Annotated in this window: 96 protein-coding genes and 6 pseudogenes (2 of these 102 running past the window's edge); 43 read left to right on the top strand and 59 right to left on the bottom strand. The window is 71.8% G+C overall.

What is annotated here, in order from left to right; all coding sequences use genetic code 11:
• The 4 genes from I2W78_RS37370 to I2W78_RS37355 all read left to right on the top strand — a co-directional run.
• On the top strand, positions 1-698 hold the 3' portion of the coding sequence (locus I2W78_RS37370; RefSeq protein ID WP_196465174.1) for a LytR/AlgR family response regulator transcription factor. Its footprint begins 52 nt before the window's first position; only the last 698 of its 750 coding nucleotides appear in the window; the start codon falls outside the window, past its left edge; its stop codon occupies positions 696-698.
• A gap of 2 nt (positions 699-700) precedes the next feature.
• The gene (locus tag I2W78_RS37365) at positions 701-1,060 is read left to right on the top strand and encodes a hypothetical protein (protein WP_196465230.1); all 360 of its coding nucleotides are present in this window, start codon (positions 701-703) and stop codon (positions 1,058-1,060) included.
• Positions 1,061-1,072: 12 nt separating this feature from the next.
• Positions 1,073-2,785 (top strand): sodium/solute symporter, encoded by a 1,713-nt coding sequence (locus I2W78_RS37360; protein WP_196465173.1) that lies wholly within the window; start codon positions 1,073-1,075, stop codon positions 2,783-2,785.
• Between the two features lie 139 nt (positions 2,786-2,924).
• Complete coding sequence (locus tag I2W78_RS37355) at positions 2,925-4,130, top strand: sensor histidine kinase (RefSeq protein WP_196465172.1); 1,206 nt, start codon at positions 2,925-2,927, stop codon at positions 4,128-4,130.
• A gap of 6 nt (positions 4,131-4,136) precedes the next feature.
• On the opposite strand, the gene I2W78_RS37350 is transcribed toward I2W78_RS37355, so the two are convergent.
• From I2W78_RS37350 to I2W78_RS37320, 7 genes and pseudogenes are all read right to left on the bottom strand, one after another.
• Positions 4,137-4,307 carry a hypothetical protein gene (locus I2W78_RS37350; protein ID WP_141310231.1) on the bottom strand — a complete coding sequence of 57 codons (171 nt, stop codon included), beginning with the start codon at positions 4,305-4,307 and terminating at the stop codon, positions 4,137-4,139.
• 13 nt (positions 4,308-4,320) lie between these two features.
• Positions 4,321-6,108, bottom strand: a complete 1,788-nt coding sequence (locus tag I2W78_RS37345; RefSeq protein ID WP_196465229.1) for a serine/threonine-protein kinase — start codon at positions 6,106-6,108, stop codon at positions 4,321-4,323.
• Positions 6,109-6,612: 504 nt separating this feature from the next.
• A pseudogene (locus tag I2W78_RS37340) lies at positions 6,613-7,479 on the bottom strand (DUF6777 domain-containing protein); the annotation flags it as partial.
• An 86-nt stretch (positions 7,480-7,565) separates the two neighbouring features.
• The gene (locus tag I2W78_RS37335; RefSeq protein ID WP_196465171.1) at positions 7,566-8,516 is read right to left on the bottom strand and encodes a cytochrome c oxidase assembly protein; all 951 of its coding nucleotides are present in this window, start codon (positions 8,514-8,516) and stop codon (positions 7,566-7,568) included.
• A 152-nt stretch (positions 8,517-8,668) separates the two neighbouring features.
• Positions 8,669-9,694 carry a 6-phosphofructokinase gene (locus tag I2W78_RS37330; RefSeq protein ID WP_196465170.1) on the bottom strand — a complete coding sequence of 342 codons (1,026 nt, stop codon included), beginning with the start codon at positions 9,692-9,694 and terminating at the stop codon, positions 8,669-8,671.
• A 186-nt stretch (positions 9,695-9,880) separates the two neighbouring features.
• Positions 9,881-10,612 (bottom strand): type 1 glutamine amidotransferase, encoded by a 732-nt coding sequence (locus tag I2W78_RS37325; RefSeq protein ID WP_196465169.1) that lies wholly within the window; start codon positions 10,610-10,612, stop codon positions 9,881-9,883.
• A 20-nt stretch (positions 10,613-10,632) separates the two neighbouring features.
• Entirely contained in the window at positions 10,633-11,871 is a 1,239-nt protein-coding gene (locus I2W78_RS37320; RefSeq protein ID WP_196465168.1) for a Mur ligase family protein, read from the bottom strand.
• Between the two features lie 149 nt (positions 11,872-12,020).
• Between I2W78_RS37320 and def the strand changes: the two genes are divergently transcribed.
• Entirely contained in the window at positions 12,021-12,560 is a 540-nt protein-coding gene (def, locus tag I2W78_RS37315; protein ID WP_196465167.1) for a peptide deformylase, read from the top strand.
• A gap of 95 nt (positions 12,561-12,655) precedes the next feature.
• Here def and I2W78_RS37310 read toward each other — a convergent pair whose 3' ends face one another.
• A complete protein-coding gene (locus I2W78_RS37310) occupies positions 12,656-13,297 on the bottom strand; it encodes a TetR family transcriptional regulator (RefSeq protein ID WP_196465166.1) in 642 nt (213 codons plus the stop codon).
• Positions 13,298-13,467: 170 nt separating this feature from the next.
• On the opposite strand from I2W78_RS37310, the gene I2W78_RS37305 reads away from it, so the two are divergent.
• A complete protein-coding gene (locus I2W78_RS37305; protein ID WP_196465165.1) occupies positions 13,468-14,697 on the top strand; it encodes an acyl-CoA dehydrogenase family protein in 1,230 nt (409 codons plus the stop codon).
• A gap of 60 nt (positions 14,698-14,757) precedes the next feature.
• Here the strand turns inward: I2W78_RS37305 and I2W78_RS37300 are convergent, their stop codons facing one another.
• From I2W78_RS37300 to I2W78_RS37270, 7 genes are all read right to left on the bottom strand, one after another.
• Positions 14,758-15,279, bottom strand: coding sequence for a cupin domain-containing protein (locus tag I2W78_RS37300; protein WP_196465164.1), 522 nt, complete (start codon positions 15,277-15,279; stop codon positions 14,758-14,760).
• A 7-nt stretch (positions 15,280-15,286) separates the two neighbouring features.
• On the bottom strand, positions 15,287-16,426 hold the full coding sequence (locus tag I2W78_RS37295) for a type III polyketide synthase (protein WP_307784030.1): 1,140 nt from the start codon (positions 16,424-16,426) through the stop codon (positions 15,287-15,289).
• Positions 16,427-16,530: 104 nt separating this feature from the next.
• Positions 16,531-16,767 (bottom strand): DUF6213 family protein, encoded by a 237-nt coding sequence (locus I2W78_RS37290; protein WP_141310221.1) that lies wholly within the window; start codon positions 16,765-16,767, stop codon positions 16,531-16,533.
• A 25-nt stretch (positions 16,768-16,792) separates the two neighbouring features.
• Positions 16,793-18,178 carry an NADP-dependent succinic semialdehyde dehydrogenase gene (locus I2W78_RS37285; protein ID WP_196465162.1) on the bottom strand — a complete coding sequence of 462 codons (1,386 nt, stop codon included), beginning with the start codon at positions 18,176-18,178 and terminating at the stop codon, positions 16,793-16,795.
• A 75-nt stretch (positions 18,179-18,253) separates the two neighbouring features.
• Positions 18,254-18,718, bottom strand: a complete 465-nt coding sequence (locus I2W78_RS37280; protein WP_196465161.1) for an NUDIX domain-containing protein — start codon at positions 18,716-18,718, stop codon at positions 18,254-18,256.
• The gene (locus tag I2W78_RS37275; RefSeq protein ID WP_196465160.1) at positions 18,715-20,253 is read right to left on the bottom strand and encodes an ATP-dependent DNA ligase; all 1,539 of its coding nucleotides are present in this window, start codon (positions 20,251-20,253) and stop codon (positions 18,715-18,717) included. The genes I2W78_RS37280 and I2W78_RS37275 overlap by 4 nt, the downstream gene beginning before the upstream one ends.
• Before the next feature lie 29 nt (positions 20,254-20,282).
• Positions 20,283-21,224, bottom strand: coding sequence for an NAD(P)/FAD-dependent oxidoreductase (locus I2W78_RS37270; protein WP_230886996.1), 942 nt, complete (start codon positions 21,222-21,224; stop codon positions 20,283-20,285).
• Between the two features lie 77 nt (positions 21,225-21,301).
• On the opposite strand from I2W78_RS37270, the gene I2W78_RS37265 reads away from it, so the two are divergent.
• From I2W78_RS37265 to I2W78_RS37240, 6 genes are all read left to right on the top strand, one after another.
• The gene (locus tag I2W78_RS37265) at positions 21,302-21,874 is read left to right on the top strand and encodes a helix-turn-helix domain-containing protein (RefSeq protein WP_196465158.1); all 573 of its coding nucleotides are present in this window, start codon (positions 21,302-21,304) and stop codon (positions 21,872-21,874) included.
• Between the two features lie 102 nt (positions 21,875-21,976).
• On the top strand, positions 21,977-22,942 hold the full coding sequence (locus I2W78_RS37260; RefSeq protein ID WP_196465157.1) for an NADPH:quinone oxidoreductase family protein: 966 nt from the start codon (positions 21,977-21,979) through the stop codon (positions 22,940-22,942).
• Positions 22,939-24,120 carry an acyl-CoA dehydrogenase family protein gene (locus tag I2W78_RS37255; protein WP_196465156.1) on the top strand — a complete coding sequence of 394 codons (1,182 nt, stop codon included), beginning with the start codon at positions 22,939-22,941 and terminating at the stop codon, positions 24,118-24,120. The genes I2W78_RS37260 and I2W78_RS37255 overlap by 4 nt, the downstream gene beginning before the upstream one ends.
• Positions 24,117-25,202 carry an acyl-CoA dehydrogenase family protein gene (locus I2W78_RS37250; RefSeq protein WP_196465155.1) on the top strand — a complete coding sequence of 362 codons (1,086 nt, stop codon included), beginning with the start codon at positions 24,117-24,119 and terminating at the stop codon, positions 25,200-25,202. The genes I2W78_RS37255 and I2W78_RS37250 overlap by 4 nt, the downstream gene beginning before the upstream one ends.
• A 207-nt stretch (positions 25,203-25,409) precedes the next feature.
• On the top strand, positions 25,410-26,273 hold the full coding sequence (locus tag I2W78_RS37245; RefSeq protein WP_196465154.1) for a phosphatidylinositol-specific phospholipase C/glycerophosphodiester phosphodiesterase family protein: 864 nt from the start codon (positions 25,410-25,412) through the stop codon (positions 26,271-26,273).
• Positions 26,274-26,400: 127 nt separating this feature from the next.
• Positions 26,401-26,595 carry a hypothetical protein gene (locus tag I2W78_RS37240; RefSeq protein ID WP_141310211.1) on the top strand — a complete coding sequence of 65 codons (195 nt, stop codon included), beginning with the start codon at positions 26,401-26,403 and terminating at the stop codon, positions 26,593-26,595.
• A gap of 46 nt (positions 26,596-26,641) precedes the next feature.
• Here I2W78_RS37240 and I2W78_RS37235 read toward each other — a convergent pair whose 3' ends face one another.
• A complete protein-coding gene (locus I2W78_RS37235) occupies positions 26,642-27,928 on the bottom strand; it encodes a phosphodiester glycosidase family protein (RefSeq protein WP_196465153.1) in 1,287 nt (428 codons plus the stop codon).
• A 347-nt stretch (positions 27,929-28,275) separates the two neighbouring features.
• On the opposite strand from I2W78_RS37235, the gene I2W78_RS37230 reads away from it, so the two are divergent.
• A complete protein-coding gene (locus I2W78_RS37230) occupies positions 28,276-29,337 on the top strand; it encodes an NAD-dependent epimerase/dehydratase family protein (RefSeq protein ID WP_307784029.1) in 1,062 nt (353 codons plus the stop codon).
• Entirely contained in the window at positions 29,334-29,849 is a 516-nt protein-coding gene (locus I2W78_RS37225) for a hypothetical protein (RefSeq protein ID WP_196465152.1), read from the top strand. Before I2W78_RS37230 ends, I2W78_RS37225 begins: the two co-directional genes overlap by 4 nt.
• A 192-nt stretch (positions 29,850-30,041) precedes the next feature.
• On the opposite strand, the gene I2W78_RS37220 is transcribed toward I2W78_RS37225, so the two are convergent.
• The 3 genes from I2W78_RS37220 to I2W78_RS37210 all read right to left on the bottom strand — a co-directional run bounded on the left by I2W78_RS37220 (position 30,042) and on the right by I2W78_RS37210 (position 33,360).
• Positions 30,042-31,133 carry a glycosyltransferase family 2 protein gene (locus tag I2W78_RS37220; RefSeq protein WP_196465151.1) on the bottom strand — a complete coding sequence of 364 codons (1,092 nt, stop codon included), beginning with the start codon at positions 31,131-31,133 and terminating at the stop codon, positions 30,042-30,044.
• 210 nt (positions 31,134-31,343) lie between these two features.
• Entirely contained in the window at positions 31,344-32,246 is a 903-nt protein-coding gene (locus I2W78_RS37215) for a carbamoyltransferase C-terminal domain-containing protein (protein WP_196465150.1), read from the bottom strand.
• A gap of 148 nt (positions 32,247-32,394) precedes the next feature.
• Positions 32,395-33,360, bottom strand: coding sequence for an NAD-dependent epimerase/dehydratase family protein (locus I2W78_RS37210; RefSeq protein ID WP_196465149.1), 966 nt, complete (start codon positions 33,358-33,360; stop codon positions 32,395-32,397).
• A gap of 645 nt (positions 33,361-34,005) precedes the next feature.
• On the opposite strand from I2W78_RS37210, the gene I2W78_RS37205 reads away from it, so the two are divergent.
• Both I2W78_RS37205 and I2W78_RS37200 read left to right on the top strand, forming a co-directional pair.
• On the top strand, positions 34,006-35,232 hold the full coding sequence (locus I2W78_RS37205) for a polysaccharide pyruvyl transferase family protein (RefSeq protein ID WP_196465148.1): 1,227 nt from the start codon (positions 34,006-34,008) through the stop codon (positions 35,230-35,232).
• A 96-nt stretch (positions 35,233-35,328) separates the two neighbouring features.
• Positions 35,329-36,777, top strand: a complete 1,449-nt coding sequence (locus I2W78_RS37200) for an FAD-dependent oxidoreductase (RefSeq protein ID WP_196465147.1) — start codon at positions 35,329-35,331, stop codon at positions 36,775-36,777.
• Here I2W78_RS37200 and I2W78_RS37195 read toward each other — a convergent pair.
• From I2W78_RS37195 to xylB, 5 genes are all read right to left on the bottom strand, one after another.
• Complete coding sequence (locus tag I2W78_RS37195) at positions 36,722-37,567, bottom strand: right-handed parallel beta-helix repeat-containing protein (RefSeq protein WP_230886995.1); 846 nt, start codon at positions 37,565-37,567, stop codon at positions 36,722-36,724. The two genes, I2W78_RS37200 and I2W78_RS37195, sit on opposite strands and share 56 nt — an antisense overlap.
• Before the next feature lie 78 nt (positions 37,568-37,645).
• Entirely contained in the window at positions 37,646-38,245 is a 600-nt protein-coding gene (locus tag I2W78_RS37190) for an N-acetylmuramoyl-L-alanine amidase (RefSeq protein WP_196465146.1), read from the bottom strand.
• Between the two features lie 109 nt (positions 38,246-38,354).
• Positions 38,355-39,368, bottom strand: a complete 1,014-nt coding sequence (locus tag I2W78_RS37185) for an acetamidase/formamidase family protein (protein WP_196465145.1) — start codon at positions 39,366-39,368, stop codon at positions 38,355-38,357.
• Between the two features lie 253 nt (positions 39,369-39,621).
• Positions 39,622-40,845, bottom strand: coding sequence for an ROK family transcriptional regulator (locus tag I2W78_RS37180; protein WP_196465144.1), 1,224 nt, complete (start codon positions 40,843-40,845; stop codon positions 39,622-39,624).
• A gap of 41 nt (positions 40,846-40,886) precedes the next feature.
• Entirely contained in the window at positions 40,887-42,353 is a 1,467-nt protein-coding gene (gene xylB / locus I2W78_RS37175) for a xylulokinase (RefSeq protein WP_196465143.1), read from the bottom strand.
• A 132-nt stretch (positions 42,354-42,485) separates the two neighbouring features.
• Between xylB and xylA the strand changes: the two genes are divergently transcribed.
• Together xylA and I2W78_RS37165 are read left to right on the top strand one after the other, a co-directional pair.
• Entirely contained in the window at positions 42,486-43,652 is a 1,167-nt protein-coding gene (xylA, locus tag I2W78_RS37170) for a xylose isomerase (RefSeq protein ID WP_196465142.1), read from the top strand.
• A gap of 553 nt (positions 43,653-44,205) precedes the next feature.
• Positions 44,206-44,469, top strand: a complete 264-nt coding sequence (locus tag I2W78_RS37165; protein WP_307784028.1) for a hypothetical protein — start codon at positions 44,206-44,208, stop codon at positions 44,467-44,469.
• A 6-nt stretch (positions 44,470-44,475) separates the two neighbouring features.
• Here I2W78_RS37165 and I2W78_RS37160 read toward each other — a convergent pair whose 3' ends face one another.
• From I2W78_RS37160 to I2W78_RS37150, 3 genes are all read right to left on the bottom strand, one after another.
• Positions 44,476-45,816 (bottom strand): esterase-like activity of phytase family protein, encoded by a 1,341-nt coding sequence (locus tag I2W78_RS37160; RefSeq protein ID WP_196465140.1) that lies wholly within the window; start codon positions 45,814-45,816, stop codon positions 44,476-44,478.
• Between the two features lie 149 nt (positions 45,817-45,965).
• Entirely contained in the window at positions 45,966-47,231 is a 1,266-nt protein-coding gene (locus I2W78_RS37155) for an SWF or SNF family helicase (protein ID WP_196465139.1), read from the bottom strand.
• Entirely contained in the window at positions 47,228-50,089 is a 2,862-nt protein-coding gene (locus tag I2W78_RS37150; RefSeq protein ID WP_196465138.1) for a DEAD/DEAH box helicase, read from the bottom strand. Before I2W78_RS37150 ends, I2W78_RS37155 begins: the two co-directional genes overlap by 4 nt.
• A 241-nt stretch (positions 50,090-50,330) precedes the next feature.
• Between I2W78_RS37150 and I2W78_RS37145 the strand changes: the two genes are divergently transcribed.
• A complete protein-coding gene (locus I2W78_RS37145; RefSeq protein WP_196465137.1) occupies positions 50,331-50,510 on the top strand; it encodes a hypothetical protein in 180 nt (59 codons plus the stop codon).
• Between the two features lie 4 nt (positions 50,511-50,514).
• Here I2W78_RS37145 and I2W78_RS37140 read toward each other — a convergent pair whose 3' ends face one another.
• From I2W78_RS37140 to I2W78_RS37125, 4 genes and pseudogenes are all read right to left on the bottom strand, one after another.
• Entirely contained in the window at positions 50,515-51,906 is a 1,392-nt protein-coding gene (locus tag I2W78_RS37140; RefSeq protein WP_196465136.1) for a tannase/feruloyl esterase family alpha/beta hydrolase, read from the bottom strand.
• 218 nt (positions 51,907-52,124) lie between these two features.
• The gene (locus tag I2W78_RS37135) at positions 52,125-52,949 is read right to left on the bottom strand and encodes a hypothetical protein (protein WP_196465135.1); all 825 of its coding nucleotides are present in this window, start codon (positions 52,947-52,949) and stop codon (positions 52,125-52,127) included.
• A 171-nt stretch (positions 52,950-53,120) separates the two neighbouring features.
• A pseudogene (locus tag I2W78_RS37130) lies at positions 53,121-53,416 on the bottom strand (hypothetical protein).
• 116 nt (positions 53,417-53,532) lie between these two features.
• Complete coding sequence (locus I2W78_RS37125) at positions 53,533-54,132, bottom strand: class I SAM-dependent methyltransferase (protein ID WP_196465134.1); 600 nt, start codon at positions 54,130-54,132, stop codon at positions 53,533-53,535.
• 152 nt (positions 54,133-54,284) lie between these two features.
• Between I2W78_RS37125 and I2W78_RS37120 the strand changes: the two genes are divergently transcribed.
• The 5 genes from I2W78_RS37120 to I2W78_RS37100 all read left to right on the top strand — a co-directional run bounded on the left by I2W78_RS37120 (position 54,285) and on the right by I2W78_RS37100 (position 59,332).
• Positions 54,285-55,058 carry an MHYT domain-containing protein gene (locus I2W78_RS37120; protein WP_171107573.1) on the top strand — a complete coding sequence of 258 codons (774 nt, stop codon included), beginning with the start codon at positions 54,285-54,287 and terminating at the stop codon, positions 55,056-55,058.
• 47 nt (positions 55,059-55,105) lie between these two features.
• Complete coding sequence (locus I2W78_RS37115; RefSeq protein WP_196465133.1) at positions 55,106-57,619, top strand: sensor histidine kinase; 2,514 nt, start codon at positions 55,106-55,108, stop codon at positions 57,617-57,619.
• The gene (locus I2W78_RS37110; protein ID WP_196465132.1) at positions 57,616-58,053 is read left to right on the top strand and encodes a roadblock/LC7 domain-containing protein; all 438 of its coding nucleotides are present in this window, start codon (positions 57,616-57,618) and stop codon (positions 58,051-58,053) included. The genes I2W78_RS37115 and I2W78_RS37110 overlap by 4 nt, the downstream gene beginning before the upstream one ends.
• A 22-nt stretch (positions 58,054-58,075) precedes the next feature.
• Positions 58,076-58,489 (top strand): DUF742 domain-containing protein, encoded by a 414-nt coding sequence (locus I2W78_RS37105; RefSeq protein WP_196465131.1) that lies wholly within the window; start codon positions 58,076-58,078, stop codon positions 58,487-58,489.
• 237 nt (positions 58,490-58,726) lie between these two features.
• A complete protein-coding gene (locus I2W78_RS37100; RefSeq protein WP_196465130.1) occupies positions 58,727-59,332 on the top strand; it encodes a GTP-binding protein in 606 nt (201 codons plus the stop codon).
• Between the two features lie 16 nt (positions 59,333-59,348).
• Here I2W78_RS37100 and I2W78_RS37095 read toward each other — a convergent pair whose 3' ends face one another.
• Positions 59,349-59,777: a PPOX class F420-dependent oxidoreductase gene (locus I2W78_RS37095; protein ID WP_196465129.1), complete on the bottom strand. Its 429-nt coding sequence runs from the start codon at positions 59,775-59,777 to the stop codon at positions 59,349-59,351.
• Between the two features lie 94 nt (positions 59,778-59,871).
• On the opposite strand from I2W78_RS37095, the gene I2W78_RS37090 reads away from it, so the two are divergent.
• The gene (locus I2W78_RS37090) at positions 59,872-60,282 is read left to right on the top strand and encodes a roadblock/LC7 domain-containing protein (RefSeq protein WP_196465128.1); all 411 of its coding nucleotides are present in this window, start codon (positions 59,872-59,874) and stop codon (positions 60,280-60,282) included.
• Between the two features lie 85 nt (positions 60,283-60,367).
• On the opposite strand, the gene I2W78_RS37085 is transcribed toward I2W78_RS37090, so the two are convergent.
• Positions 60,368-61,612, bottom strand: coding sequence for an IS110 family transposase (locus I2W78_RS37085; protein ID WP_196460104.1), 1,245 nt, complete (start codon positions 61,610-61,612; stop codon positions 60,368-60,370).
• A 429-nt stretch (positions 61,613-62,041) separates the two neighbouring features.
• Here I2W78_RS37085 and I2W78_RS37080 point away from each other — a divergent pair.
• Positions 62,042-63,035 (top strand): annotated as a pseudogene (locus I2W78_RS37080) (DUF6397 family protein).
• A gap of 30 nt (positions 63,036-63,065) precedes the next feature.
• Here I2W78_RS37080 and I2W78_RS37075 read toward each other — a convergent pair.
• Together I2W78_RS37075 and I2W78_RS37070 are read right to left on the bottom strand one after the other, a co-directional pair.
• The gene (locus I2W78_RS37075) at positions 63,066-63,932 is read right to left on the bottom strand and encodes an acyl-CoA thioesterase (RefSeq protein ID WP_196465127.1); all 867 of its coding nucleotides are present in this window, start codon (positions 63,930-63,932) and stop codon (positions 63,066-63,068) included.
• A 19-nt stretch (positions 63,933-63,951) separates the two neighbouring features.
• Complete coding sequence (locus I2W78_RS37070) at positions 63,952-66,465, bottom strand: DEAD/DEAH box helicase (protein WP_196465126.1); 2,514 nt, start codon at positions 66,463-66,465, stop codon at positions 63,952-63,954.
• Positions 66,466-66,610: 145 nt separating this feature from the next.
• Here I2W78_RS37070 and I2W78_RS37065 point away from each other — a divergent pair, with 145 nt between their 5' ends.
• A complete protein-coding gene (locus tag I2W78_RS37065) occupies positions 66,611-67,405 on the top strand; it encodes a metal-dependent hydrolase (RefSeq protein WP_196465125.1) in 795 nt (264 codons plus the stop codon).
• 32 nt (positions 67,406-67,437) lie between these two features.
• On the opposite strand, the gene I2W78_RS37060 is transcribed toward I2W78_RS37065, so the two are convergent.
• From I2W78_RS37060 to I2W78_RS37045, 4 genes are all read right to left on the bottom strand, one after another.
• Positions 67,438-67,701 (bottom strand): type B 50S ribosomal protein L31, encoded by a 264-nt coding sequence (locus I2W78_RS37060; RefSeq protein WP_196465124.1) that lies wholly within the window; start codon positions 67,699-67,701, stop codon positions 67,438-67,440.
• A 51-nt stretch (positions 67,702-67,752) separates the two neighbouring features.
• Positions 67,753-68,223, bottom strand: a complete 471-nt coding sequence (locus I2W78_RS37055; protein WP_196465123.1) for a DUF5709 domain-containing protein — start codon at positions 68,221-68,223, stop codon at positions 67,753-67,755.
• Between the two features lie 297 nt (positions 68,224-68,520).
• On the bottom strand, positions 68,521-70,338 hold the full coding sequence (locus I2W78_RS37050) for an ABC transporter ATP-binding protein (RefSeq protein ID WP_196465122.1): 1,818 nt from the start codon (positions 70,336-70,338) through the stop codon (positions 68,521-68,523).
• Entirely contained in the window at positions 70,335-72,176 is a 1,842-nt protein-coding gene (locus tag I2W78_RS37045; protein WP_196465121.1) for an ABC transporter ATP-binding protein, read from the bottom strand. Before I2W78_RS37045 ends, I2W78_RS37050 begins: the two co-directional genes overlap by 4 nt.
• A 257-nt stretch (positions 72,177-72,433) precedes the next feature.
• Here I2W78_RS37045 and I2W78_RS37040 point away from each other — a divergent pair, with 257 nt between their 5' ends.
• Entirely contained in the window at positions 72,434-74,116 is a 1,683-nt protein-coding gene (locus I2W78_RS37040; RefSeq protein ID WP_196465120.1) for a peptide-N4-asparagine amidase, read from the top strand.
• Positions 74,117-74,304: 188 nt separating this feature from the next.
• Here I2W78_RS37040 and I2W78_RS37035 read toward each other — a convergent pair whose 3' ends face one another.
• Positions 74,305-74,757, bottom strand: coding sequence for a MarR family winged helix-turn-helix transcriptional regulator (locus tag I2W78_RS37035; protein ID WP_196465119.1), 453 nt, complete (start codon positions 74,755-74,757; stop codon positions 74,305-74,307).
• Positions 74,758-74,851: 94 nt separating this feature from the next.
• On the opposite strand from I2W78_RS37035, the gene I2W78_RS37030 reads away from it, so the two are divergent.
• Together I2W78_RS37030 and mltG are read left to right on the top strand one after the other, a co-directional pair.
• A complete protein-coding gene (locus I2W78_RS37030) occupies positions 74,852-76,654 on the top strand; it encodes an ABC transporter ATP-binding protein (protein ID WP_196465118.1) in 1,803 nt (600 codons plus the stop codon).
• A gap of 43 nt (positions 76,655-76,697) precedes the next feature.
• Positions 76,698-77,549 carry an endolytic transglycosylase MltG gene (gene mltG, locus I2W78_RS37025; RefSeq protein WP_196465117.1) on the top strand — a complete coding sequence of 284 codons (852 nt, stop codon included), beginning with the start codon at positions 76,698-76,700 and terminating at the stop codon, positions 77,547-77,549.
• Positions 77,550-77,763: 214 nt separating this feature from the next.
• Here the strand turns inward: mltG and I2W78_RS37020 are convergent, their stop codons facing one another.
• The 5 genes and pseudogenes from I2W78_RS37020 to I2W78_RS41795 all read right to left on the bottom strand — a co-directional run bounded on the left by I2W78_RS37020 (position 77,764) and on the right by I2W78_RS41795 (position 81,803).
• Positions 77,764-78,849: an NAD(P)-binding domain-containing protein gene (locus tag I2W78_RS37020; protein WP_196465116.1), complete on the bottom strand. Its 1,086-nt coding sequence runs from the start codon at positions 78,847-78,849 to the stop codon at positions 77,764-77,766.
• A 60-nt stretch (positions 78,850-78,909) separates the two neighbouring features.
• Positions 78,910-80,067, bottom strand: coding sequence for an LLM class flavin-dependent oxidoreductase (locus tag I2W78_RS37015; RefSeq protein ID WP_196465115.1), 1,158 nt, complete (start codon positions 80,065-80,067; stop codon positions 78,910-78,912).
• A 1-nt stretch (position 80,068) separates the two neighbouring features.
• A pseudogene (locus I2W78_RS37010) lies at positions 80,069-81,043 on the bottom strand (ABC transporter substrate-binding protein); the annotation flags it as partial.
• A pseudogene (locus I2W78_RS40900) lies at positions 81,040-81,444 on the bottom strand (ABC transporter permease); the annotation flags it as partial. The pseudogenes I2W78_RS37010 and I2W78_RS40900, both read right to left, overlap by 4 nt.
• A gap of 275 nt (positions 81,445-81,719) precedes the next feature.
• Positions 81,720-81,803 carry a putative leader peptide gene (locus I2W78_RS41795; RefSeq protein WP_374222749.1) on the bottom strand — a complete coding sequence of 28 codons (84 nt, stop codon included), beginning with the start codon at positions 81,801-81,803 and terminating at the stop codon, positions 81,720-81,722.
• A 123-nt stretch (positions 81,804-81,926) separates the two neighbouring features.
• On the opposite strand from I2W78_RS41795, the gene I2W78_RS37005 reads away from it, so the two are divergent.
• Positions 81,927-82,352: a secondary thiamine-phosphate synthase enzyme YjbQ gene (locus I2W78_RS37005; protein ID WP_196465113.1), complete on the top strand. Its 426-nt coding sequence runs from the start codon at positions 81,927-81,929 to the stop codon at positions 82,350-82,352.
• Between the two features lie 30 nt (positions 82,353-82,382).
• On the opposite strand, the gene I2W78_RS37000 is transcribed toward I2W78_RS37005, so the two are convergent.
• The gene (locus I2W78_RS37000) at positions 82,383-83,039 is read right to left on the bottom strand and encodes a maleylpyruvate isomerase N-terminal domain-containing protein (RefSeq protein ID WP_196465112.1); all 657 of its coding nucleotides are present in this window, start codon (positions 83,037-83,039) and stop codon (positions 82,383-82,385) included.
• A 146-nt stretch (positions 83,040-83,185) separates the two neighbouring features.
• Positions 83,186-83,563, bottom strand: coding sequence for a DoxX family protein (locus tag I2W78_RS36995; RefSeq protein ID WP_196465111.1), 378 nt, complete (start codon positions 83,561-83,563; stop codon positions 83,186-83,188).
• A gap of 249 nt (positions 83,564-83,812) precedes the next feature.
• On the opposite strand from I2W78_RS36995, the gene I2W78_RS36990 reads away from it, so the two are divergent.
• The 3 genes from I2W78_RS36990 to I2W78_RS36980 all read left to right on the top strand — a co-directional run bounded on the left by I2W78_RS36990 (position 83,813) and on the right by I2W78_RS36980 (position 86,297).
• Complete coding sequence (locus tag I2W78_RS36990; RefSeq protein ID WP_196465110.1) at positions 83,813-84,763, top strand: NmrA/HSCARG family protein; 951 nt, start codon at positions 83,813-83,815, stop codon at positions 84,761-84,763.
• Positions 84,764-84,826: 63 nt separating this feature from the next.
• The gene (locus tag I2W78_RS36985) at positions 84,827-85,303 is read left to right on the top strand and encodes a MarR family winged helix-turn-helix transcriptional regulator (protein WP_196465109.1); all 477 of its coding nucleotides are present in this window, start codon (positions 84,827-84,829) and stop codon (positions 85,301-85,303) included.
• A 22-nt stretch (positions 85,304-85,325) separates the two neighbouring features.
• Entirely contained in the window at positions 85,326-86,297 is a 972-nt protein-coding gene (locus tag I2W78_RS36980; RefSeq protein WP_196465108.1) for a pirin family protein, read from the top strand.
• Between the two features lie 26 nt (positions 86,298-86,323).
• On the opposite strand, the gene I2W78_RS36975 is transcribed toward I2W78_RS36980, so the two are convergent.
• Complete coding sequence (locus I2W78_RS36975; RefSeq protein ID WP_196465227.1) at positions 86,324-89,491, bottom strand: amidohydrolase family protein; 3,168 nt, start codon at positions 89,489-89,491, stop codon at positions 86,324-86,326.
• A 248-nt stretch (positions 89,492-89,739) separates the two neighbouring features.
• On the opposite strand from I2W78_RS36975, the gene I2W78_RS36970 reads away from it, so the two are divergent.
• On the top strand, positions 89,740-91,215 hold the full coding sequence (locus I2W78_RS36970; RefSeq protein ID WP_307784027.1) for a serine/threonine-protein kinase: 1,476 nt from the start codon (positions 89,740-89,742) through the stop codon (positions 91,213-91,215).
• Positions 91,216-91,252: 37 nt separating this feature from the next.
• Here the strand turns inward: I2W78_RS36970 and I2W78_RS36965 are convergent, their stop codons facing one another.
• The 4 genes from I2W78_RS36965 to I2W78_RS36950 all read right to left on the bottom strand — a co-directional run bounded on the left by I2W78_RS36965 (position 91,253) and on the right by I2W78_RS36950 (position 97,605).
• Positions 91,253-94,162: an ATP-binding protein gene (locus tag I2W78_RS36965; RefSeq protein WP_196465107.1), complete on the bottom strand. Its 2,910-nt coding sequence runs from the start codon at positions 94,160-94,162 to the stop codon at positions 91,253-91,255.
• 168 nt (positions 94,163-94,330) lie between these two features.
• Positions 94,331-95,338 (bottom strand): (-)-alpha-amorphene synthase, encoded by a 1,008-nt coding sequence (locus I2W78_RS36960; protein ID WP_196465106.1) that lies wholly within the window; start codon positions 95,336-95,338, stop codon positions 94,331-94,333.
• On the bottom strand, positions 95,322-96,803 hold the full coding sequence (locus I2W78_RS36955) for a cytochrome P450 (protein WP_196465105.1): 1,482 nt from the start codon (positions 96,801-96,803) through the stop codon (positions 95,322-95,324). The genes I2W78_RS36960 and I2W78_RS36955 overlap by 17 nt, the downstream gene beginning before the upstream one ends.
• 220 nt (positions 96,804-97,023) lie before the next feature.
• Entirely contained in the window at positions 97,024-97,605 is a 582-nt protein-coding gene (locus I2W78_RS36950; RefSeq protein ID WP_196465104.1) for a TetR/AcrR family transcriptional regulator, read from the bottom strand.
• 244 nt (positions 97,606-97,849) lie between these two features.
• Between I2W78_RS36950 and I2W78_RS36945 the strand changes: the two genes are divergently transcribed.
• The 5 genes from I2W78_RS36945 (at position 97,850) to I2W78_RS36925 (ending at position 104,007) form a co-directional block, all read left to right on the top strand.
• The gene (locus I2W78_RS36945) at positions 97,850-98,404 is read left to right on the top strand and encodes a (2Fe-2S)-binding protein (RefSeq protein ID WP_196465103.1); all 555 of its coding nucleotides are present in this window, start codon (positions 97,850-97,852) and stop codon (positions 98,402-98,404) included.
• Positions 98,401-99,396 carry an FAD binding domain-containing protein gene (locus I2W78_RS36940; RefSeq protein WP_196465102.1) on the top strand — a complete coding sequence of 332 codons (996 nt, stop codon included), beginning with the start codon at positions 98,401-98,403 and terminating at the stop codon, positions 99,394-99,396. Before I2W78_RS36945 ends, I2W78_RS36940 begins: the two co-directional genes overlap by 4 nt.
• Positions 99,393-101,510, top strand: a complete 2,118-nt coding sequence (locus tag I2W78_RS36935; protein WP_196465101.1) for a xanthine dehydrogenase family protein molybdopterin-binding subunit — start codon at positions 99,393-99,395, stop codon at positions 101,508-101,510. The genes I2W78_RS36940 and I2W78_RS36935 overlap by 4 nt, the downstream gene beginning before the upstream one ends.
• Positions 101,503-102,693 (top strand): XdhC family protein, encoded by a 1,191-nt coding sequence (locus I2W78_RS36930; protein ID WP_196465100.1) that lies wholly within the window; start codon positions 101,503-101,505, stop codon positions 102,691-102,693. Before I2W78_RS36935 ends, I2W78_RS36930 begins: the two co-directional genes overlap by 8 nt.
• 156 nt (positions 102,694-102,849) lie before the next feature.
• Positions 102,850-104,007: an acyl-CoA dehydrogenase family protein gene (locus I2W78_RS36925; RefSeq protein WP_196465099.1), complete on the top strand. Its 1,158-nt coding sequence runs from the start codon at positions 102,850-102,852 to the stop codon at positions 104,005-104,007.
• Positions 104,008-104,044: 37 nt separating this feature from the next.
• Here I2W78_RS36925 and I2W78_RS36920 read toward each other — a convergent pair whose 3' ends face one another.
• Entirely contained in the window at positions 104,045-104,425 is a 381-nt protein-coding gene (locus I2W78_RS36920; RefSeq protein WP_196465098.1) for a DUF5997 family protein, read from the bottom strand.
• A gap of 73 nt (positions 104,426-104,498) precedes the next feature.
• On the opposite strand from I2W78_RS36920, the gene I2W78_RS36915 reads away from it, so the two are divergent.
• Positions 104,499-105,239: a LysR family substrate-binding domain-containing protein gene (locus I2W78_RS36915; protein ID WP_196465097.1), complete on the top strand. Its 741-nt coding sequence runs from the start codon at positions 104,499-104,501 to the stop codon at positions 105,237-105,239.
• Between the two features lie 9 nt (positions 105,240-105,248).
• Here the strand turns inward: I2W78_RS36915 and I2W78_RS36910 are convergent.
• From I2W78_RS36910 to I2W78_RS36900, 3 genes and pseudogenes are all read right to left on the bottom strand, one after another.
• A pseudogene (locus I2W78_RS36910) lies at positions 105,249-105,879 on the bottom strand (beta-L-arabinofuranosidase domain-containing protein); the annotation flags it as partial.
• A 447-nt stretch (positions 105,880-106,326) separates the two neighbouring features.
• Positions 106,327-107,013, bottom strand: coding sequence for an HAD family hydrolase (locus tag I2W78_RS36905; protein WP_196465096.1), 687 nt, complete (start codon positions 107,011-107,013; stop codon positions 106,327-106,329).
• Between the two features lie 4 nt (positions 107,014-107,017).
• Positions 107,018-107,509: an Lrp/AsnC family transcriptional regulator gene (locus I2W78_RS36900; protein WP_196465095.1), complete on the bottom strand. Its 492-nt coding sequence runs from the start codon at positions 107,507-107,509 to the stop codon at positions 107,018-107,020.
• Between the two features lie 255 nt (positions 107,510-107,764).
• Between I2W78_RS36900 and I2W78_RS36895 the strand changes: the two genes are divergently transcribed.
• On the top strand, positions 107,765-109,261 hold the full coding sequence (locus I2W78_RS36895; RefSeq protein ID WP_196465094.1) for an FUSC family protein: 1,497 nt from the start codon (positions 107,765-107,767) through the stop codon (positions 109,259-109,261).
• 102 nt (positions 109,262-109,363) lie between these two features.
• On the top strand, positions 109,364-110,386 hold the full coding sequence (locus I2W78_RS36890; RefSeq protein ID WP_196465093.1) for a lactonase family protein: 1,023 nt from the start codon (positions 109,364-109,366) through the stop codon (positions 110,384-110,386).
• Between the two features lie 111 nt (positions 110,387-110,497).
• On the opposite strand, the gene I2W78_RS36885 is transcribed toward I2W78_RS36890, so the two are convergent.
• The 3 genes from I2W78_RS36885 to I2W78_RS36875 all read right to left on the bottom strand — a co-directional run.
• Positions 110,498-111,421 carry a sirohydrochlorin chelatase gene (locus tag I2W78_RS36885; protein WP_196465092.1) on the bottom strand — a complete coding sequence of 308 codons (924 nt, stop codon included), beginning with the start codon at positions 111,419-111,421 and terminating at the stop codon, positions 110,498-110,500.
• Positions 111,422-111,588: 167 nt separating this feature from the next.
• Positions 111,589-112,596 carry an N-acetylglucosamine kinase gene (locus I2W78_RS36880; RefSeq protein WP_196465091.1) on the bottom strand — a complete coding sequence of 336 codons (1,008 nt, stop codon included), beginning with the start codon at positions 112,594-112,596 and terminating at the stop codon, positions 111,589-111,591.
• On the bottom strand, positions 112,593-112,786 hold the 3' end of the coding sequence (locus I2W78_RS36875) for a uracil-DNA glycosylase (protein ID WP_196465090.1). It continues 484 nt past the right edge of the window; 194 of the gene's 678 nt are visible here — the last part of the coding sequence; its start codon lies off the right edge, out of view; the stop codon is at positions 112,593-112,595. The genes I2W78_RS36880 and I2W78_RS36875 overlap by 4 nt, the downstream gene beginning before the upstream one ends.

Genomic DNA, 112,786 nt, shown 5'->3' with positions numbered 1-112,786 from the left:
TGTACCTGCTGAACGCGGATCCGCGGATCGGCAGCGCCGAGGGCGCCGGCGACGCGACCGAGGCGCTGCGCCGGATCACCCGCGCCCTGGAGTCCGGACCGGACGGACCCGACGCCATCGACGTCGTCTTCCTCGACATCAACATGCCCGGCCTCGACGGCCTCGACCTGGCCCGCCTGCTCACCGGGTTCGCCCGGCCCCCGCTGGTCGTGTTCGTCACCGCGCACGAGGACTTCGCCGTCCAGGCCTTCGACCTCAAGGCGGTCGACTACGTCCTCAAACCGGTCCGCAAGGAACGCCTCGCCGAAGCCGTACGCCGGGCCGCCGAGCAGCGCGGCACCGCCCCGCGCATCCCCGTGCACGAGCCCGACCCCGACCACATCCCCGTCGAACTCGGCGGCGTCACCCGTTTCGTCGCCGTCGACGACATCACCCACGTCGAGGCCCAGGGCGACTACGCCCGACTGCACACCGGCAAGGGCAGCCACCTGGTCCGCATCCCGCTGTCCACCCTGGAGGACCGCTGGCGCTCCCGCGGCTTCGTCCGCATCCACCGCCGCCACCTGGTCGCCCTGCGCCACATCGGCGAGCTCCGACTGGACGCCGGCACGGTCAGTGTCCTGGTCGGCACCGAGGAACTCCAGGTCAGCCGCCGCCACGCCCGCGAGCTGCGGGACCTGCTCATGAGGAGGTCGTGACCGTGCCCCCGGAGCCCACCGAACGCCGCGTCGTCGTCACCGGCCCACCCCGCCGCACCGGCCGCGCCTTTGGCTACTACCGCCCGCGCACCGAGATCGACGAGCAGACCACCCTCGGCCACACCTACGTCCGCTCCCTGATGCGCACCCAACTGCGCGCCGCGCTCACGGTGTTCGCGATCCTGGTCCTGCTCGTCGGCCCCCTGCCCCTGGTGTTCGCGACCGCCCCCGACGCCCGCCGGCTGGAGTGGCTGGTCCTCGGCTTCTGCCTGTACGCGCCCCTGGTGCTGCTGGCCCGCTGGTACGTCAGCCGCGCCGAACGCAACGAACGGGACTTCGTCCGCCTGGTCGAGGACCGCTGAGGACCTGGTCCCGTGTACTCCGGATACGCCGTCCCCGCCGTCGCCCTCGTCGTCCTGGCGACCGTCCTCGTCGGCGCCTTCGGCCTGCGGATATCCCGGACCACCTCCGACTTCTACGTCGCCTCCCGCACCGTCGGCCCCCGCCTGAACGCCGCCGCGATCAGCGGCGAGTACCTCTCCGCCGCGTCCTTCCTGGGCATCGCGGGACTGGTCCTCGTCCAGGGACCGGACATGCTCTGGTACCCGGTCGGCTACACGGCCGGGTACCTGGTGCTCCTCGTGTTCGTCGCCGCCCCGCTCCGCCGCTCCGGCGCCTACACGCTGCCCGACTTCGCCGAGGCCCGCCTCGCCTCCCCGGCGGTACGACGGCTCGCCGGCGCCTTCGTCGTCGGCGTCGGCTGGCTGTACCTGCTGCCCCAACTGCAGGGCGCGGGGCTGACGTTGACCGTCCTGACCGATGCGCCCGACTCGCTCGGCGGGATCATCGTCGCCGTCGTCGTGACCGCGATCGTCGCGGCGGGCGGCATGCGCAGCATCACGTTCGTGCAGGCCTTCCAGTACTGGCTCAAGCTCACCGCCCTCCTGGTCCCCGCCCTGTTCCTCGTCCTCGCCTGGCAGGGCGACGGCGCCCCCCGCGACGCCTTCGACGAACCGGCCGCCTTCCGCGAACAGCGGGTCGTCCGCGTCGACGACACCCTCGACCTCAGGCTCGACAGCCCGCTGACGGTGACGGTCAGCGGCACGGTCGACGGACGCTCGTACGAGGAGCAGCGGCTCGACCTGCCCGCCGGCACCCACCGCATCGAACAGAGCACCCGCCTCACCTTCGACAAGGGCACCCCCGTCCCCAGGGCCGACTCCGCGAGCGGCGGCGGGATGTCACCGTCGCGGGCCGAGAGCCGTGCGGAACGCCCGCTGTACGCCACCTATGGGCTGATCCTCGCCACCTTCCTCGGCACCATGGGCCTGCCGCACGTCGTCGTCCGCTTCTACACCAGCCCGCACGGAGTCGCCGCCCGCCGCACGACGGTCGCCGTGCTCGCCCTGATCGGCGGCTTCTACCTGCTGCCGCCGGTGTACGGCGCCCTCGGCCGCATCTACGCCCCCGAGCTCACCCTCACCGGCGACGCGGACGCGGCGGTCCTGCTGCTGCCGGAGCGCATGATCGGGGGCGTCGGCGGCGACCTGCTCGGCGCGCTGGTGGCGGGCGGGGCCTTCGCGGCGTTCCTGTCCACGGCGTCCGGGCTGACCATGGCGGTGGCGGGCGTGCTCACCCAGGACGTCCTGCCCGCGCGGGGCGTGCGGCACTTCCGGCTCGGCACGGTCCTCGCGATGGCCGCGCCGCTCGCGGCGAGCGTGCTGGTGGGCGGGCTGCCGGTGGCGGACTCGGTGGGGCTGGCCTTCGCCGTGTCGGCGTCGTCCTTCTGCCCGCTGCTCGTGCTCGGCATCTGGTGGCGGCGGCTGACTCCGCCCGGTGCGGCGGCGGGGATGCTGGTGGGCGGCGGTTCGGCGTTCCTGGCGGTGGCCGCGACCATGGCGGACTTCCCCGGCGCGGGCCCGCTGCACGCCCTGCTCGCCTGGCCCGCGCTGTGGTCGGTGCCGCTGGGCTTCCTCACGATGATCCTGGTGTCGCTGGCGACCCCGAGCCGGGTCCCGGCGGGGACGGCGGCGATCCTGGCGCGGTTCCATCTGCCGGAGGAAGTACGGGCGGAGGTGAAGGCATGAACGAGTCCCGCCGAGGGCCGACGGACGTTGGACCGATGCTGCCGCCGGACAGGACGGCCACGGGCGATCGCCTGGTCGGCCCGGCGCACGCGCGGGCCAGTCTGCGGAGGGCGGGCGACGGCCCGGGAGAGGCGGCGGCATGAGCGGTTTCGTCGCCGGGCTCTGTGTCGCCGTGCTCCCGCTGCTCGCCGCGGGCTTCTGGCTCGGCCGACGTACCGCCCGCCCCGAGAGCCTCGGCGGTCTCGGTACCCCGGTCGAGCACGCCACCTTCCAGACCCTGCACACCGCGTCCCTCGCCGCACCCCCGCTGCGGGCCGGCCTCACCGAGGAGACGGCCCGCAAGTCCGCCCGCAGGCTGCGCTCACTGCTCGGCACCGACGCCCTGTGCCTCACCGACGACACCCACGTCCTCGCCTGGGACGGTGTGGGCGGCCATCACCGCGCCGAGGTCATGGAACGCCTCACCGGCCCCCTGGAGACCGGCCGCGGCGAAGCCTTCCCCCTGACCTGCGACGCCCCCGACTGCCCCGTCCGCTGGGCCGTGGTCGCCCCCCTCACGGTCGACGACCGCGTGCACGGCGCCCTCGTGGCCTGCGCGCCCCGCGAGTCCGCCGTCCTCGTCCGCGCCGCCGGTGAGGTGGCCCGCTGGGTCTCCGTCCAACTCGAACTCGCCGACCTGGACCAGTCCCGCACCCGCCTCATCGAGGCCGAGATCAAGGCCCTGCGCGCCCAGATCTCCCCGCACTTCATCTTCAACTCGCTCGCGGTGATCGCCTCGTTCGTCCGCACGGACCCCGAACGCGCCCGCGAACTGCTCCTGGAGTTCGCCGACTTCACCCGCTACTCGTTCCGCCGGCACGGCGACTTCACCACCCTCGCCGACGAACTCCACGCCATCGACCACTACTTGGCGCTCGTCCGGGCCCGCTTCGGCGACCGCCTCTCCGTCACGCTCCAGATCGCCCCCGAGGTACTGCCGGTCGCCCTCCCCTTCCTGTGCCTCCAGCCGCTCGTCGAGAACGCCGTCAAACACGGCCTCGAAGGCAAGGCCGACAAGTGCCACATCAGCATCACCGCCCAGGACACCGGCGCCGAGGCCCTCGTGGTGATCGAGGACGACGGCGCCGGAATGGACCCCGACCTGCTGCGCCGCATCCTCGCCGGGGAGGTCAGCCCGTCGGGCGGCATCGGGCTGTCCAACGTCGACGACCGGCTCCGGCAGGTCTACGGCGACGACTACGGCCTCGTCATCGAGACCGCCGTCGGCGCGGGCATGAAGGTCACCGCCCGGCTGCCGAAGTACCAGCCGGGGGTGCACTCGGCGGGGCGGCTCACCCGCGAGTGAAACGCCTCAGGTGCTGCGGGTGGCCACCATCCCGAGGGTGATCAGGCCCAGCACGACCCAGCCGAACCACAGCCAGCCGTTGCTGCCGAGCGCCACCGTGTAGGCGGTCACCACGACGAGTCCGCCGACGGTGAGCACCCCCATCGCTTTCGTAGAACCGTCCGTAGAACCGGGCATCGCAACACCCTCCTCATGGTTCGTCCCCTCCCATGGTGCCCCCGTTCTGCTTCCGCACGGTGCAGACGACGAAATGAGTGCCGGAATTCCAGGAGCCCTCGCTCGTCCAGGACCCGGCCTCGTAGACGGAAGGATCGAATCCGTAGTCGGCGGGCGCCACGTCCCGCGCGCACGCCGCGTCCGAGCGGGTACGCGCCTGGGTGAGCGTGAGTCCCGCATCGAGCCGGGTGAAACCGAGCACCTGTTCGTCGTACGAGCCCTCGCAGGAGGCCAGCCGGACGTCCCGGTTGGAACGGGCGTCCAGGCAGTCCCGCCGCTGCATGGTCGCCGTGTCCGCGAACGCCGCCCCCAGCCGCCGATGGCCGCCCAGCGGCCCGTACACCGGCCCGTGCCCGCCCAGCACCAGACAGGCGGCCCGCCGCCCGGCCGCCTCGAACCCGGCGCGCGTCGGCACGACGGCGAAGCCACGCACGTCCGCCAGCCGCTCCCGGTCCTCCCGCGTCACCTCCTCGCACCGGGCCGCCGCCACCTGGCCCGCCTCCTCCGCCGACGCCGCCTCCACGAAGCCCATGACCTGCCCGTCGGGCGCCTTGTCCCGGCACGTCGGGTCCAGCGCCAGCCGGGGCGTGCCGGTGAAACGCGGCCCGGGCCAGTCGGCGAGCACACAGTCGCCGTCCCGCAGCGGCCGCGTGAGCCCCACGATCTCGCCGTACGGCGCCGCAGCCGTGCCGGCACTGCCCTCCGCCCGGTCGGCCAGCGCGGACCAGACCCCGCCCAGCGCCAGCACCAGCCCGAGCCCACCGGCGACCACGGCGTCCAAGGCCCGGGGCCGGGTGCGCCGACGGCGTCCCGTCACAGGTGGCAGCGCCGACGCCGCTGCCCAGTGGGGCTGCGAACCGAGATCCGTCTGGGTCCGCACGGCCCCGTCACCGTGCGGCGTCACGATCCGCGCCAGCGCGGACTCCGCCTCCGGCGCCGCGATCCGCCGTACCGGATCCTTCACGAGCAGCGCCCGCAGTACGGGCTCCAGCGCGCCCGCGCGCAACGGCGGCCGCGGTTCGTCCGTGACCACCGCGGTGAGCTCCGCCAAGGGTGACTCCCGCTCGAAGGGGCCGCGGCCCTCGACGGCGTGGTACAGCGTGCAGCCCAGCGAGAACAGATCGGCGGCGGGCGTGGGCGGCCCGCCGCCCGCCCGCTCCGGCGCCAGATAGCCCGCCGTCCCCACCAGCGCGGACGCGAGCGTGTAGCGCGGCTCCCCACCGCCCGGCTGCACGGAGATGCCGTAGTCGGTGAGCAGGACGCGCCCGTACGGCGCCCCCGCGCGGTCGGGCGCCAGCAGGATGTTCGCCGGTTTCACGTCCCGGTGCAGGACACCCCGCTCGTGTCCGGCGGTCAGGGCGTCCAGCACGGCCAGCCCGATGCGGGCGCACTCCGCCGGGGCGAGCGGGCCGCGCCGTGCGACCAGATCACGCAGGTCGACGGCGCCGGCCACGTACTCCATCACGATCCACGGCAGGCCCTCGTGCTCCAGCACGTCGTGCACGGTCACGACATGCGGATGACCGCGCAGCCCCGCCGCGTGCCGGGCCTCGGCGCGGGCCCGGGCGACCCGGGCCTCCCGCTCCTGACCGGCCTCGGCCGGATCGCGGAACACGATCTCCTTGAGCGCGACCTCGCAGGCCAGTCTCTGGTCGTGCGCGAGCCACACATGGCCCATGCCGCCGCTGCCGAGCCGGTGCAGCAGCAGATAACGGCCGGCGATGACCCGGCCCACTCCCGACGTCGGTGATCCAGAAGTCATGCGGTGACTCCCTGTGGGCTGTTCACGTCGTGGCGCTTGCCGTGGGTTCGGTGGTCGTGGGGAGGTGGTGCTCGGTGGCGGTGCGGGGGGAGGGGATGTGAGCTCCGGGGGTGCGCTGGTCACCTGCGGGGGCTCGCTGGTCTCGGGGGGTGGGTCGCTCGTCGGGGGTGCGGTCGTGGTCGGGGGTGGCGGTTCGGAGGTGGGCGCCTGGGTGATCGGGGGACCGCTGGTGGGCGGCTCGGGCGTCGGCGCCTGGCTGGTCGGTGGTTCGCCGGTCGGCGGCGGTGACGACGGCGTGGAGGCCGACGGCGTGGAGGCCGACGGCGAGGGCGACGGATCCCGCGTCGGCTGCGATGCAGTCGGTTGCGATGCGGTCGGCCGCGATGTCGACGAGCCCGGATCCGGGGGAGTGGTCGCCCCGCCACTCGTCACCCCGGCCGCACTCAGCGTCACGTACTCCCCGAACCGCAGCCGGGTCCCCGCCGGCGGATCCGAGGCCGTCACCCGGGCGTCGTCCGGCGGCCACCCGCTCCCCTCGTACGCCGCCGCCAGCCCCGCGTCGGCCAGCAGCCCGCTCGCCCGGCCGAACGTCGTCCCCGTGAGGTCGGGCACCGTGCGCGGCCTGCGCGTGTCGAAGTCGACGTCGTCGTCGCCCGCCGTCCCGACCGGGCGGATGATCCCGCGATCCGGATCCTCGACGTCGACGAGCGCGATCCGCTCCAGTTTCCGTGTGGCGGGCCGCACGGCCACCACGGAAGCCCGGTCGTATCCCTTCCACTTCCGGTTGCCGTCCTCGAACCGGACGGAAACCCTGCCGGTGTCGCCCTCGAAGAGCCGCAGCGGATTTCCGCAGGAGCACTTGACGGCGGGAAGTCCCTGTTCGTCGACCAGAATCGCGTTTCCGGCCTGGAGCAGGGCGTTGAAGGGAACGGCCTTTCCCTTCTTGTAGTCGTGGTTCTTCACAAGTGTGTCGGTCCGTAGAAGAACCGGTGTGAGCCGATCGAGATAAGCGGGAATCCGGGCGACCGTGATGTCGAGCGCGGCAGCCCAGGCCTGTGCCCTGCGGTGATTCCTGGGATCCGTGAGGAATTCCTTCAGTCGCCCGACATCACAGATCCGCGGCTCGCTCGTACCGCCGTACAAGCCCGGCGTGTCACCCCGCTGCACCCCGCCGGGCGCGGGGCGGGAGCGGAGATCGGCGTCCTGGCCGAGCCTCGACCTCTCGTCGAAGAAAGGTGCGAGTGACGGAACTCCGACGGCGACGGCCCGGACCGCGAACAAAGGTGCGTCGCGATCGCATCCACTCGCCGCCACCAGAAAAACCAGCAGGATCGCGATCCTCCGGACCGCCGATTTCCCCACCCTGCACATGAACACGCGAAAAGCCATCACCGCTCCCCCCGGCGGTTCCCCCGACGCGTTTCATGCTACTGAAAGGAACTGCCCGGAAAAGCAGGTCAGCGGCTGCGTGCGTTCAGTGAGGCCAAATAGGCGTTGTATGCCTCGAGTTCCTTGTCGCCGTCGCGGTCGGCGGCCCGGTCCTTGCGCCGCGCCTGCCGCTGGTCCGAGGCATACCACTGGAACAGCAGCGCGATCAGCACCAGCACGGACGGGATCTCACTGAACGCCCAGGCGATGCCCCCGGCCGCGTTCTGGTCGGCGAGCGCGTCGATGCCGAGCGAGGCGGGCGGGTCGGCGTAGGTGTCGACCATCGGCGTCGAGGCCATCATCAGGGCGATGCCGAAGAACGCGTGGAACGGCATCCCCGCGAACAGCTCCAGCATCCGCATCAGATGGCCGGGCCGGTGCGGCCCCGGGTCCACACCGATGATCGGCCAGAAGAACACCAGTCCGGTGGCGAGGAAGTGCACCATCATCGCGATGTGTCCCGGCTTGGAGCCCATGAGGAAGTCGAAGATGGGCGTGAAGTACAGCGCGTAGAGGCTGGCGATGAACAGCGGGATCGTGAACGCCGGGTGCGTGATGATCCGCATGTACCGGCTGTGCAGCAGCGCCAGCAGCAGCTCCCGCGGCCCCTTGTGGCCGCGGGCGGCCGGCGGCAGGGCGCGCAGCGCGAGCGTGATCGGACCGCCGAGCAGGATCAGGATCGGCGACAGCATGCTGATCACCATGTGCTGCACCATGTGCACGCTGAACATGACCATGCCGTAGTCGTTCAGCTTGGTGCACATCATCAGCCCGATGGTCAGCACACCGGCGACGAAGGACACGGTCCGCCCGACCGGCCACGCGTCCCCGCGCCGCCGCAGCCGCACGACACCCCACCCGTAGAGCCCGAGCGCCAGCAGGCAGGCCACGAGAAAGAACGGCTCCGCCGACCACTGCAGCCCCCGCCCCAGCGTGAACGGCGGCAAGTCCATGGTCATGCCGTGCCCGCTGTGATCCATGCAACGGCTCCTGATTCGTGGGGGTTGTACGTTTACGTCCGCCCCAAGACTAGAACCGCGTCCGACCACACTTACGACCGGGGTGACTGCACGCCCTCAGGGGCGCGGGGAACTGCGCGAGCAACCACAATCCACCCGCACCCGCCGGACGCCTAAAGAACACACTCCGCTTCGGCGTAACGAGAATCCGGCACCGTCTTCAACGTCTCGACCGCCTCAGCCAACGGCACCATCACAATCTCGGTCCCGTTCAGCGCGGTCATCTTCCCGAACTCCCCCCGATGCGCGGCCTCCACCGCATGCCACCCGAACCGAGTCGCCAGCACCCGGTCATAGGCCGTAGGCGTACCACCCCGCTGCACGTGCCCGAGAATCACCGGCCGCGCCTCCTTCCCGAGCCGCTCCTCCAGCTCGACGGACAGCTGCCGCGCAACCCCGGCGAACCGCTCATGCCCGTAGATGTCCTTGCCGCCCTCGTCGAACACCATCGTCCCGGGCCGCGGCTTGGCCCCCTCGGCCACCACGACGATCGCAAAGCGCTTCCCGGCCTCGAACCGCTCGCCGACCTTCGCGGTCAGCTCCTCGATGTCGAAGGGCCGTTCGGGTACGACGATGGCGTGGGCGCCGGCCGCCATGCCCGAGTGCAGCGCGATCCACCCGGTGTGCCGGCCCATGACCTCCACGATCAGCACCCGCTGATGCGACTCGGCGGTGGTCTTCAGCCGGTCCAGCGCCTCGGTCGCGACGGTCACGGCGGTGTCGAAGCCGAACGTCACATCGGTGACGGCGATGTCGTTGTCGATGGTCTTGGGCACGCCCACGATGGGCAGCCCGCCGTCCGACAGCAGCCGGGCCGCCTTGAGCGTGCCCTCACCGCCGATCGGGATGATCGCGTCCAGGCCGAGCTCCTGGACATGCCCCTTGGCCCGCTCCACGCCGTCCCGCAGATGCTCGGGACGGACCCGGGAGGAACCGAGGATGGTGCCGCCGCGGGCCAGGATGCCGCCCACCGCGTCCAGGTCGAGCTTGAGGTAGTCGCACTCCAGGAGGCCTTTCCAGCCGTCGCGGAAACCGATGACCTCGTCGCCGTGGTCGGCGACGGCACGGTGCACGACGGACCGGATGACGGCGTTCAGGCCGGGGCAGTCGCCGCCGGACGTGAGGACACCAATGCGCATAGCCCGAAATACCTTCTCGACGTGGGCCGGATCCGGACCACGCTGTCCGGCTCGATCCCCGCCACCCTAGCGGCACCGGGGGGCGGGACCGAAGCGTGCGTCCGCCTGCTGGACGACCCCGCTCACCTGTGCGGACGGTCCGTCAGACGGGCTCCTCAAGCGGCGCTGAACCGCCGGTGAACCGCTTTACGCGGGCTGCTGCTGCGCCGCCGCGATGCGCTCGTCGCGCAGCGCCTCGTACCAGCGGTCGTCGGTCGGCGGCAGCGCGTTCACGTCGAGCGCCAGCTTCAGCAGCAGGTCGGCGATCTGCGGGTTGCGGGCCAGCACCGGGCCGTGCATGTACGTACCGAACACCGTGTCGTTGTACGCGCCCTCCGTGCCGTCGCCCGTGCCGTTGCCGTTGCCGAACCGCACCCGGGCGAGGGGACGGGCGGTCGGGCCGAGGTGGGTGACCCCCTGGTGGTTCTCGAAACCGGTCAGCGGAGGCAGGCCCAGGCGCTGGTCGATGTCGCCGAGTACGTCGCCGACGCACCGTGCGCCCTCGCCGCGCACCGAGACCACGTCCAGCAGGCCGAGGCCGGGCTCGCGCTGGCCGAGGTCGTTGATGAACTCGTGGCCGAGGATCTGGTAGCCGGCGCACACCGAGAACACGATCGCGCCGTTCTCCACGGCCCGGTGCAGACCGCCGTCCCGGCGCAGCCGTTCGGCGGCGAGCCGCTGCGGGCGGTCCTCGCCGCCGCCGATCAGGTAGATGTCGCCGGACGTCGGGATCGGCTGGTCACTGCGCACGTCGAGCCGGGCCACGTCCAGGCCGCGCTGCCGGGCCCGGCGCTCCACGACGAGGACGTTGCCCTGGTCGCCGTACGTGCTGAGCAGGTCCGGGTAGATCCAGACGATCCGCAGTTGGTTGTCGCTCACGAAAGTCCCCTGAAGTCTTGTCAGTTGCCGACGCGGCGGCGCAGGTCCTGGAACGCGGTGTAGTTGGCGATGACCTCGATCCGGCCCGGCGGGGCCGACTGCACCGCCTGGTCGAGGCTCTCGCAGACCTGGAAGTGCTGGTTGGCCACCTCCAGGCGCACCGCGAGGTCGAGCCTGCGGTCGCCGATGACGAAGATCGGGTGGCCGGTCAGCCGTGTGTAGTCGACGTCCCACAGCCAGGAGGTGTCCGTACCGTCGGCGGAGCGCGCGTTCACGGACAGGATCACCGGGGTCGGCGGCGGGTCGATGAGGGAGAACGTCTCCAGCCAGCCGGCCGGGTTCTTGGCGAGCAGCAGCCGCAGATCGCGCTGCATGAACTGCACCACGTCATACCGTCCGGCCACGGCCTGCACCTGGTACATCCGCTCCAGGGCGACCTGCGGCGGCACGCCGAACACGGCGGCGACGGCGGCCGAGGAGGTGGCGTTGGCCTTGTTGGCGCGGCCCGGCAGCTGGAGGTGGATCGGCCAGGCGGAGCCGTGCGGGTCGAGGACGTGGTCGCCGGAGAGCGCCCAGCTCGGCGTCGGCCGGCGGAAGCCGCACTCGCCGCAGAACCAGTCGTCGCCGGGGCGCTGCATCACACCGCCGCAGGACGGGCAGGACCAGGCGTCGTCCTTCCACATCTGCCCGGCGGCGACCCAGATCACGTTGGGGGAGGACGATGCCGCCCACACCACCAGCGGGTCGTCCGCGTTGGCGACGACCACGGCCTTCGTCCCGGCGAGGCCCTCACGCCAGTTCTCGGCGAGCATCCGGGTCTCGGCGGCGCGGTCGAGCTGGTCCCGGGAGAGGTTCAGCAGCGCGATGCACTTCGGGTCGGTGTCCCGCGCCACCCCTGCGAGGTACTTCTCGTCCACCTCGATGACACCGAACTTGGCGTCCGAGCTCCCGGCCAGCGCCGAGGTGATGCCGGCGGGCATGTTGGCGCCGAGCGCGTTGGACACCACGGGGCCGGCGGCGCGCAGCGCCTCGGCGATGAGCCGGGTGGTCGTGGTCTTGCCGTTGGTCGCCGACACCAGGACCACGTCCAGGTTCTGGGCGAGCCGGGCGAGGAGGTCGGGGTCGAGTTTGAGGGCCACCCGGCCACCGATCACCGAACCGCTGCCGCGTCCCGCCGCGCGCGATGCCGCGGCGACGGCCTTGCCCGCGGTCACGGCCAGCTTGGCCCGCGGCGAGAGCGGGTCCGAGTTGCCTGCCATCAGTTCTCGATCCTCCTTGCGTACGCGCCGCGCCGTAGCATCCGGCAACGTGGTGAGGCCTCAGCCTATCGAGATCCACTCACCTGCCCGAATCGCGGCCCGCGCCTGCGCGGCGGACGTGGACCGAAGGGAACCGTACCCTTGCGGTCATGCGACACGGCTCGATCCCGGGCGCCCACGGGCGCGTCCGGCCTCTCACCCTGCTCGGCGACCCCGCGCTGCACGAGCCCTGCCGGGAGGTAACCGACTTCGGCGGCGGACTGGCGGATTTGGTGGAGGACTTGTTCGCGACGATGTACGCCGCGAACGGGGTCGGCCTGGCGGCCAACCAGATCGGCGAGCCGTTGCGGGTGTTCGTCTACGACTGCCCCGACGACGATGACGTACGTCACCTGGGCCACGTGGTCAACCCACGCCTGGTGGAGACGGACGGCGTGGTGGTCCGAGGCCCGGAGGGCTGCCTGTCCCTGCCGGGCCTGGAGGCAGGGACGGAGCGCTACGACCACGCGGTGGTGGAGGGCGTGACGCTGACCGGGGAACCGATCAGGATCCACGGCACGGGCTTCTTCGCCCGCTGCCTACAGCACGAGTGCGACCACCTTGAGGGCCGGGTGTACGCGGACCGTGTGCAGGGCTGGCGCCACAGACGCCTGATGCGACAGGTGGCGAGAGCCTCATGGCGCCGGTGAACCGCACGTCCCTCAGGGGCGCGGGGCTGTATCGATATGCGGCTCCGCCGTGTGGGCGCGACCAGCCCCCACCACCCGCAGACGACACACAGCCGTCAGAATCCCGGACCCCCCACCTTGTCACCCGCAGCCGCAAGACGACCCCACAGCAGGTCGGCCAGACTCCGCACCAACTCGCCCCGAGAACAAGGCCGTTCCCCCAACCACCAGTCCCCGGCGGCATGCATCATCCCGACGATCCCATGCCCCCACACCCGGGCCAACTGCTGACTCCCCGGCCCGAGATCCAACCGTTCCTCGATCACCTGGGCCAACTCCTCACCCATCCGCCGCAACAACGGCGCCGAGTGCTTCCCCACGTCGAACCCCTGATCCCCCGGCGACCCCTCCGCCGGATGCATCAGGAACCGATACACCTGAGGCCGCGCCTCGATCGCCGCGAGGTAGGTGTCCAGGGTTGCCTCGACCCGCTCACGCCGCTCCGCCGGAGCGTCCAGCGCGGCCCGCAGTGAGTCCAGCAGCGCGTCCGTGTGCCGCTTGGCCAGCGCCGCGTACAACCCGCCCTTGTCGCCGAAGTGGCGATAAAGGATCGGCTTGGTGATGCCCGCCTCCGCGGCGATGGCATTCATCGAGGCCTGCGGACCGTCCCGCAGGACCACTCGGTCGGCGGCCTCCAGCAGCTCGCGCCGTCGGCGGTCGGCGGACCGCTGCTGCTCGGTCCGCTGCGTGGTGTCCATGAGCTCTCCCCACCCGTGCTGAATCGGTGACGCCAGCGCAAACTAACACTCAACGCGGCCGGTACCTCGAACGGGCTGCCGAGGAGTCGTCGTCAGTTGACTTTTCCTACCCATGGGTAACAGACTGCTGTTACCGCAAGTAACACGCACTGTGCGCCACTGGAGGGGACATGGCCGAGTTCACCATGGAGCTCAACGACGAACAGAAGGAGGTCCGGGACTGGCTGCACGGCTTCGCCGCCGACGTCATCCGCCCCGCGGCCGCCGAATGGGACGAGCGTGAGGACACTCCCTGGCCGGTCATCCAGGAGGCCGCGAAGGTCGGCATCTACTCCCTCGACTTCTACGCGCAGCAGTACTTCGACCCCACCGGCCTCGGCATCCCGATGGCCATGGAGGAGCTGTTCTGGGGCGACGCCGGCATCGCCCTGTCGATCGTCGGCACCGGCCTCGCGGCGGTGGGCGTGCTGGCCAACGGCACCGAGGAGCAGATCGGCACCTGGATCCCCCAGATGTACGGGGATGCCAACGATGTCAAGGTAGCCGCGTTCTGCTCCTCCGAGCCCGACGCCGGCTCCGACGTGGCGTCCATGCGTACGCGTGCGGTGTACGACGAGGCCAAGGACGAGTGGGTGATCAACGGCACGAAGACCTGGGCGACCAACGGCGGCATCGCCAACGTCCATGTGGTCGTCGCGGTCGTCGACCCCGAGCTGGGCTCCAAGGGCCACGCCTCCTTCATCGTCCCGCCGAACACGCCGGGGCTGTCCCAGGGGCAGAAGTTCAAGAAGCACGGCATCCGCGCCTCGCACACCGCCGAGGTCGTCCTCGACAACGTCCGCGTCCCCCGGTCCTGCCTGCTCGGCGGCAAGGAGAAGCTGGACGAGCGGCTGGCGCGGGCCCGGGAGAAGGCGAAGGCCTCCGGCGGTGAGCGGGTGAAGAACGCGGCGATGGCGACGTTCGAGGCGAGCCGGCCGGCCGTCGGGGCGATGGCGGTCGGCACCGCCCGGGCCGCGTACGAGGTCGCTCTCGACTACGCGATGACGCGCGAGCAGTTCGGCCGCCCGATCATCGACAACCAGGGCGTGGCGTTCCAGCTCGCGGACATGCGGACGTCGATCGACGCGGCGCGGCTGCTGGTGTGGCGGGCGTCCTGGATGGCGATCAACGGGAAGCCGTTCACGGCTGCCGAGGGGTCGATGTCGAAGCTGTTCGCCAGTGAGACGGCCAAGAAGGTGACTGCGCAGGCTGTGCAGATCCTGGGTGGCAACGGGTACACCAGGGAGTACCCGGTGGAGCGGATGCATCGCGATGCCGCCATTTACACGATCTTCGAGGGGACCAGTGAGATTCAGCGGCTGGTGATTGCTCGTACGGTGTCTGGGATGTCCATCCGGTAGTACGCGGGGTGCGGTGGAGCCGCGCATCGACACAGCCCCGCACCCCTAAGGCGTATGTTCTCACCGGTGTTTCAAAGGTGTGAGTTGCTCGATGTCGTATCTCGCCCTCAGTTTCTCGATCGCCTCGTGATCCGGTGGGCCCCCGTCGCGGAGGATCTCCAGCAGTTCCTCGAAGTACCTCTCGTGATCCGGGGGCGGGGACGCCTGGAAGAACATCTTCGCCGGGGTCTCCGTCGGATTCGCGAACGCGTGTGGGCAGCCGGGTGGTACGACGATGACCGTGCCCGGCGTCGCCCGGACCACCCGGTTGCCTGAACTGGACTCCCACTTCTGCCAGTTGTCGGGGGTCCGGACGCGGGGCTCGAAGGCGAGTACGTCCAGCTCGCCTTCGAGCACGTAGAACAACTCCTCGCTGCGGGTGTGCACATGGGCGCCCACGTCGAAGCCGGGCGGGACGAGCACCTCGAAGGTGGAGGCCATCCGGGAGTGCGAGCCGGTGACCTTGAACGTCACGTGCTGGGCGGGTGTCTGGACCACCCGGCCGTGGCCCGGCGGCACCAGCAAGCCCTCGGTCGCGGTCACCGTGGTCTCACGCCGCCTCGTCGATCTGCCAGCGGCCCACGGACATCTCCGCGGTGATGCCGGGTCCGAACCCGGCGAGCAGCCCGCGCGCCCGGTGCTCGGCGCCGCCCTCGTCGAAGAGCCTGCGCAGTGCGTCCAGGACGACCGCGCTGGCGATGTTGCCGTACTCGGTGAGGGTGGCCCGGCTGAACCGGAAGGCGTGCGGATCGACCTGAAGGAACTTGCTGAGGTCGTCGAGAATGCGGGGGCCGCCGGCGTGGATGATGTAGAAGTCCAGGTCGGAGGCGTCCCAGCCGTGGGCGCCCGCCAGCTCGTGCAGGGCCGGCGCGAGCGGCTCCATGGTGCCGGGCACCCGCTTGTCCAGCAGGAAGTGGAATCCGGTGGCCCGGACGTCGTACGAGATCCAGTCCTCGGTCTTGGGGATCAGGTACGAGCCGTTGCGCTCCAGTTTCACGCCCGTGCCGCCGCGGCCGCGGACCACGGCGGCGGCGATGCCGTCGCCGAACAGGCCGTTGGACAGCAGCGATCCCACGCCGAGGTCGGTGGGCTGGTAGCACAGCGAGCAGAACTCGCAGGCCACGATCAGCACGTTGCCCTCGGGGTAGGCCATGCAGAAGTCGTGGGCGCGGTTGATCGCCGCCCCGCCGGCCGCGCAGCCCAGCTGGGCTATGGGGATCTGACGGGTGTTGCTGGAGAAGCCCATCTCGTTGATCAGCCAGGCCGTGAGCGAGGGCATCATGAAGCCCGTGCACGACACGTAGATGATCACGTCGATGTCGCCGGTGAGCACCTGGGCGTCGTCGAGCGCCTGTTGCACGACCGCCGGGACGCGGGCCTTGGCCTCGGCCTCGTAGATCTTGTTGCGTGTCTCGAACCCGGGGTGCTTGAGGGTCTCCTCAATGGGCTGCACGATGTGCCGGGTGCGCACTCCGGTGTTCTCGATCAGCCGGAGGGCCAGCGGAAGTTGGGGATGGTCCGCGTGGCGGGAGCGTGCCAGCTCCAGCGTCTCTTCCATCGTGATCACGTGTTCTGGAACGGACACCGAGGGTCTGCACAAAGTCGCCATGAACCGTGCCTGCTTTCGCCGTCCGGAAGGCTCTTGGCCCCGGTCAGAAGGTGGTGCACCTCCGAGGAGGTGTAAACCCACGATCACCCCGGAGGCCCGCGATCTCTCGCCGAGTTACTCCGTCCAGGCGACACGGTATGTCCGCTCCGGAGAAGAACGAGCAGGTCAAGGCGGTGGGAACGGGGCTACGAACCGGCCCCGCTGCTGTGCGCGATGCACGCCACATCGATCCGGTCGGCCAGCTTGGCCAGCTCAATGGTCAGCGCGGCCACCGTGTCCTCGTCCAGCCCCTCCTGCCCGGCCTCGACGAGACGCAGCCACCTCCCGCCCACCGTGCGGAGCAGCTTGCTCACGTCGGCCGCGGCCACCTGCAAGGTACCGCGGTCGTCGACGATCAGAGGCAGAGTCACTTCGCGGTTCACAAAGGGGATCGTAGCCCCGGAACCCTCACGCTCCGTGCCATACGGTCGTGATGTTGCAGAACTCGCGGATTCCGTGCCCGGACAGCTCACGCCCGTACCCGGACCGCTTCACACCCCCGAACGGAAACGCCGGATGGGAGGCGGTCATCCCGTTGACGTACACACCGCCCGCCTCCAGGTCCCGCACGAACCGGTCGACGTCCGCCTCCTCGCGCGTCCAGACGTTGGAACTCAGCCCGAACGGCGAGTCGTTGGCGATCAGCACCGCCTCGTCCAGGTCACCCGCCCGGTACAGCGTGGCGACCGGACCGAACGCCTCCTCGCGGTGGATGCGCATCTCGCGGGTGATCCCGGTCAGGACCGTCGGCGGGTAGTACCAGCCGTCGCCCTCGGGCCGGTCCCCGCCACACAGCACAGCCGCGCCGCTGCGCTTCGCGTCGTCCACCAACTCCTCCAGGTCGGCCCGGCCCCGCTCGCTGGCCAGCGGCCCGACCTCCGTCTCCTCCACCATCGGGTCGCCGACCCTCAGCGCCTTCATGCCCTCGGTGAAACGCTCGGCGAAGGCGTCGTACACGTCCGTGTGCACGATGAACCGCTTGGCGGCGATGCACGACTGCCCGTTGTTCTGCACCCGCGCCGTCACCGCGACCTGGGCCGCCCGGTCGATGTCCGCCGACGGCATCACGATGAACGGGTCGCTGCCGCCGAGCTCCAGCACCGTCTTCTTGATCATCTCGCTGGCGGTGGACGCCACCGCGCGCCCCGCGGGCTCGCTGCCGGTCAGCGTCGCCGCCTTCACGCGCTCGTCGCGCAGGATCTCGTCGACGGCGGCCGAGCCGATGAGCAGGGTCTGGAAGCAGCCCTCGGTGAAGCCCGCCCGGTGGAACAGGTCCTCCAGGTAGAGGGCGGTCTGCGGCACGTTCGAGGCGTGCTTGAGCAGACCGACGTTGCCCGCCATCAGCGCGGGCGCCGCGAAGCGGATCACCTGCCACAGGGGGAAGTTCCACGGCATCACCGCGAGGATCGGGCCGAGCGGCCGGTAGCGGACCCGGACCCGGGAGGCGCCGGAGTCCTGGACGTCGGAGTCGGCGGGCTCCTCGTCGGCGAGCAGACGCTCGGCGTTCTGGGCGTACCAGCGCATCGCCTTGGCGCACTTCCCGGCCTCGGCGCGCGCCTGCTTGATCGGCTTGCCCATCTCGGTGGTCAGCACGCGGGCGATGTCCTGCTGGTCCTCGTCCAGGAGGTCCGCGGCCCGGTTCAGCAACCGTGCGCGGTCGGCGAAGCCGGTCTCCCGGTACGTGCGGAAGGTGGCCTCGGCGAGCTGGAGCCGACGCTCGATCTCCTCGGTGCCCATGGCCTCGTACGTCTTGAGCGTCTCGCCGTTCGCCGGGTTCACCGTTGCGATGGGCATGACTGACCTCCTGGGGAGCGATGGTGCTTCGACCTTCCCGCGCGGCGGTGGGGGCCGCAACGCGTGCGGGCCTCTTCAGGCCGAGTGCTCCGCCAGCCGGTCGAGAAACGCGGACTGCGCCTTGATGATCACCTCACGGGCCCGGGCCAGGCCGAACCACGCCACCCGGTCCAGCTCGGGGAACTCCTGGGTGCGTCCCGACCTCGGTGGCCACTCCATGGTGAAGGTGCCGGGGTCGATGGAGCCGGGGTCGAGGTCGGCCTCGACCGCCCACGCCGTGACGGTCTTCCCGCCGGTCTGCCGGATCTCCCCGAGCGGCACCGCCTCACCGTCCGGCGGCGGTAGCCCGAGCTCCTCCTGGAACTCCCGGCGGGCGGCCTCCCAGGCCGGCTCCTCGGGGTCGTACTCGCCCTTCGGCACGGTCCACGCACCCGCGTCCCGCCGGGCCCAGAACGGTCCGCCCATGTGGCCGAGCAACACCTCCAGACCGCCGTCGGTGTGCCGGAACAGCAGCAGGCCCGCGCTGTGGCTGCCCTTCACGGCTTGATCTCCGGGTGCGCGGCCAGCACTGTCTCGACGGTGTCCGCCTCCTCCGGGCGCTTGTCCTCGCGGTAGCGGAGCACGCGGGCGAAGCGGAGGGTGACGCCGGCCGGGTAGCGGGTCGACTTCTGCAGACCGTCATAGGCGATCTCCACGACGAGTTCGGGGCGTACGGCCACCACATATCCGTCGGACTCGACGGCCAGTTCCTGGAGCCGCTCGGTCTGCCAGGTCAGCATCGCGTCGGTCATGCCCTTGAACGTCTTGCCGAGCATCGCGAAGCCGCCGTCGGCCGTGCGGGCGCCGAGGTGGAGGTTGGAGAGCTTGCCGGTGCGCCGGCCGTGGCCCCACTCGGCGGCCAGGACCACCAGGTCGAGGGTGTGCACGGGCTTGACCTTCAGCCAGGCGGCGCCCCGCCGTCCCGCGCTGTAGGGCGCGTCGAGCGCCTTGATCACGACGCCCTCGTGGCCGCGTTCCAGGGTCTCGGCGAGGAAGGTCTCGGCGGCGGGTACGTCGTCGGGGCCGGACACCACGGTCCGCCGTACCCGCATCGGCTCGGGCACCAGCAGGGCCAGTTCCGCGTGCCGCTCGGCGAAGGGCAGGTCGAGCAGGTCCCGGCCGTCGACGGACAGCGCGTCGAAGAAGACGGGGGAGACGGGGACCGCCCGGGCGGCCGTGGCCACGTCCACCCGGGAGCCGACCCGGCCTGCCGTCTCCTGGAACGAGCGCGGCCGGCCGCGCTCGTCGAAGGCGATCACCTCGCCGTCCAGCACGAACCGCTCACCGCGCAGCCGAAGCGCGGCCGAGGTCAGCTCGGGCAGGCGGTCGGTGATGTCGTCGAGGGTGCGGGTGTAGAGACGTACGTCGTCGCCGTCGCGGTGGACCTGGACGCGGATGCCGTCGAGCTTCTCCTCCACCGCGCAGGCGCCCAGCTTGCCGACCGCCTCGGTCACCGAGGACGCGGTGTGCGCGAGCATCGGCAGCACCGGGCGGCCCACGGTGAGGCGGAAGCGGTCCAGGGCCTGCGGACCGTCGGCGAGCAGCGCCTGTGCCACGTCCTGCAACGACCCCGCCAGCATCACCGCCCGTCGCACGTCGGGGCCGGCCGCCCCGGTGGCCTGCGCCAGCCCCTCGACGGCCAGCGCGTCCAGGGCACCCTGCCGGACCTCGCCGGTGATCAGGCCGGTCAGGAAACGCTGCTCGCCCTCGGTGGCCGCGCCCATCAACTCCCCGACCAGCCGGGCCCGCTCGGCCTGCGAACCGGTGCCCGTGACCTTGCCGATCGCGGTGAGGCGGGCGTCCACCTCGCGCACGGTCAGGGTCGGCTCGGCGGCGGGGGCGACCCGGCGGCCGAGCACCTTCCAGCCGATGCCCAGCCGGCCCCGGGGCAGCCGGCCCGCGAGATACGGGATGACGACCGGCACGTCGTCCGGCTCCGCGTCCCGGAACAACTCGGCGAGCAGGGCGATCTTGCGGGACCGCGCCGAGGTGGCGGCGACCTCCCGGGACACGTCCGCGAGCCGGGTCAGCAGCATGCAGTCATGGTGCACCGGTCGGGCGGGGCCTACACCTGCACGGCCGCGTCGAGATCGGACATCAGCAGCTCCCCGTTGATGGTGGCGCCCGCGCGGTAGCCGCCGCTCGCCGCGTTCACGACCTGCTCGGCGAAGCCGGCGGCGTTGCCCGCGGCCCACACGCCCGGCACGGTCGTCAGGCCCGTCCCGTCGACCACGGGGTACGCGCCGAACGGTGTCTCGTTCAGCTCGGCGCCCAGCCGCCGCAGCAGCCCGGTCTGCGGGACGGCGCGGGGCGCGGTGAACACCACGTCCCGGTCGTGTGTCGTACCGTCCGCGAGCCGGACGCCGGTGATCCGGTCGTCCTCGACCACCAGGCCCGCGACCGCACCCGTCACGACCTTGACCCCGGCCGCGGCGAGCCGCCGCAGGTCGTCGTCGGACAGGTCGTCCTCGGCGACCTCGTGCAGGAAGAACGTCACGTCCTTGGACCACTGGGTGACGATCAGCGCCTGGTGCACACTCAGCGGGCTGGTGGCGAGCACGCCGAAGGCCCGGTCGCGGACCTCCCAGCCGTGGCAGTACGGGCAGTGCAGCACATCCCGGCCGAACCGCTCGGCGACCCCGGGCACCGCCGGCAGCTCGTCCCTGAGACCGGTGGTGACGACCAGGCGGCGGGCGCGCATGGTCCGGCCGCTCGCCAGCTCCACCGTGAAGTCCTCGCCTCGGGTGACGTCCACCGCCCGGTCCCGGATCAGCTCGACGCCGTACCGCGCGATCTCCGCACGGCCGATCGCCAGGAACTCGGCGGGCGGCATGCCGTCCCGCGACAGATAGCCCTGCATGTGCGCGGCGGGCGCGTTGCGCGGCTCGCCCGCGTCGACGACCAGCGTGCGGCGCCTGGCCCGGCCCAGGACGAGCGCGGCGGACAGGCCCGCCGTGCCGCCGCCGATGACGACCACTTCGTACGACTCGGTTGTCGTGTCGGTCATGGTGACCACCTCCATGGAGACAGTCGCCCGGACAGTGCCGCATTGACAAACAGCTTTGCCGAACCTGCAATACCAGCATGACGACCGATGACGTGCTGGCGGGTGTGGGACCGAGGCTGCGGCGGATCCGGAAGGAGCGGGAGGTGACCCTGACCGGGCTGTCCGAGGCGACCGGCATCTCGGTGAGCACGCTCTCCCGGCTGGAGTCGGGCCTGCGCAAGCCCAGCCTGGAGCTGCTGCTGCCGATCGCGCAGGCCCATCAGGTGGCGCTGGACGAACTGGTCGGAGCGCCGCCGGTGAGCGATCCGCGCGTGCGGAGCGAGCCGATCGTGCGGCACGGACGCACCTATCTGCCGCTCACCCGGCAGCCCGGCGGACTCCAGGCCTACAAGATCATCGTGCCGCAGCAGAACCTGGAGCCGTCCCCGCGGACGCACGAGGGCTACGAGTGGCTGTATGTGCTGTCCGGGAAGCTGCGCGTGGTGCTCGGTGACCACGACGTGGTGATGGTCGCGGGCGAGGCGGCGGAGTTCGACACGCGGGTGCCGCACTGGTTCGGGTCGACGGGGGAGGGGCCGGTGGAGTTCCTGAGCCTGTTCGGGCCGCAGGGCGAGCGGATGCACGTGCGGGCGCGGCCCAAGCGGGCGTGACGCACCTGACTGTTGCCTCAGGACTGTTCCCTGAGTTGCAAGCGACCGCTTAGTATGCGGTTCGACCCGGTCAGACGACGCAGTCCCCCGTGGAGGCCCCGCATGCAGGCATGGCAGGTGCACGAGAACGGCGAGCCGAGCGAGGTGATGCGCCTGAACGACGTGGCGACACCGACGCCCGGCGACGGCCAGGTCCTGCTGAAGGTACGGGCCGCGAACATCAACTTCCCCGACGCCCTGCTGTGCCGGGGCCAGTACCAGGTCCGGCCCCCGCTGCCCTTCACGCCCGGCGTCGAGATCTGCGGCGAGACCGAGGACGGCCGCCGCGTGATCGCCAACCCGGCCCTGCCGTACGGCGGTTTCGCCGAGTACGCCGTCGCCGACGCCGCCGCCGTGCTGCCCGCGCCCGACGCCCTGGACGACGCCGAGGCCGCCGCCCTGCACATCGGCTACCAGACCGGCTGGTTCGGCCTGCATCAGCGCGCCCACCTGGAGGCCGGGGAGACGCTGCTCGTCCACGCCGCCGCCGGAGGGGTCGGCAGCGCGGCCGTGCAGCTCGGCAAGGCGGCCGGCGCCACGGTCATCGGCGTCGTGGGCGGCGCGGAGAAGGCCGCCGTGGCCCGTGAGCTGGGCTGCGACGTCGTGATCGACCGGCGTGCCGACGATGTCGTCGCGGCCGTGAAGGAGGCCACCGGCGGCCGGGGCGCCGACGTCATCTACGACCCCGTGGGTGGCGAGGCGTACACCCAGTCCGCCAAGACGGTCGCCTTCGAGGGCAGGATCGTGGTCGTCGGCTTCGCGAGCGGCACGATCCCGAGCCCCGCGCTCAACCACGCCCTCGTCAAGAACTACTCGATCCTCGGCCTGCACTGGGGCCTGTACAACACCAAGAACCCCAAGCTGGTCCAGCACTGCCACGAGCAGCTCACCGACCTGGCCGCGCGGGGCGCCATCAAGCCGCTGGTGAGCGAGCGGGTGCCGCTGGGCGGCGCCGCGACGGCCGTGCAGAAGGTGGCGGACGGCCTCACCACCGGCCGGATCGCCGTTGTGACGGAGGAGGCAGCATGACCGACGCCGCCGAACTGCGCCGCCGCACCCAGGAGTTGCTGACCGCGTATCCGCCCGCTTCGACGGACCGGCTCGACTTCCTCAAGGCCCGCTTCGACGCCGGGCTCGCTTGGGTGCACTACCCCGAGGGGCTCGGCGGACTCGGTGCCCCGCGCTCGCTCCAGGCCGTCGTGGACGCCGAGCTGGAGGCCGCGGGCGCGCCGGACAACGATCCGCGGCGGATCGGCATCGGCCTGGGCATGGCCGCGCCGACGATCCTGCGCTACGGCACCGAGGAGCAGAAGCAGCGGTATCTGCGGCCCCTGTGGACGGGTGAGGAGGTCTGGTGCCAGCTGTTCAGCGAGCCCGGCGCCGGATCCGACCTCGCCGCGCTGGGTACGCGGGCCGTCCGGGAGGGCGACGCCTGGGTCGTCAACGGGCAGAAGGTGTGGACGTCCAGCGCGCATCTCGCCCGCTGGGCCATCCTCATCGCCCGCACCGACCCGGACGTGCCCAAGCACCAGGGCATCACGTACTTCGTCTGCGACATGACCGACCCCGGCGTCGAGGTCCGGCCGCTGCGGCAGATCACCGGCGAAGCCGAGTTCAACGAGGTGTTCCTGACCGACGTCCGGATCCCGGAGTCGCGCCGTCTCGGTGAGATCGGCGATGGCTGGCGGGTCGCGCAGACCACCCTGATGAACGAGCGCGTCTCCATCGGCGGCATGCGACTGCCCCGCGAGGGCGGCATGATCGGCCCGGTCTCCAAGACCTGGCGCGAACGCCCCGAACTGCGCACCCACGACCTCCACCAGCGGCTCCTGAAGCTGTGGGTCGAGGCCGAGGTCGCCCGGCTCACCGGCGAACGGCTGCGCCAGCAACTCGTCGCCGGCCAGCCCGGCCCCGAGGGCTCCGGCATGAAGCTCGCCTTCGCCCGCCTCAACCAGGAGATCAGCGGCCTGGAGGTCGAACTCCTGGGCGAGGAGGGGCTCCTGTACGACGACTGGACCATGCGGCGCCCCGAGCTCGTGGACTTCACCGGCCGCGACGCCGGCTACCGCTACCTCCGCTCCAAGGGCAACAGCATCGAGGGCGGGACCAGCGAGGTCCTGCTGAACATCGTCGCCGAACGCGTCCTCGGACTGCCCGCCGAGCCGCGCACCGACAAGGACGTCGCCTGGAAGGACCTGGCCCGATGAGCACACAGCCCGATCTGCTCTACTCGGAGGAGGAAGAGGCCCTCCGCGCCGCCGTCCGGGACCTGCTCACCGACCACTGCGGCGCGCCCGACGTGATCGCCCGCACCGAGTCCGACACCCCGCACGACCAGGAGCTGTGGAAGCTCCTCACCGACGGCATGGGCCTGGCCGGACTGCTGGTGCCGGAGGACCGGGGAGGCCAGGGTGCCTCGCACCGGGAGGTCGCCGTCGTCCTGGAGGAGCTGGGACGGGCGGTCGCGCCGGTCCCGTACCTCACGAGTGCCGTCGTCGCCACCGAGGCGCTGCTGGCCTGCGACGGCTCCGCCGGCCTGCTCACCCGGCTGGCGTCGGGCCGGACCATCGGCGCCCTCGCCGTCGCCCTGCACCTGACACCGGGCGCCGCCTTCCCCGTCGTACGAGTCGAAGACGGGCTGCTGCACGGCGGGTTGACCGGCATCGCCGACGCGTCGGCCGCCGATGTGCTGCTCGTGCCCGCCGACGACGGCGGGTTGTACGCCGTGGAGGCCGACGCCGTCACGGTGGTGCCCCAGGTGTCGCTGGACCTGACCCGGCCCGTGGGGCGGGTGGTTCTGCGGAGTGCGGCGGGGCACCGGGTGGGCGATGCCGAGCCCGCCGTACGACGGGCCCTGCGCGCGGCGGCCGGGCTGCTGGCGTCCGAGCAGCTGGGGCTGGCCGACTGGTCGCTGACCGAGACCGTGCGCTATCTGAAGGAGCGCACGCAGTTCAACCGGCCCGTCGGCGGATTCCAGGCGCTCAAGCACCGGCTCGCCCAGCTGTGGCTGGAGGTCGTCCACCTGCGGGCCGCCGCACGCGGCGCGGCGGACGCCCTGGCGACCGGCGAGGACGTCGACGTCTCGGTCGCGGTGGCCCAGGCGTATGCCGCGCCCGTGGCCGTGCGCGCCGCCGAGGAGGCGCTGCAACTGCACGGTGGCATCGGAATGACCTGGGAGCACCCGGCGCACCTGTATCTGAAGCGCGCCAAGGCGGACTCCCTCGCGTACGGCACCGCGGGCGCCCACCGTGCCGCGCTGGCCGACCTGGTGGACCTTCAGGCCCCCTGACGTACACCGGGAAACGCGCGGACCAAGCGCGCGGGAACCCCGAGGAAAGCCCGTCCCACCTGGGGCGGGCTTTTCGGTGTGCGTACGCCGGTGAAGTGAACTCATGGCGGCGGTCCGGCCAACTCCCCTGCTCCCACCTGCCGGTTGGGCCGGTTCGAACCTCATACTCGCTGAGGTTTTCCCACCCGCCCACCAGGGAGGCAGAGCATGGCCCTCACCACCCGTCGCAGAGCCCTCACCACCCTCGGCGCCGCCCTCGCGGGCGCGGTCGCCCTGCCCGGCGCGAGCGCGCTGGCGGACGACCGGAAGCGCAACCCGCGGCCGCTGTGGCGCGCCCACGCGCACAACGACTACGAGCACCCCCGGCCGCTGCTCGACGCCCTCGACCACCGCTTCGGCAGCGTCGAGGCCGACATCTACCTCGTCGGCGACCAGCTCCTCGTCGCCCACGACCCCGAGGACCTCGACCCGGCCCGCACCCTGGAGTCCCTCTACCTCGACACCCTCGCCGCCCGGGTGAAGGCGGGCCGCGGCTCGGTGTACCGCGGTCACCGCGGGTCGCTCCAGCTGCTCATCGACATCAAGACCGAGGGCGCCTCGACCTACCTCGAACTCGACCGCCATCTGCGCCGCTACCGGCACCTGTTCACCACCTACGCCCACGGCAAGGTGATCCCCGGACCGGTCACCGCCGTCATCTCCGGCGACCGGGCGGCGCGCGCGCCGATGGAGGCGCAGAAGGTGCGCCGCGCCTTCTACGACGGCCGGCTGGCCGACCTCGGCAGCTCGGCGCCGGCCTCCTTCGTACCCCTGATCAGCGACAACTGGACGCTGAACTTCACCTGGCGGGGCGCGGGCGAGTTCCCGGCGGCCGAGCGACAGAAGCTGCGGAGCATCATGCGGGCGGCGCACTCGCGCGGGCAGAAGGTGCGGTTCTGGGCCACGCCGGACGTGGCCGGGCCCGAGCGGGACGCGCTGTGGACCGAGCTGCTCGACGCGGACGTCGACTTCATCAACACCGACGACCTGCTCGGCCTCGAGGCGTTCCTGGACGCCCACGAGCGGGCGTAGACCTCGCACGCCCGTCGGCCACGGACATCACCCTTTCGGAGGACAGGTCAGCCGCCCGCAAAAACCCTCCGCTACGCCACACTTGCGGCCGAACGCCGCGAAGCGGACGTGGCGGAGGAGGTTGACGATGGCCATTTCCATCTCTGTGGTGCTGCTGCTGTTCATCCTGGCGGTGATCTTCGTGCGCAACGGGGGGCTCAAGCCCACGCACGCGATCGTCTGCCTGCTGCTGGGCTTCTATCTCGCGGGTTCGAGCATCGCCCCGACCATCCACAGCGGCCTCACGGCCACGGCCGACATGGTGAGCGGCCTGCGGCCGTGAGGTCTCCCTGAGGGCGATGTGTGCGAGAGGGCGATGTGTGCGAGGGCTATGTGTGGGAGAACACCCCGATGCCGTTCGGCACGGGGCGCTCCACGCCGCCGCTCGGGTGGTTGCGCACGGAGACGGTGCCCGCGCCCGGAGCGCGGGCGACCAGCGTGGACGAACCGCCGCCGTCCAGGCTGAAGGCCTGCACCGAGCCCAGCTGCCGCATGGTGTCCGCAACCTCGGCGATCGTCAGGCCGGTGCGGAACTCGGGGGCGCCGTCCACCGCGAGCAGCAGCACGCGCCGTCCGTCGTCCGCGATGCCCACGGCGGTGCGCACCGCCGCCGTCCGGTCGTCCAGACCGGGCAGCGGCTGTCCGCCCCGCAGGACCGGGTAGCCGCCCAGGGCGAAGCGGTACGGGATCCGTGACGCCGACGGCACCAGCCGGTGCCGCACCTGCACGGACTCGCCCACCGCGAACTTCCGCAACCGCTGGGCGCCCGCCTCGCGGCCGACGAGCACGGTCGTCCCCTCGGCGATCGGACCGCTGCCGGGAGAGTCGGCGCTCGACACCACCCGGCCCTCCCTGACCGTCACCTCGTGGGTGTCCGTGCTGCACGGCGCCGCCCGGTCGGTGTCGGTGCCGCAGGCGGCACGCACCCGGGAGACGCTGCCCCACGCCGACGTGAACGCGCCGACCGAGCCGACCGGCAGCGCGTACTGGTTGAGGCCGCCGAGCGGCAGTTCGCCCTCGGGTGTGCTGACCGACCCCTCCAGTGCCAGGCTGTCCAGCCGGGCCCGCCGGTCGGTCCCGACGCCCACGACGTCCTTGGTGCTGGTGCCCGGCGGCAGCGCCGGGCCGAACCGCTGCCCGTTCGGGACCGCCGCCTTCAGCGCCCTGCCGCGTGCGATCACCGGTCCGACGCTCGCGCCGGTCGCGGCGACGCCCGGGTGCTGGGTCTCGCTTATGTTGAAGAAGTCGCCGTTGACGCCCGCCACCGCGCTCCGGGCATCGGCGAGTTGGGAGACGGTCGCCCGGGCTGCCACCGCTCCCGGGTAGAGCAGGTCGAGGCGGACGCGTGGGTCGCGCAGGTCGACGCTGAGGACGTGGACGTGGGTCGGTCCCTTGGCCGCCTGGATGTCGAACTCCCGATAGACCACGCCCGGCGCGATCCGGGTCCCGTCCGCAGCGGCGCCGGCCGGTGCCGCCCCCGTCAGGGCCGCACCGGCCAGCGCGCCGAGTGCCGCGAGGACCGCGACGAATGTTCTGCCTGAGAGCGTGATGAACGTTCTGCCTGAGACCGTGACGAACGTTCTGCCTGATCGGAACCGCTTCTGACGAGGTGTCACTGATCCCCCTGAGGTCTCGTCAACTTTCCCAGGACGCGGGGAAAGTGCACCAGACCGCGGTGTCCGAAGGGGTGACAGAGAGCCCACCGGGCGAGAACGGGTGGGAGAACGGGGCGTCGGGAGTGCAGGGCGGGCGGGGCCGGGCGGGCGTGATGGGTGGTTTGTCAAGCGGACGGCTCATGTGGCACGGCCGTGGTGGGCGGCCGAGTATGAAAATCCGAGTATGAAAAGCGGCCCGGCCGGGCGGTCGGGCCGCTGCCGCCGGGACCGGCGCACACCAGGGGTCTTCGGCAAGGGGTCTTCGGCAAGGGGTCTTCGGCCTCATCGGCGGAAGGAAGGTCGAGCTGATGACGACGATGACGTTCTCGGGGATGTCGATGGCGCGGCCCGGCTGGGAGCGGGCGATGGTGACCGGCGGTGCCGGGTTCCTGGGTTCGCATCTGTGCGAACGTCTGCTCGACAGCGGTGTCGGCGTCGACTGCGTGGACAATCTGTCGTCGGGGCCGGCGGACAACGTGCGGCACCTCACCGGCCGCCCTGGCTTCCGGTTCCTGGAGCTCGACGTGGCGGACCCCGGCTTCCCGGAGGCCCTGGCCGACCGCCCGTACGACCTGGTCCTGCACTGCGCGGGCCCCGCCTCACCGGCCGACTGCCGGGACCGGCCGTTGGACGCGCTCGACGCCGCCTGCCTCGGCACCCGGAACGCGCTGGCCGTCGCGGGCCGGGCCGGATCCCGGTTCCTGCTCGCCTCTGCGGGGCGGGTGCGCGGGGATCCCCTGGGCGCTCCCGAGCCGGACGAGGAGTGGAGTGAGGCCGCGCCGGACCGGCCGCGCGCGGTGTACGACGTGTCCAAGCGCTTCGCCGAGGCCCTGACCGCCGCGTACGCCACCGTCCACGGAACGGATGCCGGGATCGTGCGGCTCTTCGACACGTACGGCCCACGGATGCGGGCGGACGACCCTCAGTCGATCCCGGCCTTCGTCGAGCAGGCCCTGGCGGGCGGCCCGGTGACCGTCGAGGACGACGGCACCGGGGCCCGCTCCCTGTGCTTCGTCGACGACGTGGTCGACGGGGTGCTGCGGGTGGCCGCGAGCCGGTTCCTGCGGCCCGTCGACATCGGCGGCGGGGACGAGACGACCGTGCAGGAGGTCGCCCGCCGGGTGATCGACCTGACCGGGTCCCGCGCGGGCCTGGAGTTCGGCACGGCTCACGTACCCGATCCCGCCCGGCGGCGGCCCGATCCGTCCTTCGCCCGCGAGCTGTTCGGCTGGACGCCGAAGGTGTCCTGGGAGGAAGGGTTCAAGCGGACGATCGACTACTTCGCGGGCCCGCGGCCGGGAGCGGGCGCGTACGAGGGGGCGGGCGGCCCGTTGCCACGGTTCCGGGTATCGGGGGAGCGGCTCCGGTGAAGGCCCTCGTCGTGCGGCTCGACGGCTTCGGTGGGGTGCTGCTGGCCGGAACGGCCGTGCGGGCCGTCGCCGCCCGGGCCGACGACGTGACCCTGCTGTGCGGACCGGAGGGTGCGCCCGCCGCCGGGCTCCTGCCGCACGTCGACGACGCACTCGTCCGGGAGAGGTCCACCGAGTCCGACGCCGTCCTGGAGCCGTCGGCCGCCCAGGACGGCGACGACGCCCTCGTCCGGCGCCTGCGCGCGGCGGCCCACGACGGGGCACTCGTCCTCGCCCCCTACGGGCAGAGCCCGCTGCCCGCCGGGGGCCTGGTGCGCAGCGCCCAGGTGTCCCGTGTCGGCGCCGACGGGCTCGACGCGGGGCGCCAGCCGGAGCGGCACGACGTCGAGGCGGGGCCGTCCCGGTCTCGCCCCCTGCGGGCCGCACAGCAGCGCCGTGTACGACGATCCGGCGGCCACGGCCCGCACGGCGGGCCCGGCCAGCAGGACGTCGCCGGCGCCGTCCGGGCGTAGCGTCGACGGCTTCCCGCGCCGTCGGCATCGGCACGACCCGCGCCGGTCGCCGTTGTCGGGGACGTCGACCACGAGCGTGCCGTCCCGGTCGAACAGGACGGCCGCCGGGAAGCCGTCGGGCACGGCCTGCCGGGGCCGTCGAACAGCCACGGTCCCGGTGCTCGGCGCGGCGCGTGAGGCGTGCTGAGCGGGTCATGAGGGCACCCGCTCCGGGTCCGGCGCCCGCGAGGGACGCGGCGGCTCACCCGTCTCATGGGCGGTGACGGGTGGCGTGTTCCGGTGGACGACCTGGCCACGCAGCCAGTGCCAGACGGCGGCGGGCGGGACGGCGACGCTGGTCAGCGCCATCGTGACGAGCTCGTCGCGGGTGCGCGGCCCCGGCACGATCCGGGCCAGCGCGAACTCCGCGGTCCCGGCCAGCCACAGCCCGGCGCACGCGGCGGCCGCCCGGCGCCGGCCCAGACCCGCGCAGGCCAGGGCCGTCAGCGCCACGCCCGTCACCGTCAGATGCCGGGGCAGCCGCCCGCGCGGCGCCCCCGCCCGGCTCCACCACGTGCGGCCGTGCAGCCGGGTCATCAGCACGTCGTCCGCGTTGCCCGCCTGGAGCCGTACCGAGACCCAGCGGTCGGCGGGCCGCACCGGATGCGTCGTACGGCGGCTCCCGTCCGCCACGGCCCAGCCGGCCGCGAGGACCCGCAGGGCGAGGTCCGCGTCCTCCCGGAAGGCACGCCGGAAGCGTTCGTCGAAGCCCCCGACCGCCTCCAGGGCCGCCCGGCGGTAGACCATGTCGGCGGTGATCCAACGGGCGGTGGCGAGTCCGGCGGTGTTGCGCTCCCAGTCGGTGGGGCGGCGGTCGGGCGGCAGCGGGACGTCGATCCGCGCGGAGACCGCGCCCGTCCGGTACGTCGCCCCTGCCAGGTCGAGGGCCAGGTCCTCGCCCCAGGAAGGGCTGGGTACGACGTCGTCGTCGAGGAAGACGATCCAGGGGACGCGTCCGGCCGCCCGCCATCCGGCGTTGCGGGCGGCGGCCGGACCGCGGGCGCCGCCCCGGACGACCGTGGTGAGCGGGCGCAGCTGCTCGGGGACCTCGTCCGTGAGCGCCGCCACCGAGGGCTCCGGGCGGTCGTCGACGAGGACCAGCCGTACCGGTCGGGGGCCGCCCGACCGGGCCAGGGCGCGCAGGCAGACGGTCAGGCCGGGGCGGCCCAGGGTGGGGATCACCACCGCGTAGGCGTCGTCGGCGTACTCGTGTCCGGTGTCGGCCGGCGGTGCTGCCTCGGTCATCGGGGCCTCCGGGGGTGGGCTCGGAAGCTGCGGGCCGGGGGGTCGGGCCGTGCGCCGCGCGGGCTGCGCAGCGGGTCCTCGGGCCGGGCGCGGCCGGGGGAGTGGGGTCCTGCTGTCGCCGTACTCCGTGCGCCTCCCACGGCGCGTTCTCCGTCACGGGGCCTCGCAGGGGCCGTACGCGATGTGCTGCCCTGGCCGTGTGCTTCCGCATCACGCCCTCCCCTCGCCGGTGGCGCGGAAGAAGTCGCCGCGCTGGACCGCGTACGGGCCGATGGCGAGCAGGTCGACCGGCGAGGAGCCGAAGAACTCCAGGGCGTCGCGCGGATCGTCGACCATCGGCCGGCCGGCGGTGTTGAGGCTGGTGTTGACCACCACCGGCAGCCCCGTGTGCCGCTCGAACGCGCCGAGCATGCGGGCGACCAGCGGCTCCTGCGCCGGGTCCACGGTCTGGATGCGGGCCGTGCCGTCGACGTGCACGACGGCCGGGATGCGCTCGCGCCAGGACTCGGCCACGTCGTGCACGAACAGCATGTACGGGCTGGGCATCGGGCCGTCGAAGATCTCGGCGGCCCGGTCGGCCAGAACCATGGGCGCCACCGGCCGGAACTGCTCACGGCCCTTGACGTCGTTGAGCCGTTCGAGATTGTACGGACGCGGCTCGGCGAGCATCCGCGGGCTGCCGTGCGAGGCCAGGGCCATCACCTTGAACTCGTCCGAGGAACGCAGAAAGCCCAGGTGGTCGGTGAGCTCCTCGTAGACCAGCCCCAGGGAGTGCGGCAGCTCCTGCGCGCGCAGCGCCTCCAGCTGGTCCCCGACCCTTGGGGCCGCGAGGTGCGAGGCGCGTTCCCCGCGACCGTCCAGGACCAGGACGGAGGAGTCGCCTGCGTCGGGTGCGGCGAAGGCGCTGGACGCGGCGTGCGCCATCTGGTGCGGGACGAAGCGGACCTTGGCGGCGTCCAGGCCCGGCAGCTCCCAGGCGGAGAACGGCATCGGCTGCTTGCCGTGCTTGCGGCGGGAGAACCGCTCCTCCTCGGCGGCGGCCACGGTGCGGCCGTCGATCACGAGGGCGGCGGCGGGGTCGTGGAAGAGGGCGTTGATTCCGAGGATGCGCATGGGGGTCCTGGGGGATGGTGGGTGCGTGGGGTCCGGGGGTGCGTGGGGTCCGGGGGTGCGGTGCGGTTGGGTGAGATGGGGGCGGGAGGCTCGGTGAGTGGGGGCGGGAGGCTGGGTGAGTGGGGCGGGAGGCTCTGTGAGGGGCCCCTCAGCGTTCGCCGGCCGTGGCGCGGAACCAGTCGATCGTGCGGCGCAGGCCGTCCTCCGCGTTCACCTCGGGCTCCCAGCCGAGCTTGTCGCGGGCCAGCGTGATGTCCGGGCAGCGGACCTCCGGGTCGTCGGTCGGCCGTTCGATGAAGCGGATCTCCGAGGCGGAACCGCTGAGCCTGATGACCAGGCGGGCGAGGTCCAGCATGGTGAACTCGCCCGGATTGCCGATGTTCACGGGGCCGCGCAGGCCGTGCGCCGCCGCCGCGAGGATGCCCCGGACGGTGTCCTCGACGTAGCACAGCGAACGCGTCTGGCGGCCGTCGCCGGTGACCGTGAGCGGTTCGCCGTCCAGCGCCTGGCGGACGAAGGTCGGCACCGCCCGGCCGTCGTGGCCGCGCATCCGCGGGCCGTAGGTGTTGAACAGCCGCACGATGCAGGTGTCGGTGCCCTCCGCCTCGGCGTGCGCCGTGGTGAGCGCCTCGCCGAACCGCTTCGCCTCTTCGTACACGCTGCGCGGGCCGACCGGGTTGACGTTGCCCCAGTACCGCTCGTCCTGCGGGTTCTGATGCGGGTCGCCGTAGACGTCGGACGTCGACGCGAGCAGGAAGCGGGCGCCGTGGTCATGGGCGAGTTCCAGGGCGTTGCGGGTGCCGAGACTGCCGGTCTCCATGGTGTGCAGGGGCAGCCGCAGATAGTCGGCCGGGGACGCCGGAGAGGCGAGGTGCAGGACGAGATCGGGGGGTCGCCTGACGGGTATCCGCTCGGCGACGTTCGCGTCCACCAGCGTGAATCCCGGGCGCTCGAGCAGCGGGGACACGTTCTCGGGCCGTCCGGTGCTGAAGTCGTCCACGCAGGTGACCGCCGCGCCGGAGTCCAGCAGGGCGCCGCACAGATGCGAGCCGACGAAGCCGGCGCCGCCGGTGACGACGGCGTGTTCCCAGGTACGTGACGATGCGGTGGTCATTCAGGTCTCCTCTGCGTGTGGCGACGACGGCCTGTCGGATGCCTGGCGCCGACTCGGGACCCCGGTTGTTGCCTTCTTGACCCCGCCTCCTCTGGCTCCTCTGGCTCCTCTGTGTCCTCAGGCTTCTTCTGGCCTCAGGACCTTCCGGCCTCTGGGACCTTCGGCCTCTGGACCTTCTGGCCTCTGTGCCTTCTCGCCGACGCCGACCTCGGGCGCCGCGGGGGCGCCCAGTCCCAGATCAGCGTCCTCCGCCCGGGCCCAGGAGGCTCGGAGGCGTACGGCATCCAGGTGATGCACGCAGCGTGAAGCCTTCGCCGCGTGGTGCGGGAGAGGGCGGGCGTCGACATGGGACGCCGGTTTCCCAACTGGCCGAGGCCCAACCCCTGGAGCGCGCCACTCTGATCGCCGCCGGTGACGAAACGCTGCGATGGTGGCGGGCCCGAACCCGTGAAAGGATGACGCTGCCTGTCGGAACACTCCTGGTCGGGGGTTTCTCCCCGCCTGGGGTTTCTCCTGCGCGGGGAAGGCAACCCGGGCCCAGCCCGCGGCAGCGACCCACGAGGCGCCGACCCGACCCCCACCGCGCCCGCACAGTTGCCCGCGGACCCCCGCACCGCCCGTCAGCTCCTTGGACAGGAGTTCCGGATGATCACCACCACACAGCCTCGCCCGCCCGCAGGACCGGGGCCGCGCATCGGTCTGCTCGGCTCCTACGGCGGTTTCAACCTCGGCGACGAGGCCATCCTCACCTGCGTCCTCGGCTGCCTGCGCGCGCACCGCCCGCAGGCCCGGCTCGTCGTCTTCAGCCGGAACGCCGAGCACACCCGCGCCCACCAGCCCGCCGCCGACGAGGTGGTCGACTGGGAGGGCGTCCCGCAGAAACAGATCCTCGACGTCCTGTCGGGCCTGGACCTGCTGGTGCTCGGGGGCGGCGGCATCCTCTACGACGGTGAGGCGCGCCGCTATCTGCGACTGGTGGGCGCCGCCCAGGCCCGCGGCGTGCGCACCTTCGCGTACGCCGTCGGCGCGGGCCCGCTGCGCGAGGCTGAGGACCGGGAGGCGGTACGCGCCGTGCTGCCGGCGATGGACGAGGTCGTCGTACGGGACGAGGAGTCACGGCTCGTGCTGGAGGAGGCCGGGCTCGACCGCGACCTCGTCGTGACCGCCGATCCGGCCCTGTTGCTGCCGCCGGAGCCCTTCACGGACCAGATGATGCGGCAGGAGGGCATCCCCGCCGAGACCCGGCTGGTCGGGATGTCGGTCCGCGAACCGGGCCGGGCCGCGGAGAAACTCGACGAGAGCGACTACCACGCCCTGCTCGCCGATGTGGCGGACTTCCTGGTTCGACGGCTGGAGGCCCATGTGGTCTTCGTGCCGATGGAACGCCAGGACGTGCACCACGCCCACGGTGTGCTCTCCCGGATGACCGCTCCCGACCGGGGGCGCATCCTGCACAGTGTCTACAGCCCCGGCCAGGTCCTCGGTTTCATGAACCACCTCGACCTCGCCGTCGGCATGCGCCTGCACTTCGTGATCTTCGCCGCGCTCTCCGGGCTGCCGGTGCTGCCCCTGCCGTACTCCGGAAAGGTCTTCGACTTCTCCCGCCGTATCGGTGCCCCCGCGCTGGTTGGTGTGGCGCGCGAGCAGGCCGGGCTGCTGCTGGCCGAGGTGGACCGGTTGTGGGACGAGTTTCCGCAGCGCCGCGACGATCTCGACGCGCGCGTGCAGGCGTTGCGGGGTACCGCCCGGGAGACCTGCGCCCGGTGTGCCGTGGTCCTCGACTCCCTGGAGGAGCAGCAGACCGGCGCCGTGTCCGACACCGAACGCCCGGGTCTACACCTGCTGCGGCCGGGTACCGGAACGGCGACCTGAACGACCGGGGCCCGGCCCAGCAGGGGCCCGAGACACGGGGCCGGGTACGGGCCCGGGAAGCCAGCGCCTTCGGAACACCTCCGACGGGAAGAACCGATGCCGATCCTTCAACGACCTCCACAGTCGCGGACCGTCACCCTGCCGCCGCGCGACGCCCAGCACGGGGGCCGCACGGAGGTCCTGGTCGTCGGCGGAGGCCCGGCCGGCACCGCGGCCGCATACGCCGCGGCCGACGCCGGTGCCGAGGTGGTGCTCGTGGAGCGGTACGGCTTCCTGGGCGGCAACGCCACGGTGGCGCTCGTCATGCCCCTGATGTCGTTCCACAACGAGCAGAAACAGGCCGTCTTCACAGCCCCCGGCGAGGAGGGCGACCAGCTGCTGCCCACCGACCACGGCGAGGGCGAGGCCGTGGTCGCCGGCTTTCTGTGGCGCCTGCTGGACCGGCTGAACGAACGCGGCGGCTGCATCCCGCCCTCCCTCCAGACCGGCTACACCGTGCCGTTCGACCCGGAGATCTACAAGCTCGTCCTCCTCGACCTGCTCGACGAGGCCGGCGTCCGCATGCTGTTCCACGCCTTCGCCTCCTCCGTCGTGCCCCTCGACGACGGCTGGCGGGTCGTCTTCGAGACCAAGTCCGGCCCGGTCGTGATCGACGCGGACGTCGTCGTCGACGGCACGGGCGACGGCGACGTGGCCGCCTCCTGTGGAGCGCCCTGCGAGATCGGCCGGCCCGAGGACGGGCTGGTGCAGCCGATGACGTTGATGTTCCGCGTCGTCGACTTCTTGCGGCCCCGGTTCGCCGAGTACGTCCACGAGCACCCCGACCAGTGGCGGGGCGTGCACGGCCTGTGGGACCTCGTCGAGGAGGCCACCAAGCGGGGCGAACTGCGCCTGCCCCGCGAGGACATCCTTTTCTTCGGCACCCCGCACCCCCGCGAGGTCAGCATCAACAGCACCCGCGTCACCCGAGCCCTCGGCATCGACGTGTGGGATCTGAGCCGCGCCGAGTACGTCGCCCGCCGCCAGATGGAACAGATCGACCGCTTCCTGCGCCTGCACGTCCCGGGCTTCGAGGAGTCGTACGTCGTGCAGAGCGGCACCCAGATCGGCGTACGGGAGACCCGGCGCATCCTCGGCGACTATCACCTCACCGGCCACGACATCCTGGCGGCGCGCTCCTTCCCCGACGTCGTCGCGCACGGCGCCTACCCCGTCGACATCCACAACCCCAGGGGTAGCGGCACCGTCCTCAAGCGCGTCCCCCGCGGCCGCTTCTACGACATCCCGCTGCGCTGTCTGCTGCCCCGCGACACGGATCACCTGCTCGTCGCGGGCCGCTGCATCTCCGGCTCCCATGTGGCGCACTCCTCCTACCGCGTCATGCCCATCGCCATGGCGACCGGTCAGGCGGCGGGCGTCTGCGCCGCGTTGGCCACGCGGATCAACCGCAGACCGCGGGAGGTGCCGTACGCCCTCGTCCAGCAGGAGCTCATGCGTCAGGGGGCGCGGCTGCACCTGCCGACGGGGGCGGCGGCGCTTGGTTGAGGGCACTTGGTCGCACTTGGTTGTGGGGCACAGGCGTTGACACCAGAGGCGTCCAACGCCCTATGTGTCGTTGTCGCGCCACCTGCCGCCGCCGCTGGGCGGTGTGTCGAGGTGGGTGGCCGCCGACGCGTTGCCCCTGAAGTCGTTGCCACCCGTCCGTCCCTGCAACTGCCCCCCGCCCTCCGACGCCCGACGTGCCCTGTGACGACACGTCGAACCCGGCCTGGTGGTTGCCCACCATCGTCGACGACGTGACCAGCAGACCGTCGGCTCCCCAGTCGGAGATCCCGAACCGGTCGTCCTCGGCGTGGCAGGCGGTGATGCGGATGCCCCTCGGCGGTGGCCAGTACTCCTGCTGCAACTCCACGAAGATGCCGTTCGTGCCGTTGCCCGTCGCCGTGCAGGTGGTGATCGTCAGCCGCTCGACCATCCCCCAGCCACCCACGCCGATCCCGATCCCCGCGCCGCCCATCTTCTCGCCGGGGTCCTGCCGCCCGCACCGTTCGGCCGGCACGCCCTCGACGATCGTGTCCTGCAGGAAGTCACAGCCGAATCCGGTCGCCGCGGTGTCGTGCACGTACAGGTCGCTGAACCGGCCCCGCAGCACGTACTGCAGGCCGAGACCCTTCGCCAGCGGGTCGTACTCCCGCGTCCGCACGCCCGACCCGTCCACTTCGAAGTGCGCGAATGTGATGTCCGCCAGATGCTTGTCCCGTCCGGCTCCGTGCCGCACGCTGGTGCACCAGGCCAGCGGCACCGGGGTGGTCGGGCTGCCCGGGTTGCACAGCACGAAGCAGGTGGCACCCCGGCCGGCGCCGACCAGCCCGTCGACCAGTTCCGCGAACGCCGGCTGGTCATGGGGTACGGGTCAGGCGGCGTTGATGAGCCTTATGTAGCGGGACCAGTCCCAGTGCGGGCCGGGGTCGGTGTGGTCGGTGCCCGGTATCTCGTGATGGCCGATGATGTGCGCGCGGTCCTTGGGGATGCCGTACTTCCTGCAGATCGCCGCGGTAAGTGTGGCCGACCGCTCGTACATGGCGTCCGTGAAGTAGCCGGGCTGGTCCACCCACCCCTCGTGTTCGATACCGATGCTGCGTGTGTTGTGCTCCCAGCTCCCGGCGTGCCAGGCGATGTCGGACTCGCGGACGCACTGCGCCACATGTCCGTCGGCGGATCGGACGACGTAGTGCGCGGACACCTTCTTGCGGGGGTGCTGGAAGACGGCCAGGGTCCCGGAGTAGTCCGTCTGCGTGACGTGGATGACGACCAGGTCGACGGAGAGGGTGGTCGGACGGTTCGCCGCCGTGTAGTTGGCGGAGGTCGCAGGCTGCCACTCGGCAAGCGGGTAGTCGGGCGCCAGTGTCCGCGCACCGGCCCTGGGGCCGGGCAGCAGTGCGTAGGGGACGGCGGCCAGGGCGGCGCCCTTGAGGATCCGTCGCCGGTCGGGGAGCGGTCTTGCCCGTTCCATGGAAGATCGCCTCTCAGCTGGAAGGAACTCGAAGAAGAGGAGGAGGGAGAGCCGGTCGGGTCCGGGGGAGGTCAGGTGGGAGCAGGCCAGGTCGGGCAGGCGGCCGGGATCAGATCCGCAGCGCCGCCGCCGTCTCGCTCAGCCGTGCGTGGAGTCCGCGGTGCGTCTCGCGCGCGGGGAGCCATTCCTTGCGGAGCTTTGCCACGCACGTGTAGTTCGTGTCGCAGACGTTGGCCAACGGCGACTCGACGGTCTGGGTCGCGAACTGGTACGCGTCCAGCTCGCTGAACCCGTAGTCGCGGACGAGCCACCGCACCAGATCGAGCTGGGATATCCGGAACGCGTCCTCCAACGGGCGTGCCGAACCCGTCGAGATGATGTGCGTGTCCGACTCGATGCGCGGCCAGGGCGTGGCAAGGCCCTTCAACAGCTCGACGACGACCACGGTGTTCATGGCGCACTCGACGGCGACACCGCACGTCTCGCCCTCGCCCTGCCGGGCGTGCCCGTCGCCGAGGCTGAGCAGCGCACCCTCCACGTTCACCCCCAGGTAGCAGGTGACGCCGGCCCGCATCTCCGGCGTGTCCATGTTCCCGCCGTGCGCGTCGGGCACCAGCGCCGAGCGCACCTCCAGATTGGCCGGAGCCACGCCCACGGTGCCGTGCATCGGGTCGAGGGGCAGCTCGACCTCGATGTCACTGTCGTGCGCCCGGAACAGTGCCGTACGGCGTGTTCGGTCGAGCCGCCAGATCCAGACGGTCTCCGGCAGCGGAGGCTGCAACGTGGCCGTGGTGGGCGTCGACGTGAGCGCTCCGAACAGCGGAACCGTCGTCGACGCGGCCCAGTCCCGCGCCGGTTCGATCGACACGAAGTGCACGGCGACCGTGTCACCGGGCTCCGCGCCCTCGACGTAGAAGGGCCCTGTCTGAGGGTTGAGGAACGGGAACTCGCACACCTCGGACACCAGGTCCTTCTCGGACCTGACCCGCCCGGCGAAGCAGTCTTCGGTGTACAGGTCGAGAACCGTGCCCGGCTCGATGCGTGCCACCGGCGGCGCGCCGCCGAACGTCCAGGCATACTCGCCCGGTTCGGGCCGCACGGTCAGGATGCGGGGATCGCTCATGAGCACACCCCTGCCTTCCGTGCGCCGGCACCTGCGCGGCACCGACGTCCGTCAGTCGTTTCCACCGACATCGTTCGTCCCCCCTCGGATTCATCGGTCCAGCTCAGCGGTCGTCATCTCCGCTCGACGGCTGCGCCTCGCGTGAATCACGGTACGGCGCCGGGCGGTTGGGCTGAAGGTCGTCGTGCTATTCCGTGGATCACCGAGAGGTTGTGGATAACTCGCTCACCCGATGGGGTGGTGAGGCAGGGCTTCAGCCCCGCGCCGCCACCTCCGCCACCCCCGCCGGATCGTCCAACACCCCACGCACGACCCAATGCGCGGCCCCCAGCAACGGCCCCTCGGGACCCAGCCGTGACACGGACACCGGGCAGGCCGGCCCCGCAGTACGGCGGGCCAGTTCGGACCGCAGTGACGGCAGCAGCCAGGGCGCGAGCCCGGCCAGCGCACCGCCCAGCACCACACTCTCCGGGTCCAGCAGATTCACCGCCCCGGTCAGCGCCACGCCGAGCGCCTCACCCGCGTCGCGCAGCGCCCGCCGTACGTCCTCGTCGCCCTCCGTGGCTCGCCCGGCGAGCAGTCCGACGCGGTCCTCTCCCGGCTCCAGACCGGCCGCGCGCAGCACCGCCTCCTCACCGGCGTACTGCTCCAGGCATCCGCGCCCACCGCAGGCGCACTCCGGCCCGTCCGGACGGACCGGAACATGCCCCAACTCGCCCGCGAATCCCCGCGTTCCGCGCAGCAGCCGACCGTCCACGACCACGCCCGCGCCGATACCGATCTCGGCCGACACATGCACGAAGTCCCGCGGGGTGCCCTCGCCGAGCCAGAGCTCGGCCAGTGCGCCGAAGTTGGCCTCGTTGTCCACGGTCAGCGGCAGCTCCCCGGGCAGCAGCGACGCGAGGTCGGCGTCCTGCCAGCCGAGGTTGGGGGCGCGTACGACGGTCCGGGCGTCGCGCGCCACCAGACCGGGCACCGCCACCGCGAGCCCCGCCGGCCGCAGTCCCTCACGTTCCACTTCGGCGACGACTCGGCGGACCAGCCCGGTGAGTTCCTCGATCACCGGCTCGGGGGAGCGGTCGCGGTTGGTGCCGTGCCGTACGACCCGCGCGCGCACCTGTCCACGCAGGTCGACCGCACAGACCGCGAGATGGTCGACGCCGACCTCCGCGCCGATCCCTGCGGGCCCGCGCCCGCTGACCGCGAGGGCGGAACCGGGACGGCCCCGGCCCACGCGGCCGGGACGTTCGGGGCCCAGTTCCTCCAGCAGGCCGGACCGGATGAGCTCGTCGACGAGGGTGGAGACCGCCGCACGGGTCAGTCCGATGCGCGAGGCCACCGCCGCGCGGGAGAGCGGGCCGTCCGCGCTGACCGTGTGCATCACCCGGGCGAGATTGCGGCGGCGCATGCCCTGCTGGGTGTCCGGCAACGCGCCCCCGGGACCGGCCGGGTGGGCCTTGTGCAGCGGTGCGGTCATGCCTCCGTCCATTCTCGGTGGGCCAGGGCCCGCCGTTTGGATCAAGCCGGCGTCGTGGGGCCCTGGCGGCGCTCCGGGCTCCGCTCCAGCAGCGGGGCCGCGTCGGAGAGTACCCCGGAGATCCTCGACAGCGTCTCCTCGTCCCGCTCGACCGCGTCCAGCACGGGCCCGCGCGCGGTGTTCCAGCGCCGGGCGACCGCGGCCGGGTCCTCACCGGTGAGCAGGCCGGCCGCCTGGGCGGCAGCGCCGAGCGCGACCAGTTCCCTGGCCTCGGGAACCTGGACGGGGCGCCCGGAGAGCCGTCGTACCGTCTGCTGCCAGGCCATGCCCCGGGCACCGCCACCGATCAGCAGCAGCGGCGTCGAGGGGTCGGCGTCCTCGTCGAGGACCAGATCCAGCGCGCCCAGCAGCGCGTGCACGGCACCGTCGTACGCGGCCTGGAGGAGCTGACCGGCGGTGGTGTCGTGACGCAGACCGTGCAGCAGTCCCGAGGCGTTCGGCAGATCGGGGGTGCGCTCGCCGTCCAGGTACGGCAGCAGGGTCACGTCGGTGCCGGGCTCGACGGCCTCGCGGTCCAGGCCCAGCAGGGCCGCGACGCGGTCGACGGCGAGCGTGCAGTTCAGGGTGCAGGCCAGCGGCAACCAGTCCCCGCGCGCGTCGGCGAAGCCCGCCACGGTGCCGGTCGGGTCGACAGGACGTCGCCGGGACACCGCGTAGACCGTGCCGGACGTGCCCAGGCTCATGACAGGAGTGCCGGGGCGCAGCCCGAGGCCGAGCGCGGCGGCGGCGTTGTCGCCGGTGCCCGGGGCGACCAGGGTGCCCTTGGAGAACGGCAGGTCGTGGCTGTCGCGGACGGTGCCCGCCACCTCGCCGGGCCGCACCACGCGCGGCAGCAGCGCCGGATCGAGCCCCACGCGCGCGAGGATCTCCTCGTCGTACGACTCGCTGCCGGACGCCCACCAGCCCGTACCGGAGACGTCGCCGCGGTCGGTCGTGCCCAGCCCGGTGAGGCGTTCGGTGAGGTAGTCGTGGGGGAGTCTGACCGCCTTCGTGGCCCGGACCGCCTCCGGCTCGTGCTCGGCGAGCCAGGCCCACTTGGTCACCGTGAAGGACGCGGCGGGCACGCTGCCCGTCCGGTCCGCCCAGAACTTCGCGCCGCCCAGCTCCTCGACCAGCCGACGCGCCTGCGGCGCCGAGCGCACGTCGTTCCACAGCAGGGCGGGGCGTACCGGCTCGCCCCGCTCGTCCAGCGTGACCAGACCGTGCTGCTGGCCGCCGATGGATACCGCGGCGGCCTCGTGGGCGGGCTCGCCGCACTGGCGCAACGCCTCGCACAGGGCCTCCCACCACTGCCGCGGGTCGCTCTCACGACCGGCGCCGGAAGTGACGGTGTGGGACGCCTGGCCGCTCGCCACGACCTCCCCGGTGGCCGCGTCGACGACCAGGGCCTTGGTGGACTGGGTGGACGTGTCCACGCCGACGACGAGCGGACCCTCGGCTGCTGACATCGGGCTTCTCCCTCTTCCGCGGCTCAGCGGGATTGCTGTCAAAGACACCTTGTCTCTTCCCACCGATGCGTTCGCATACTAATTTGTAAACGGCCATGACGAAATAGTCTTCCGCACGGATGGAGCCGCGGCATGAACTACCAGCCCACCCCCGAGGACAGGTTCACCTTCGGCCTGTGGACCGTCGGCTGGCAGGGAAGGGACCCGTTCGGCGACGCCACGCGGCGTGCCCTCGACCCGGTCGAGACGGTGCAGCGCCTGGCCGAGCTCGGGGCCCACGGCGTGACCTTCCACGACGACGACCTGATCCCCTTCGGATCCTCGGACACCGAGCGCGAGTCCCACATCAAGCGCTTCCGCCAGGCCCTGGACGCGACCGGCATGACCGTCCCGATGGCGACCACCAACCTCTTCACGCACCCCGTCTTCAAGGACGGCGCGTTCACCGCCAACGACCGTGACGTACGCCGGTACGCGCTGCGCAAGACCATCCGCAACATCGACCTGGCGGTGGAGCTGGGCGCGCGGACGTACGTCGCCTGGGGCGGGCGCGAGGGCGCCGAGTCCGGTGCCGCCAAGGGCGTACGCGCCGCACTGGACCGCATGAAGGAGGCGTTCGACCTCCTCGGCGAGTACGTCACCTCCCAGGGCTACGACCTGCGCTTCGCGATCGAGCCCAAGCCGAACGAGCCGCGGGGCGACATCCTGCTGCCGACCGTCGGCCACGCCCTGGCGTTCATCGAGCGGCTGGAGCGGCCGGAGCTGTACGGCGTCAACCCCGAGGTCGGGCACGAGCAGATGGCCGGGCTCAACTTCCCGCACGGCATCGCGCAGGCCCTGTGGGCGGGCAAGCTGTTCCACATCGACCTCAACGGCCAGTCCGGCATCAAGTACGACCAGGACCTGCGCTTCGGCGCCGGCGACCTGCGCGCCGCCTTCTGGCTGGTCGACCTCCTGGAGAGCGCCGGCTACGACGGCCCGCGCCACTTCGACTTCAAGCCGCCGCGGACCGAGGACCTCGACGGTGTGTGGGCGTCGGCGGCGGGCTGTATGCGCAACTACCTCATCCTCAAGGAGCGTTCGGCCGCCTTCCGCGCCGACCCGGAGGTCCAGGAGGCCCTGCGTGCCTCCCGCCTCGACGAACTGGCCCAGCCCACGGCCGCGGACGGCCTGCAGGCGCTGCTCGCCGACCGCACGGCGTTCGAGGAGTTCGACGTCGAGGCGGCCGCCGCGCGCGGGATGGCGTTCGAACGGCTCGACCAGCTGGCGATGGACCATCTGCTGGGCGCGCGCGGCTGAATCCGTCCATGACGTACCTGCGCACGGAAGGCTACGGAGTGGCCTTGCGTGGTGTGACCTGTGCATGGAAGGCCACGGGATGGCTGCCTTCGTGTGTTCTGGTGCGGGAGGCGGCGGGGGTGGCCTTCCGTGGTGTGACCTGTGCATGGAAGGCCACGGGATGGCTGCCTTCGTGTGTTCTGGTGCGTGGGGCGGCCGGGAGTGGCCTTCCGTGGCGTGACCTGCGCACGGAAAGCCACCTAATGGCCGCCCCGTATGCCCTGTGCGGGCCGCCACGGAATCGCCTCCCATGGCGTGACTTCCGCGCGGAATGCCACGGAATCGTGCGATCCATGGCATGAGTCCGTGTCAACCACCGCGTGGGGGTCGCGGCCCGGGCGGCCGGTTCGCGAACCTGGTCGTTATGGCCATGCCGCCCGTACCGCCTCAGCCACCCGGGCCGCCGGGTGACACGCCGCCCCCGGGTGGCGGTTTCGGACCGCCCACCACGCAATTCGGACCCGTACCCCCGCGACGGCGGCGCAGCCCCGTCCTTCTCGCCCTGGTCGTGCTCGTGGCCGTCGCGGTCATCGTCGCCGTCGTGTTCCTGACGGGATCCGGGAGCGACGAGTCACCGGACGGGAAACCGACTGCCGGCAGCAGCACGTCCGCGAAGCCGACCTTCAGCATCCCCACCGAGCTGCCCACCAGACTGCCGAGCGGACTGCCGTCCCTGCCGACGCAGTTCCCCACGGAGCTGCCGAGTGAGATACCCAGCGAGATCCCGAGCGATCTGGAATCCCTGATCCCGGAGCTCCCGGTCGACGGACTGCCCTAGGGTCGCTCAGATCCCGCGCGGCAGCCGCACGTAGACCACGGTCGTCTCGATCCCGCTGTCGACCAGCCGGCCCTGCGCGTCGAACGCCTCCGTGCCGTCCGTCATGCCGAAGTCGTTGTCGTTGATCAGCGCGAGCGTGTCACGGTCCACGCGCGCGACGCCCTCGATCTTGCCGGGCACACCGGCCACCGTCCCCAGGTCGACGACCAGCCGCTTGCCGAGCACCGGGACGCCCGAGGCGGCCGGGTCGTCGAGCTGCTCCAGCGCCGGCGAGGTCGTCTCGTCGTCCCAGGAGCTGCCGAGGATGTTCGCGTCGCGGTCCAGGCGTACGAGCTGCAGCCGGGCGGCCTTGTCGGTGCGCTCCTCGACCAGCAGCCGGTCACCGCCCACCGCGACCACCGAGGAGATCTTGAGCTCGGAGGTGTCGTCCTCGCTCGGGTCGACGACGTTCACCGGGTCGAAGCGGTAGGCGTACTCGGCGGTGACGGCCTGCTTCTTCGGCGAGAACCGCAGCAGCCGCGTCGTACGCGACGCCTCTCCGGCGTCCTTGTCCGGCAGGGACAGCGGGCTCTGCACCGCCATCACCAGATCGCCGCACGGCAGCAGGGCGAGCCCTTCGAAACCGCGGTTGATCTTCCGGTGCAGCAGCACGGCGGGCAGCGCCTCCACGACCGGGTAGTCCGCGCCGGTGAGGTTCAGCCCCTTGGGCACGTACCGCTTGAGCACCTTCCCGCGCGCGGAGACATGCACGAGCGAGGGCCCGTACTCGTCGACCAGCCAGAAGGTGCCGTCCTTGCCACGGACGATGCCCTCGGTGTCCAGCCCGTTCGGGTCGTACGTCAGCGGCGTCCGCGCGTCGTAGGAGAACGGCGCCTCGTCACGCCCCTCCTGGTTCGACAGACCGGTGACGGGCTTGCCGGAGGACGTGGTGATCGGGATCGCGTCCAGCACCCTCACGGAGTCGCCGGAGACCCGGATCTTCACGATCGCCGGGTCGAAGCCGGGCACCGGGAAGGTGCGGCGGTTCTTGCCGTCCACCTTGATCTGGCCGTTGGGCCCACGGTCGGTGACCGTCCAGAACTCGCCCTCGCGGCCCGCCGGGTAGATGTCGCTGCCGATGCCGCCCAGGTCCACGCCCCGGTCGTCGGCCACCGTGCCGGGCAGCAGCGCGTTGCTGAACGTGCCGAGCGGGATGTCGCCGAGGGTCGCCGTGCGGATGACCCGCGCGTCCTGGGAGGGGGCGCCCGTGGCCGGGGCCGCCGCCAGCAGAGCGGCGACCACGGCGAGGGGCACACCCGCCGCGACGCAACGGTGGACACGGCGCCGGCCGGTGACATGTGGGGACATCGGGCCTCCTGGGAACCAAGTTCGTTGACAGCGGCCAGATTTGAACCCCACGAGGAACGCGGAAGAACCACCGCGTGAACGCCGAGCGTCGACCGCCGGTCCGGCCGACGCCAGGTCAGCCGCCCTCGGTCACGACCGTCGACGCCGGTTCAGCAGATCTCCTCCCCACGTGCGGCCTCCGCCGCGGCCAGCGCCGTCGCCGGGTCCTGGTCCCCGCCTGCCACGGGCACCCAGCGGTCGCCTGCCTTCCGATACGGCCACCAGCGACCGTCGCGCCCCAGGCGCAGCTGGCTCGCCGCGCCGACGACCGTCCACCGGTTGGCCCGCGCGCTCAGTGCCGGCCGCTCCTCGTTGTCCCAGGCCGCTTCCAGGGCGGCACGCGCGCGTGCGAGGGTCTCGCCCTCGACCGCCCACTCCTCTTCGAGCACGGACAGCCCGGCGACGCCGCCGTACTGCCACGCCTGCACCGCCAACGCGAGTTCGGCCGTGCCGCGACCGGACCCCTCGGCGAGCCGGTCGGCCAGGGCCCCTGCGGGAGCCCCCGCGGCCAGCCGTACGGCGTCCTGGGCCACCGTCAGCTCCTCCTGCCCAACGCCGCCCCGCAGCGCCTCGGACAGCAGACGGTGCGCGGCCACCGCCGTTCTGGCAGCCAGGAACTCCAGGGCGGCCGGTTCGACTCCGGGCGCGGGCCTGGCGTCGGTGTCCAGGGACGGCGGCAGCCCGGGCTCCGCCGGGGGCTCGGGCGGGGCGGGCAGCGGGGGCAGGATGTCCCCGGCCGCGTACGCCGCCACGGCGTCCACTCCCTCCGCCTCGGCCGGCCCTTCGGCGGCTTCTTCCGCGGGCGCCGCGCTGCGGGTCTGCAGGTCGTCCAGCAGGGCGCGTTCACCGCGCCCGCGCAACAGCAGCAGGACGAACGGATCCTCGTCCAGCAGGCGGGCCACCTGATAGCACAGAGCCGCCGTGTGCCCGCAGTGGTCCCAGGCGCCACAGTCGCACGTGGGCTCCAGATCGCCCATGCCCGGCAGCAGTTCGACACCGGCCGTCGCCGCGTCCTCCACGAGGTGCGGTGGCATGTCGCGGTCGAGCAGCGCCGCGACATGCCCAGCCCGCTCGACCGCCATCGCCAGGAAGCGGTCCCATTGCTCGGCCGACAGCTCCTCCAGCAGCACATCGGCCCGCTGTGCCGTACCGTCCCGGTCCTGCACCACCGCGGTGATCCGCCCCGGCCGCACCGACACCGCGCCCACGGCACCCGCGCGCGCGAGCCGACGGCCCGTCTTCACTTGCTGCGTGTCCAGCGCCGCGTCCTCCAGGGCCTTCAGCCAGGCCCGGCCCCACCAGGTGAGCGCGAAACCCCTCCCGTGCGCGGGCGGCAGCGCGGCGAACGTCCGCTCTGTCTCGTCGTACTGATTCATCGCGTCGCCCCTCGCAGCTCCACCAGATCGGCAAGTTCCGCGTCCGTCAGCTCCGTCAGCGCGGCCTCGCCGGAGCCCAGCACCGCGTCGGCCAGCTCCCGCTTGCGGTGCAGCATCTCGGCGATACGGTCCTCGATGGTTCCCTCGGCGATCAGCCGGTGCACCTGCACGGGCCGGTCCTGGCCGATGCGGTACGCGCGGTCCGTCGCCTGCGCCTCGACGGCGGGGTTCCACCAGCGGTCGTAGTGCACGACATGCTCGGCCCGCGTGAGATTCAGGCCTGTCCCCGCCGCCTTCAATGACAGCAGGAACACGGGGACCACACCGTCCTGGAAGCGCCGCACCATCGCCTCGCGCTCGGGGACGGGTGTCCCGCCGTGCAGGAACTGCGAGGACACCCCCCGGTCCGCCAGATGCCGCTCGATCAGCCGGGCCATGCCCACGTACTGCGTGAAGACCAGAACGCTCGCCCCCTCGGAGAGGATCGTGTCGAGCAACTCGTCGAGCAGCTCGAGCTTCCCGGAGCGCCCCACGATCCTCGGCCGCTCCTCCTTGAGGTACTGCGCCGGGTGGTTGCAGATCTGCTTCAGACCGGTCAGCAGCTTCACGATCAGTCCGCGCCGGGACATGCTGTCGGCGTCCGCGATCTCCGCGAGCGTCTCGCGCACCACGGCCTCGTACAGCCCCGCCTGTTCCGTGGTGAGCGACACCGCCCGATCGGTCTCGGTCTTCGGGGGCAGCTCGGGCGCGATGCCCGGATCCGACTTGCGGCGCCGCAGCAGAAACGGTCGTACGAGCCGGGTGAGCCGCTCCGCCGCGGTCGGGTCCTGGCCGCCCTCGACGGCCTGCGCGTACCGGGTGCGGAACGTGCCGAGGCGACCGAGCAGCCCAGGGGTGGTCCAGTCGAGGATCGCCCACAGCTCCGAGAGGTTGTTCTCGACCGGCGTGCCGGTCAGGGCCACACGCGCGCGTGCGCCGATGGAACGCAGCGCCCGCGCGGTCGCCGAGTACGGGTTCTTCACATGCTGGGCCTCGTCCGCCACCACCAGACCCCACGGCACCTCGGCCAGCCGCCGCGCGTCCAGCCGCATCGTGCCGTACGTCGTGAGGACGAACTCCCCGTCGGCCACGCCCGCCAGGTCGCGCCGTGAGCCGTGGAAGCGGCGCACCGGTGTGCCGGGCGCGAACTTCTCGATCTCGCGCTGCCAGTTGCCCATCAGGGACGTCGGACAGACCACGAGGGTCGGACCGGCGGCCGACGCGTCCGTCTGCCGGTGCAGATGCAGGGCGATCAGGGTGATCGTCTTGCCGAGTCCCATGTCGTCGGCGAGACAGCAGCCGAGCCCCAGGGACGTCGTCCGGGCCAGCCAGGACAGGCCGCGCCGCTGGTAGTCGCGCAGTTCGGCGGCGAGCGCGGAGGGCTGTTCGACCGGTTCCTGCGCCTCCGGGTCCGCCAGCCGCTCCCGCAGCGCCGCCAGCCAGCCGGTCGGCTCCACCTCGACCCGACGGCCGTCGACCTCCGTCGAGCCCGTCAGGGCGGCGCCGAGCGCGTCGAGAGGGGTGAGCTTGCGGTCCTGCTGCCCGCGGGCGCGGCGCACCTCCTGAGGGTCGATCAGCACCCATTGGTCACGCAGCCGCACCACAGGGCGATTCGCCTCGGCAAGCCGGTCCAGCTCCTCGCGCGTGAGCCGCTGGTCGCCCAGCGCGAACCGCCAGTTGAACGCGAGCAGCGCGTCCGCCGACAGGAACGACGGCGCGTCCGAGGAGAGCTTCGCGGGCACCTTCTCGTCGTCCGCTGGACCGACGACCGCGCGGGCGGTCAGTTCGCGGGCCAGCTCCCTTGGCCAGTGCACGTCGACACCGGCGCCGGCAAGGGCCGCGGAGCCGTCGCCGAGGAGCTCAGTGGTCTCCTCGTCGGCGAGTTCGACGACGTCCGGCACGGCGGCCGACAGCAGGGGAGTGAGTGCGGGCCAGGCCCGGGCCGCGCGCCTGAGGGCGAGCAGCGCGTCCATCCGCGCGCGCGGGCCGAAGGCCCGGCTGGTGGCGTCCGTCCCGGCCCACACCTCGGCGGCGTCCGCGACGAGCGAGGGGTCGTTGACGCTGTGCACCTGGAGCACGGCCCGGAAGGTCAGCGACGTGTCGTCGCCCGCCGAGGCGAGACCGGGTACTTCGATCCGCAGCGAGATCCGTACGCCCGCGTCGTGGCCCGCGGCCACATCGGCGGCCCACGCACGCTGCTCGGGCAGGTGCTGCGGCTCCTGTCCGGCGAAGGCGGGGCCGCCCGTCACGAGCGACGCGGCGGGGGAGCGGGGCAGCGTGTCGGCGACCGCGTCCAGGAAGGCCCGCAGCAGGCGCTCCGGCTCGGGCAGCCGCAGCGGCCCGGTGCCGTCCAGCGGTACGGCGTGCGCCTCGGGCGGCATCGCGGCGGCGAGCCGACGGACGCTCTCGATGTCCTCGGCGCGCAGCGGTCCCGCACGCCAGGCGTCGTGATCGCCGGGGGACAGGCCGGGCAACAGCAGCCCCCGGGCCACGAACTGCAGGCCCAGCACGGCCGCCGCGCCCCAGAACACGGTCGCCCGGTGTCCGTCGTGGGCAGCACGCGCGCGCGTGAGGACGGGCAGTGCCGCGCGGACGGGCAGCAGGACGGCCCGCACGTCGACCAGCTCCACGCCGTCGCCGCCGGGCAGCACGACGCCCAGCTCCTCGACGGTGCCGCCGTTCACGACCGGCGGGTCAGCACCGTCGGGGCGCCAGAAGGCCACGCGGCCGGCCCGGGCCGGGTCGCCGGGCACGTACACGGCACAGCAGTGAGCCGGTTCGGAGATTTGGGAGGGGGTTGCCGTGGGAATCCTCTGCACAGAGATGGCCACATTCCTCAAATTTGACTACTTGGGTCAAGGTCGCCGAGGGTACAGCACCCTTTTGAAAAACCCGGCACGCTGGAGCCGTGACCTCGATCACTCGTTGTCTCAGGGGCGGCTCGGGGTCGAGCATCAGGGATGTCTCAGGGTGCATCTCGGGGGCGCGGTCGGAACCGCCGGAAACGCGGGCCCGTTTTCAGAACAGAGAGCGGCAGTGGCCGCGAAGGAGGCGACACACATGTCGAAGAACGCGAAGATCGCCGCAGGAGGTGTGGCGGTCGGGCTCATCCTGTTGATCTGGCTGCCGTGGTGGGCGCTGCTCATAGTGCTGGGCGTCCCGGCCGCCGCGTATCTCGCGCTGGACCCGTCGCAGCGCCGCAGGCTGCGCCGGGTCACGCGCAAGGAAATCGGCCGCTGACGCTCTACCGAACCGGAGCGGCCCCACCGTCCAGCGCACACGAGTCGACCACATCCCCGCCCGCAGGCCGGTCCACGGTCCGGTCCGCGGGCGGCCGGGTCCCTCGCTCCACCCACGCGACCAGCGCGTCGAAGGCCGATCGATAGCAGGGCAGGATCGGCCGCAGCCGGTCGGGATGGGTGTCGTACAGCCCGTCGACATGCGTGCCGCCCTGCACCGTGTAGTAGCGGTGCAGCGGCCCTCGCCCCCGAGCGTCGACCATGCGCGCGTACACGTCGGAGTCCGCGGCCTTGGGCAGCAGCGTGTCCATGTCCCCGTGCAGCGTGATCAGGGGCTTGCCGATGCGCCCGGTCAGCGCCACCCGGGCCACGGCGCGATGGACCGAGGCCGGTCGCGAGGCGTAGTCGTAGGTTGCGTCGGACCCGCAGGGTGCCAGGATCTCTTCGGGCGTGGTCCCGGCAGAGGGTCCGGGGCAGTCGGGGTCGTACGCCGGGTCGAACTCCGCGCGATACGTCTTCTGAGTGACACCCCAGTACGCCTTCTCGTGGTACGGCCACAGGAACTCCGAGCCACGCGCGAAGCCCACGGCGTACATGTCCTCGTCCGACGCCGAGCCATACGTCCGCGCCACCGCCGTGGGCAGGGAGGTGAGCAGATTCGGGCCGTCCGCCGTCCAGAGGGCGCCCTCCCAGTCCACCCCGCCGTCGTACAACTCCGGGTGGTTCTCCAGCTGCCAGCGCGTCAGATAACCGCCGTTGGAGATGCCGGTCATGTAGGTGCGGCGCGGGGCGTGCCCGTAACGCTGGGCCACGACCTTGCGGGCCGCGCGGGTGAGCTGGGTGGTCCGCGCGTTCCACTCGGCGACCGCGTCCCCGGGCCGGTCGCCGTCGCGGTAGAAGTCGGCGCCGGTGTTGCCCTTGTCGGTCGCGGCGTACGCGTAGCCCTGGGCCAGCACCCGGTCGGAGATCGCCTTGTCCGTCGCGTACTGCCTGCGGGTGCCCGGTGCCCCGGTGACGACGAGGCCCCCGTTCCAGCGGTCCGGCAACCGGATCACGAACTGCGCGTCGTGCCGCCAGCCGTGCGTGGCGTTGGACCTCGACGAGTCAGGGAAGTAGCCGTCGATCTGCACGCCCGGCACCCCGGACGGGGTACGGGTGGCCTGGGCCGTCAGCCCCGCCTGGTCGGTCAGGTCGGTGTGGGGCGTACCGGCGAGGCCCGCGGTGGTCAGATCGTCGAGACAGACTGTCTGCTGGAACGCCGCGCCCGGCACCCGCACGCGGTCCTGACGCGCACAGTGGGCAGCGCCGATTCCCTCGGCGGCGGCCGGGGTCGGCCCCGTGAGGGCCGCGGCCAGCAGAGCGGCGGTGAGCAGGGGGACGCCGGGGGACGGACGCATGCGGGCCTCCAGGGCGATACGACAGGGCACGGCGCGGGGCCGAGCCGAGGGCTGCCCCATCGTGTGGCGGGCGCTGCGTGTCTTCCATGGAGTGGCACCACATGCCGTACAGCCGACGCATAGGGGGCCGACACAGGTCGTGAGTCCCTTGTTCCTCAAGGGACCACATAGTTCGGCACGACGTCCGGATCAGGAGGCCCAGTGACCGTCGGCCCGCCTCAGCTCGGCCGCACCGCCATCTTGTCGAGCGCCTCCAGCAAGCCCGGCAGCTTGGGGCCCCGGCCCACCGGCAGAACCTCGCCCGGCTTCTCGTCGAGCAGCACGAACGCCATGTCGTCGGTCCGCGCCACCAGCGACCAGCCCGGCCCGTCCGCACGCAGCGTCCGGGCGTCGCCCGGCGCGAACGACGACCTGACGCGACCCAGGGGCGGCGGCGTCTCCACGTACGCGTGGGCCTCCGCGAGGACACGCCGGACCACACTGCGCTCCGGGCCCACCTCCGCGTCCCCGGTCGGCTCGGAGTCGGCCTTGGGGCGCGCCAAGTCCTCGTCGTTCACCTGCTCCCGCCACAACGTCCACTGCACCGCTATCTCGTCCGCTCCCAGTCGGCGCTGGGCCGATCCCCAGCCGGTGGTGTCCGGCGGCGACAGCGGCGGGCAGCCCGCCACCTCGGGATCCGGATCGTGCGGCGCGGGCACCCCTGGAGCCGCGACGGCGACCGCCAGCGGCCAGCCCGGCAGGGCGGCGACCACGGAGCGCTCGTCCGGCGACAGGTCGTACTCCATGCCGCAGTCCCAGGAGGCGATGGCGACCGCGACCAGCGACACGTCGTCGGTGACGACCGTCCACCGCGCGCCCTCGCCGTCCTGCCCGAGCACCAGGCCGTACCCGTCGGCCAGGGGCGCGAGACCCAGCGCCGAACAGGCCTCCGGGTAGTCGTCGCCCAGCACGCTCGGGAACTGCGCCGGCGTCAGCAGCACCGCCGTGAGCACATAGAGCGCGTCGTCCGCGGCGGCGACGGCTTCCTCTTCCGTCCCAGCCATCCCAGCCTCCCCAGGGGTTCCTCCAACGGCGCGCACCCTAGTGCGACCGGAAGCCCCTTGTCACGACTCCGTGGACCACCCGGACCTGCGGTTGTCGGACAGGACGGAGCCGAGAGGACCACCGCCTGTCCGGTCGAATGCGGTCGAAGCGGCCACCCCGTCGCCCGCGCCTCAGGCCGTCGGCAACCCCAGCAGAGTGCGCGCCACAGTCCTCGGTGACTCGTCGCGCTCCCGCGCCAGCGCGATGACGGCCCGGCACGCCAGCTCGTTCACCCGAACGACAACGCCTCCGGAGACACCCACCCCGCCGCCTCGTCGATGCGCTCCTGATCGTCCTCCGCGCACGCCGACACGTACGCGGCGGCGGCTTCGAACAGGTTGTGCGGACGCCGGTCCGGACCGGCCTTCCGCTCCACGCGCGCGGCAGCACGGAACCCGGCCCAGACCTTGCGAACCCTGTCGAACACAGTGATCACCCTCCCCCTCGTCGCTTCTCTCGCCGATCGCTCACCCGCTGCTACTCAACGTAGAGTTGGAGCTGCGGCGGCAGAAGGGGGAAGGCGCGGTGAAGCACCGGGACCGGTCAGCTGTCCCGGACGGCCAGGGCGAGGAAGCGGTCGTCCTCGTCGACGTATGACGTCAGGGTCCACCCCGAACCGGCAAGCAGCGGCCGGAGGTTGGGCTCCGCGCGCAGGTCGTCCGCGGTGATCTGCCGTCCCTGGCGGGCGGCGAGCGCCGCGCGGCCGATCGGATGGAAGAGGGCGAGCCCGCCGCGGGGGCGCACCACGCGCGCCAACTCCCGCAGGTTCTCCGCCGGGTTGGACAGATGGGCGATCAGACCGGCCGCGAAGACCGCGTCGAGCGAATCCGAGCGCAGCGGCAGCGCCGCCACGTCCGCAAGCAGCAACTGCCCGTCACGGTCCCGTCCGGCCCGTACGGCGGCCTGCAGCATGGCGGGGGTCAGATCGGCCCCTAGGACCACTCCAGAGGCGCCCACGGCCGCACGCAGCGGCGGCAGGGCACGCCCGGTGCCACAGCCGGCGTCGAGGACGCGATCGCCCTCCCGCAGGCCGAGCTCGGCGACCGCGGCCGCGTAGGCGGGGCCGTCGTCGGGGAACCGGCTGTCCCAGTCGGCCGCGCGGGCCGTGAAGAACTCCTGGACGTGCGTACGGTCGTCGCTCATGTTCGGCATGATCCCTCACTGGCACGGAGGACGCCCCGGCGCACATGTTCGAGCGGGACGCGATCGTTCAGGTACATATCTGCGTCATATTCCAGCACCTTTCGAAATGCGCCCCCTTTGTGCTCCCGTGCCCCGGCTAGCGTCCCGGGGCCATGGGACACCTGGACCACGCCGCCTTCGGCTGGCTGACCCCCGTACTGTCGTACGTCATGGCCTGCACAGGCGCCGCACTGGGCCTGCGCTGCACGGTCCGCGCGCTGGGCGCCACCGGCCGCTCGCGTCGCAACTGGCTGATCACAGCCGCATCGGCCATCGGCACCGGCATCTGGACCATGCACTTCGTGGCCATGCTCGGCTTCAGCGTCAGCGGCACCGAGATCCGCTACGACGTACCGCTCACCGTCCTCAGCCTCCTCGTGGCCATGATCGTCGTCTGCGCCGGCGTCTTCGCGGTCGGCTACGGCCGAGACCGGGCCCGCGCGCTGCTCCTCGGCGGCCTCACCACCGGGCTGGGCGTCGCGAGCATGCACTACCTGGGCATGGCGGCGGTACGCCTGCACGGTGACGTGACGTACGACCCGATGCGTGTCGCCCTCTCGGTCGTGATCGCCGTCGTCGCGGCGACCGCGGCCCTGTGGGCGGCGCTCAACATCAAGTCGCCCGTCGCGGTCACCGTCGCCTCCCTCGTCATGGGTGTGGCCGTGAGCAGCATGCACTACACCGGGATGTTCGCGGTGCGCGTGCAGGTCACGCCCTCCGGCGAGGTCCTGCCCGGGGCCACGGCGATGCAGTTCGTCTTCCCCCTCGCCGTCGGCCTCGGGTCCTATCTCTTCCTGACCTCCGCCTTCGTGGCGCTGTCGCCGACGGCGGGGGAGCGTGAGGCATCAGCATCGGCCCAGCGGCCCGTCGAGAGCGCCGCGCACTGACGGCGCCGCACCGGCACGCCCCCGAACCCCTTCCGAGCGAGGAGGCCATGCGTACACCCCGTAGGAACCCCGGCACAGGCGCCGAGGCGCCGTCCCCACCCCCCGCGCGCGGCCGCCGCGCCCACGCCGGACCACCGGCCGACGAAGGCCCGCAGGACACGTCGGGCGCGGATACGACAGAGGGACCCACGCGCGCGGGGCAGCACTGGCACATCCGTCCGCGCACCGTGCGCGCCAAGATCGTCTGCCTGCTGATGGTGCCCGTCGTGTCGCTGCTGGCCCTGTGGGCGTACGCCACTGTCAGCACCGTCCAGGACATCGCCAGGCTGCGGCAGTTGCAGCGCGTGGACTCCGACGTCCGCGCTCCCGTAGCGGCCACCGTGGCCGCACTCCAGGCCGAGCGGGTCGCCGCCGTACGGCACGCCACCGAACCCTCCACCGAGGCCGGCGCCGACCTTGAGCGCCTCGCCGAAAGCACGGACCGGGCGGTGGCGAAACTGCGGCTCGGCGACCGCAACACCGTCGCCGACGGACAGGAACTGCCCGCGGGAGTCGCCCAGCGGCTGGAAACCTTCGTCACCGGCACCGAGCGACTGCGGTCGCTGCGGACCGACGTACTGGACCGACGCGCCGGATGGGACGAGGCGTACGAGCGGTACACGAAGACCATCTCCACGGCCTTCGGCGTGGGCGGCGCCCTCACCGGTATCCAGGACGCCGAACTCGGCTCCGACGCACGCGTACTGCTGGAGTTCTCCCGCGCGGGAGAGGCCCTGGCCCAGGAGGACGTACTGCTGTCGAGCGCGCGCCTCGCGGGTGGCCTCGACGGCGAGCGGCTGCGGCTGTTCACCGGCGCGGTCGACACCCGTCGGGCCATCACCGAGGCCGCCGTCACCGACCTGCGCGGCGACGAGCGCGCCGCCTGGCGGAACCTCGCCGAGGGCGGCGACTACGCCGCCGTGGTCTCCATCGAGGACAAGGTCCTGACCGGCCGCCCGGGATCCGGGGCGATCAAGGCCGCGCCCGAAACAGCCTGGGACCCCGCACACGCGCGCGTGCAGGGCGGCATACGCGCCATCGAGCAGAACGCCGCCCAGGGGGTGGCCGACCGGGCCGACCCGTTCACCCGAGGTCTGCTCACCCCGGCGGGCGCCGCCGTTCTGCTCGGCCTGGCCGCCGTCGCCGCGTCCCTTGTCATCTCCGTACGCATCGGACGCGGCCTCGTCGTCGAACTGGTCAGCCTGCGCAACGGCGCCCTCGAGATCGCCCGCCGCAAACTCCCCGAAGCCATGCGGAAACTGCGCGCGGGCGAGGAGATCGACGTGCGGGCCGAGGCCCCGCCCGGGCCGCCCGCCGAGGACGAGGTCGGCCAGGTCGCCGAAGCTCTCGGCACCGTGCACCGGGCCGCGCTGCGCGCCGCCGTGGAGCGTGCCGAACTCGCCAGCGGAATCTCCGGCGTCTTCGTCAACCTCGCCCGCCGCAGCCAGATCCTCGTCCACCGCCAGCTGAGCCTCCTGGACAGCATGGAACGCCGCTCCGACGATCCGAACGAACTGAGCGACCTGTTCCGGCTCGACCACCTCACCACCCGGATGCGGCGCCACGCAGAGAGCCTGATCATCCTCTCCGGCGCGGCCCCCGGCCGAGCCTGGCGCATGCCGGTCTCCCTGACCAACGTGGTCCGCGCGGCCGTCTCCGAAATCGAGGACTACGCGCGCGTGGAGGTACGACAGCTCCCCGAAGCCCTCGTCATCGGCGCCGCCGTCGCCGACCTCACCCATCTGCTGGCCGAGCTCGTCGAGAACGCCGCCCAGTTCTCGCCCCCGCACACGCGCGTACGCGTCACCGGGGAGCCCGTCGGTAACGGATACGCCATCGAGGTCGAGGACCGCGGCCTGGGCATGGGCAAGGAGACCCTCGCCGAAGCCAACCGCCGTATCGTCCAGTCCGAAACTCTCGACCTGTTCGACAGCGACCGGCTCGGCCTCTTCGTCGTCAGCAGGCTCGCGGCACGCCACGACATCAAGGTGCACCTGCGCACCTCCCCCTACGGCGGCACCACCGCGGTCGTCCTGCTGCCCACCGCCCTGCTGCACAGTGGCGTGCCGGAACGTTCCCGCGACAAGGCGGCGGACCCGGAACACGAGTACGCGCGCGTGCCCGGCGGCCCCCTCCCTCAGGAGGCCGTCCCCACCCCAGGCGACCGGCCCGCCCTGGTGGCCCCCGTCCCGGCCGCCACGCAGGCCGGCCCCGAAACCCCGCCTCCCGGAGTCGCCACCTTGCGCCTGCACCGTCCTGTCGAACCTGCCGAAGGCTCAGAAGACCTGCCCCGTCGGGTACGACAGGCCAGCCTCGCACCCCAACTGCGCGAGCGGCGCCCCGCGGACACGGCGCAGCCGTCCGCCCCCCGGAACGACGACCAGCGCACCCCCGAACTCGTACGCGACCGCATGGCGGCCTACCGCGCCGGATGGGCGCGCGGCGGCGGCCGCCAACCCGGCCGCGGCGCCACCCCCGACCCCGCAGACGGCAGTGACAGCAGTGAAGGAGCCCCGGCATGATCCAGGACCCCGGCATGAGAGCGGCCCAGCGGTCCGGCGAACTCGACTGGCTGCTGGACGACTTGGTGCTGCGCGTGAACGAGGTACGGCACGCCGTGGTGCTCTCCACCGACGGACTCGCCGTGGGCGCCTCGACCGGCCTCGGCCGTGAGGACGCCGAACACCTCGCCGCCGTCGCCTCCGGCTTCCACAGCCTGGCCAAGGGCGCCGGCCGGCACTTCGGCGCCGGCGGCGTGCGCCAGACCATGGTGGAGATGGACGACGCGTTCCTGTTCGTGGCTGCCGCCGGCGACGGCTCCTGCCTGGCCGTCCTCACCGCCGTCACCGCCGACATAGGCCTGGTGGCGTACGAGATGGCACGGCTGGTCAAGCGCGTCGGCGAGCACCTGTACACGGCGCCGCGCATGAGCGCGCGGCCGCCGGCCGCCGGATGAGGCGAGAAGGCGGTCCGTACAGATGACCGAGGACATCAAGGGCGGCCCGCACGAGCAGGGCAGCCAGTGGTACGACGGCGAGGCCGGCCCACTCGTCCGGCCCTACGCCATGACGGGCGGCCGCACCAAACCCGGCCCCACCGGGGTGCGCTTCGACCTCATCGCCCTGGTCACCCTCGACCCGGGCGCGCCCCAACTCGATGGCGACCCCATGCTCGGCCCCGAGCACCGGGCCCTCATCGACCTGTGCCGGATCGAAACCCAGTCGGTCGCCGAACTCGCCGCGGGCGCAGACCTCCCCGTCGGCGTCGTCCGGGTACTCCTCGGCGACCTCCTGGAACTCGGCTGCGTCACGGTCAGTCGTCCCGTACCCCCCGCACAGCTGCCCGACGAACGGATTCTGCGCGAGGTCATCGACGGACTGCGGGCGCTGTAGATGAACGTTCACGACACCCCGCGCGTAGACCGACGACTTGCGCCGGATTGTGGGCCCGAAACAGACCCGAGTCGGTCACATCGGACAAAGAGCGGTCCCATCACCCTTGGGGGACGGGCCGTTGTCATGATGCTGACTTCGCACACGTGCACCGAAGCCGTGCGCGGACGCCGTGCCCGGGCGTGGCACGCGCGTACCGACGTCGACCCTTGCCGGCACTCCCGAGAGAAGTGATCGATGGTCTCCGAGACGTCCGACGCCACCGAGGGCGAGACCACCGCCCTGGCGTTGAAGATACTGGTCGCCGGCGGATTCGGCGTGGGCAAGACCACCCTGGTGGGCGCGGTCAGTGAGATCAGGCCGCTGCGCACCGAGGAACTGCTGAGCGAGGCCGGTCAGTTGGTGGACGACACCGACGGCGTGGACCGCAAGGTCACGACGACGGTCGCCATGGACTTCGGCCGCATCACCATCCGCTCCGGTCTCTCCCTCTACCTGTTCGGTACGCCGGGACAGGACCGCTTCTGGTTCCTCTGGGACGAGCTGTCGCAGGGAGCGCTGGGCGCGGTCGTCCTGGCCGACACCCGGCGCCTGGAGGACTGCTTCCCAGCGGTGGACTACTTCGAGCACCGGCACATCCCATTCGTGGTGGCCGTCAACTGCTTCGCCGGCGCCCGCACCTACGGCGCCCAGGACGTCTGCCGCGCCCTGGACCTTGACCAGGGAACGCCGGTCGTGCTCTGCGACGCGCGCGACAAGGACTCGGGGAAGGAGGTGCTGATCCGCCTCGTCGAGTACGCCGGACGGATGCACACCGCCCGGCTACTCGACTCCGTGAGCTGAACGATCCGGCGGGGCTTCAGCCGGCGACGGCCTTCTGTGCCAGGACCTTGTCGATCGTGACCCGGACCAGGAGTTCACCGGGCATGCCGTTGCGTTCCCCGAACTCCTCGGCGCGCTCCTCACCCATGTACCGAGCGCCGATACGGGTGGCCCACAGCCGGAGTTCGTCGAGATCCTCCGACAGCCGGGCCTGCCCCTGGAGGACAACGAAGTCGAACGGCGGACGGTCGTCGTCCACACAAAGGGCGACCCGCCCGTCCCGGGCCAGATTGCGCCCCTTCACGCTGCTCTTGCTGGTGTTGAACACCACCTCGTCCCCGTCGAGCAGGAACCAGATCGGCGCCACATGCGGGCTCCCGTCAGCCTTGACGGTCGACAGCTTTCCGGTGCGGGTGCCCTGTGAGACGAACGCCCGCCATTCCGTGTCGGTCATCTTCTGTGCCATGCCCCCATCCTCCTTGCCCGTCGGCCGGACGTGGGGAAGGCTGGCGGAGAGATCCTCCGGCCAGGGGGAGTCGTCACACGGGGAGACCGAACTCATGGTGCACAAGGGACTGGGCTGGCTACTGGACGACTTGACCGAGCGCGTGGAACACGTGCGGCACGCACTCGTCCTGTCCAACGACGGACTGGTGACAGGGGCGAGCACGGGGCTCAGGCGCGAGGACGCCGAGCACCTCGCCGCCGTCGCGTCCGGACTGCACAGCCTGGCCAAGGGATCGGGACGCCACTTCGGCGCCGGGCAGGTGCGTCAGACAATGGTGGAGTTCGACGACGCGGTGCTGTTCGTCACGGCGGCCGGCAGCGGCAGCTGTCTGTGCGTACTCAGCGCTGCCGAGGCCGACATCGGCCAGATCGCCTACGAGATGACACTGCTCGTCAACCGGGTCGGCGAACACCTCGGCGTCGATGCACGACAACCTGAGCGGTCTCCCTCCACAGACCTCTGACGCGTAAATAGGTCCAGGTCAGGGGTTGTTTGGGCAGGGCTGAGCGTCCGGTGGCCGCAGGGGCTGCCGGGCGGTCGTGGGGTGGTCAGGCTGTGGTTCCCAGCGGGTTGAGGGTGACGGTGTAGCCGAGCTGGTTGAGGGCGTTGATCGCGCGGCGGGTGGCGCGTTCGGGGTCGCGCTGGGTGAAGTAGGCGCCGCCGAGCTCGCGGTAGGTGACGTGGTCGGTGAGCATGTGCCAGATCGCGGTGATGATCGAGTGCTCGACGGCGACCAGGGCCCTGAGCGGGCCGCGGCGGGCGGTGAGCCGCTTGTAACGGGCTTGCAGGTAGGTGTCTTTGGTTCTCACCGCGCCGAACGCCGCGAGCCCGAGTGCTCCCTTCAGGTAGGGATTGCCGGGGCGGACCTTGGTGTTCTTGGTGCGGCCGGCGGACTCGTGGTGGCCGGGGCAGACCCCGGCCCAGGAGGCGAGGTGCCGGGCGGAGGCGAAGCGGGCCATGTCGCCGCCGGTCTCCGCGACGATCACCTCGGCGACCGCGCGGTTGATCCCGGGGATGGTGTCGAGCAGGTCGAGGGCGCCTCGAAAGGGGGCCATCGCCTCCTCGATCCGCGCATCCAGCTGCCCGACCGCATCCGTGAGCTGGTCGTAGTGGTCCAGGTGCAGCCGGACCAGGAAGGCATGATGGTCGCGGAAGCGGCCGGTCAGGGCCTCGGTGAGTTCGGGAATCTTGTTGCGGAGCTTGCGTTTGGCCAGCTCCGCGAGGGTCTGTGGTTCGCGTTCGCCCGAGACGAGAGCCTCCAGCATGGCCCGGCCGGAGACGCCCATGATGTCGGAGGCAACCGCGGCAAGTTTGATCCCGGTGTCCTCCAGCAGCTTCTCCAGGCGCTGGACGATCTGGCCGCGCTCGCGGGTGAGCTGGGTGCGGGCGCGGGTCAGGTCCCGCAGTTCACGCACGGGCTGGTCGGGCACGAACGACGGCCTGACCAGGCCGTGGGCGCCGAGCTGGGCCAGCCAGGCCGCATCGGAGACGTCGGTCTTGCGGCCGGGCAGGTTCTTGACCTGCCGGGCGTTGACCAGGATCACGGCCAAGTCCTCGGACAGCAGGTAGTAGAACGGTTTCCAGTAGTCGCTGGTTGCCTCGATCACCACCAGGGTGACCTCGGCGGCGAGCAGGTGATCCCGCAGCGCAAGGACCGCGTTCGTCGTCGAACCCCACGTCGTGGTCTCGGTGGTGAACGACCCCCGCCGTTTCGCAGTCGGCGTGCGAACGCACACCTTGGCGTCCTTCTTGCTGATGTCCACACCAGCGCAGCGTTCGTGCAGCACGTCCACAGCTCTGCTCCCTCCCAGCCGGCAACCGGTACACCGTTCCGGGAGGGCCAGGGCGAAACAGGAATTCTGACGCACGTGCTCACAGCAACACTCCACGGTTCCCGTGGACGGCCCTCAGTGCCACGCTGACCTGCGAGCTCACCGGCATCACAGAGACATCGGCTTCGGCCGGAACGAACCCCTCCAGCGTCCCGGACCGGCATCACCCCACGTCAGGGCAGACGGAAGCACCTTCGGCGCACGCCACGGGATTTACCACGCCCCCGGCGCGCACCAAAGGTGCGCTGGTTCGCTGACCTGCAGCTTTTGCAACCCCCGCGAAGTTATCCACAGGCTCACCACACGACCGGCCGAAGCGGCTACGGTGATGTGACCGCGAGCGCACAGAGCGTGAGCACACGACCACGACTCCACGGGGGAGACATCACCATGTCAGGCAACACCATCACAAAACCCGACGGCCTCGCGTACACGCCGAGCCGAGCCGCGCGCGAACTGGGGCTTAAGCGACGCGAGTTCGATCTCGCGGTCAACCTCGGGCGCATCCGCACGGTGCCCGACGAAGGCGGCGGAGGGCGCCGCGTCGCCCGCACCGAGATCGATCGGCTGCGCGCCGAGGACGGCTTTCCGGAGGCGCTCGTCGAACGGGTGCGGAGCGTGAGCACGGGCGAGGCCGCGGGCATCATGGGCGTGACCGGTGACCGGTTCACTCGCCTCGCTCGTGTGGGGCTGGTGGTGCCGGTGGCGTTCTATCTGAACCGCTATCGCACGCTCGTGTGGCTGTACCTGGCCGATGAAGTCCGCCAGTTCGCGGCCGACGAGCAGAACGCGCCGCTGGTGAAGGGGCGTGCGCTGCCCGGGGAGCTGCGGGCTCAGCTGGAGGACGGGCTGGATCTGCGCGCCCGCAACTGGCGGGGACGGCATCTGGGATTCCTGCTGCGCCGGGCCGGGGATCCGTGGGAGCGCGCCGGGGCCCTGGCCGCGCTGCTGGATCCCGTCCAGATCGCGGAAATCGTCAAGGATCCCTACGAGCGTGCCCATGTGAACCGGTTCCGGCCCGGACCGCCCACCCATGGCGCGCCCGGATCACCGGCGGTGGAGCGCGCCGAGAGGGATCATGACGGCCGACGACCCGGACGAGATCAGCTGGCTGCGGGCCGACCTCGCCCAGGCACTGGACGAAGCCCGGGCACACCGTCCGGCGCCGCGTCCGGCACCTCGCGGGCAGCACCGGGCAGAACTCGGACACGAGCACCGAGCGGAACGCCGGGCCGATCCCGGCCATGTGCACCCCGCGGAGCACCGGCCCGCAGCGCCCGCGTCGCAGCCGGCGCCCGCGGAGCATCCCGGCGCACAGGCACACGCACCTGCGCCGGAGCACCCCCGCGGCCTGCTGGGCTGGCTGCGCCGCAGAAGCTCCTGAAAACCCGTCCTCGTGCGACCGGCCCCTCGCCTACAGCGCCCTGAACAGCCCCTCTTGGACGACCGACACCAGCAGACGGCCCTCCAGGTCGTAGATGCGCCCGCGAGCGAGACCTCGCCCGCCGGTCGCGATCGGTGACTCCTGGTCGTACAGGAACCACTCATCCGCCCGGAACGGCCGGTGGAACCACATCGCGTGGTCCAACGACGCCATGTCGAAGCCGCGCGGACCCCACAGGGGCTCGACCGGGATGCGTACGGCGTCCAGCAGGGTCATGTCGCTGGCGTAGGTCAGGGCGCAGGTGTGCACCAGCGGGTCGTCGCCGAGTGGTCCGACCGCGCGCATCCACACGGCGCTGCGCGGCTCGGCGTCCTTGACCTCCTCGGGCGTCCAGCGCAGCCGGTCCACATAGCGGATGTCGAACGGCTGGCGCCGTGCCATCCGCTCCAACTGCTCGGGCAGCGCACCCAGATGCCCCCGGATCTCGTCGACGACCGTCGGCAAAGACTCCGGGTCCGGTACCTCGCGGGCCGGCGGCAGCTGGTGCTCGAAGCTCCCTTCCTCAGGCTTGTGAAAGGAGGCGGTGAGATTGAAGATCGTGCGGCCCTGCTGCACGGCCGTGACCCGGCGCGTCGTGAACGACCGCCCGTCCCGGACCCGTTCGACCTGGTACACGATCGGCACGCCCGGCCGTCCGGGGCGCAGGAAGTACGCGTGCAGCGAGTGCACCGGGCGGTCGCCCTCCGTGGTGCGCCCGGCGGCGACCAGCGCCTGGCCGGCCACCTGGCCGCCGAAGACCCGCTGCAGCGACTCCTGGGGGCTGCGGCCGCGGAATATGTTGACCTCGATCTGCTCCAGGTCGAGCAGGTCGACGAGCCTCTCGGCCGGGTTTGTCATGGGTGTCTGTCTCCTGTGCTCACAGCTGGCCGACGTCGGTGACGCGGACCACGGCACGGCCTTCGGCGTCGGAGGCCGCAAGGTCGATCTCGGCGCTGATGCCCCAGTCGTGATCGTCGTTGGGGTCGTCGAAGATCTGCCGGACGCGCCACAGCCCGTTCTCCGGCTCCTCCTCGATCAGCAGCAGCTTGGGGCCGCGGGCGTCGGGGCCGGTGCCGAGGTCGTCGTACTCGTCCCAGTACTTGTCCATCGCCTCGCCCCAGGCGTCGGCGTCCCAGCCGGACTCGGCGTCCAGTTCGCCCAGGTCCTCGACCTGGTCCAAGGCGGCGAGCTCCACTCGGCGGAACATGGCGTTGCGGACCAGGACCCGGAAGGCGCGCGTGTTGGTGGTGACCGGCTTGACCTCGTCGGCCCGCTCCTGTGCCTCCTCGGCGGTCATCTCCTCCGGGTTGGCGAGCTGCTCCCACTCGTCCAGCAGGCTGGAGTCGACCTGGCGCACCATCTCGCCGAGCCAGGCGATCAGGTCCTCCAGGTCCTCGGACTTGAGGTCGTCCGGGATGTTGTGGTCGAGGGCCTTGTAGGCGCTGGCGAGGTAGCGCAGCACGATGCCCTCGGTGCGGGCCAGCTCGTAGAAGGACACCAACTCGGTGAAGGACAGGGCCCGTTCGTACATGTCCCGGACGACGGACTTCGGCGACAGCGGATGGTCGCCGACCCAGGGGTGGCTCTTGCGGTACGTGTTGTACGCGTGGAAGAGCAGCTCTTCCAGCAGCTTCGGGTAGGTGATGTCCTGAAGGCGCTCCATGCGCTCCTCGTACTCGACGCCGTCCGCCTTCATCGCGGCCACGGCCTCGCCGCGCGCCTTGTTCTGCTGGGCGGCGAGGATCTGCCGCGGATCGTCCAGCGTGGACTCCACGACGGACACCATGTCCAGGGCGTACGACGGCGATTCGGGGTCCAGCAGCTCGAAGGCGGCGAGCGCGAAGGTCGACAGCGGCTGGTTGAGCGCGAAGTCCTGCTGAAGATCCACGGTGAGGCGGGCGATGCGGCCCTCTGCGTCCGGCTTGTCCAGTTTCTCGACGATGCCGCCGTCCAGCAGCGAACGGTAGATGGCGATCGCGCGCCGGATGTGCCGCAGCTGCTGCTTGCGCGGCTCGTGGTTGTCCTCCAGGAGGTGTCGCATGGCCTCGAAGGCATTGCCGGGCCGGGCGATCACGGACAGCAGCATCGTGTGGGTGACACGGAAGCGGGACGTCAGTGGCTCCGGCTCGGAGGCGATGAGCTTCTCGAAGGTGTCCTCGCTCCAGGCGACAAAGCCCTCCGGCGCCTTCTTGCGGACGACCTTTCGGCGCTTCTTCGGGTCGTCGCCCGCCTTGGCCAGCGCCTTCTCGTTCTCGATGACGTGCTCGGGAGCCTGGGCGACCACGAAACCCGCCGTGTCGAAGCCCGCGCGCCCGGCGCGTCCGGCGATCTGGTGGAACTCACGTGCCCGCAGCGTGCGCACCCGACTGCCGTCGTACTTGGTCAGCGCGGTGAACAGCACGGTGCGGATGGGCACGTTGACGCCGACGCCCAGGGTGTCCGTGCCGCAGATGACCTTCAGCAGACCGGCCTGGGCGAGCTTCTCCACCAGGCGGCGGTACTTGGGCAGCATGCCGGCGTGGTGCACGCCGATGCCGTGCCGGACGTAACGGGAGAGGTTGCGGCCGAACTTGGTGGTGAAGCGGAAGTTGCCGATCAGCTCCGCGATCTGGTCCTTCTCCTCACGCGAGCACATGTTGATGCTCATCAGCGCCTGCGCCCGCTCCACCGCCTGCGCCTGCGTGAAGTGCACGATGTAGACGGGGGCCTGCTTGGTCTCCAGCAGCTCGGTCAGCGTCTCCGTGAGAGGGGTGCGCCGGTATTCGTAGGAGAGCGGCACCGGACGCGTCGCCGAGCGAACCACCGAGGTCGGGCGGCCGGTACGTCGCGTGAGGTCCTTTTCGAACATCGAGACGTCGCCGAGGGTGGCCGACATGAGGACGAACTGCGCCTGTGGCAGTTCGAGCAGCGGGATCTGCCAGGCCCAGCCGCGGTCCGACTCCGCGTAGAAGTGGAACTCGTCCATGACGACCTGGCCGACGTCCGCGTTCTTGCCGTCGCGCAGCGCGATCGAGGCCAGCACCTCGGCGGTACAGCAGATGACCGGGGCGTCGGCGTTGACGGAGGCGTCGCCGGTGAGCATGCCGACGTTCTCGGTGCCGAACAGCTTGCACAGCTCGAAGAACTTCTCCGAGACCAGCGCCTTGATCGGAGCCGTGTAGAAGGTGACCTCGTCCCGGGCCAGCGCGGCGAAGTGGGCGCCCGCGGCGATCATGCTCTTGCCGGAGCCGGTGGGCGTCGACACGATCACGTTCGCGCCGGAGACCGCCTCGATCAGCGCCTCCTCCTGGTGGGGGTAGAGCGTGAGACCGCGATCCTGCGCCCACGACTCGAAGGCTTCGTAGAGGGCGTCGGGGTCGGCGGTCTGCGGCAGCTGATCGATGAGGGTCACGCCCCCATCTTGCCTGGCCTCCTGGCCGATGCGGGAATCGGATGCCCGCACGAAGATCGCGAACGCTACGCTGTGTCGCCGACACGACGTCAGCGCACCAAGTCAACTGGACAGCGGCGCACAAGGAATGGGGCGGGCAGCGGCAATGATGGGACCAGCACACTCTCTCTCGGGCGCCGCGGCCTGGCTCGGCGTCGGAGCCGCCGCCACGGCGGCAGGTCATGGAATGCCCTGGCCGGTCCTGCTGTCCGGCGCGCTGATCTGTGCCGGCGCCGCCCTCGCCCCCGACCTCGACCACAAGGCCGCCACCATCTCGCGATCCTTCGGACCGCTGTCGCGCTGGCTCTGCGAGATCGTCGACAAGCTCTCGTACGCCGTCTACAAGGCCACGAAGAAGCAGGGCGACCCGCGTCGCTCCGGCGGGCACCGCACCCTCACGCACACCTGGCTGTGGGCGGTCCTGATCGGCGGCGGCACCTCCGTGCTGGCGATCACCGGGGGGCGCTGGGCGGTGCTGGCGATCCTCTTCGTCCACCTGGTACTGGCCATCGAGGGCCTGCTGTGGCGGGCGACCCGGGGTGCCAGTGCCGACGTCCTGGTGTGGCTGCTGGCCGCGACCAGCTCCTGGATCATCGCCGGTGTCCTGGACCAGCCGGGCAACGGGGCGGACTGGCTGTTCACGGCGCCGGGCCAGGAGTACCTGTGGCTGGGGCTGCCGATCGTGCTCGGCGCACTGGTGCACGACATCGGGGACGCGCTCACCGTCTCGGGTTGCCCGATACTCTGGCCGATTCCGGTGGGGCGCAAGCGCTGGTACCCGATCGGGCCGCCGAAGGCCATGCGGTTCCGCGCGGGCAGCTGGGTGGAGCTCAAGGTGCTGATGCCGGCGTTCATGGTGCTCGGGGGAGTGGGCGGCGCGGCGGCACTGAACGTGATCTGAGGCCCCGCGCGGCGCGTACGGCGCTCACGGCGTCAGTCGGAGCCCTGACGCGCGCCTTCCCCGTATCGGCGCTCGAAGCGGGCGACGCGGCCCTCGGTGTCCACCGTGCGGGCCTTGCCGGTGTAGAACGGGTGGCTTTCCGAGGAGATCTCGACGTCCACCACGGGGTAGGTCTCGCCGTCGTCCCACTCGATGGTCTGCTCGCTGCTGGCGGTGGACCGGGTCAGGAAGGCGTAGCCGGCGGCGCGGTCCCGGAAGACGACGGGGTGGTAGTCGGGTTGCTTGTCCTGCTGCATGGGTGCTCCTGGTGCGGCGGGGGAATGGGCTACGGACGGGCGAGGCCGGGGTCAGCCGGACAGGGCGTCCTCGTCGACGATGTGGATGGCGGCCTCCTCGGCGGAGGCGGCAGCGCCGTCGATGCCGACGTCGGTGGCCACCAGCGCCTCCTCGTCGTCCTCGTGGGCGCCCTCGTCCGGGGCGACGAGCCGCCCGGACCGGGTGGCGCCGACCTCGTTGTCCAGGAGTTCCCCGTCGGTGTCGTCGCTGTCGCCGATGCCGTCCCCGTCGGGCACGGGCAGTTCGGGCAGCTCCTCGGCCAGCCGCTGGTCCAGGGTCTCTCCCCGCACTCGCTCGGCCGCCGTCACACCGGTGTGCTCCACCGCCCACGGCCGCTCCGGAGGGGACCAACCCCGGTCCAGGGGGTCGGTGACACCGTCGTTCTCAAGGGTGTCTTCGCCGTCGAGCAGCCCCGTGTCCTCCCGCTGCTCGGATCCATCGGGCTGGTAGACGTCGTCTCCCCATCCGTCGGCGCTGTTCACGGGTACCTCCAGGTGGTGAGGACGGGGCGGTTCCCGCCGGGGTCGGCGGCGCGCCGCCCGTGCCGGGGACACAGACTGCGCCCAACGCGGTCCCGCGCACTTCGCGGACGCTCCCCGAGCCTGCGCCGCTTTCCAGCCTTCCACCCCTGTTCGCCACCGCGCAACGGCACGGGCGCCGATATGGCCCGGGCCCGCCACGGGTGGGCCCAGTGGTGCGGCGCGGCGGGGGTGCGAGCTGGGCCCCACCCAGGCCACCCCACTCACCCACGCCACCCCCAGTCACCCATGCCACGCCCCTCACCCGTGCCAAGACCTCCACAATGCCGCGTACGCCCCGTCGGCAGCGACCAGCTCCGCATGGCTGCCCAGCTCACTGATGCGGCCGTTCTCGACGACGGCGATGACGTCGGCGTCGTGGGCGGTGTGGAGGCGGTGGGCGATCGCGACGACGGTGCGGCCGTCGAGGACGCGGGACAGGGAGCGTTCCAGGTGGCGTGCCGCGCGCGGGTCGAGCAGGGACGTAGCCTCGTCCAGGACCAGTGTGTGCGGGTCGGCCAGCACCAGCCTGGCCAGCGCGATCTGCTGGGCCTGTGCCGGGGTGAGCGCCAGCCCGCCCGAGCCGACCTCGGTGTCCAGCCCCTCTTCCAGCGCACGTGCCCACCCGTCCGCGTCGACCGCGCCGAGCGCCGCCCACAGCTCGGCGTCGACGGCGTCGACGGGGGACCCCTCGCTCGAGCGAAGCCGAGAGTGGGGGAGGGCGAGCAGCAGGTTGTCGCGCAAGGAGCCGACGAAGACGTGGTGCTCCTGGTTGACGAGGGCCACATGCGAGCGGACGCGCTCCGCGGGCATACGGGACAGTTCCGCGCCGCCGAGGGCGATGCGACCCTCCCGCGGTGCGTAGATCCCGGCGAGCAGCCGGCCCAGCGTGGACTTGCCCGCGCCGGAGGGACCCACCAGCGCCAGCCGGGTGCCGGGGGCGACCTCCAGCGACACCTTGCGCAGCACGTCGACGCCCTCGACGTAGCCGAAGTGCACCCGGTCGGCGTGCACGTCGCGCCCGTCCGGCGCCAGCGCCGGGTCCCCGGCGTCCGGCTCGATGTCGCGGACCCCGACGAGCCGGGCCAGCGATACCTGGGCCACCTGCAGCTCGTCGTACCACCGCAGGATCAGACCGACCGGATCGACGAGCATCTGAGCGATCAGCGCACCGGTGGTCAGCTGCCCGACCCCGAGCCAGCCCTGGAGCACGAACACACCGCCGACCATCAGGACGGAGGCGAGCACGGTCACGTGAGTGACGTTGATGACCGGGAACAGTACCGATCGCAGCCAGAGCGTGTAGCGCTCCCAGGCTGTCCATTCCTTGATCCGCCGCTCCGACAGCTCCACCCGCCGGGCGCCGAGCCGGTGTGCCTCGACGGTGCGCCCGGCGTCCACGGTCTCGGCGAGCGCGGCGGCCACGGCGGCGTACCCGGCGGACTCCGATCGGTAGGCGGCCGGCGCCCGCCGGAAGTACCAGCGGCAGCCGACCACGAGCAGCGGCAGGGCGAGCAGCACGGCCGCCGCCAGCGGCGGTGCCGTGACGACCAGGCCGCCCAGCAGCAGAGCCACCCACACCACGCCGATGGCCAGCTGGGGCACCGCCTCGCGCATGGCGTTGGCGAGTCGGTCGATGTCGGTGGTGATCCGGGACAGCAGATCGCCTGTCCCGGCCCGCTCCAGGACGCCGGGCGGCAGCCCGACCGACCGCACGAGGAAGTCCTCGCGCAGATCGGCCAGCATCCGCTCGCCGAGCACCGCACCGCGCAGCCGTACCTCGCGCACGAAGCCGGCCTGCACGATCAGCGCGAGCAGGAAGAACGCCACCGTGAGACCAAGATGCAGCTCACGGGCACCGTCCGACACCCGCTCGACGAGACCGCCCAGCAAATAGGGGCCCGCCATGGAGGAGACAACGGCGACCGTGTTGACGGCGATGAGGAGCAGGAAGGCCCGGCGGTGCCGGCGGAACAGTTCCGTCACGTAGGCGCGTACGGTGGCGGGGGCGCCGACCGGCAGGGTGTGTGCCGTCGTCGGGGCCGCCGGGTCGTACGCCGGTGGCGCCACGCCGATCATGCGGTCTCCTCGATCTCGTCCAGCTCGTCCAGCTCATCGAGCTCATTAAGTTCGTCGGCGCCGAACTCGTTGAGCTCGCCGCTCAGCGCGGCCTCCTCCTCGATCTCCCGGGTCACCACGGCCCGGTACCGGGGCTCCTTGTGCACCAGCTCCCGGTGCCCGCCGACCGCCGCCACCTCGCCCTCGTGGACGAGCACCACCTGGTCGGCGCGGTCCAGTAGCAGCGGCGAGGAGGTGAACACGACCGTCGTGCGCCCGGCCCGCAGCTCGCGCACGCCCTGCGCGATCCGCGCCTCGGTGTGGGAGTCGACGGCGGAGGTCGGTTCGTCCAGCACGAGCACCTCCGGGTCGGTGATCAACGACCGGGCGAGGGCGAGCCGCTGGCGCTGGCCACCCGAGAGGGAGCGCCCGCGTTCGGTGATGCGGGCGTCCATCGGGTCGTCGGCGTCGAGCGAGCCCTGCACGAGCGCCGCCAGCACGTCCTCGCACTGCGCGGCCGCCAGCGCCTCGCCCGCGCGGACGTCTCCGGATGCCGGTACGTCGAGCAGTTCGCGCAGTGATCCCGACAACAGCACCGGGTCCTTGTCCTGGACCAGGACTGCCGCCCGTGCGCGGTCGAGGGGCAGTTCGTCGAGCGGGACGCCGCCTAGCAGCACCGACGTGCCCTTCTCGGAGGGATGCCCACCGAGACGCTCGGCCAGCCGCCCCGCCGCGTCGGGGTCGCCGCATACCACGGCGGTGAGCCGCCCGGACGGCGCGAGCAGGCCGGTGGCCGGGTCGTACAGATCCCCGGAGGGCAGCCCGCTCACGCGCGAGCGCGCACCCGAGCCCTCGAAATCCACGGCCCGCTCCAGAGACAGCACCCGCGCCGCCCGCTTGGCCGAGGGCCGGGAGAAGGAGTAGGCCATCGCGATCTCTTCGAAGTGTCGCAACGGATAGGTGAGGATCATGACCGAGCTGTAGACGGTGACGAGTTCGCCGACGGTGATCCGGCCCTGCCGGGCCAGCTGCACGCCGTACCAGACGATCGCGATCAGCAGCAGCCCCGGCAGCAGTACCTGGATCGCCGAGATCAGCGACCACATGCGGGCGCTGCGCACGGCCGCGTGACGGACCTCCTGGGAGGCTCGGCGGTAGCGGTCGAGGAACAGTTCCTCACCGCCGATGCCGCGCAGGACGCGCAGCCCGGCGACGGTGTCCGAGGCGAGTTCGGTGGCGTATCCCGCCTTCTCGCGCTGGAAGTCGGCACGCCGGGTCGCGCGGGGCAGCAGCGGCAGTACCGCGACCGCCAGCACGGGCAGGCCGACGGCGACGACGACGCCGAGAGCCGACTGGTAGACGAGGAGGCCGACGCAGACCAGCACGATCGTGACGGCCGCCGCGGTGAAGCGGGACACGGCCTCCACGAACCAGCCGATCTTCTCGACGTCCCCCGTGGAGACGGCCACGACCTCGCCCGCCGCGACCCGCCGGGTCAGCGCGGAGCCCAGCAGGGCGGCCTTGCGGGCCAGGAGCTGCTGGACCCGGGCGGCCGCCGTGATCCAGTTGGTGACGGCGGCGCGGTGCAGGAAGGTGTCGCCGATGGCGTTGCCGGCGCACGCCAGTGCCATCAGTCCGCCGGCGAGGGCGAGCCGTGCCCCGGAGCGGTCGATCACGGCCTGGACGGCGAAGCCGACGCAGAACGGCAGCGCGGAGACCGACACGAAGTGCAGCAGCCCCCAGGCCAGCGCGACGAGCTGACCGCGCAACTGGTTCCTGCCCAGCCACCACAGGAATCGCGGCCCCGAACGCGCGTCCGGCACACCAGGGTCGGGATACGGAAGGTCTTGAATCTGCATGACGTCCCAGTGGCTCGTGTCAGGGATGGAATGGTCGGGGCGGAGGGTGGGCGGGGAGGACGGAGGCGGTGCCGAGGCGGAGCACGGCGGAACGCGCATGTCGGCAACAAGCCGTGAAAGGCTCGCGCCACGGCGCGGTTCGAGGCAACCGGTTTTCCGTCCCGCCGCACAGAACCGGCTACCGCCCGGCACCCCGCGCGACCCCTGTCCCGGAGGCCTCATTGCGGGCCCGCCCAACTCGTCGTAGAACACCGGTCATGACGAGTCGGATCATCATGTCCATGCTCACCGGAGCGACCCTCCTGATGAGCACTCTTCTCGGCGCGAGCCCGGCGCACGCCGCCGATGTCCCCGCGGAGTTCGGCAGCGACTGGCACGACCCGGTGACCGCCGCCCCGCCCGTACCCAGGCCGGACACCAGATCGTGCGAGGTGACGGTGGCCGAGGCGCAGTTCCGGGACTTCACGCCGTACCGGGGGGCGTACTCCCCGCCAGAGGAATGCGGCGACAGCTGGAGCAAGGTCGTGCTGCGGCTCGACGGCAAGGTCAAGGGACGGCAGTACGACCGTCTGGGTTACCTGCACGTCGGCGGTGTCGAGATCCTCCGCACGTCGACACCGCAGCCGTCACCCGACGGCATCGAGTGGTCGGTCGAGAAGGACGTCACCCGCTACAGCCCCACCCTGCGCTCCCCTCAGTCCGTCGAGATGCTCATCGGCAACGTCGTCGACGACACCTACACGGGCATCATCGACGTCAAGGTCACCCTCACCTTCTACACGGCCCAGAAGTCGACGGCCCAGAAGTCGACGGTCGAGAGGCCGACGGTCGAGAAGCCCACAGCCGACCAGCTCACGACTGAAAACCGCACCCCACCCCCCGCCGACACCCCCGACCGCATCCTCACCCTCACCGACGGAACCACCCTCACTACCCCCCGCAACAGCGAACGCATAGTCGCCGAGGTGTACGCAACCGGCTCGGGCGGCGGCTGCGAGGAGTACTGGTATCTGACGGTGCCCGGCTCCGCCCCCTACTCCTGCCAGGCTGACAACGGCCCCTACCGCGAGGTGCAGATCAAGGTCGACGGCCAACTCGCGGGCATCGCCGCGCCGTTCCCGACCGTGTGGACGGGCGGCTGGTCCAACCCCTTCCTCTGGTACGTCGTCCCAGGCCCCCGCGCCTTCGACATCAAGCCGATCGAATACGACCTGACGCCCTTCGCGGGCCTCCTCAACGACGGCCGCCCGCACCGCGTAGAGGTCTCCGTCGTGGGCCTCCCCGAAGGACGCCCCGGCTGGAGCACCCCCGTCAACGTCCTCGTCTGGCAGGACGACAAACGTGAACGGGTCACTGGCGGACTCGCCGTCCACCACGCGGGCGAACTCGTCAACTCCTCGACCTACACGCCCGGTTCGCAGCACCGCGTGGACACGGAAGGCGCGCATCGGCTGACGGTCTCGGGATACCTCGACACTTCACACGGCCGGGTGACGACCACCGTCAGCCGTTCCCTGACCAACTCCTCCGTGCACCGCTGGACCGACGGCGAGACCATGGACGCGCTCGACGCCACCTGGACGGACCGCGAGACGATCACCGTCGACGGACGCGGACCGGCCATCACCGAGCGCGCCCACCGGACGTACACGATGGACGGCACGACCACTCTCGGCGCGGCCGATCGCCTGCGCACGGTCCTGACCCTCGGCGACCGGGCCACCGTCGCCGAATCGCGCGGCGGGCGCCGTACCGCCTGGTCGCGGCTCGACGACACCTACACGGGTGACGCCACCTACACCATCAACGTCCCCCGCGACCAGCGGCACGCGGTGGGCACGACGAGTGAGCGCTACCGGCTGTACGGATCCTCCGGCTGCCACGACCACTCGCTGACGGCGGTCCAGGGGGTGCTCACCGAGGACCGGCTCCGCTGTTGAGTGGGGCCGGGCGCGGCGCGTGATCTACGCGAGTGTCACACCGAGGCATCGGGCGAGATCAACAGCACCTTGGGGACGGCAGCGCGTGGCCCTTACATGGACAAGCCGTCTCTTACATGGGCAAGCTGTCCTCTGCATGGACAAGCTGCGTGGACGGGCTGTGTGGGCAAGCTGTGTGGGCAAAGGATTCAGCACCGCCCCTCGCCACCCCCACCGTCCACCAACGTGTCGAGCAGCGTCCCGAGCACCCGCCGCTCCACGTCCGTCAACGGCGCCAGTATCTCCTCCGCCGCCGACCTGCGCGCCCCGTGCAGCTCACGCAGCGTCTCGTACCCGTCGTCGGTGAGCTCGATCCGGATCACCCGGCGGTTGGTCGGGTCGGGCACCCTGCGCACCTTGCCGTGCGCCTCCAGCCCGTCGACCAGCGTGGTCACGGCGCGCGGTACGACTTCGAGCCGCCCGGCGAGGTCGGCCATGCGGGGCGGTGCGTCGTACTCCGCGAGGGTGCGCAGCAGCCGGGACTGGGCCGGGGTGATGCCGAGAACGCGCTGCTGGAGATGGCGTTTCTGAATCCGGTGCACCCGGCGGGTGAGCCGCAGCAACTGCTCGGCGAGCAGTCCGTCGGGATCGGGCGTGGTCATGCGGGAACAATATCAGGACGCCATTCATTGTGAGTATAGGTAACAATGAGCTATGCTCCATTCAGTCAGCGTCGACCCACCTCCGTAGGAGCCCATGAAGCCCGACCACGAACCCGCCTGGACGCCGCCTGCCGACAGCGCAGGGCAGCCGCGGCAGGTGCGCCGCATCCTGAAACTCTTCCGTCCCTACCGCGGCCGCCTCGCCGTCGTGGGCGTGCTCGTCGCCGCAGCGTCGGTCGTCTCGGTCGCCACGCCCTTCCTGCTGAAGGCGATCCTCGACACCGCGATTCCCCAGGGCCGCACCGGCCTGCTCACTCTGCTGGCCCTCGGCATGATCCTCAGCGCCGTACTGACCAGCGTCTTCGGCGTCCTGCAGACGCTCATCTCCACCACCGTCGGCCAGCGCGTCATGCACGACCTGCGCACAGCGGTCTACGGCCGTCTACAGCGCATGTCGCTCGCCTTCTTCACCCGCACCCGCACCGGCGAGGTCCAGTCCCGCATCGCCAACGACATCGGCGGCATGCAGGCGACCGTCACGTCCACCGCCACCTCCCTGGTCTCCAACTTCACCAGCGTCGTCGCCACGGTCGTCGCGATGCTCGCCCTCGACTGGCGGCTGACCGTCGTCTCGCTGCTCCTGCTGCCGGTGTTCGTGTGGATCAGCCGCCGCGTCGGCGACGAGCGAAGAAAGATCACCACTCAACGCCAGAAGCAGATGGCGGTGATGGCGGCGACGGTCACCGAGTCGCTCTCGGTCAGCGGCATCCTGCTCGGCCGCACCATGGGCCGCGCCGAGTCCCTGACGAGGTCCTTCGCCGAGGAGTCGGACCGGCTGGTCGACCTGGAAGTGCGCTCGAACATGGCCGGCCGCTGGCGGATGGCCGTCATCACGATCGTCATGGCCGCCATGCCGGCCGTCATCTACTGGACCGCCGGCCTCGCCCTCCACCTCGGCGGCCCGAGCGTCTCCATCGGCACGATCGTCGCCTTCGTCTCCCTCCAGCAGGGCCTGTTCCGGCCGACGGTCAGCCTGCTGGGCACGGGCGTGCAGATCCAGACGTCACTGGCCCTGTTCCAGCGCATCTTCGAGTACCTCGACCTGCCCGTCGACATCACCGAACGCGAGCGGCCGACCCGTCTCGACCGCGTCAAGGGCGTGGTCCGCTTCGAGGGCGTCGAGTTCCGTTACGACGGCAAGGGCGGCCCGATCCTCGACGGCATCGACCTCACCGTCCCGGCCGGCGGCAGCCTCGCGATCGTCGGCCCGACCGGCGCCGGAAAGTCCACGCTGGGCTATCTCGTGCCACGGCTGTACGACGTGACGGGCGGCCGCGTCACCCTTGACGGGGTCGACGTCCGCGACCTCGACTTCGACACCCTCGCCCGTGCGGTCGGCGTCGTCTCGCAGGAGACGTACCTCTTCCACGCCTCGGTCGCCGACAACCTCCGTTTCGCCAAGCCCGACGCCACCGACGAGGAACTGCACGCGGCGGCCAGGGCGGCGCAGATCCACGACCACATCGCGGCCCTGCCCGATGGTTACGACACAGTCGTAGGTGAGCGCGGCCACCGCTTCTCGGGCGGAGAGAAACAGCGATTGGCCATCGCCCGCACCATCCTGAGAGATCCGCCCGTGCTGATCCTCGACGAGGCGACCAGCGCCCTGGACACCCGCACGGAGCACGCCGTCCAGGAGGCGATCGACGCCCTGTCGGCCAACCGGACGACGCTCACCATCGCCCACCGGCTGTCCACCATTCGGGGTGCCGACCAGATCGTGGTCCTGGACGCCGGGCGCGCTGTCGAACAAGGCACGCACGGCGAGCTGTTGGAGCTGGACGGAAGGTATGCGGCGCTGGTCCGCCGGGACGCCCAACTGGAGCCGACAAGCTGAAGATATGCCGGGTTTGTGGCGATATGGGGGTTACCGTGCCCGCATGCAGATGAACACTCCGCCACGCAGCACGACTCGCACGATTCGACTGACGCGCCGGGGCCGTGCCGCCCTCGTCGTGACCGGAGCCGTCGTCGCCGGCACCGCTGTGGCGGTGCCGCTGCTGACCCTCAGGGGCGAGGAGAAGCCCGCCAAGCCCATTACCCTGGTGATCCCGGAGGGCTGGCGCGCCGGCCAGGTCTACGACGCCGTCGACAAGGCCCTCGCCCTGCCTCCCGGCACCACGAAGAAGGCCATCCCCAGAGCCAACCTCAAACTGCCGAACGACGCCGAGGGCAACCCGGAGGGCTATCTCTTCCCGGCGACGTATCCGCTGTCGAAGAAGGCGACGCCGGAGCAGGTGCTGTCGAAGATGGTCGACACCGCCAACAAGAAGTTTGTCGGGGCGCCGATCGCCGCGGGCGCGCAGCGCAACGCCATGAACGTCTACCAGGCGGTCACCATCGCCAGCATCGTCCAGGCCGAGGCCGCCACCAAGGCCGACATGGGGAAGGTGGCGCGGGTCATCTTCAACCGGCTGGAGCGCGGGATGCCACTCCAGATGGACTCCACCATCAACTACGCCCTCAACCGCAACACGATCAATACGCCGCTGAGCAACACGCGTATCGACAGCCCTTACAACTCGTACCAGCGCATGGGCCTGCCTCCCACGCCCATCGACAACCCCGGCGAGCAGGCGATGCGCGCCGCGATCAGTCCGCCCCAGGGCAACTGGCTGTACTTCGTCACGGTCAAGCCGGGCGACACCCGCTTCACTGCCGACTACGCCGAACACCAGCGCAATGTCGCCGAGTTCAACGCCCGACAGAGAAGCCAGAGCCCGGCGCGGTGAGGCGACGGGGCATCAAGACCGGTGCCTGTTCGTCCTGGGCGGCCCCGCGGCCCCTTGCGGCGGCGGATTCGCGGCGCCCGGTGCCAGGTTTCCGGCGTCCGCGCCCAGTGACCGGCCGGGGCGCGCCGCACTTGCCGGGCCGCGGGCGCCCGGGTCGCCCGTAACGGCAGCGAATTCGCGGCGCCGGCGCCCTGCGTCCCGTATCAGCGCTCGATCACGCGGCGACCGCTTCACCCTCCGCCTCGGCCAGCAGTCGCCTGATGTCCCGCACCGCCGCCCGTCCGGCCCGGTTGGCGCCGATGGTGCTGGCCGACGGACCGTAGCCGACGAGGTGGACACGCGGATCGGCGACCGCACGCGTGCCGTCCACCCGGATGCCGCCGCCCGGCTCCCGCAGCCGCAGCGGCGCGAGGTGCTCGATGGCGGGCCGGAAGCCGGTCGCCCAGAGGATGACGTCGGCGTCGACATGCCGCCCGTCCTTCCACTCCACGCCGTCCGGAGTGATCCGGTCGAACATCGGCTGCCGGTCCAGCACCCCGTCCGCCAGCCCCCGCCGAATGGCGTCGTTCAGCGGCAGGCCCGTCACGGACACCACACTCCTCGGCGGCAGCCCCTGCCGTACCCGCTCCTCCACCAGGGCGACCGCCGCGCGTCCGGCGTTCTCGTCGAAAGGCCCCTCGCGGAAGACCGGTGGCCTGCGGGTCACCCAGGTGGTGGCGGCCGCGTACGGGGCGATCTCCAGCAGATGCTGGGTGCCGGAGGCGCCCCCGCCGACCACGACCACCCGTTGCCCGGCGAACTCCTCGGGCCCGGGGTATTGCGCCGTGTGCAACTGCCGCCCGCGGAAGGTCTCCTGACCGGGATAGCGCGGCCAGAACGGCCGGTCCCAGGTCCCGGTCGCGTTGATCAGCGCCCGCGTGGCCCAGTCGCCGACGGAGGTCTCGACCAGCAGCCGCCCGCCCGGGCCCTCCCGGACGGCCCGTACGTCGACCGGCCGCCGTACCCGCAGGTCGAACTCCCGCTCGTACGCGGCGAAGTACTCCCGGATGACCTCCGACGACGGCCGCGCCGGATCCGCGTCCGTCAGCTCCATCCCCGGCAACGCGTGCATCCCGTGCACCTTGCCGTACGTCAGCGAGGCCCACCGGAACTGCCAGGCGCCACCCGGGCCGGGGGCGTGGTCCAGCACGACGAAGTCACGGTCCGGCTCGAACCCGGTCCGCCGCAGGTGATAGGCGCCGGCCAGACCGGCCTGACCAGCGCCTATGACGACTACCTCGACCTCGCGCGTGTTGTTCACGCTTCTACGAACAGTGCGAAGGCCGTGGATCTTCCCGCCGCGAGCCCGGGGCCGTCGGCATCACCGCCCTCCCGCCACGAGCAACGGCGCACCGCCGGCCGCGTCGGCCGAACCCTCCAGCAGCCCCCGCGCCGCCAGCTCCGGAATCACCCCCTCCCCGAACCAGTACGCCTCCTCCAGATGCGGATAGCCGGAGAGCACGAAGTGCTCGATCCCCAGCGCGTGGTACTCCGCGATCCGGTCGGCGACCTCGGCATGGCTGCCGACCAGGGCGGTCCCCGCGCCGCCGCGCACGAGACCGACACCCGCCCAGAGGTTCGGGTAGATCTCCAGCTGCTCCCGCGAGCCCCCGTGCAGCGCCAGCATCCGCCGCTGCCCCACCGACTCGCTGCGCCCGAGGGCTGCCTGAGCCGCGGCGATCGTGTCGGCGTCGAGGTCGTCCAGCAGCCGGTGCGCCACCGTCCAGGCCTCGGCGGAGGAGTCGCGCGAGATGGTGTGAAGGCGGATGCCGAAGCGGACGGCGCGGCCCTCGCGACGGGCCGGCGTGCGGATCCAGCCGATCTTCTCCGCGACCTGGGCGGGCGGCTCGCCCCAGGTCAGATACACATCGGCGTGCCGCGCGGCGACCGGCCCGGCCGCCGCCGACGACCCGCCGAAGAACAGCTGCGGCAGCGGCTCGGGCGGCAGCGCCGCCAGCCCGCCCTCGACGTCGTAGTGGGTGCCGCGGAAGTCGTACGGCCGCCCCTGCCACACCCCTCGTACGACCGACAGGAACTCGTCGGTACGGGCGTACCGCTCGTCGTGGTCGAGGTGGTCGCCGAAGCGGCGCTGCTCGGCGGAGTCGCCGCCGGTGACGACGTTGAGCAGCAGCCGCCCGTGGGTGAGGCGCTGATAGGTCGCCGCCATCTGCGCGGCGAGGGTCGGCGAGATCACACCGGGCCGGAAGGCGACCAGGAACTTCAGCCGCTCGGTGTGCTGGGCGAGGGCCACGGTGGTCAGCCAGGCGTCCTCGCACCAGGTGCCGGTCGGCGTCAGCACCGCCTCGAAGCCCAACTGCTCGGCCGCCTTGGCGATCTGGGCGAGATAGTCGAGGTCCGGCGGGCGCACCCCGCCGACCTTTCCGGCCGCGCCGGCGTCGTTGAGGGCGTACGCATGCCGGTCCACGAGCGTGCGGCCGTCGCCGCCCGTCGGCAGAAACCAGTGGAGACGGACGGTCATCTCACTTCTCCTTGAGGACGCGGGGAGCGGACGTCGACGGGGGCAGGTCACGGTTGAAGCGCCGGTCGACGAAGTCGGCGAAGTCGACCTTGGCCGGAATCAGCTTCAGTTCGGCGAAGGCGTCCACGATCGCCTGCTCGGACGCGATCAGGGGTTCGTCGACGGCGACCGGGACGCGGGAGGCGTTGGTGCGTTCGACAGAGGCGAGCGCCACCTCGTACGGCAGACCTGTGTCCTTCGCCCACACCTTGGCCCACTCCTCGGGATGCTCGAACACCCAGTCCTGGGCGCGCCGCAGCCGTTCCAGGTAGTCCTCGATGGCCGCCGACTTCCGCTTGTCCCGTAGCGCGCCCGGTGCCGCCACCTGGAAGTTCAGCCCGTTGGTCACCCCGTCGCCCGTGGTGAGGACGCGGCCCTGCCCGGCCTGGAGGACCTGTGAGGTGTACGGGTCCCAGACGGCCCACGCGTCCACCTTGCCGCTGGTGAACGCGGCCAGCGCGTCGGCGGGCTGCAGGTACTTGACGTCGATGTCACCGAGGCCGAGCCCGGCCTTCCGCAGCGAGGCGATCAGCTGGTAGTGCGCCGACGAACCCTGCGCGACGGCAACGGACCTGCCCTTGAGCTGCGCGGGTGTCGTCAGCTTCGAGTCGTTCGGTACGAGGATGGTGTCGCCCTTGGACGTGCCGTGCCAGGCGGCCACGACCGTGATCTTCGAACCGGCGCCGGCGGCGAACACCGGCGGGGTGTTGCCCACCCCGCCGATGTCGACGGCCTTGGCGTTGACGGCCTCCAGCAGGGGCGGGCCGGAGGTGAAGGTGGACCACTTGATCCGGTAGCCGAGGTCGTCGAGTTCACCGGCGGCGCGCAGCACCGCCTCGGAACCACCCTTCTGGTCACCGACGTTGAGTGTGAGGGAACCCTGACCGCCGGTTCCGCCGCCGGACGAGGAGTCGGCCGCCGAGGTTCCGACGCAGGAATGAGCCCCACGAACGGCACTGTCCGCAGCATCTGCACCGAGGCGTCCACCAGGTCCTCGCCGATCCGGAACAACCCGGCGACCAGGGCGAGTCCGGTGCCGATCACGGTACCCAGCAGCAGCCCGGCAGCCACGCGCTGCAGCGAGGTCGCCATGGCGGAGGGCAGCGAGCCGTCGGCGATCAGGTCGCCGGCGACCTGGGCGATGCGGCCGGGTGCGGCGAGCACGTCGGGGGTCAGGACGCCGGTGGAGCTGAGGAGTTGCCAGAGGGCGAGCAGCAGGAGAGGGCCGGTGGTGCGGCGGAGCCAGCGGGGGACGCGGGTGCGGTGCGAGGAGGCGGGGGACGAGGTGTTCGAGGCGGAGGTCGGGGTCGGCGTCTTTGCCGGGCGACCCCGTCTGATCCAGCGATATAGGCGAAATGTCGGTTCAGGAGAGCTGGGTGGGGCATGGCTGATACTCATGGCTGCTCCAGGGATGCGGCCGTACGGCAATACAGCGATACGGAGATACAGCGATAAGGCGACAGGGCGATGCGCCGGTGCAGGACAAGGGGAGGCGGTAGCGGTCGGCGGAAGCCTGTGCGCTCCTGCCCGCTCAGGGAAGGATCAGTTCACCCACCCGGACACCCGGCGTCCGGAGGGTGGGTACAGGCAGAAAGCCGAGAGAGAAGAAGGCGTCAGCGGCCGCGGCGACACGCGGCGGAGGCCACCCGCAGCAGGTCGATATGACCGCGCGTGGTGAGCAGAGCTGAACACAACATGCCGCCGAACGTAGCCAGATGGCGTGTTCCCGGTCAACGGGCGTCTCGCGAAGTGGGCCGCTCGTATCAGCTTCCGGGCGGCCGCTCGGGCGCGGACCCTGAGGGATGAGTCAGGATGGGAGCATGTCAGACGCGTTCACCACCCGAGTGCTCCAGGTCGCCTCCGGCTCCGAGGAGACGGTCGTCGACCTCACCCGTGACTGCGAGACCTTCCTGAGGGAGGTGGCGGCGGGCCGTGACGGCCTGCTCAACGTCTTCGTCCCGCACGCGACCGCCGGAATCGCGATCATCGAGACGGGCGCCGGCAGCGACGACGACCTCCTCACCACCCTGCACACCCTGCTCCCCGCCGACGACCGCTGGCAGCACCGCCACGGCAGCCCCGGTCACGGCCGCGACCACGTCCTCCCGGCGATCGTCCCGCCCCACGCGACCCTGCCGGTGGTGGGTGGGCGGCTGGAACTGGGGACGTGGCAGTCGGTGTGCCTGGTGGATACAAATAAGGACAATCCAGAGCGAAAGGTGCGTTTCAGCTTTCTTGCAGGGTGACCTATGGACCTCCGCCGTCAGGTCGGACAATCACCCAAGGTAGAGCGGGAGTTTCGCGGCCTGCTCGCCCAGTTCGGCCCGCTCCGCGTCGGTCGGGGCGCGCCGCCCGGTGCCGACCAGCAGCGCGTCCTCGTCGGAGAACGACGAGGGGAACGCGCTCCCGGCGATCTGCTCCAGCATCCCGCGGGTCCGGGCGAGCCCCTCGGCGGGCGGTCCCGCCGCGTTCGGGAGGTGGGCGACCAGGTCCAGGTGGTGCAGCGTCCACTCCAGGACGTACGCCGAGAGGTAGTCGCCCGCGGTGAGGACCTGGTCGCGGGTGCTGACCCGGAGCTCCGGGTCGGCGAGTTCGGCGGCGCGGCCGGCGGCGGAGCCGACGTCGTCGAGGTGGAACTTCAGCAGCCGGGGCTCCTCGTACGCGGCCGCCAGCCGGACGATCAGCGCGTCGAGTGGGTCGTCGCCGGTCGGCGGCATGTCGGCGATCTCCCAGTAGGTCACCGCGTTTCGGGTCGGTTCCGTGTCGGCGGGCGTCGCGAGGGTGATCAGGACGTCCTGAGCGTCGATGACCAGATGACACACCAGGTCCCGCACGAGCCAGCCGCTACAGCCGGACGGCTGAGCGAAGTCCTCGTCCGGGAGCCCGGCGACCGCCGTGCGCAACGCCGCCCAGGAGCGTGAGAAGAGATCCACGTCGGGAAGGTAGTGCGGGGCCGGAGTGATCTACAACCGCATTCCCGACAACTGCCATACTCGCAGCCGCAATCCTCACAGCCGCAAGCCGCAAGCCGCAAGCCGCAAGCCGCAAGCCGCAAGCCTCACGCCCGGGCGGCCGCGCGTCAGAAGGCGTGCGGCCCGAAGCGGCCCCAGGCCAGGAAACCGGCCAGGGCGAGCAGCACCACGTTCATGACGACCGGCTGCAACTCCCCGCGCCGGCCGTGCGTGATCGCGGCGCCGAACATGGTCAGCGCCAGTCCGGAAGCGGCCAGCGGAACCAGACTCGGCGCGATGTCCACCGCTGCCGGCAGGACCAGCCCGATGGCCGCGAGAACCTCCAGCAGCCCGATCGTCTTGATCGCACCCGGCGGGAAGTCGTTCGCCCAGGCCATGGACGGGGAGGCGGTGAGCTTCTCCTTCGTCTGGGCGAGCTTGGTAGCGCCGGCACCGAGGAAGACGACAGCGAGCAGGGCCGCGACGGCCCACAAAGCGACGTTCACAGAGACCTCTTGTGATCGGGGCCTGCTCACCGCCTGGTCGGGGTCTGCGGCCCATGTGATTGATGCATCATCTAAATTACGCGAACGAGGTTGACGCATCAACCAGCGTCAACCATCAGGTCGCATGGATGAGTCATGACCTGATGGGGCGCATCCTTATGGTCCTGTAGTCATTGACGGCCGGTTTCTCCCGTGTATCGTTGTTGACGCGTCAACCAATTCATTCCCCCTCAGCCAGGGACGGTCGATATGAGCGACAAGAAGGTCATCGCGGTCACCGGAGCAACGGGCGCACAGGGGGGTGGTGTCGCGCGGGCGATCCTCGCCGATCCCGATGCGGGCTTCGCCGTGCGTGCGCTCACCCGGAACCCCGACTCCGCCGCCGCCCAGGAACTCGCCACGCTCGGCGCCGAGGTCGTAGAGGCGGACTTCCACGACGAGCCGACCGTGCACAAGGCGTTCGAGGGTGCCTACGGTGCCTTCCTCGTCACCAACTTCTGGGCGCACGGCTCGGCGGCGAAGGAGACGGAGGAGATCGAGGTCCTCGTCCGGGCCGCCAAGTCCGCGGGGCTGCGCCATGTGGTCTGGTCGACGCTGGAGGACACCCGCGACCTGCTGCCCCTGGACGACGACCGGATGCCGGTCCTGCAGGACAGGTACAACGTGCCGCACTTCGACGCCAAGGGAGAAGGAAACAGTCTGTTCCGCGAGGCCGGCGTTCCCACGACCTTCCTGAACACGACCTTCTTCTTCCAGGGCTTCCTGCAGGCCATGGCACCCCAGCGCGCCGAGGACGGCGTACTGACGCTGACCCTGCCGCTGGAGGACGGCAAGCTCCTGGCCGGCGTGGACGTGGCCGACATCGGCCGGACGGCCCTCGCCGTCCTGAAGGGCGGCCAGGAGTTCATCGGCCGCACCATCAGCCTGGCCGGCGATCACCTGACCGGTGCGCAGTACGCGGAGAAGCTGGGGGCGGCGCTCGGCGAGCCGGTGCGCTTCCAGTCCGTGCCGTACGACGTCTTCCGCGCCCTCGACGTACCGGCGGCCGACGAGATCGGCAACATGTTCCAGTACTACGGCGACTTCGACCAGGAATTCACCGGCGCCCGCGACCTGAAGAAGCTGCGGCAGATCAACCCGGCGCTCAGGAGCTTCGACGACTGGCTGGCCGAGAACGCATCCAACATCAAGGCGAGCTGAGTCCCAGCGACAGGCCGCCCCCTCCTGGCTAGGTGAAGCGTCAACCATGACTACACTTTCTGCATGGCGGAAAAGGTGCGGTGGCTGACGGCGGACGAGCAACATGCGTGGCGGGGCTTTGTGCGCCTGCACGAGCGGCTCGGCGGTCGGCTGGCACGCCTGCTCCAGGCGGAGTCGAAGCTGTCGGCGGCGGACTACGCGGTGCTCGTCAATCTGACGGACGCTCCGGACGGCCGGCAGCGGTTTGTGGATCTGGCCCGCTCGGTGGAGTGGGAGAAGAGCCGGATGTCCCATCACATCGCCCGGATGGCCAAGCGTGGGCTGGTGACGCGGGAGGAGTGCGCCGAAGACGGCCGTGGCGCGTTCGTCGTGATCACGCAGGAGGGGCGGGCGGCGATCGAGGCGGCCGCCCCGCTCCATGTCGAGGCGGTGCGTTCGCTGTTCCTCGACCATGTCACTCCGGCGGAGCTGCGAACACTCGCCCGGATCGCCGATCGCGTGGTCGAGCACCTGGACGACGACCCGGCCTCGGACAAGTAGAAGTAGGCGGAAGGTGTTCTCGATGAGCAACGTGGAAGCCGCGGCGCCGGCGCCGTATGACAGGCGGTCGGCCGAGGCGCCGCGAGTCGACGTGCTCGCCGCGCGGGAGGTGCCTCTGGGTGGGCCGCGCGCGATGTCCGTACGGCGGACGCTGCCGCAGCGAACCCGGACGCTGATCGGGGCCTGGTGCTTCGCGGATCACTACGGCCCGGTCGATGTCTCCCTGGCGGGCGGCATGGACGTTCCCCCGCATCCGCACACCGGACTGCAGACGGTGAGCTGGCTGTTCAGCGGTGAGATCGAGCACCGCGACAGTCTCGGCAGCCACGCCCTCGTCCGGCCCGGCGAGCTGAACCTGATGACCGGCGGGTACGGCATCGCCCACGCGGAGGTCTCCACCCCGCACACCGCGGTCCTCCACGGCGTGCAGCTGTGGGTGGCGCTGCCCGAAGAGCACCGGGACACCGCACGCGACTTCCAGCACTACGCACCCGAACCCGTGCGGGCCGACGGCGCCGAGATCAGGGTCTTCCTGGGCTCACTCGCCAAAGACACCTCCCCGGTGCGGACCTTCTCGCCCTTGCTCGGTGCCGAGATCACCCTCGCACCGCACACGGCGATCACCCTGGCCGTGGACGCCGCCTTCGAACACGGCCTCCTCGTCGACAGCGGGGACGTCCGGCTGGCCGACACCCCGCTGCGCCCGGCGGAACTGGGCTACGTCCACCCCGGCGTCGACGCCCTGACGCTGGTGAACGAGTCGGACGGCCCGGCGCGGACGATCCTGCTCGGCGGGCCCCCGTTCGACGAGGAGATCGTCATGTGGTGGAACTTCGTCGGCCGCAGCCACGAGGACATCGTCCGCGCCCGAGAGGACTGGGAGGCGTCCTCCGACCGCTTCGGCGCCGTCGAGGGCTACCCGGGCGACCGCCTTCCCGCGCCGAACCTGCCCAACGCCGTCATCATGCCGCGCCGGAACCCCCGGAGCCACTGAGCAGTTCCGGGGCAACGCACCTGCCGTCAGCCCCCGCTCTCCGGATCGCAGCACCCCTCGCGTCGCATATGGCGGCTGACCTCCAACCAGTCCACGGCCGAGGCGGCCTCGCTTCGCACGCCCGTGTCGTCGAACGCGTCGACCAGGTCCGCCTGCTCGAAGAGGACCCCGCCGCGGAGCACCGCCACCGTGCGGACCAGGGTGGCGAAGTCGGTGAAGGGGTCGCCGTCCACGATCGTCAGGTCGGCCAGCTTGCCCACCTCCAACGTGCCCAGGTCGGCATCCGCCCCGAAGACCCGCGCCGGCAGCAGGGTGGCGGTGCGCAGCGCCTCGGCCGCCGACAGCCCGGCGCGGTGCAGTGCGCGCAGCGCGAGATGCAGGTGCAGCCCGACCGGGACGATCGGCTGGTCCGTGCCGAGCGCGACCAGTCCACCGCCCGCGAGAACCCGACGGTAGACGTTCAACTCCCTGTCCAGAGTCGCCAGTTGTGCGTCAGTCGGTGGCTTTCCGGCCGCCTCGCGCACGAGCGCGGTGTCCCACGGTGGCATGAGCGCGGTCACCCGTGGGTCGTCCGCCGGCGCGGAGTCCGCGCCGAGCAGGGGCGATGCCGTGAACGGCGTCGCGACCAGGTGGAAGTCGGTGCGGGTGTAGATCTCCTCGACGTCCTGGTACGCGCGGCCCGTGGTGGAGGTCGCGTGCCCGAACTCGAGCCGCTGCGTGGCCTGAAGATGGGTCGTCAGATCCTGCCCGAGCTGCACACCCGGGCTGCACAGATGGCTTCCGCTGCGCACGCCGAGCCGCTCGTGCCCGAAGTCGGCGGCCTCCTTCATCACCCAGCCGGGGGCTCGTACGTACGTCTTCACGAAGTCCCAGTCCAGCGCCGCCCCGCGCGCCAGCGAGCGGCGCAGGCCCTCGCGGGTGCGGTGGGCACGGCCCATGCTGTAGGCGACGCGCGCCCCGTCGAGCAGCTCGCCGGTGGTCAGGAGCCTCGGTCCGGCCAGCACGCCGGCGGCGACCGCCTCCCGGACGCGGGCCTGTTCGTAGGCGAACCCGCCCAGCGAGACGGCCGTCGTGATGCCGTAGGCGAGTTGGAGCGCGGTTTGGCGGCCGCCGTAGGTGGTGTGCCAGGGGTGGGTGTGCGCGTCCCACAGGCCCGGGATCACCGTTCGGCCGCTCGCGTCGACACGGCGCGCGGCCGGGCGGCCGGTCCGATGGGGGGCGACCTCCGCGACACGGCCGTCGCGGACCACGACATCGATGTCCTCGCGGACCTCCGACCCGGTGCCGTCCCAGAAGCGGCCCGCGTGCACCACCGTGTCGGCCGGGCGGGGCCTGCGGTACTCCAGCGGGACGCGGACGGTACGGGCCTTCGCGCTGTCGATGTCGATCAGGCGCAGCTTGCCTGCCGAGAGGTAGAGCAGGGTGCCGGCGTCGGCGGACCAGGACGGGTGGTCGGCCGGCTCGGTGGTCAGCGGGCGCGGCTCACCGTCCGGGGTGCCGTCGGCTCGCACCGGCAGCAGCCACAGCGCCGACTCCGCGACGACGGCCATCCAGCGGCCGTCCGGCGACCAGACGGGCCCGGAGTCGTAGCGGTCGGAGAGCGAGACGTGCGGGGCGAGGGCGTGCAGGGCGGCGGTCCCGTCGGTCGTGTCGACGACCCGGATGAGGTTGTAGCCCTCGCGGAAGCGCCGGTTGAGCCGGTTGCGGTCGCACAGGGCCACGTACCGGCCGTCGGGCGACCAGCTGGGGCGGCCGGGCAGTCCACCCGCGCCGAGGGGTGCGGCGAGGACGCGTTCGGCGCCGTCGGGCAGGTCGCGCACCACGAGGTTGCCGGACATGTCCAGGCAGGCGAGCCGCGTCCCGTCCGGCGAGAGGGCGGGGAAGACACGCCCGCCCTCGGCGAGCACGGTCTCCTCCCCGGAGCCGAGGTCCCGGCGCCGTACGGCGAACAGCCCGTCGCGGTCGTCGGCGTACACCAGCCCGGTGCCGTCGGGAGTCCACGTCGGGGCCAACACGTAACGCGTGGACGGGACTTGGAACACCTTGCGCGGCGCCCGGCCGCCCGCCGTGTCCGCGGTCCACAGCGCGTTGAGAGCGGCGAACGCGACACGGCGGCCGTCCGGTGACAGGGCGGGCAGGTGCAGGGCGAGGACGGGACGGGTGCCGGTGCCTTCGAAGTCGTACCTCTTGCCGCGATAGCGGGGGCGGTCCACGGGCAGCGTGGCCGTGAACGGGATCTCCTCGCCGTCGCCCGGCGCGCCCGGGTCGAGCAGCCGGAACTGACCGTCGACCGTGAGGAGCAGTCGTTCGCCGTCCGTCCAGCGGGGCGGCGCGGGGAGAACGTCGCCCTCGACGGCGACCGGTTTCTCGTCCACGACGAGGGTGCAGGAGGCCGTGGGGTGGGGCGTGGTGCGCAGGTGGGCGAGACGGCCGGTGGGGGAGACGGCCGGGGTCATGAGCTGGGCGCCGGAGTCGTCGGTGTGCTCGGTGGTGACCGGGCCCGAGCCGTCGGCTGCCACGGAGGCGACAGTGGTCGCGCGCAGTGCGCCGGAAGCGGTGACGGTGGCGCGCACGAACAGCACCCGCTCGCCGTCGGGCGACCAGGTCGGGTCGAAGTCCTCCGTGGCCGTCGCCGCGTCCTGGCCCGGGCGTCCGGTGAGCCGGGTCACCTCGCCGGTGCGCACGTCCACGACCCAGATGCGGTACGGCGCGCCGGTCACGGGGTCGCCGCCGCGCTCGGAGGCGAACGCGACCCGAGTGCCGTCCGGCGACCAGGCCGGGCCCCGGTCGTCCCACGGGCCGTCGGTGAGCTGCCGCAGCCCGCTGCCGTCGGGGCGCAGCGTCCACAGGTGGAACCCTCCGCCGCGGTAGGCGCAGACGACGAGACGGCTGCCGTCGGGCGAGAACTGCGGGCGCGTGGGTTCGAGGCCCGCCGTGGTGAGCGCGACGGCCGGGCCGCCGGCCCGGGGGATGGACCAGAGCACGTTCTGGACCTCGGCGACCAGCCGGTCACCGGCCGGGGCGAGGGTCGCGGAACCGCCGGTGGCGGCGGTGAATGACAGGCTGGTCGTACCGGTGGCCGCGACCGCGACCGGCGTACCCACGGTGGCGAGGGACGTGGCCGTCGCGGTGGCCTGCAAAAATCTGCGGCGGGAGAGGGGGCCGGTACGAGCGGCGTCCGAGGCGCTTTCCATGGTGTTGTCGATGGTGGCTTCGTGGGTGCCTTCGTGGGTGCCTTCGTGGGTGCCTTCGATGTCCAAGGAAGCTCCCAGTGCGTGGGGTCGGTGTGCCGTTCGGCACAGAGCACTGGTGGCAACGTACGGGGCGGAGCCGGCTTCCGGACCGGCTACGACGTATCTCGGCCGATCTTCACCCCCGGGCGCGGGGCGGAAGGGCGACACGCCCCCGCGACCGCCCGGGCTCCTGCCCTAACCTATGGCGGGTGAACACAGCGGGGGACATGATCGACGGACGCTTCGAGCTCATCGAGCGGCTCGGCAGCGGAGGCATGGGCACGGTCTGGCGGGCCCGGGACACCGTGCTGCACCGCGAGGTGGCACTCAAGGCGGTACGGCCGGACGCCGAGGCCTCCGAGGCCGTACGCGAACGAGTCATGCGCGAGGCGAGGGCCCTGGCCAGGCTCAGCAATCCGTACGTGGTGACGGTCCACCAGATCATCGAGGCCGACCCCCATCCGTGGATCGTGATGGAGCTGGTGCCGGGCGTCTCGCTCCAACAGCGGCTGACCGACGGCCCGTTGGAACCGGTGGAGGCGGCGCGCATCGGCCGACAGGTGCTCTCCGGGCTGCGCGCCGCGCATGCCGCCGGCATCCAGCACCGCGACGTCAAGCCCGCCAACGTCCTGCTCCGCCCCGACGGCACCGCCGTCCTCACCGACTTCGGCATCGCCGCCCTCCAGGGCGCGACCGCGCTGACGGTCACCGGTGAACTCGTCGGCTCGCCCGAGTACATGGCCCCCGAACGGGTCCGTGGGCACGGCGACGACCCGGCGGCCGACCTGTGGTCCCTCGGGCTCGTCCTGTACGTCTGTGCGGAAGGCGTCAGCCCCCTGCGCCGCGAGACGACCCTCGCCACACTGGCCGCGGTCCTCGACGACCCGGTTCCCCCGCCCGTCCGCTCCGGCCCACTCGCCCCCGTACTGCAGTCCCTCCTCGTGCGCGACCCGGCGGCACGCCCCGACGCCGAGCAGCTGGACGCGCTGCTGGCGCAGGTGGAGTCCGGCGCCACACCGCGCTGGGCCCAGCCGACGCAGACGGTGACGCCCATGCCGACGGCTCCGCTTCCGGCGCCCACACCGACGCAGCTGGACACGCCGCGTCCGGAGCGCCGGCCGCGTGGCCGCAAGCCGCTCCTGGTCGCCGTCACCGCCCTCCTGGCCGCCGGCGTCGTCACCGCACTCGCCCTCACTCTGCTCACCCCCGACGGCGGGAAGAGGGACGACAAGCAGACCGTGGGAGCGGAGGGCAGCTCCGCGGCGGGCACGTCGTCGACGCCGACGCCCGGCGCGTCGCCCTCGCCGACACCCACCCCGACGGTGTCCGAGTCACCCTCCGCCCCGGCCGGGGGCGGCCGCTGGGTCGCCCAGCTGTACTCCGAACCGTTCTCCGCGGGCACCGCGGCCCGCGACCGGCGCCTCGCCCGGATCCGCGAGTCCGTGCCCGAGGCCGTCTTCGTCCGCAGCGACAAGTACGCCTCGCTCCGCCCGGGCTACTGGGTGATCTACACTCCGGGCCCGTTCGCCAACGGCCGCGCGGCACTGGCCTTCTGCGCCGAGCGCGGACGGACGACACCGAACGCCTGCATGGGCCGCTACCTGAGCACCAAGCCCGCCGACTTCGCCCTCCAGTGCCGCCCACCGGCGACCAGTCCGAAGGGCCGCTGTACGCGGGGTACATAGCGGTACGTGCGTGCCGCGACCGCCGCGACCCGGCCCGTCAGGGCCGAGGTCGCGGAAAGGTCTCCAACGCCCGGGCCAGCCCCGCCGCATCGGTCCCCACCTTGCGATACACCAGGGACAGCAACTGCCGCACGCCCTGCTCGGTGACCCGCAGCTCCTTCGCCACGACCGCCACCGGCTTGCCCAGCGCGGTCATTTCGGCGGCTCGGCGTTCCTGGGCCGTGAGGGTGTCCGTCTGGGCGTAGCGCAGCGGCAGCGGACGCAGACCGGCGGCCGAGAGCTCGTCCCGGGCGCGACCCGCCAGGGCCTCCGCACCGCAGTGCACGGCGCACTCCAGGCCCTGGTAGAGCCGGTCGGCCGCCTCCTGGACGCGGCCGTTGCGGGACAGCGCGGCGCCGTGCCCGACAAGGGCCCGGGCCAGCTCGTACGCCGCCGGTGACCGCTGCAGTTCTGCCACGGCCTCGGCGTACAGCTCCAGGGACGCCGTCCCGCCGGTCACCTCGGCCTCGGTGTGCAGTGCCTGGCCGATCGCGGAGGCCGCGCCGAAGTCGCGGGCCCGCTTGACGGCGTCCCGCGCGAGCCGGACAGCCCGGTCCGGCGCGGACGGCGCGACGGCGTACGCCAGGTTCAGCTGCCACGGGCACCAGGCGGGGTTGCGCCAGGCCCGCGCCTCCAGCCGGTCCCCGACGGCGGTCAGCAGCCGCTCCGCCTCGACGTGCCGGCCCTCGGCGAGCAACAGCTCCGAGTAGACCGTGCGGGGATCCGGGTAGATGACGGCGTTCGGGACGACGGCGCCGTAGCTGTACGAGTCGGCGAGCTCACGGGCCTCGGCGGTGCGGCCGCGGGCGACCAGGGTCTGGATGAGGATGCCGATGGCGAACCATTGGGCGGGGACGGCGCCCTTCACCTTGTCGGCGATGCGCAGACCGTCACGGACCAGTTCCTCCGCTTCGGCGAGGCAGCCGCGCCGGTAGCGGATGTAGCCGGACAGGGTGTTGCCGAGGGCCAGATGGGAGCCGCGCCAGCCCTTGGCGACGCACTCGGCGATGCCCTTGGCGAACAGGTCCTCGGCCCGGTGCGGCTGGTCGCCGTACATGAACACCAGGGCGACCGAAACGGGCACCTCGAAGCCCCGGTTCTCGTCCGTCCAGCTCATCCCTCCGCGCAGGGCCTCCTCGGCCGTGTCGAGGACGGTCTGCCGGGGCTCGCCACGCACCAGGGCGTCCCAGGCACGCAGACCCTGGATGTAGCGCTCCTCCAGACCACGGCCGGGCAGTTGCCGGGCCAGCTTGGCCAGCCTGCGGGAACGGGCCGGCGAGTCGGGCTCGTCGGTGCGGAACATGCTCCAGACGAAATGATCCGCCTGCATACGCAGCTTGATGCGTGCGTTGGGGGCCTGCCGTGCTTCCTGCTCGGCGACGGCGGAGGCCTCCGCCATCTGGTCCGTGTGGGCGAGGGCCTGGGTCAGCCGGTAGACGATGGAGGCATGCAGATCGGGGTCGACCTCGGGTTCCGACAGCGCCTCACGGAGGTGACTGACGGTGGCGGCGGGGTCGATCAGAAAGGTCGAGGAGGCAAGTTCGTTGAGGAGTTCGGCACGCTCCTCCGGGTGGGGCGGTTCCTGAAGTGCTCGGGTCAGGACTCGCCGGGCGGCTTCCGGGGCACCGGCGCGCAGGTATTCGCGGGCGGCCTCGCGCAGGCAGTCAACTGCTTCCGTCTTGCCTTCGGCGGGAACCTCCAGCAGGTGCCGGGCGGCGGCGGTGGGACCGAGCCCCGCCGCACGGACGGCCATCGCGGCGGCGTTGTGCAGGCCGACGCGCAGGTGAGAGGGAATGGCCCGATAGATCGTCGTGGCGATCAGTGGGTGCACGAACTCCAGGCCCTCGTCAGGCCCCGGGGTGTCGGCCAGGATCCGGCGGGCGCGCAATTGCTCGGTGGCTTCGACGGCGTCCTCGCTGCTGACCACCGCGATGGCGGCCGCGAGATGCGGCGAGATGGACGTGCCGAGGACCGCGGCGGCCCAGGCGAAACGGACGGTGGTCGTGCCGAGCCGCCTCAGCTGATCGAGCAGGCCGGGGCCCTTGACCGCGGAGGCGAGGTTGCGCATCGTGGGCAACTCGTCCTGAGTGCCCTTCAACCCGTCTTCTCCGAGCCTGATGGCGAGTTCCACCGTCTCGAACGGGCTACCGCCGGTGACCGTCCAGCACTCCTCGCAGAAGGCGTCCTCGGCTCCCGCCCCCAGTTCATGGCGGACGATCCGTGCCACGGCCGCCGGGCTGAGCGGCGCCAGGGCGTAGGGACGGCTGCCGTGGCCCTCGAAGAGGGAGCGGAACGAGGTTGCCTCGGGCGGCAGTTCGTCGGGCCGGTAGGCGGCGATGATCAGCAGCGGGAGGTCCGCGGTGCGAGGGGCGAAGGAGGCGAGCCAGCCCAGGGACTCGGCATCGGCCCACTGCAGGTCGTCCAGGAGCAGGACGATGGGCCCCTTTTTCACCGTCAGGCGCGTCATGACCCAGTCGAGGCCGTCACGCACGCCGGTCGGATCCGGAATGGGCGCGGTGCCCGCGGCCTCCAGCCCGAGAGCGGTGGCGACGATGTCGTACCAACTCCCCAGCAGGTCACGCCGCGTGGTCTCGTCCATCGCCGCCAGCGTGGGTTGCATGAGCTGGCGCACCACGCGGAACGCCAGCTCATGCTCCGTCTCGCCGCCCTTGCCCGACAGCACGGTGAAGCCCTGGGCGCAGGCCCGGGCCCGGGCCTGCGCCATGAGTGTCGTCTTGCCGAGCCCGCCGGAACCGGTGTAAGCCAGCAAACCGCCCTGCGGCGTCCGGGACACGCCGTCCACCGTGTCATGAAGGCTCGCCAAGGCGACGTCGAGTGCACGGAGTTCGCGGTGACGCTCCAGCAACAGCTGGTGCTCGCTGTTCGGTTGCCGCAGCCCATTCGCCATGTGCCGTACCCGATTTTCTGTCGTCGGCCCTCCGTGGACAGCGCCGAGCGTACGCGCTCATTGACGGGTGGTGGCCAATCCGGGGAATGAGGACGACAGGGATGGGTGAATTCTCCACTCTGGCAGGTTCAACCGGCCTGATCCGGGTACCGTAGACCGGATCGGCGCTCAGGAGACGGCGGCGGTCGTGGCGGTGTCCGCGTAGCGGGGGACGGTGCGGGACCAGTAGTAGCAACCGCGTATCCAGCCCGTCATTCCGTCGACATAGGCGACGCCGGCCGGGCTCAGTTGCGGTTCGATCTCCGCGTAGAGCCTCTCGAATTCCCTGATGGTGTTGTTTATCTGCCGGATCGCCAGCGTGACCGCCTCGGGCAGTGGGCAGTCGTACGCGCGTTGATGAGCGAGGGCCAGATTGATCATTCCGCCCGCCCGCTGCTCCTTCACCGCGGAGTACAGGTCGGGTATCCACACCGCCGCGTCGGCCGAAAGCCGCCCCAGCCGCCGCATGACGGGGTGATAGAGCTCTTCGGGGTCGAGTTCATGGGGAGCCGCGGCTTCGCAGAGCGGGTAGAAGGGCTCGACACCCGCGATCAGCGCACGTATCGAGCTGCACAGTCCGATGCGTAAGGGGATCGCCTCTGTCTGGGCCACCGATTCGTACAGCAGCCCGTGCACGTACTCGCGGCAGTTCCACGCCCATCGCGCGGTCTGGGCCGGTGTGCACCGCTCCTGGACGCGCCGGTAGAGGTCGGCCAGGGCCGCCCCGAGCGCGGTGCTGGGTGGCTGGTCGTCGCGCAGGATGCCGATGCTCTCGCTCAGCATGGGAAGCAGTCGGCTCGGCTGTCGGCGGCCGACCTCCTCCGCGCGGTCGTCGAAGATGAACTGGTAGGCGATCTGATCGGCCACCAGCTGGAGCACGTCGGCGGGCATCGACGGGCTGTTATAGGCCGCGAGTTCGGCGGGCCGGGTGCGGACGATCATCTCCGCCACGGCGTGGTCGTCGGTCAGCCCCCACGTGCGCAACCAGGCGTCAGTGCCTGCGGTGGCCTCAGGTTCGTGCGGATTGATCAAAAATGGGAAGGGCATGTAGAGGGTGGCCTCGATCAGTTCCTTGAGGCTGCCGGTCGGAATTCCGCTGTGAGTCGCGACGGGAATTCCCTTATACGTCGTCGACACCGTTGTCACCTGCCATTCGGTAGTGCCGGCTGTGTTGACGCGGCTCGCAGAGCATTACGAGGGCCCTCGGCCCCAATGTGACTGCCGGACGCGGCTGTCCGTCGTGCCCCGACACCGGCCGCAGACGCCAGTGAGCGGCAACCGTCGCGACTCCCACCATCGCCTCCGCCATGGCGAACCGGTCGCCGATGCATTTGCGGTTCCCCGCGGCGAAAGGCAGCATCGCGCCCTTCCGCACGGCCGTCTCCCGTTCCGGAAGCCAGCGTTCGGGAAGGAAACGCTCGGGCTCGGGGAAGGACGCGGGATCGTGGTGCAGGAGGTATGGGCTGTACAGAATCATCGCCCCCCGCGGCAGCCGATGCCCGCCGAGCTCCGTTTCCCGGGTGGTGATCCGGGTGAACAGCCAGCCGGGCGGACACACGCGCAGCGTCTCGGTGACCACGCACCGGGTGTACTCCAGGCGCGCCAGCTCCTCCTGGCCCGGCGCCTGCCCGTCGCGGAGTACCGCGTCGACCTCGCGGTGCAGTGCGCGCTCCGCCTCCGGGTTCACCGCCAGCAGGCTGAACGCCGAGGCCAGGCACATCGCCGTGGTCTCCACTCCGGTGAGCAGGAGTGTGATGAGCTGGTCGTGGATCTCCCGGTCGCTGACCCTTCGCGGTCCCTCGGCGGCCGCGTCCCCGTCCCGAACGCCGACCCCGGTCTCGTCCCCGTTCCCGGCCCCGTTCCCGGCCCCGCCCCCGTCGTGCGCCGCGAGCAGCGTGCCCAGGAGGTCCTCGCGCGGAGGGGCTTCCCGGCGCTCGGCGATGATCGTGTCGATCAGCGCGTGCAGGCGGCGCAGCGCCTCCTGGTAGCGCCGGTTCGCCGGCGTGGGTATGCGGAAGACGGCGTCGACCGGCACGACCGTACGGGCGAACAGGCCCCGCACGACGGCCGCGAGGCACTCGCGCACGACGGCCGCCCGCTCGGCGTCCAGCGAGCCGGAGAACAGCACCCGGCTGGTGACCCGCGTCGTCAGGGCCATCATCGCGCGCGTGACGTCGACCTTCTCGCCCGCCCGCCACTCACGGCACAGCGCCTCGGCCTCCTCGGCCATCAGCTCGGTGTACGCGGGGATGCGGGACGGGTGGAAACCCGGTTGCAGAAGCGTGCGTTGGCGGCGGTGCTCGGACTGCGGGCAGGTGACGATGCCGTTGCCCATCAGCGCGCCGAGCCGGTCGTACTGCGTGCCGCCCTTGTCGAAGGTGTGCGGGTCCATGAGCATGAGATGGACCAGTTGAGGATCGCAGATCATCCACGCTCGCTGCGGACCCAGGCGTAACTCGACCAGATCCCCTTGTGCGGGGAGGGAATTCAGAAAGTCCAGCGGGCGCCGGAACAAGGCGATAGCATGGCTGACGAACGGGAATATGCCTGGCGCAGTACCCACGGTCGATACTCGCGTCGGTTCGGTCACAGCACCACTCATCGAATACCCCTTGTCTCAGCCGACACATGGAAAGTCGGTGACAGTTCACCGGTCGTGCGCTTGAATCAATGTTCTGCCCAGTTCAACCCGAGCTCGGCCCCCTGAATCCGCTTTTCTCGGGGGCGCACGGGGGCACAAAGAAGCATCGGTGAACGACAGTTGATGGGGCCTACACTGAACGACTATTGACTTCCGCGGAATGTGGTGCCCTCCCCCGGCTTCACCGCCCGGGAGCCCCCACCCGCAGTCCGTCCATCACCAGGTCCAGCAGCCGGGCCGCCCGCGGCTGCCAGTCGCCGTCGGGATCGATGTGCCAGATGCCGGAGATGGCGAGGACGAAGTCGTCCGCGGTCACTCCGGGGCGGATCGTTCCGGCCTTCTCGTTGGCGCGCAGCAGGAGTTCGGCGGCGGAGATCAACGGGGTGTGCCCGGGCTTCTGCGCCCCCGCCGCGCCGGTGGCGGTGGCCTGTCGGATCGCCTCCGCCAGGCCCGCCTTGGCCGTGGCGAACCGCGCGAGGTGGTCCATCCACTCCCGCAGCGCCTCGTCCGGCTTCCGGCACTCCAGTAGCTCGGCCGCGCTGTCGGCGACCTGCTGCATCTCGTGCCGGTAGATCTCCAGGACCAGCGCCTCGCGGTTGGGGAAGTTCCGGTAGAACGTGCCCTGCCCCACGCCTGCCTTCTTGGCGATCGCGCTCAGTGGGGCGTCCGGGCAACGGGTCAGCTCGACCAGAGCGACCTCCAGGATCCGCTCCCGGTTCCGCTGCGCGTCCGAGCGCTGAGGCCCGTCCTTCTTCTCCCGCACTCGGTCCTCCTCGCGGGCCGTGGCCGGAACCCGGTCTTGCTAAGCGGACAGCTGTCCGGTACGTTTCCTGATAGTGGACAGTTGTCCGGTTGGCTCCACGATAGCGGCGGGCGGTCCGATTCCGCCACGTCCAGCGCCGTCACGGCGCCCGTTCCCCGTCTCTGACTCATTTCCTCGTCTCGTCCCTGTTCATCTGCGTGCCTCATTCATCTGCGTGCCTCGGAAACGCGAAAGAAGGCTGATCATGGCCCCATCGACGTCCAGCGCCATCACCTTGAACATCAACGGCGAGAAGTACCCGCTGTCCGTCGACCACCGCACCACCCTGCTCGACGCCCTACGCGAGCGCCTCGATCTCACCGGCACGAAGAAGGGCTGCGACCAGGGACAATGCGGTGCCTGCACCGTGCTGGTCGACGGCCGCCGGGCCGTGTCCTGCCTTCAGCTCGCGGTCGCGGCCGACGGGCGGGAGATCACCACCATCGAGGGCGTGGCCGACGGTGACCGGCTGCATCCGGTGCAGCAGGCGTTCCTCGACCTCGACGGCTTCCAGTGCGGCTACTGCACACCGGGCCAGATCTGCTCGGCCATCGCCGTCATCGAGGAGCACGCGGCGGGCTGGCCGAGCGCCGCCACCGACGACGTAAGGCCCGAGGCGGGACCGCCACCGCTGACACCCGAGGAAATACGGGAGCGGATGAGCGGCAACCTGTGCCGCTGCGGTGCCTACGTGTCGATCGTCCAGGCCGTCGCCCGTGCGGCCGACGAGCAGCGGGAGTCCGAGGAGGCGGCGGCATGAGGGAGTTCGGCTATCAGCGGGCCCTCGACGTCGCCGGCGCGGTCGCGCTGCTCGGCGCCGACCCGGACGCCCGCTTCCTCGGCGGCGGCACCAACCTCGTCGACCTGATGAAGACCGGCGTCGAACGGCCCGCCCGGCTCGTCGACGTCCGCGAACTGCCCCTCGACCGGATCGAGCCGACCGAGGACGGCGGTCTGCGCATCGGCGCCACCGTCACCAACAGCGACCTCGCCGCCCACCCCGAAGTCCGCCGCCGCTACCCGGCGTTGACGCAGGCGGTGCTCGCCGGCGCCTCCGGCCAGCTGCGCAACATGGCCACCGTCGGCGGCAATCTGCTCCAGCGCACCCGCTGCGGCTACTTCGCCGACGTGACCCAGCCGTGCAACAAGCGCGTTCCCGGCAGCGGTTGCCCCGCCATCGAGGGCGAGCACCACAACCACGCGATCCTGGGCGCCTCCGAGCACTGCGTGGCCACCCACCCCTCGGACATGGCGGTCGCGCTCACCGCCCTCGACGCCGTCGTCTCGTACGAGACGGAGGACGGGCCCGGGGAGTCGCCGCTCGCCGAGTTCTACCTGCCGGTGGGCGATACACCGCACCGGGAGACCGCCCTGCCGCCGGGCGCCCTGATCACCGGCGTCACCCTGCCGCCGACGCCCACAGCCGCCAACTCCCGCTACCGCAAGGTGCGTGAGCGTGCCTCGTACGCCTTCGCGATCGGCTCCGTCGCCGCCGCGCTCGACGTCGACGAGGGGGTCGTACGAGACGTCCGGCTGGCGTTCGGCGCGGTCGCGTCCCGGCCGTGGCGGGCACGGACGGCCGAACAGCTGCTGACCGGAGCCCCGGCAGACGCCGACACCTTCGCCGCAGCGGCGGACGCCGAACTGGCCGCCGCGGAGCCACTGCCGCACAACCGATACAAGGTGACCCTCATGCGCAACCTCGTGGTGGCCGTGCTGACCGAACTCGCCGAGGAGGCCGACGCCCGATGACCACCGTCACCCGCCTGACGTCCGCCGTCGGCACCGCCCACACCCGCGTCGAGGGCCGGGAGAAGGTCACCGGTGCCGCCCGCTACGCTGCGGAGATCCCCTTCGCCGAACTCGCCCACGGCTGGCTGGCGTTGTCCTCCGTCGCCCGCGGCCGCATCCGCGCCCTGGAGACCGACCGCGTCCTCGCGATGCCCGGCGTCGTCGCCGTCCTGCACCACGGCAACGCCCCCCGCGTCGACACCGACCACGTCGGCCTGCTGGGCGTCCCGCCGGACCCGTCGGCCGCCCTCTTCCAGAACGACCGGGTGCCGCACGTCGGCTGGCCGGTGGCGCTGGTCGTCGCCGAGACGTCCGAGCAGGCCCGCGAGGCCGCCGAGGCACTGGTCGTGCACTACGACCAGGAGCCGCACGACGTCGCCCTCTCCGCCGACCGCACGGACGCCCACCAGGTGGACGGCCACATGCCCGCGGTGACCGGGAAGGGTGAGCTGGAGGCCGAACTCGCCGCGTCCGCCGTCGTCGTGGACGCCGCGTACACGACCCCCGAGGAGCACCACAACCCGATGGAGCCGCACGCGGCGACGGCCCGCTGGGACGGCGGACGGCTCGACGTCATCGACTCCAACCAGGGCGCCACCTGGATCCAGGACGGCCTGGCGAAGCTCTTCTCCCTCGAGCCGGGCGCGGTGCGGGTGCGCTCCGAGCACGTCGGCGGCGGCTTCGGCAGCAAGGGCATACGCGCCCACCAGGTGGCCGCAGTGATGGCCGCGACCGTCCTCCAGCGTCCGGTCCGGGTCGTCCTGACCCGCCGCCAGATGTTCACGCTGACCGGCCACCGCAGCCCCACCGCCCAGCGCGTCCGGCTCGGCGCGGACCCCGACGGACGGCTCCGCGCCCTGGAACACCGCTCCCTGAACCACACGTCGACGGTGCTCGACTTCGTCGAGCCCAGCGCCGGTGTGGCCCGGGTGATGTACGACGCCGACGCCCACCACACCGCCAACCACGTCGTACGGCTCGACGTGCCGACCCCGACCTGGATGCGCGCGCCGGGTGAGGCACCGGGGGCGTTCGCGCTGGAGTCGGCGCTCGACGAACTCGCCGTGAAGTGCGGCATCGACCCGATCACCCTGCGCGCCCGCAACGAGCCCACGGCCGGCCCCGTCTCCGGGCTGCCGTTCAGCAGCCGCAACCTGCTCGCCTGCTTCGAGGAGGGCGCCCGCCGCTTCGGCTGGGCGGACCGGGACCCGCGCCCCGGCGTGCGCCGCGACGGCCGCTGGCTGCTCGGCACCGGCACGGCGGCGTCCTCCTTCTTCGCCGGAGCCGGGCCCTCGACGGCGGCGGTGACGGCGGAGGCGGACGGCACCTTCACGGTGCGCACCGCCGCCGCGGACATCGGCACCGGAGCCCGTACCGCACTCACCCTGGTCGCCGCCGACGCGCTCCAGGTGCCGCCGGACCGCGTCCGGATGCGCATCGGGGACAGCGACTTCGGGCCTGCGATGATCGCCGGGGGATCCATGGGCACCCGCTCCTGGGCCTGGTCGATCACCGCGGCGGCCGGTGAACTGCGCGAACGGCTGGCGCTGGGCGCGGACATCCCGCCGGAGGGCATCACCGTACGGTCCGACACCACCGAGGCCATCGCCGCGCTCGCCCAGAAGGAACGGCACTCCTTCGGGGCGCAGTTCGCCGAGGTCGCCGTGGACGTCACCACCGGCGAGGTACGCGTCCGGCGCATGCTCGGCATCTTCGCCGCCGGCCGGATCGTCAACCCGCTGACCGCGCGCAACCAACTCGTCGGCGGCATGATCTGGGGCATCTCCATGGCCCTGCACGAGGAAGCCCTCCGCGACCGCGCCTCCGGCGCCAACATCGGCGCCGACCTCGCCGGCTACCACGTCGCCGCGCACGCCGACATCCCGCACATCGAGGCGGACTGGGTGGACGACCCTGACCCCGACGACCCCGTCGGCATCAAGGGAATCGGCGAGATCGGCATCGTCGGCGCGGCCGCAGCCATCGCCAACGCCGTCTGGCACGCGACCGGCGTACGCCACCGCGACCTGCCCATCCGGCCCGACCGCGTCCTACAGGCGGCCACCGATGCTTGACATCGCCGACGAACTGCACCGCTGGGCCGAGGAGGGCCGCGACTTCGCCGTCGCCACGGTCATCGCCGTCTCCGGCAGCGCACCCCGCGCCCCCGGCGCCGCCCTCGCCGTCGACACCGAGGGCACGGCCATCGGCTCGGTCTCCGGTGGCTGCGTCGAGGGGGCGGTGTACGACCTGTGCGTCCAGTCCCTCCAGAACGGCGAAACAATCCGCCAACGCTTCGGCTACAGCGACGAGGACGCCTTCGCGGTGGGCCTGACCTGCGGCGGCGAGATCGAGGTCCTGATCACACCGGTCACCCAGGACAGAGAGGTCATCACAAGCGCCCTGAGGGCCGCGGCGCGCGGAGAGCCCATGGCTCTGGCCCAAGTGGCAGCGGGCCCCACGGAACTGATAGGCAAACAGCTGCTCGTACATCCAGACGGAACGTACGAGACGAATGTGACTGACCTGGATGAAGCACCCCTCAAGGGGCGCGGGGCTGTCACATGTGCGGCTCCGCCGCGTGGACGCGACCATCCACAAACAACCCGCACCCGCCGGACGACATCACCACTGGAACGCATCGCGACCGAAACCCACGCCCTGCTGGAAGCAGGCCGCACCGGCACGACAGAACTCTGCGACCTCACCCTCTTCGTACAGTCCCGAACACCCCCACCCCGCCTGATCATCTTCGGCGCCATCGACTTCGCCGCAGCCCTCACCCGCACCGCCAAACTCCTCGGCTACCACGTCACCCTCTGCGACGCCCGCCCCGTCTTCGCCACCCGCGCCCGATTCCCCGAGGCCGACGACATCGTCGTCGACTGGCCACACCGCTACCTCAGGCGAACCCGGACCGACGCGCGCACGGTCCTGTGCGTCCTCACGCACGACGCCAAGTTCGACGTACCCCTCCTGACCGAAGCCCTGCGGCTGCCGGTGGCGTACGTCGGCGCGATGGGCTCCCGCCGTACCCACGAGGACCGTGAACGGCGGCTGCGGGAAGCCGGCCTGGGGGAGCGGGAGTTGGCCCGCCTGCGCTCACCGATCGGCCTGGATCTCGGCGCCCGTACGCCCGAGGAGACGGCCGTGTCCATCGCCGCCGAGATCATCGCGGCCCGGCGCGGCGGCACGGGCGTACCGCTGACCGACTCGGGGACGCCGATCCACCGGGAGGAGGCCATGACGGCGGCGTGACGGCCGCTTCTCGGAGTGGCAAGTGGCCCCAGCCGCACGCGGATCGACGGGTTCCGGCCGTCTTCCCCGATTTTCCTATCGAGTTACTAGGAAATCTTGACCTGCGTCGACGGCCCGCGTGAGGATGGCGTTCACGCAGGAAGGAAGGCCGCCGTCATGACCGACCCGGAAGCCGCGCACGCGCACTGGCTGCACACAGCCCGGGAGTTGGCGGACGACCTGGCCACCGACGCGGTCGAGCGCGAACAGGCCGGGAAGACGCCGCACGACGAGGTCGAACGGCTGCGCGAGGCGGGGTTGCTGACCCTCCTCGCTGGCACCGAACACGGCGGAGGCGGCTCGGACTGGCGTACCGCCTACGCGGTGGTCCGTACGATCGCGGCGGCCGACGGTGCGATCGGCCGGCTGCTCGGCAGCCACTACTTCCTGTCCGCCGGCGCCCGCTTCTTCGCCCCTCCCGCCGTCGCCGCCCGCGTCGAGCGGGAGTCGGCGGCGGGCCGGTGGTGCTGGGGCGGCGGCATCGCCTCCCGCGAGGCGCCGCTGACCCTGACCCCCGCCGGGGACGGCTACCTCCTGGACGGTCACCACAGTGGCGTCACCGGAGCCGCAGTCGCCGACCGGCTGCTGGTGCGCGCGGCGCGGTCCGGCACCGGTGAGCCGCTGGCCGTCCTGGCCGATCCGGCCCACCCGGGCGTGGGGTACCGCACCGACGGAGAGACGTTCGGGCAGCGGCTGGCGGCCGTCGGCGGGGTGGACTTCGACGCCGTGCCGGTCGCGGCGGGTGATGTGTTCGGGTCGCTCTCCGCGGACGAGGGCGTGTTGTCGCCGTTCGCCGGGCTGGCCGCGCCGGTCGCGCGGCTGGTCTCCGCGCACTTCTGTCTCGGGGTCGCCGAGGGACTGCTGGCCGAGGCGCGCGAGTACAACCGGCCGGGTGGCCCGACGCAGGACCCGTACCTGGTCAGCTGCTACGGGGAACTCGCCGTGCTCGCCCGGTCCGCCTCCGCCCTCGCCGGGCAGGCGGTCGACGCGCTGACGCGCGGACTGTCACGGGGCGAGGACCTGGACGACGACGAGTGCGCGGAGATCACCGTCCTGGCGAGCGTCGCCGAGGCGGCCGCCACCCGGGCCGCGCAGGAGATCACCACGCGTGCCCTGGACGTGATCGGCACGCGGGCCGCCGCCCAGCGCCACGGGCTCGACCGCTTCTGGCGCGACACCCGCACCCACACCCTGCGCGAACCCGTCGCCCACCGGCTCCGCGAGGTCGGCGACTACTTCCTCAACGGCGCGCACCCGGCGTTCGCCCTGCCCTGAGCAGGCCGTTTCCGCCGGGGGAACGCACTCGGAAACCTCAGGGACGCTCGGCCTTCTGCTGCTTCAGCCGGGCCGCTTCCTTGCGCACCTCGACCTGCGTGGCCCGCTCCTTCTCCAGCCACTCGGGACACTCCTGCTTCAGCGTCTCGATCTGCTCGGTGGTGAGCGGCTCGGTCACCCCGCCACGCGCGAGACCCGCGATGGAGACGCCCAGCTTCGCCGCCACCACCGGCCGCGGGTGCGGACCGTTGCGTCGCAGCTCCCGCAGCCACTGGGGCGGATTGGCCTGGAACTCGTTGAGCTCGGCGCGCGAGACGACGCCCTCCTGGAACTCGGCGGGCGTGGCGGGGAGGTACACACCCAGCTTCTTCGCCGCGGTCGCGGGCTTCATCGTCTGGGTGGTCTGGTGCGACTTCATGCCGTCCAGACTATCCGCCGGATGCGATACGTCCGAATGAGGGACATCCGACCACAGCCGGTAACCTGGCGGGGTGACAGGCTCGGAAGCACCCCCCACGTTCCGGCTCGCGTACGTCCCTGGGGCGACACCCGGCAAGTGGGTGCGGATCTGGAACGAACGCCTGCCCGACGTCTCCCTCACCCTCGTCTCCGTGACGGCCGCCGAGGCATCCGATGTGTTGCGCGCCGGCGACGCGGACGCGGGGATCGTACGGCTGCCCGTGGACCGTACGGTCTTCAGCGCGATCCCCCTCTACACCGAGGCGACAGTCGTCGTGGTCCCCAAGGACCACCTGCTCACGGCGGCGGACGAGGTGACGGTCGAGGACCTCGCCGAGGAGGTCGTCCTGCATCCCCTCGACGACGTCCTCGGCTGGGAGCAGCTGCCCGGTGAGCCGGCCTTCGAACGCCCCGCCACCACCGCCGACGCCGTCGAACTCGTTGCCGCGGGCATCGGTGTCCTCGCCGTCCCCCAGTCCCTGGCCCGGCTGCACCACCGCAGGGACCTCACCTACCGGCCGCTCGTGGACGCGCCCCAGTCGAGCGTGGCCCTGTCCTGGCCGGAGGACGCGCACACCGACCTGGTCGAGGACTTCATCGGCATCGTGCGCGGCCGGACAGTGAACAGCACCCGTGGCCGCACCCCGGCGCAGGCCGCCCAGCCGAAGGAGAAGCGCCGAGCGGAGCCCGCCGCCCGCCGCAAGCCGACGGCGAGGCAGCAGCCGCGGACCCCGAAGGGCGCCCGCCGCGGCAAGCCCCGCCGCCGTTCGTAGTCCCCCGGGTCACCGGACGTACGACGCCTGCCGCGCCGTACGCACCACCGTGTCACCGTCGGCCCGTGCGAGCAGCCCCGCCGCCACCCACGCGTTTCACCGTCGACCGCACCCGCGCCACCAGCGCGCCCTCGCCGTCGAACGGCGCTCCGGCCCACACCTCGTCGAACAGTGTGGTGCCGTCGGCCTTGGCGGGGTTGGCGACCCCGGAGTCCCGGTCGCCGAAGACCACTCGGGGCTCGACGCGCCGGAAGTAGGCGTGCGTCGGATCCTCGGTGCCCTCGAAGAACGGGGCGAACTCCGTGCCGTCGAGGGTGTGGTGGAGGGGCTTGCCCGGCACCGGCCGTTGACGGTCGCCCGGAAACCGGCCGTCGCCCACGACGGCACCCGCAGCCGCAGATCGAAGGCGGTGCGCCGGCCCCGGACGGTGAGTGTGGTGTGGTCCCCTGCTCGCGGGGGAAGCCGGTGGTCTGCGTGACGGTGACGCCCTTCTCGGCCCAGCTCAGGGTCGACGGGCTGTAGAGGTTGACGTACAGGGCGCTGCCGTCGGCCTGCTGGAAGTACACCGAGTCCTGGTACTTGGTGTCGCTCTCCATGCCCGTGCCTCGCAGCACGTGGTGCCCTGCTTGGGCGTGTAGTCGCTCGCCGTCCAGCCCCTCCCAGCCGCCGGGGCGACCGCGCCGCCCGTGGAGAGTCCCGCGTTGGCGCGGAACACCTGCACCAGGCGGTTCACGTCGTAGCCCCGGGCGTGATCGAGCAGCAACTGCCGTTTGGCGGCGAAGATCCCGTTGCCGAGCGTGACGTCCTTGAGGTGGAAGGGGCGCAGGGTCCAGGACGCGGGCGGCGGCGGCGTCGCCGCCGCGGTGCGCCCGGACACCGCCGTGGCGAGTCCGGGTACGGCCGCTGCGGCGATCGCCGTCCGCAGGAGGGTCCTACGGGAGGGGGCGGTGCCATGTGCTCCTCCACGGTGTTCGGTATTGAGAACAATGTCCGTATGGTCGGCCAGGCCGTAGGGGTGCGGCGGGAGGGCGTCAATGGTTCTGACGCGTACGACGGTGATGTGGCGTACGGGCGTGTGCTGTTGGGGTCAGCCCGTGCGCATGAGCCAGTCGTACGCCGTCCGTGCCGTGAACTCCCTCTGCCCGCCCCGCACCAGCAGGTCGGCAGTCGCGAACTCGGGGCCGTCCGCCTGGTCGGGGACGTAGGGGAGGGCGATGCAGCGCATGCCGGCCGCGTGGGCGGCGGCCGCGCCCGGGGCCGCGTCCTCGACGACCACGCAGTCGGCCGGGTCCGCGCCCAGGCGGCGGGCGGCCTCCAGGAAGACGTCGGGGGCGGGCTTGCCGTGGGCGACCTCGTCGGCCGAGACCAGGGTGCGCAGATGGGCGTCGAGGCCGGTACCGGCCAGGACCGCCGCGATGGCCTCCGGCGAGGAACCCGAGGCGACGGCCATTGGAACGCCCTCGCTGGCCAGCAGTTCCACGAACGTCCGCATCTCCGGGTACGCGCGCGTGGAGGCGCGGGCGAGTTCCAGATAGCGGCGGTTCTTGGCCTCGAGGAGCTCGGCCACCGGGGCGCACAGGTCGTAGCGCCGCTGCCAGTCGATGATCGTGTCCAGGGTGCTGATGCCGACGTACCGCTCGTGCTGGTCCCAGGTGTACTCCGGCACGCCGTGCTCGGCGAGGGTCAGCCGACCGGCTTCGTAGTAGTTCGGCTCGCTGTCCACGAGCGTTCCGTCGAGATCGAAGATGACCGAGAGGCCGGCGAGACTGCTCATGGGATCAGGATGTCAGGGCCTGCTTCCGCGCCGTCCGCCCGATCGACTCCACCAGCGGCAGCAGCCGGTGCGGGACGCGTTCGCGCAGCGCCACCTCGGTGCGGGTGCGGACCACGCCGGGCAGGCTGATCAGCTTCTGGATCACGTCCTCGAGGTGCTCGTTGTCGCGCGCCACGACCCGGGTGAGCAGATCGCCGCCGCCCGTGATCGAGAACGCCTCGACGATCTCCGGCACGGCGGCCAGTGCGTCGCCCACCTCGTCCAGGTGGCCCTGCGTGACCTCGATGTGCACGAACGCCAGCACCGGATGGCCGAGCGCGGCGGCGGAGAGCGCCGGACCCGTGCCGGTGATCACACCGTCCCGCTCCAGCCGGTCCAGGCGGGCCTGGAGCGTGCCGCGGGCGATGCCGAGGATGCGGGCGTACTCGCGCACGCTCGTCCGTGGCTGCTCCAGCAGCAGGCGCAGGATGCGGGTGTCCAGCTCGTCCACGGCCATGGTGCCCGCCTCCTCGTTGCTTGATCATCTCCGACTGTACCAATGGCTCAATGAAGCGCTCAGGGAATGGGCCGTCCGACGTGGTCCGATGGCCCGGTGGCGGGTCGCTCATGGCAACCCGCGCTGTGCCAATGGTCCAGTGAATCCGAGGGCACTTGAGCCAGTGGTGGAACAGATGCTGTCATGGGGGCGTCGATGGCGCTGCGGATCCCGCGGCGCCTTTTTCATGCCGGTCGTAGCAGGGGGCGGGAAGCAGTGCTGAAGAGGGTGTTCGTGGCGCCGGACCCGGGGCGGGCGCGGCTGCGCTTCGCCGCGCGGGCCGTGCTCGGCATCGGGTTCGCGGTCGTCGTGTGCGGGCTCGCCGGTCACTCCCTCGTCGGCGCCGTCACCGGGGGACTGGCCGCGCTGCTCGCCCTGTTCACGGTCACGGACGCCACCGTGCGGGGGCAGGCGGTCACGACCGCGCTGCTGCCCGTCGTCGGGTTGCCGGTCCTGGCCGCCGCGGCCGGGCTGCACGACCATCCCGTCGCCCGTGACCTCACCTTCCTCGCCGTGGTCGGCATGGGCGTCTACGCCCGCCGCTGGGGGCCGCGCGGGCACAGCCTCGGCGTGTTCGCGTTCATGACCTTCTTCATCGCGCAGTTCCTCCAGGCCACCCCTGGGCAGCTGCCCGAGCTGTCGGCCGCCGTCGTGCTCTCCGTGCTCTGCGCGGCCGCGGTGCGCTTCGGGCTGTGGTGCTACGAGCGGCGCACGCCTCCCGCCCCGGCGGTCACCCCGCCGGACGGCATCGGTCTCGCCCGGATCACCACCCGGCAGGCGATCCAGGCGACCGCCGGTGCGGGCTTCGCGCTCGTGGTGGGCCAGCTGGTATCCGCGGAACGCTGGTACTGGGCCGTCGGCGCCACCTGGTGGATCTTCGTCAACACCACCTCGCGCGGCGAGACCCTCGTCCGTGGCTTCCGACGCGTCCTCGGCACGGTGCTCGGCATCGCCCTCGGACTGCTGGTCGCCGTCCCGCTGGACGGCGCCGTCGTCCCGTCGGCCGTGCTCGTCGCCGCGTGTGTGTTCGGCATCTTCTACACGGCCGCCGTGTCGTACACCTGGATGATGCTCTGCGTCACCCTGCTCGCCGAGCTGCTCTACGGCCTGCTGGACCTGCTCCAGCCCGCCCTGCTCGCCCTGCGCCTGGCCGAGACCGGGGTCGGGGCGCTGGGTGCCGTGCTCGCCGTGCTGTTCGTGCTGCCGGTCACCACCCACACCGTCAACAACGCCTGGATCCGGCACGCCCTGCGTTGCGTCCACGCCTGCACCGCCGAGGCCGCGGCCCGCCTCGCCGGTGACAACGCCGCCGACCCCGCCCCGCGCGTGGCCGAACTGGAGCAGCTCCTCGGCCGGGTACGGCTCTCGCTCGCCCCGCTCGTCCACCCGCTGAACCCGATGCCGGCCCGCAAGCGGCGTGCCCGACGGGTGATCGCCCTGCTCGACGACTGCGCCCGCGAGATCCGGGGTCTCGTCGCCGTCGCCGCCGATCCGGAGGCCTCCCACGACGTCCGCCTGACCGCCGCCTGCTGGCGCGTGCAGGCCGCTGTGGAGGCGCTCACGGACGGTACGGCGGAGCGGGCCGTCTCCTTCGCACCCGAGCCGCTCGCGGCCGAACCGGCTCTCGCCCACCTCCACGGCCTGGAACGCGCCCTCGCGGAACTCGCCACGCCGCTGCGCACACCGTTCGGATCGCCGCTGGTCGGGGCCTGAGGTCGACACGGACTCGACCGACGGAGCCCCGCCTTGGTCTAGACCGCGCGTGATCAACTGCTAGCGTCGGCCGCGACACCCGACAACCGAGAGGGGACAGCGGTGGCGGACGGCGGGCGGGCGTTCATCGGGTCGTTCACGGCGGCCGGCGGCCCCGGAGTGGTGACGGCGGCCGTGGACGCGGCGAGCGGCGCCCTGACGGTGCTGGGCAGCCTCAACGGCGTACCCGACCCCTCCTACCTGGCCCTCTCGCCCGGCGGGCAGACCCTCTACGCGGTCAGCGAGACGGCCGAGGGTGCGGTCGCCGCGTACCGCGTCACCGGCGCCGTACCCGAACCGGCGGGCCGGCCCGTCCTCGTCGACGGCAACGGGCCGACCCACCTCAGCGTCTTCGCCGGACACGTCCTGACCGCCAACTACGGCTCCGGCAGCGTCTCCGCCGTGCCGCTGCGCCCCGACGGCACCCTCGCCGCCGCCCCGTCCGGCGTGTTCCGGCACACCGGCTCCGGCCCGCACACGCCCCGCCAGCAGGGCCCGCACGCACACCAGGTGCAGCCCGACCCGAGCGGGCGCTGGGTCGTCAGCGTCGACCTGGGCACGGACTCCGTACGCGTGTGCACGCTGAAGGAGGGCGGCCTCGTCCTGCACCGCGAGACCGCCCTGCGTCCTGGCTCCGGCCCCCGCCACCTGGCCTTCCACCCCAGCGGCGGCCACGCCTACGTAGTGAACGAACTCACCCCGACCGTCACTGTCTGCCGCTGGGACGCCTCCGACGGCTCGCTGAAGCCGCTCACCGAGACGCCGGTACTGCCCGGCAGCCCGGCCGGGGACGCCTACCCCTCGGGCATCGTCGCCTCGCCCGACGGCCGCTTCGTGTGGACCGCGACCCGCGGGGCGGACGTGCTGTCGGTGTTCGCCGTCGAGGGGGAGGAGCTGCGGCTGACCGGGACGGTGCCGTGCGCGGGCCACTGGCCGCGGGCGATCGCGGAGTCGGGCGGGTTCCTGTACGTGGCGAACGAGCGCTCCGGTGACGTCACGTGGTTCGCGATCGACCGGGACAGCGGGATGCCGCGACGGGTCGGCTCGGTCAAGGTGGCCGCGGCGTCCTGCGTGGTGTTCGACTGACCGGGCGCCGTGGGCGGCCGACTGGCACCGCCGAAGACTCGCCGTCGCCGCCAAGGCCGAGGGCCCGCTCCGGGATGCGGAGCGGGCCCTCGGTCGTATGACTGTTCGGTGTCAGCGCACCGGCGTACCCTGCGGCTGCTGCGGGGCGATGCCCAGCGCCGTCGTGTACTTGGCCAGCGCGAGCTTGCCGATCGCCGGGTACGGGCCGAGCGCCTCGGCGGCGGGGCAGCCCGCCTCCTTCGCGGCCTCCTCGATCAGGCCCGGGTCGATCTCGGGGCCGATCAGGTACGGGGCGAGCGCCAGCTGCTGCGAGCCCGAGGAACGCAGCTGCTCGGCGACGGAGGCGATCGAGCCCTCCTGATCGAGGGCCGCCGCCATCACCGGCACGGCGAGCCGCGCGGCGAGCAGCATGCCGGTGATCCCGGCCGCCTGCACGGCCTCCTCGCCGCCCACCGAGGCCAGGATGATGCCGTCCGCGGCCGTGGCCACGGTGAACAGGCGAGCGCGGTCGGCGCGGGCCAGACCCGCCTCCGACAGCCGCACGTGCAGGGCCTCGGCGAGCAGCGGGTGCGGGCCGAGTACGTCGGTCAGTTCGGCGGCGACCCGGCTGTCCATCACGGCCTGGCGGACCTGGCGCAGCAGCGCGCTGTCCGGACCGGCCAGCAGCGGCACCACGACGGCGACGGGGCCGTCGGGCTCCCTGACGTCCATTCCGGCGGCCCGCGCCTGCTCGTAGCGGGCGGTGCGCTCGTCGGCGGCGCGCGCGAGCACGGCCTGAAGGGTGGGGAACTCCGAGCCGTCCCCGTCCACATAGCCGATCCGGGCGTCGAGGCCGGGGAGCTCGGAGCGGGCGATGCTCACGACCTCCTCGGCGAGACTGCGCGTGGCGGCGCTGGGCGTGCCGGGAACCGCGAGGACGAGCGCGGGCGCGCCCTCGGGAGCCGCCAGCGGCTCGGGTCGGCGGTGCCGCCCGGGCTGGCGGGGGCGCGGCATTCGTACTGGCAGGCCGGACGCGGGCCCAGTGGGGGAGCTCATGGCGCCGCATGTTACTGGCTTACTGGGTTCCCCTGTTCGGGGAGGGGGCAGGTGAGCGGTATCCGTCCAGTTTTGTCTGATGAGTTACGTACGGATCGGAAGTGATCAGCGGGTTTCCGTGCGGTGAGCGGTGGCTTGCGCGGAACGAACGGGGGCAAGTCGGAGAATCAGTCGCCCTGTCCGGTCACCACGTACAGCATCTTCTCGTCACGCGGCAGGGTGAGCGCCCCGGTCGCCAACTCGGTCGCGATCCGCACCGCGCCGTGCAGCGGATCGCCCTCGGCCGGGACCCGTCGTGCGTGCGGCATGCGCGCGGCCAGCTCCTCGTCCAGTGGTACGAGGAGAGAGGCGCCCATCTTGAACAGGCCACCGGTGAGGGCGATTCGGGGCTCGCCTTCGGTGGGGCAGACGGCGGCAGCGGAGTCGGCCATGTGCCGGGCGGCCGCCCGCAGGACGGCCACGGCGACCGGGTCGCCCTCATCGGCGCAGGCTGCCACCCGTGGTGCGAAGGACGCGAGGACGGCGGGCCGGTCCGGGCGTGGGTAGAGTGTGCCGGGCAGCCCCCGCACCGGGCCGAACAACTCTTCGGCGCACTCCAGCAGTCGCGCCGAACCGCCCTCCCGTCCGTCGTGCGCGCGCAGCGCGGCCTCCAGCCCGGCCCGCCCGATCCAGGCGCCGCTCCCGCAGTCGCCGAGCAGGTGCCCCCAGCCGTCCGCCCGTCGCCAGTGCGCGAGATCGGTCCCGACGGCGATCAGCCCCGTACCGGCGGCGACGACCGCACCGGGCCGCGAACCCAGCGCGCCCGCGTACGCGGTGACCGCGTCGGCGGCGAGGGCCACCGTCCCGATCCCGCACTCCCGGCGCAGCGCACCAGGAAGTTCGGACCGCAGGTCATCACCGAGCGTGCTGAAACCGGCGGCCCCGACAGCGGCCGTACCGAGCGCCGGGACACCCGCCTCGGCGGTCAAGTCCCGTACCAGCGGCACCAGTTGCTCCATCAGATGCCCGGCATCGATCCCCCGGGCACCCGTCCGCACCGGCACCGCGGACTCCCGCACCGCAAGCGGCCCCCGCTCCACGTCCCCGACGACGACCCGCAGCCCGGAACCACCGGAGTCAACGGCGAGGAAACCTCCGGCGCTCGCGGGCGCGGGGCCGCCTCCGGCTCCCCTCACGGCAGACGCCAGTCCACCGGCTGACCCCCCTGGCGCATGAGCAGGTCGTTGGCGCGACTGAACGGGCGCGAGCCGAAGAAGCCCCGGTCGGCCGACATGGGGGAGGGGTGGGCGGACTCCACCGACGGGAGGTCGCCGAGCAGCGGGCGGAGGTTGCGGGCGTCGCGGCCCCACAGGATGGACACCAGCG

Origin of the sequence: Streptomyces spinoverrucosus, assembly GCF_015712165.1 — a bacterium.
Classification (GTDB): domain Bacteria; phylum Actinomycetota; class Actinomycetes; order Streptomycetales; family Streptomycetaceae; genus Streptomyces; species Streptomyces spinoverrucosus_A.
The sequence above is the reverse complement of the archived record's forward strand: the minus strand, read 5'-3'. Positions and strand labels throughout refer to the sequence as shown.

What these genes read in the sequence shown, in the direction of transcription:
- I2W78_RS36905 (WP_196465096.1), bottom strand. Translation starts at nt 107,013, where the DNA reads ATGAGCAGTCTCGCCGGCCTCTCGGTCATCTTCGATCTCGACGGAACG.
- I2W78_RS37005 (WP_196465113.1), top strand. Translation starts at nt 81,927, where the DNA reads ATGTCAGACGCGTTCACCACCCGAGTGCTCCAGGTCGCCTCCGGCTCC.
- I2W78_RS37335 (WP_196465171.1), bottom strand. Translation starts at nt 8,516, where the DNA reads ATGGATCACAGCGGGCACGGCATGACCATGGACTTGCCGCCGTTCACG.
- I2W78_RS37075 (WP_196465127.1), bottom strand. Translation starts at nt 63,932, where the DNA reads ATGACAAACCCGGCCGAGAGGCTCGTCGACCTGCTCGACCTGGAGCAG.
- I2W78_RS37065 (WP_196465125.1), top strand. Translation starts at nt 66,611, where the DNA reads ATGATGGGACCAGCACACTCTCTCTCGGGCGCCGCGGCCTGGCTCGGC.
- I2W78_RS37320 (WP_196465168.1), bottom strand. Translation starts at nt 11,871, where the DNA reads ATGGCAGGCAACTCGGACCCGCTCTCGCCGCGGGCCAAGCTGGCCGTG.
- I2W78_RS37180 (WP_196465144.1), bottom strand. Translation starts at nt 40,845, where the DNA reads ATGACCGCACCGCTGCACAAGGCCCACCCGGCCGGTCCCGGGGGCGCG.
- I2W78_RS37155 (WP_196465139.1), bottom strand. Translation starts at nt 47,231, where the DNA reads ATGAATCAGTACGACGAGACAGAGCGGACGTTCGCCGCGCTGCCGCCC.
- I2W78_RS37015 (WP_196465115.1), bottom strand. Translation starts at nt 80,067, where the DNA reads ATGACCGTCCGTCTCCACTGGTTTCTGCCGACGGGCGGCGACGGCCGC.
- I2W78_RS37240 (WP_141310211.1), top strand. Translation starts at nt 26,401, where the DNA reads ATGGCCATTTCCATCTCTGTGGTGCTGCTGCTGTTCATCCTGGCGGTG.
- I2W78_RS36985 (WP_196465109.1), top strand. Translation starts at nt 84,827, where the DNA reads ATGGCGGAAAAGGTGCGGTGGCTGACGGCGGACGAGCAACATGCGTGG.
- I2W78_RS37090 (WP_196465128.1), top strand. Translation starts at nt 59,872, where the DNA reads ATGGTGCACAAGGGACTGGGCTGGCTACTGGACGACTTGACCGAGCGC.
- mltG (WP_196465117.1), top strand. Translation starts at nt 76,698, where the DNA reads ATGCAGATGAACACTCCGCCACGCAGCACGACTCGCACGATTCGACTG.
- I2W78_RS37040 (WP_196465120.1), top strand. Translation starts at nt 72,434, where the DNA reads ATGACGAGTCGGATCATCATGTCCATGCTCACCGGAGCGACCCTCCTG.
- I2W78_RS37210 (WP_196465149.1), bottom strand. Translation starts at nt 33,360, where the DNA reads ATGACCACCGCATCGTCACGTACCTGGGAACACGCCGTCGTCACCGGC.
- I2W78_RS37265 (WP_196465158.1), top strand. Translation starts at nt 21,302, where the DNA reads ATGACGACCGATGACGTGCTGGCGGGTGTGGGACCGAGGCTGCGGCGG.
- I2W78_RS36990 (WP_196465110.1), top strand. Translation starts at nt 83,813, where the DNA reads ATGAGCGACAAGAAGGTCATCGCGGTCACCGGAGCAACGGGCGCACAG.
- I2W78_RS37190 (WP_196465146.1), bottom strand. Translation starts at nt 38,245, where the DNA reads ATGGAACGGGCAAGACCGCTCCCCGACCGGCGACGGATCCTCAAGGGC.
- I2W78_RS37160 (WP_196465140.1), bottom strand. Translation starts at nt 45,816, where the DNA reads ATGTCCCCACATGTCACCGGCCGGCGCCGTGTCCACCGTTGCGTCGCG.
- I2W78_RS37220 (WP_196465151.1), bottom strand. Translation starts at nt 31,133, where the DNA reads ATGACCGAGGCAGCACCGCCGGCCGACACCGGACACGAGTACGCCGAC.
- I2W78_RS36940 (WP_196465102.1), top strand. Translation starts at nt 98,401, where the DNA reads ATGAGGGAGTTCGGCTATCAGCGGGCCCTCGACGTCGCCGGCGCGGTC.
- def (WP_196465167.1), top strand. Translation starts at nt 12,021, where the DNA reads ATGCGACACGGCTCGATCCCGGGCGCCCACGGGCGCGTCCGGCCTCTC.
- I2W78_RS37200 (WP_196465147.1), top strand. Translation starts at nt 35,329, where the DNA reads ATGCCGATCCTTCAACGACCTCCACAGTCGCGGACCGTCACCCTGCCG.
- I2W78_RS37100 (WP_196465130.1), top strand. Translation starts at nt 58,727, where the DNA reads ATGGTCTCCGAGACGTCCGACGCCACCGAGGGCGAGACCACCGCCCTG.
- I2W78_RS37145 (WP_196465137.1), top strand. Translation starts at nt 50,331, where the DNA reads ATGTCGAAGAACGCGAAGATCGCCGCAGGAGGTGTGGCGGTCGGGCTC.
- I2W78_RS37310 (WP_196465166.1), bottom strand. Translation starts at nt 13,297, where the DNA reads ATGGACACCACGCAGCGGACCGAGCAGCAGCGGTCCGCCGACCGCCGA.
- I2W78_RS37095 (WP_196465129.1), bottom strand. Translation starts at nt 59,777, where the DNA reads ATGGCACAGAAGATGACCGACACGGAATGGCGGGCGTTCGTCTCACAG.
- I2W78_RS37135 (WP_196465135.1), bottom strand. Translation starts at nt 52,949, where the DNA reads ATGGCTGGGACGGAAGAGGAAGCCGTCGCCGCCGCGGACGACGCGCTC.
- xylB (WP_196465143.1), bottom strand. Translation starts at nt 42,353, where the DNA reads ATGTCAGCAGCCGAGGGTCCGCTCGTCGTCGGCGTGGACACGTCCACC.
- I2W78_RS37110 (WP_196465132.1), top strand. Translation starts at nt 57,616, where the DNA reads ATGATCCAGGACCCCGGCATGAGAGCGGCCCAGCGGTCCGGCGAACTC.
- I2W78_RS37355 (WP_196465172.1), top strand. Translation starts at nt 2,925, where the DNA reads ATGAGCGGTTTCGTCGCCGGGCTCTGTGTCGCCGTGCTCCCGCTGCTC.
- I2W78_RS37185 (WP_196465145.1), bottom strand. Translation starts at nt 39,368, where the DNA reads ATGAGCGATCCCCGCATCCTGACCGTGCGGCCCGAACCGGGCGAGTAT.
- I2W78_RS37060 (WP_196465124.1), bottom strand. Translation starts at nt 67,701, where the DNA reads ATGCAGCAGGACAAGCAACCCGACTACCACCCCGTCGTCTTCCGGGAC.
- I2W78_RS37045 (WP_196465121.1), bottom strand. Translation starts at nt 72,176, where the DNA reads ATGCAGATTCAAGACCTTCCGTATCCCGACCCTGGTGTGCCGGACGCG.
- I2W78_RS37330 (WP_196465170.1), bottom strand. Translation starts at nt 9,694, where the DNA reads ATGCGCATTGGTGTCCTCACGTCCGGCGGCGACTGCCCCGGCCTGAAC.
- I2W78_RS36955 (WP_196465105.1), bottom strand. Translation starts at nt 96,803, where the DNA reads ATGAGTGGTGCTGTGACCGAACCGACGCGAGTATCGACCGTGGGTACT.
- I2W78_RS36885 (WP_196465092.1), bottom strand. Translation starts at nt 111,421, where the DNA reads ATGAGCTCCCCCACTGGGCCCGCGTCCGGCCTGCCAGTACGAATGCCG.
- I2W78_RS37250 (WP_196465155.1), top strand. Translation starts at nt 24,117, where the DNA reads ATGAGCACACAGCCCGATCTGCTCTACTCGGAGGAGGAAGAGGCCCTC.
- I2W78_RS36920 (WP_196465098.1), bottom strand. Translation starts at nt 104,425, where the DNA reads ATGAAGTCGCACCAGACCACCCAGACGATGAAGCCCGCGACCGCGGCG.
- I2W78_RS37115 (WP_196465133.1), top strand. Translation starts at nt 55,106, where the DNA reads ATGCGTACACCCCGTAGGAACCCCGGCACAGGCGCCGAGGCGCCGTCC.
- I2W78_RS36945 (WP_196465103.1), top strand. Translation starts at nt 97,850, where the DNA reads ATGGCCCCATCGACGTCCAGCGCCATCACCTTGAACATCAACGGCGAG.
- I2W78_RS37125 (WP_196465134.1), bottom strand. Translation starts at nt 54,132, where the DNA reads ATGAGCGACGACCGTACGCACGTCCAGGAGTTCTTCACGGCCCGCGCG.
- I2W78_RS37345 (WP_196465229.1), bottom strand. Translation starts at nt 6,108, where the DNA reads ATGACTTCTGGATCACCGACGTCGGGAGTGGGCCGGGTCATCGCCGGC.
- I2W78_RS37120 (WP_171107573.1), top strand. Translation starts at nt 54,285, where the DNA reads ATGGGACACCTGGACCACGCCGCCTTCGGCTGGCTGACCCCCGTACTG.
- I2W78_RS36965 (WP_196465107.1), bottom strand. Translation starts at nt 94,162, where the DNA reads ATGGCGAATGGGCTGCGGCAACCGAACAGCGAGCACCAGCTGTTGCTG.
- I2W78_RS37305 (WP_196465165.1), top strand. Translation starts at nt 13,468, where the DNA reads ATGGCCGAGTTCACCATGGAGCTCAACGACGAACAGAAGGAGGTCCGG.
- I2W78_RS37285 (WP_196465162.1), bottom strand. Translation starts at nt 18,178, where the DNA reads ATGCCCATCGCAACGGTGAACCCGGCGAACGGCGAGACGCTCAAGACG.
- I2W78_RS37140 (WP_196465136.1), bottom strand. Translation starts at nt 51,906, where the DNA reads ATGCGTCCGTCCCCCGGCGTCCCCCTGCTCACCGCCGCTCTGCTGGCC.
- I2W78_RS37270 (WP_230886996.1), bottom strand. Translation starts at nt 21,224, where the DNA reads ATGACCGACACGACAACCGAGTCGTACGAAGTGGTCGTCATCGGCGGC.
- I2W78_RS37030 (WP_196465118.1), top strand. Translation starts at nt 74,852, where the DNA reads ATGAAGCCCGACCACGAACCCGCCTGGACGCCGCCTGCCGACAGCGCA.
- I2W78_RS37350 (WP_141310231.1), bottom strand. Translation starts at nt 4,307, where the DNA reads ATGCCCGGTTCTACGGACGGTTCTACGAAAGCGATGGGGGTGCTCACC.
- I2W78_RS37105 (WP_196465131.1), top strand. Translation starts at nt 58,076, where the DNA reads ATGACCGAGGACATCAAGGGCGGCCCGCACGAGCAGGGCAGCCAGTGG.
- I2W78_RS37255 (WP_196465156.1), top strand. Translation starts at nt 22,939, where the DNA reads ATGACCGACGCCGCCGAACTGCGCCGCCGCACCCAGGAGTTGCTGACC.
- I2W78_RS37260 (WP_196465157.1), top strand. Translation starts at nt 21,977, where the DNA reads ATGCAGGCATGGCAGGTGCACGAGAACGGCGAGCCGAGCGAGGTGATG.
- I2W78_RS36900 (WP_196465095.1), bottom strand. Translation starts at nt 107,509, where the DNA reads ATGGCCGTGGACGAGCTGGACACCCGCATCCTGCGCCTGCTGCTGGAG.
- I2W78_RS37205 (WP_196465148.1), top strand. Translation starts at nt 34,006, where the DNA reads ATGATCACCACCACACAGCCTCGCCCGCCCGCAGGACCGGGGCCGCGC.
- I2W78_RS37215 (WP_196465150.1), bottom strand. Translation starts at nt 32,246, where the DNA reads ATGCGCATCCTCGGAATCAACGCCCTCTTCCACGACCCCGCCGCCGCC.
- I2W78_RS36975 (WP_196465227.1), bottom strand. Translation starts at nt 89,491, where the DNA reads ATGGAAAGCGCCTCGGACGCCGCTCGTACCGGCCCCCTCTCCCGCCGC.
- I2W78_RS36935 (WP_196465101.1), top strand. Translation starts at nt 99,393, where the DNA reads ATGACCACCGTCACCCGCCTGACGTCCGCCGTCGGCACCGCCCACACC.
- I2W78_RS36925 (WP_196465099.1), top strand. Translation starts at nt 102,850, where the DNA reads ATGACCGACCCGGAAGCCGCGCACGCGCACTGGCTGCACACAGCCCGG.
- xylA (WP_196465142.1), top strand. Translation starts at nt 42,486, where the DNA reads ATGAACTACCAGCCCACCCCCGAGGACAGGTTCACCTTCGGCCTGTGG.
- I2W78_RS36930 (WP_196465100.1), top strand. Translation starts at nt 101,503, where the DNA reads ATGCTTGACATCGCCGACGAACTGCACCGCTGGGCCGAGGAGGGCCGC.
- I2W78_RS41795 (WP_374222749.1), bottom strand. Translation starts at nt 81,803, where the DNA reads ATGTTGTGTTCAGCTCTGCTCACCACGCGCGGTCATATCGACCTGCTG.
- I2W78_RS37275 (WP_196465160.1), bottom strand. Translation starts at nt 20,253, where the DNA reads ATGCTGCTGACCCGGCTCGCGGACGTGTCCCGGGAGGTCGCCGCCACC.
- I2W78_RS37230 (WP_307784029.1), top strand. Translation starts at nt 28,276, where the DNA reads ATGACGACGATGACGTTCTCGGGGATGTCGATGGCGCGGCCCGGCTGG.
- I2W78_RS37050 (WP_196465122.1), bottom strand. Translation starts at nt 70,338, where the DNA reads ATGATCGGCGTGGCGCCACCGGCGTACGACCCGGCGGCCCCGACGACG.
- I2W78_RS37035 (WP_196465119.1), bottom strand. Translation starts at nt 74,757, where the DNA reads ATGACCACGCCCGATCCCGACGGACTGCTCGCCGAGCAGTTGCTGCGG.
- I2W78_RS36980 (WP_196465108.1), top strand. Translation starts at nt 85,326, where the DNA reads ATGAGCAACGTGGAAGCCGCGGCGCCGGCGCCGTATGACAGGCGGTCG.
- I2W78_RS37245 (WP_196465154.1), top strand. Translation starts at nt 25,410, where the DNA reads ATGGCCCTCACCACCCGTCGCAGAGCCCTCACCACCCTCGGCGCCGCC.